Genomic DNA, 113,755 nt, shown 5'->3' with positions numbered 1-113,755 from the left:
AACGACACCAGGTAGCGCAGCAGCCCGGCGCGGTCGAGCTTCGGGCCGCGGTAAGCGATGGTGATGCGCGCCCAGTCGGGCTGGCCGGTGACCGGGCAGTTAGATTTCAGCAGGCCGCTGCTCAGCGATTCCTCGACCACTTGGTTGTCGTCGACGGCGAGGAAGTCCGCGCGCGGCGGGCCGTAGTGCTCGCAGGGAACGTCGAGTTCGTCCAGCGACGTTGCCGGCAATCCGAGGTCGATGGTGGGCAGGCCGAACGCGACAGCGACCGGCGCGCCAGCCACGCGCGACAGGTCGGCGGCGATGCACGCGCGCACGTCCTCGTCGGCGTCGAAGCGCGCGGCGTTGAACGAGTTGAGGTAGAGCTTCAGCGACTTCGACTCGACCAGGTTCGGCGAGTGCGCCGGCACGGTGAAGGTCGCGGTCGCCACGCGCGGCTTGCCGCGGCCGTCGAGCCAGCTCAGTTCGTAGGCGTGCCAGCGGTCGCTGCCGACAAACGGCAATGCCGGCGCGTCGAGACCGATCTGCGCGCGCCCGAGCGCGCGCGCGATCGGGAACAGCAAGGCCGCGTCGTAGCGGGTCGGGTAGTCGACGTGGCGGCCGAGCGGCAGGTCGCGGAGCGGGTCGTGGGCGGTCATGCCGCGATTTTACGCGCTGTTGCGCGCGTGCCGTTTCGGTATGCCGACACGACACAAGGCAGAGAGCGTAGGGCGGGCCCTGGCCCGCCGGCTTTGCGATTCGCCGAATCGAACAGCGGCGGGCCAGGGCCCGCCCTACGCCCTCGCCGCGGCGCAGGAACCGGATAGCGCGGCCGCGCCCCGCTGCCGACACTGCGGCCCTCGATTTCCGGAACCGCTCCCGATGCTGACCCTGTTCGACTACCTGCCGTCGCAGAACGCGTGGAAGATCCGCCAGTTGCTCGCGCACCTGCAGACCCCGTACCGCACGCAGCACGTCAGCATCTTCGAGGGCGCCGGCCAGAGCGACGCGTACCGCGCGATCAACCCCGCCGGCACGGTGCCGGCGATCCGCCTCGACGACGGCCGCGTACTGGCCGAGTCCAACGCGATTCTGGCGTTTCTGGCCGACGGCACGCGCTACCTCCCGGACGACGCGTTCGCGCGCGCCAAGGTGCAGCAATGGCTGTCGTTCGAGCAGAACCACGTCGAGAGCCAGATCGGCTCGCTGCGCTACTGGACGATGACCGGCAAGCTGCCGCGGCGCGCGCCAGCGCTGGTCGAGGCCAAGCGCGCCGCGTCGCTGCGCGCGCTGCGGATCCTCGACGAGGAGCTGGCGACGCGGCCGTTCATCACCGGCGCCGGCTACACCATCGCCGACATCTCGCTGTTCGCCTACGCCAGCCGCGCCGAGGATGCGGGGCTGTCATTGCAACCGCATCCGCATTTCCGCGCGTGGCTCGCGCGGGTCGCCGCGCAGCCGCGCTTCCTCGCGCAGGTGCATCCGTACTCGATCGATCCGCATGCGATGGGCGAGTTGCCGGGGTGACGGCGGGTTCATCTCGAGCGACGGGTTCGGCGCGACCGCGATCCGCGCCGACAAGATGGCTCAAACGTGCTGGTCGACCAGGATCTGGTTGCCGTCCGGATCTTCCAGCAGGAAGCTCGCCGGCCCGGTCGTGGCTTCGTCGGCTTCGGTCAGCATTTGAATGCCGTGCGCCTTCAGGCCGCGCTGCAGCTCGCGCACGTCGGTGAACTCCGGCAAGGTGTTCGCGTCGCCGTCCCAGCCCGGGTTGAAGGTCAGGATGTTGCGCTCGAACATGCCCTGGAACAGGCCGATGACCGTGCTGCCGTTCTTCAGGATCAGCCAGTTCTGCGCCTGGTCGCCACCCCAGACGCTGAAGCCCAGCTTCTCGTAGAACGCGCGCGACACGGCGATGTCCTTGACGGCCAGGCTGACGGAGAAGTTGCCCAGTTGCATGGTGAATTCCTCAGGTTGTCGGCGGATTGCGGTGAAGGCGCGATAGCAACTCGACTATACGGCCACCGATGACGACGGAAGGGCGAGCCGTTGTGGCTTTGCATCCGCAACGGGTCGGAAAATAGCCGCTCGCGGTCGGTACTGACCTAACGCCCTCATGTCTTTCGATTGCCCTAGTCGAAGCGCTGCGAAACGGCGTCGGCTTGAATGAAGTATCAGGGCCCGCTCGCCACTACCCCGGCTGACGGGCCTTTGAGCTCAATCACGTTGCCATCGGGGTCCGGAAAGTAAAGCGAGAGGCCATCACCCTCGGCGCCAAAATTGGTCTCAGCGCTGCCAAACGGCGCGAGACCGTGTTTGGCGAGATGCGCAACTAGATCAGGCTCGTGAAAGGGCTCAATACGCAAGCAGAGGTGATCTACGTTCCTTGCCTCTTTCGCGGGTGCGGCACCTCCGCGAGATCCGAGCTTTCCGTCCACGCTCACGAGGTCAATCATCGAGGCGCCGGCCCGCAGATGGACAAGTCCTAGGTGCTCACGCTGTCGAACAACGTCGCATCCGAGGACAGTGCGGTAGAACTCGATGCTTCTGGTCAGATCCCTGACACGAAAAACAATGTGATCAATGCGCTGTACGGAGAAAGGCTGCGGCATCTCGGATCCCCTAGACATTGTTTTGCCCTAACGGGATTGTCAGGCCCGCTTGGCGCGGGCGAGATGGTGGGCGACAAGGGCATTGGCATGACCGTGTCCCATCTGATGCTCGGCCTTGAGCCAAGCGACCATTTCCATGTGCTTCCGGTCGCCAAGCGCCTGCAGCAAGCTTGTCCAATGGCTAATGGGTTGGCCGTACTTCTTCTCGATTGAAGGGAAGTACGAGGCCGGCCCTTTTACTTTGTGGCTGTCAGTCATACGTATGTCTCCATGCGGGGCCTAACGGCTGAATTAATCCGAGCCTCGGAGCGGCTTCGGCTTGAATGAATTGTTAGGCACCATTCCCGCGCCCTCTGAGCCGACGGTATGTGAACCCGGCAGCCAAGCCTCCGACGATCGGTCCGAAACCAAAAGTCCAAGCGAAGACTGTCATGCCGCCAGCGTCGCACGGGCCAGATTTACACTGATATGTGAGGCCTACAAAGATGAAGGTAATAACGAAAGTCGCTAGTACCCCAAGCACGAAAGCGAGCCCCATTGAGTCGAACAATTTTGGATTCGCCATGGCGCCTAACTCGTAGTTATCGGGCCGCCACCGGCCCATGCAGGTAGTCCAGCGTCACCTGCAGCATCGCGCGCAGGCCCAGGTCGAGCGCCGACTCGTCGAGCGCGAACTGCGGCGAGTGGTTGCTCGGCGCGGTGACCGGGTCGATGCCCGGCGCGGTCGCGCCGACGAAGAAGTACATCGACGGCACCTGCTGGGCGAAATAGGAGTAGTCCTCTGCTCCCATCTGCAGCGTCGGCTCGATCACGTTGCCCTGGCCGGCGGCGGCTTCGAGGCTGGGCAGCATGCGCGCGGTCAGCGCCGGATCGTTGACGGTGACCGGGTTGCCCTCGGCGTCGGGCACCTTGGCATCGACGGTCGCGCCGTGCGCGGCGGCGACGTGGCTGGCGACGTTCTTGAGGTCGGCGAAGATCTTCTCGCGCACGCCGGCGTCGAAGGTGCGGATGGTGCCGGACAGCTCGACCTCGTCGGGGATGATGTTGAAGCGGATGCCGCCGTGGATGGTGCCGAAGGTGACCACCGCCGGCAGCCTGGCGATGTCGGTGCGACGGGAAACAATCGTCTGCGCGCTGCCGACGAGGTCGGCGGCGGCGGCGACCGGGTCGATCCCGCCCCACGGCCGCGAGCCGTGCGTCTGCCGGCCCTTGACCTTGATCGTGAAGCGGTCCGAGGCGGCCATCAGCGGCCCCTGGCGCACGCCGATCTTGCCGGCGGGCAGGGTCGAGAAAACGTGCAGGCCGAACATCGCGTCGGGCTTGAAGTCGGCGAACACGCCGTCCTTGAGCATCTGCGGCGCGCCGCCGGTTTCGCCCGGCGGAACGCCTTCCTCGGCCGGCTGGAACACCAGCATCACCTGGCCGGGCAATTCCGACTTCATCGCCACCAGCGCGTGGGCGATGCCGAGCAGGATGCCGGTGTGGGCGTCGTGGCCGCAGGCGTGCATGACGCCGGTGGTCTGGCCGTTGAACGTCGCCGTGGCCTTCGAGGCGAACGGCAGGTCGACCTGCTCGGTCACCGGCAGCGCGTCCATGTCGGCGCGCAGTGCAACCTTCGGCCCCGGTTTGCCGCCTTCGATGATCGCGACCACGCCGTGGTGGGCGATGCCGGTGCGTGGCTTGAGGCCAAGGCTGCGCAGGTGCTGCGCGACCTTGGCCGCGGTGCGCGTCTCGCGGTTGGACAGTTCGGGGTGTTGGTGGAAGTCGCGGCGCCAGGCGATCACTTTGGACTGCACCGCCTGCGCCGCGGCGGTGACTTCGGGGCGTTGGGTCTGCGCGTACGCCGGCGCGTGGGCGTGCAGCGCGAGCAACGCGGCGAACCAGCCGCAGGCAATCAGTGGACGCATCGGGCGACTCCGCCAAGGGATAGTTGATCCTAACCCGCGCGAGGCGCGTGGCTGCCGCGCTCGCCGCCGCGCGGTCGCCTTTGCAGCTCCCGCGTGCGAGGCTTCGGCCATCCGCCCCTGCCGAGCCCGCCGATGACCGACGCCGCGCCTTCCCCTTCGACCGCCGCGGGCGCATTGCGCGGCGATGCCGCGCTGCTGCGCGCGGTCGGCTCGTTCGCGCTGACCGCGGCGGTGATCAATGTGATCGTCGGCGGCGGCATCTTCCGCATGCCGTCGGCGCTGTCGGCGCAGATGGGCGCGGCCGCACCCTTGGCGCTGGTCGCCGGCGCGCTGGCGATCATCCCGATCGCGCTGTGCTTCGCCGCGGTCGGCAGCCGGGTGCAGGTCACCGGCGGGCCGTACAGTTACCTGAGCGCGACGTTCGGGCCGTTCGCCGGCTTCGTTGCAGGCGCGCTGATGTGGATCAGCAACTTCACCTCCAGCGCCGGCGTCGCCGCGGCGTTGTCGGTGCAGGTCGCCAACCTGGTGCCGGCGTTCGCGCCGCCGGTGCCGCGCGCGCTGCTGCTGACCGCGGTCTACGCCGGGCTGTTCGCGCTCAACGCGTTCGGGGTCAAGCTCGGCGCGCGCGCGATCACCGCGCTGGCGGCGTTGAAGCTGACGCCACTGTTCGCGCTGGCGGCGATCGGGGTGTTCTTCGTCGACTGGGGCAACGTCAGCTTCGCGGTCGGCGACGTGCCGTCGTGGGGCGCGCTGGGCGCGTCGATGGTGCTGGTGATGTTCGCCTACTCGGGCATGGAGACCGCGCTGGTGCCGTCAGGCGAGGTGCGCGACCCGGCGCGCAGCGTGCCGCGCGCGACGATGGTCGCGATCGTGCTGGTGGTGCTGTTGTACCTGGGCCTGCAGATCGTCGGCCAAGGCGTGCTGGGGTCCGCGCTTGGGCAAAGCGGGGTGCCGGTCGCCGACACCGCCGGCGCGCTGTGGTCGCCCGGGCGGGTGCTGCTGCTGGTCACCGCGTGCATCTCGATGACCGGGTTCCTGATGGGCAACCTGCTGGGCACCTCGCGGCTGGTGTTCGCGCTGGGCCGCGACGGTTACCTGCCGCGCGTGTTCGGCACGGTCAGCGCGGCGCACCGCGTACCGCTTTGGGCGCTGGTCGCGCACGCGACGCTGGCCTGGGTGCTGGCGATCGCCGGCAACTTCGATGCGCTGGCGCTGATCTCCGGCGGTGCGATCTGCCTGGTCTACGGGCTGGTCAGCCTGTCGGCGTGGCGTGCGCAGCGGCTCGACCTGCGCGAGCGTGGCGACGCGCCGTTCGTGCTGCCCGGCGGGCCGCTGATCCCGGCGCTCGCGGTCGCGGCGATGGTCGCGATCGTGACCACCCTGACCGGCAAGGAGTGGCTTGCGATCGGCATCGCGCTGGTGGTGCTGGTAGTGGTGTACGCGGGGCTGGCGGCGCGGCGGCGGCGCGCGCGCTGAGCCGGCGATCGCCGCGGCGACCGCGGGTCACGTCGATCCAAGTTGGGCCCGCACCGATCGTCCGCGGTCAGGCCATCCCGGCCGGGCGCTGGGCGTAGAAGAAGCGGACCATCTCGGCCGACGCGTCCGGCCCCTGCGGGTCGGTGAACGAGCCCTCGCGGCTGCCGCCCGACCAGGCATGCCCGGCCCCGTGCAGCAGCCACTGCTCGACCACCGGCCGTTCGGCCGCGTCGGCGTGGACGGTCTGGCGGTAGCGGCGGCCGCTTGCGCTGGCGCCGTCGCGTTCGCTGATGCGCAGTGCAGCGGCGCCGGTGCCGACGGCGCTGGCCGCCGCTGCGATCGCGTCGCCGTTGCCGGCGGCGACGGTATGGTCACGGTCGCCGTGGAAGACGATCGTCGGCACGCGGGGCCCGAGCGGCGCCCGGCTGCGGTGGACCGCGGCGCCCGCGCCCTTCATCGCGGCAAACGCCGATGCCATGTCGTGGGCGGCGCCGAACGCCAGGCCCGAGTGCGCGCCGACCGCGGCGTACAGCTCGGGGTAGGTCGCGCCGAGGATCACCGCCATCGCCGCCCCGGCGGACAAACCGGCGACGAAGATGCGCTGCGGATCGACGCGGTAGTCCGCGGCGATCTGCGAGGTCAGGCCGGCGATCAACGCCGGCTCGCCGTGGCCGCGGCGCTGGTCTTCGGCGCGGAACCAGTTCCAGCACTTGTTGCCGTTGGCGTTGGCCGTTTGCGCGGGATACGCCACCAGGAAGCCGTGCCGTTCGGCCAGCGCGTTCATGCGCGTGCCGGCGGCGAAGTCCTCGGGCGACTGCGTGCAGCCGTGCAGCATCACCAGCAGCGGCACCGGCGCGCTCGTCGCCGCGTAGCTGGTCGGGACGTAGAGCTTGTAGGCGCGCGTGCCGGCGTGGTGGACGAACGAGCCCCCAAGGAACGCGCCGCGAGGGTCCGGCCCGCTCGGCGCGGTCTGCCCGAGCGGTTCGCGACCGGCAGCACGGTGCGGCGGGTGGATCGCGTCCGCCGCGGCCTCGCCGGTGCGCTCCAGGCCCGCGGCCGCGAGCGCGTGCCGGATCGTCTCGCCGACACCGCGCATCGGGCCGTCCTGGGTATCCAGTCCGGCCGAGGCAAGCGCGCGCTGGATCGTGTCGGTGATCGCCGCGCTGTCGAACCGCTGCGCCATCGGCGACGCCGCGGGGAGCGGCGTCGCATTGCGCAGGCGAGCGGTCAGGCCGTCAATGCGTTTCACGGAGGGTGCTCATAGGGAAGAGGAGGTTCAACGGATGCGGTCGGCCAGTGCGCTGCGCACCGCCGGGCTGGCGTGGAAGGCGCCCAGCACCACGATCGATTCGATGGTGGCGCGGGCCAGCTCGGCCGGCACGTCGGCGGCGATCCGCGCCAGGCCGAGCACCTGGATCTGCAGCATCTGTCCGGCGGCGCGCGCGCGCTCGAGGTCGTCGCGGCTGAAATGCTGCAGGCCCAGCGCGAGGGTCCGCCGAGCGACCGTGCGCTGCACCGCGTCGGCGTGCACCGCCAGCTGGTTGCGGATCGCGGTGCGGATCAGGTCGGTGCGATTGGAATAGAACCCCTCCTGCACCAGCAGGTCGACCTGGCCCAAGTCGACGACGCCGAGGTTGATCGTCAGTTTCTCGGTCTCGCCGCCGCGCGGCTTCACTTCCAGGGCGGTGCCCGTCATCTCAATACCTTCCCTATGCCATCTGTGCGGATGGTAACAGGATGGTTTTGGATGACTGTGAAGGTGTCCGATCGAGGTCGCTACCCGCAACTCCCGCCTAGCGGCGCAGCGCCTTGTGCAGCAGGTACAGCGCGTAGCCGCTGGTGAGCGCCGCGAGCACGCCCAGGCCGAGCAGCCAGCCGCCCTCGCGCTGGAGGATGCTCTCGCCGACCCACACCGTGCCGATCGCGTACGGCAGTTCCGCCAGCGCCAGCGCGGCGAGATAGACCCGCAAGCGCACCTGCAGCAGCCCGCACAGGTAGCCGGGGATCTCCGACGGCAGCCCCAGCTGCAGCAGGAACACCACCGGCACGCCGACCCGGGCCGACAGGCGTTGCCGGTAGAAGCCGGACAGCCGCTCCGCGCCGGACCCCCCCAGCAGCGGCCGCCCCAGCGCGCGGCCGATGCCGTACGCACCCAGGCCGCCGAGCAGCCAGCCCAGCCACAGCAAGACCGCGGTGACCGGCTTGCCCCAGCTGTACACCGCCGCCGGCACCAACACCGCGCTGGAGAAGAACGCGAGCATCGCCGACAACGCCGACAGCAGCACGAACAGCAGCTGGCCCCAGCCCGGGTGCGCGGCGATCCACGGCTGCGCGGCGGTCAGCAGCTGCAGCAGCCCGGCGTAGAGCGCGTCGACCGACAGCAGCGCCGCCAGCGCCGCGAACACCAGCAACAGCGCGAGCGCGCGCCGCCAGTTCGGCGGGGGCGCGAGCGGGTTGGGCGGTGGCGTGGTCACGGCGGCAGGACCGGCAAGCGGGCGTCCGGCAAGCAAGCTGCGGCCAGTCTATGCCGCCACGGGCGCGTGACCGACGCGGAGTCGCTTACGCGCCGGCGCGTCGACTAGCCGCGGTGCTCGAGCGCGAGGTACTGCGTCGACTGCATCTCGATCAGCCGCGAGGCGGTGCGTTCGAACGCGCCGGCCAGCTTGCTGCCGGTGTACAGCGCCGGCGGTGCGCTGGCGGCGGTGCACACCAGGTTGACGTGGCGGTCGTAGAGCTCGTCGACCAGGTGCACGAAGCGGCGCGCTGGGTCGTCGTTGGAACCGTCGAACAACGGGATGCCGCCGAGCAGCACGGTGTGGTGCTCGGTGGCGATCTCGATGTAGTCGCTGGCCGCGCGCGCGCCCTCGCACAGCGCGGCGAAGTCGAACCAGGCGTGGCCTTCGGCCAGGCCGCGCGCGGCGATCGCGCGGCCGTCGATCTCGAGCTGGCCCGGCGCGGTCTCGCCCTCCTCGGGCGGCACGCCGGCGGTCAGTTCGTCCCAGCGCGACTGCAGCCAGGCGTCGGACTGGCCGTCCAGCGGCGCGCGGTACACCGGCGAACGGGTCAGCGCGCGCAGCCGGTAGTCGTTGCCGCTGTCCAGGTGAACGACCGCGCAGTGGCGTTCGATCAGCGCGATCGCGGGCAGGAAGCGCTCGCGTTGCAGGCCGTCGGCGTAGAGGTTCGGCGGCGCGGTATTGGAGCTGGTGACCAGCGCCACGCCTTGCGCGAACAGCTGCTCGAGCAGGCGCCCGAGCAGCATCGCGTCGCCGATGTCGGTGACAAAGAACTCGTCGAGCACCAGCACCCGCAGGTCGCGGCCCCAGTCGCGCGCGATCGTCGCCAGCGGGTCGCTTTCGCCCGCGTGCGCGCGCAGCTGCGCGTGCACCGAGCGCATGAAGCGGTGGAAGTGGGTGCGGCGCTTGCCGGCGATCGGCAAGGCGTCGAAGAACAGGTCGATCAGGAACGTCTTGCCGCGGCCGACGCCGCCCCACAGGTACAGGCCCTGCGGGGTCTCGCGTGGCTTATTGAGCAGGCCATCGAACAGGCCGCGCCGCGGCGGGTCGAGCAGCGTCGCGTGCAGGCGGTCGAGTTGCGCCAGCGCCGGTTGCTGCGCGGGGTCGGCCTGCCAGTCGCCGCGGGCGACGCCGGCGGCATAGACGGCGGACGGGGTCGCCGCCGCGGTGGGCTCGGTCATGCGTCGGGGGCGGCCGCGGGGACGGATGGGTCGGGCAGGTAAGGGCGCACGCCGTTCTTGATCGCGCCGCGCAGGTCCATCAGCCGGCGGTGGAAGAAGTGGCTGGTGTCGGGCATGCGCACCAGCTCCGGCAGCTGGCGCAGCTGGGTCAGGCCGTCGAGCCAGGCGTAGACCGCGGCCGGGTCGACGATCTCGTCGGCCTCGCCCTGGATCACCAGCCACGGACACTCGGGCACGGCGATCGCGGCGAAGTCCCAGCTGCGCCCGGCCGGCGGCGCGATCGAGATCAGCATGCCCGGCCTGAGCTGCGCGGCGACCTTCAGCGACACGTAGGCGCCGAAGCTGAAACCGGCCAGCCACAGCTGCGCGTCCGGGCGCTGAGCGCGCACCCAGGCCGCGACCGCGCGCAGGTCGTCGGCCTCGCCCTGGCCGTCGTCGAACTTGCCGGCCGAGGCGCCGACGCCGCGGAAGTTGAAACGCACGGTGGACACGCCGCACTCGCGCAGCGCACGCGCGGCCATCGTCACCACCTTGTTGTGCATGCTGCCGCCCTCGGTCGGCAGCGGGTGGCAGACGATCGCCACCACCGGCCGCGTCGCCGCGTCGCCCTCGGGGCCTTCCGCGACCGCTTCGAGCGGTCCGGCCGGGCCATCCAGGGTCACGGCCGTGGTGGCGTCGTTGGCGAAGCTGACGGCGGGCGTGGTCATGGCGGCATCATACGGCGCGGCGTTAATGCGCCGTCAGGGTGGGGATGGCGGCGCGTGCGGCCGCAATGAAAACGCCGCCCGGAGGCGGCGTTGTCGGCCCGCTTGGCGGGCACGAAGGCGCGACGTGTTACTTGAGGTTGCCGAGCATCCAGTCGACCGTGGCGATCACCTGCTCGTCGGTCAGCGCCGGGTTGCCACCCTTGGCCGGCATCACTCCGGCGGCGCCGGTGTAGCCCTCGATCGCGTGCTTGTGCAGCGTGTCCTTGCCCTGCGGCAGGCGCGCGGCCCACTGCGCGGCGAGCATCATCGGCGCGCCGCCGGCGCCGGACTTGTGGCAGCCGGCGCACAGGCTGTCGAAGATCACCGCGCCGTCCAGGGTGCCGCCGTAGGCGACCTGCGAGGCGGCGGCAGCGGCGGCAGCGGCATTCGCAGCCGACTGCGCGGCGGCGCCGGTGGCGCCGGCGTAAACCGCGCCGACCGGCGCGATGCGCTGCGCGGTGCGCTTGGCCACGGCGGGGTCGACCGCCTGCGGCAGCTGCTTATGCAGGTACAGCGCGCCGAGGATCAGGCCGACGGTGACCAGCACCAGCAGGCCGAGCACCAGCGAGAATTTCTTGAGGAACTCGAGGTCGTAATTGCGCACGATCCACCTATCGGGCGCGTCCGCGACGGACGCGCGATGCCAGCAACGGGAAACACTTAAGTGCCTTGCCAAGGCGCCTTGCGACTTGCCTTGCAAACCAACCGCGCCAGTATAAAGCCCGCCCCCCGTGCCGAGGCACGAAGGATGGTGCGCCCGGAGGGATTCGAACCCCCGACCAATGGCTTCGGAAGCCACTACTCTATCCGGCTGAGCTACGGGCGCCTGGCGAAGACCGCGGGCCCAAGGCCACGCGGGGCTGGCATTCTAGCGGCAAATGCGCGGCCGCGCGCCGCGCGCGACGCCCCACCCCTTCCGCCCGCCACGGGACCGCATGACTTACGAACGCTACGAGGCGCCCTACCTGCCGCCGTGGAAGGCCAAGCTGGCGCTGTACTGGCAGCTGGTGCGCGGCGACCGCCCGATCGGCTGGCTGCTGCTGCTGTGGCCGACCTGGTGGGGCCTGTGGCTGGCCGCCGAAGGCCTGCCGTCTTTGTGGATCGTGTTCGTGTTCAGCGCCGGGGTGTGGCTGACGCGCTCGGCCGGCTGCGTGATCAACGACTACGCCGACCGCTGGCTCGACCCGCACGTCGAGCGCACCAAGCACCGCCCGTTGGCAACGGGTGCGGTGCGCGGGCGCGAGGCGCTGGCGGTGTTCGCGGCGCTGATGCTGGCCGCGTTCGCGCTGGTGCTGACCCTCAACCGCCTGACCGTCTACCTGAGCGCGGTCGGGGTGTTGCTGGCGGCCAGCTACCCCTACCTCAAGCGCTACACCTACCTGCCGCAGGTGTACCTGGGGCTCGCGTTCGGCTGGGGCATCCCGATGGCGTTCGCGGCGGTGCGCGGCGAGGTGCCGGCGGTGGCGTGGCTGCTGTACTGCGCCAACATCGCCTGGGCGACCGCGTACGACACCTGGTACGCGATGGTCGACCGCGACGACGACCTGCGCATGGGCGCCAAGTCGACCGCGATCCTGTTCGGCGACATGGACCTGGTCGCGCAGGGCGTGCTGTACGCGTTGTTCTTCGCCGCGCTGGGCCTGGTCGGGCAGCGCGCCGGACTCGGCCTGTACTACTGGAGCGGGCTGGGCGTGGCGCTGCTGCTGGTCGGCTACGAGTTCTGGATCGCGCGCGGCCGCGACCGCGACGGCTGCTTTCGCGCGTTCGCGCACAACCACTGGGTCGGGCTGGTGGTGTTCGCGGGGCTGGCGCTGGACTACGCGCTGCGCGGGTGACTTCTGGCCCGCGGCGCGGCGGCAGGGCCCCGGTGCAATGGCGGCCCGACCGCCGGAGTCCGCCATGCGCCGTCCGCTCGCCCTGTTCCTGTTCCCGCTCCCGCTGCTGTGCGCGTTCGCCGCCGCGGCGCAACCAAGCCCCAGCCCCCCGACGCGCGAACACTTCGCCCCGCGCGGCATGGAGCGCAGTTACCACGACTATCACTACACGCCGGTGGTCCGGGTCGGCGACATGGTGATCGTGTCCGGGATTCCGGCCGGGCGTGGCGACACCTACGAAGCCAAGGTACGCGGCATGTTCGAGGCGCTGCGCGCGCACCTGGCCACCGCCGGTGCGACCCTGGCCGACGTCGTCGAGTTGACCAGCTTCCACGCCGGCGCGACCGACAACGCGACGTTCGGCGCCGAGTTCGCCCGCTTCGCGCCGATCCACCACGAATTCTTCCCCGACCACTACCCGGCCTGGTCCGCGGTCGGCACGACCGCGCTGCTGCAACCGGGCGCGCCAGTCGAGCTGCGTGCGGTCGCGGTGATCGGCTCGGGTCGGCGACCGAAGGCCGACATCGCCAAACCAGCGCAGCGCGCGCCGTAGCCGGGCCCCGCCGCGGAGCGACGCGGGTCGCCGCCGCCGGCGTGGCGGCGTAGCGCACGACCGCGAGCGGCTACGCGACCCGCGCGCACACCCACGCATCCACGCGCTGCACCCCGGCGCGGCGCAACGCCAGCGCGGCCGCGCGCAGGGTCGCGCCGGTGGTCATCACGTCGTCGACCAGCGCCACGTGCGCGGGCAGCGGCGCACCGTCGCTCAGCGCGAACGCACCCTGGAGGTTGCGCCGGCGCTGCGCGGCGTCGAGGCGCGATTGCGGCTGGGTTGCACGCGGGCGCCACAGCGCGCCATGGAGCAGCGGCAGGTCGAGCGCGCGCGCCAGCGGCCGCGCCAGCTCCAGCGCCTGGTCGTAGCCGCGCTGGCGCAGGCGCGCGCGGTGCAGCGGCACCGGCAGCAGCGCGCCCGGGCGCGGCAGCGGCGCGAACGCCTCGGCCATCAGCTGCGCGAGCAGGCGCCCGGCGGCGAGGTCGTGGTGGAACTTGAAGCGCGGCAGCAGCCGGTCCAGCGGCGCGGCGTAGACGCAGGCGGCGTGGACCGCGGCCAGCGGTGGCGCCCGGCCGCGCCGGGTGGCGGCGGCCTTGGCCTGCAGGCAGGCGCCGCAGGTCTGCCCGAAGGCCTCGATGCGAGTCGATGCCGGCAGCGGCAGCGCGCATTGGCCGCAGGCGCTGCGGCTCCACGGCAGCGCCGCGGCGCAGGCCGCGCACAGGTCGAGGCCGTCGGCGCCGGGCGCTTCGCAGACCAGGCAGCGCTCCGGCCACAGCAGGCGGGCGGCGTCGACCCGCAGCCACAGCGCCAGCCGCGCACGGGCGCCGTCAACTGCGAGGGGTTGGGTTTGGTTGACAGGCTCGGCCATGCTTTCCAGACTGCCGGCCTTGCCTGCCCGCGTCCGTCGGAAAACCGCCATGCCTGCCGTCAGTGAAGCCACCGTCCCGCCGAGCCCGCTGCGCCACGACTGGTCGCGCGCCGAGGTCCGCGCGCTGTTCGACCTGCCGTTCCCGGAGCTGCTGCACCGCGCCGCGAGCGTGCACCGCGAACACTTCGACGCCTGCGAGGTGCAGGTCAGCACCCTGCTGTCGGTGAAGACCGGCGGCTGCCCCGAGGACTGCGGCTACTGCCCGCAGGCGCAGCGTTACCACACCGGCGTCGATGCCACGAAGCTGATGTCGACCGAGGCGGTGCTGGAGAAGGCGAAGCAGGCCAAGGCCGCCGGCGCCTCGCGCTTCTGCATGGGCGCGGCGTGGCGTTCGCCGGCTGACCGCGACATCCCGAAAGTGGCGGCGATGATCCAGGAAGTGAAGGCGCTCGGGCTGGAGACCTGCGCGACGCTGGGCATGCTCTCGGGCACGCAGGCGAAGGCGCTCAAGGACGCCGGCCTGGACTACTACAACCACAACCTCGACACCGCGCCCGAGTTCTACAACGAGATCATCCACACCCGCGAGTTCGCCGACCGCCTCGACACCCTGGCGCACGTGCGCGACGCCGGCATGAAGACCTGCTGCGGCGGCATCGTCGGCCTCGGCGAGAGCCGCGAGCAACGCGCCGGCCTGCTGCAGACCCTGGCCAACCTGCCCGCGCACCCGGACTCGGTGCCGATCAACCGGCTGGTGCAGGTCGAGGGCACGCCGCTGGCGGGCACGGCCGAGCTCGATCCGTTCGAGTTCGTGCGCACGATCGCGGTCGCGCGCCTGCTGATGCCGCGCTCGATGGTGCGGCTCTCGGCCGGGCGCGAGTCGATGTCCGACGAACTGCAGGCGCTGTGCTTCCTGGCCGGCGCCAACTCGATCTTCTACGGCGAGAAGCTGCTGACCACCGGCAACCCCGACACCGAGCGCGACCTGGCGCTGTTCGCGCGCCTGGGGCTGCGGCCGATGCCGCTCGTGGAAACCGCGGGCACCGTGCACGCCGACATCGTCGAGGCCGGCAACGCCGCGCCCTTGGGCACGGACACCGCCGGCACGGACGCCGCCAGCCACGCCTGCGCGGCCTGACCGTGGCGCGTGCATCGTGGCGTGAGCGGGTCGCGGCCGAACGCGCGCAGCGGGTCGCCGATTCGCGCACGCGGGTGCGGCGCACGGTCGGCCACCGCGACGGCGCGCGCTGCGAGGTCCTCGACGCCAGCGGCACGCCCCGCTCGCTGCTGAACTTCTGCGGCAACGACTACTTGGGCTTGTCGCAGCACTTCGCGGTGGTCGGCGCGCTTCAGGACGCGGCCGCGCGCGAGGGTGCCGGCGGGCTGGGCTCGCACCTGGTCTGCGGCCACCACGGCCTGCACGACGCGCTCGAGCGCGAGCTCGCCGACTGGCTCGGCGCGCCGCGCGCGTTGCTGTTCGGCAGCGGCTTCCTGGCCAACCTCGCGGTGGTGCAGGCGCTGCTCGGCGACGACGACGCCTGCGTGCAGGACCGCCTCAACCACGCCAGCCTGATCGACGCCGCGCGCTTGGCCGGCTGCAAGCTGCGCCGCTACCCGCACGCCGATCCGGAGGGCGCGGTGCGGCAGTTGCGCAGCCTGCCCGATGGCGTGGCGATGCTGGTCACCGACGGCGTCTTCAGCATGGACGGCGACGTCGCCCCGCTGCGCGACCTGGCTTTAGTGGCACGTGTCCAGAACGCGTTGCTGTACATCGACGACGCCCACGGGGTCGGCGTGCGCGGCCCGGACGGGCGCGGCAGCGTCGCCGCGGCGCAGCTCACGACCGAGCAGGTGCCGCTGCAGCTGGCGACGCTGGGCAAGGCGCTCGGCGGCTATGGCGCGGCGGTGCTCGGCGATGACGACCTGATCGGCCACCTTGCCGAAACCGCGCGCCCTTACCTCTACACCACCGCGTTGCCGCCGGCGCAGGCGGCCGCGTCGCTGGCCGCGGTCAGGCTCGCGCGCAGCGAGCATTGGCGCCGCGAGAAGCTCGACGCGCTGGTCGCGCGCTTCCGCGAACGCGCGCTGCACGCCGGCCTCGAACTGCTGCCGTCGGACACCCCGATCCAACCGGTGATGTGCGGCGACGACGCGCGCGCGCTGGCGATGGCGCAGCGGCTCGAGCACGACGGCTACTGGGTCGCGCCGATCCGCCCGCCGACCGTGCCGGACGGCCGCGCGCGGTTGCGCGTGACGCTGTCGGCGCTGCACGGCGCGCGCGACATCGACGGCCTGGTCGATGCGCTGGCGCGCGCACGCGACCACGACCATGACGAGGCGCCGGCCCGGGTCGCGGCCACCGGCTAGGGCGTACGCATGCATATCGAAACGCTGGGCCTGCGCGCAGCCAACGACCGCCCCGCGCTCGCGCTGATCCACGGCTGGGCGATGCACGGCGGCCTGTTCGCGCCGCTGGTCGCGCAATTGGAAAGCCGCTACACCCTGCACCTGGTCGACCTGCCCGGCCATGGCCACGCGCGCGGGGACGCGACGCCGCTGGAACCGCGCGCGATCGCGGCGGCACTGGTCGAGCGGGTGCCCGACGCGGTGTGGCTGGGCTGGTCGCTAGGCGGGCAATTCGCGCTGCGCGCCGCGCTCGACCATCCCAGCCGCGTGCGCGGTCTGGTGATGGTCGCCGCGTCGCCGCGCTTCGTGGTCGGCGACGATCCCGACGACGCCTGGCCGCACGGGGTCGATGCCGGGCTGTTCCGCGAGTTCGGCGCGGCACTGCAGCGCGATTTCCGCGGCACGCTGGAAGGATTCCTCGCGCTCGAGGCGTTGGGCTCGAGCAGCGCCCAGGACGACCTGCGCAGCCTCAAGGCGCAGGCGTTCGCACGCGGCGAGCCGGCGCCGCGCGCGCTGCACGAAGGCCTCGCATTGCTCGACCAGCTCGACCTGCGCGCCGAGCTGCCGCGGCTGCAGGTGCCGAGCCTGTGGCTCGCCGGGCGCCGCGACCGCCTGGTGCCGGCCGCCGCGATGCCGGCCGCCGCGGCGCTGGCGCCGGACGCGCGCTCCGTGGTGATCGCCGGCGCCGGGCATGCACCGTTCCTGGGCGCGAGCGCCGAGGTCGCGCGCGAGATCGACGCGTTCCTGCAATCGCTGCCCCAACACGTCGACGCGACGGCCCCGGCATGAGCGACCTGTTCGACCACCGCCAGGTGCGCCGCGCGTTCTCGCGCGCCGCGCACGGCTACGACTCCGCCGCCGCGTTGCAGCGCGAGGTCGGCGCGCGCCTGGCCGAAGCGCTCGACTACCTCGACGATCCGGCGCGCGGCGCAGCGCCGCCGGCGGTGGTGCTCGACGTCGGCTGCGGCCCCGGCCACGCCGCGGTCGCGATGCAGCAACGCTGGCCGAAGGCGCAGGTGATCGCGCTCGACCTCGCCCCGGGGATGCTGCGCGAGGCGCGCGCCAACGCCGGTGGCGGCACGCGCAAGTGGCTCGACTTCGCCCGCCACCCGCACGCCGTGTGCGCCGACGCGCGCGCGCTGCCGCTGCGCGACGCCAGCGTCGACGTGCTGTTCTCGAACCTGTGCCTGCAGTGGGTTGAGGACCTGCCGGCGGTGTTCGCCGGTTTCCGCCGCGTGCTCAAGCCCGGCGGCTTGCTGTTGGTCTCCACGTTCGGCCCGGACACGCTGTTCGAACTGCGCGGCGCGTTCTCCGAGGCCGACGACGCGCCGCACGTCAGCCTGTTCCCGTCGATCGGGCAGTTCGGCGACGCGCTGGTCGCGGCCGGGTTCAAGGACCCGGTGCTCGACCGCGACGAATTTACCCTGGGCCACGCCGACCTGGCCGGGCTGATGCGCGAACTGCGCACGCTCGGCGCGACCAACGCGATGGTCGACCGCCGTCGCAGCCTGACCGGGCGCCGCCGGTTTGCGCGCGCGGCGCAGGCCTACGAGCAGTTGCGCGGTGACAACGGCCAACTGCCGGCGACCTGGGAAGTGGTCTACGCGCACGCCTGGGGCCCGCCGCCGGGCGTGCCGATCCGCCGCGGCGGTGTCGACGAGATCAGCGTGCCGGTCTCGGCGATCCCGGTGCGGCGACGCTGATGGGCCCGCACCGCACTGCGGCGCCGGCTAGGCGGGCGCGATGACCCCGCACACCCGCCAGCGCACGCTGCTCGCCGTCGCCATCGCGCTCGCCTCGGCGCTGTTCTTCACCTGCACCTACGTGCTCAACCGCGCTGCGGCGGTCGAGGGCGGGCACTGGGCGTGGACCGCGTCATTGCGCTACCTGATCACGCTGCCGCTGATGCTGCCGCTGATGCGCACGCAGGGCGGGATCGGCCCGGTGTGGCGCGCGATCTGTGCGCATCCGGGGCCGTGGCTGGCGTGGAGCGGGATTGGCTTCGTCGGCTTCTACCTGTGCCTGAGCTTCGCCGCCGCGAGCGGGCCGTCGTGGCTGGTCGCGGGCACGTTCCAGCTGACCGTGATCGCGGGAATGCTGTGCGCGCCATTCCTGTACCGCGACGCGCGCGCGCGGATTCCGCTGCCGGCGCTGGCGCTGGGCGTGGTGGTGGTGGCCGGGGTGCTGCTGATGCAGTTCGGCCACGGCGGCGGCGCGCTCGACCGCGCCGGCTGGATCGCGCTGGTGTGCGTGGCGGTCAGCGCGGTCGCGTACCCGCTCGGCAACCGCGGCCTGCTGCTGCACCTGGAACGGCACCACGACGACGTGCCGGAACTCAATGCCACCCAGCGCGTGTTCGGCATGACCCTGGCCAGCCAGCCGCTGTGGCTCGCGGTCGCGGTGTACGCCGGGGCCGAGGCCGGCGCGCCGTCGCTGGGCCAGGTCGGGCTGGCCGCGGGCGTGGCCCTGGGCGCGGGCGTGATCGCGACCGTGCTGTTCTTCCACGCCACCGGCATGGTCCGCAACGACCCGACCGCGCTGGCCGCGGCCGAGGCGATGCAGGCCGCGGAAATCCTGTTCGCGACGCTGATCGGCGCGTTGTGGCTCGGCGAAGCCTGGCCGCAGGGCCGCGCCCTAGTCGGCGCGCTGGTGGTAAGCATCGGCATCGTGCTGTTCAGCTGGGTCGCGGCGCGCGCCGCCGCCGGCAACGCGCGCGCGACCGAGGTACTGGGCGGCGACCGCGGCGCGTGAGCGCATCGCGGCGAGTGCGCGGTTCAGCCGCGCCCGACTAGATTCGCGCTGTCACCCTCTGCCGAGTCCCGCCATGCGCCACGCCGCCGCCTTCTTGATGACCGCCGTGTTGGGCGTGTCCGCCGCCGCCAGCGCGCCCGTGCGGGCCCAGGACGCCCAGTCGATGCTCGCGGAGTGGGGCATCGATGCCTCCGCGCTGATGCAGGGCAGCGAAGACCTGCTGCTGCGCGCGCCGGACCCGGCGATAGACGGCCTGTTCCAGGCGGTGCACGCCAGCGCGCGGACACCGGCCGAGGCGCGCGCGCTGTGCGGGTTGTTCGAGCCGGACGCCGACCGCAGCCTGGCAGGTTTGAATCAGGTCGCCACGCAGCTCGGCGAGGCCAGCCGCGCGCGCTTCGCCGACGCCGCGGCGCAGGCGTTCGTCGCCGCCGCCCAGAACCCGCGCCAGCCATACGACCCGACGCAGGCGCAGCAATGGATGAAGGCGGCCGGCGTGCGCGCGGCGCTGCTCAACGACGGCTTCAGCACCGGCCTCACCGGCGCCGACCGCGACGCGCGCTGCCGTGCGATCGGGCAGTTGCTCGATGCGCTGCAGTCGCGGCCGCTGGGCGAACGCGCCGCGGTCACCCGATTGCTGCTCGGAGAGGGCCTGGCGCGGATCGCGGCAGTGCCCGCGCAGTAGCGGCGTCGAACCTTGACGCGGCCTGCTCAGTCAGCCGCGCTTGCTCAGGTCTGTTCCTGCCAGCGGAAATAGCGGCGATCAGCGATCCCAAGCAGTTCGCGATCTTCGCGGGTGTCGCCGTAGGCGTACACCGTCCCGAAGTCCGCCAAGGCGAAGCGCTCACTCACCCGCCGCGCCTTTTCCGCGCCGACGCATTGCGCGCCGCGGAAGCGCCCGCTCAGGCGGCCGTAGGCCACTTCCAACTGCGAGCAGAGCAACTCCAGCCCGTGTTGCGCGCACCAAGGCGCCAGGTACAGGTCGAGTGCACCCGAGACCACCGCGACCGTATCGCCGCGCGCCCGGTGCCAGGCGATCCGCGCCATCGCCGTCGGTCGCAGCACGCCGGGCAGCACCTCGCGCGCGAAGGTCTCGCCGGCCGCGCGGGCGCGCGCCTCGGGCACGCCGCGCAGGCCGAACCCGACCACTGCGCCACGCACGCTGTTGCCGGACACCACGCCGAGCCGGTAGCCGGCCACCAGCGGCGCGAGCAGCAGCCTGCCGGTCGCCAGCCGTGCCGGGCTGACCGCGGCGTGGATGAAGTCGGCGAACATCTCGCGCTCGGTGATGGTGCCGTCGAAGTCGAACAGGGCCAGGTCCATGGCGGCTCGTGCAAGGGCGTGTGGGGTTATGGCCGCGGGGCCAGCAACGCCGACAGCGCGTCGAGATCGACGTTGCCGCCCGACAGGATGATGCCGACGCGCTGTCCGGCGAAGCGTTCGCGGTGGCCCAGCACCACCGCCAGCGCCAGCGCCGACGACGGTTCGACCAGCTGCTTGCCGCGCTGCCACAGCAGCCGCAGCGCGGCGACGGTGGCCGCGTCCTCGGCCAGCAGGGCCTCGACATGGTGCGCGCGCAGCAGCGAGAAGTTGGGTTCGCCGAGGGTGCCACGCAGGCCGTCGCAGATCGTGTCGGGCACGAAATCGGTGACCCGGGTGCCGGCCTGCAACGAGGCGAAGGTCTCGGCCGCGCCGCTGGGTTCGGCGACGAACAAGCGGGTCGCTGGCGAGACCGCCGCGCAAGCGATCGCGGTGCCGCCGGCCAGGCCGCCGCCGCCGACCGGCACTACCAGCGCGTCGAGCGCGGTGCCGCCAGCGAGCAGCTCCAGCGCCGCGGTGCCTTGCCCGGCGATCACCCGTGGGTCGGTGTAGGGATGCACGAGCGCGGCGCCGGTCTGGCGCTGCACGTCGGCGCACATCGCCTCGCGCGCGGCGATGGTCGCCGCGCAGCCGTGCAGGGTCGCGCCGTAGGCGCTGATCGCCGCGAGCTTGGCCGCGACCGCGCCCTCCGGCACCACCACGTGGCAGGCGATGCCGCGGGTGCGCGCGGCCAGCGCCAGCGCGGCGCCGTGGTTGCCGGAGGAATGGGTGACCACGCCACGCGCGGCCTCGGCTTCCGTCATCGACCACACCGCGTTGCACGCGCCGCGGAACTTGAACGCGCCGGCGCGCTGCAGGTGCTCGGCCTTGAAGTGCAACTCGCAGCCGGCCAGCGCATCGAGCGTGCGCGAGCGCAACACCGGGGTGGCGTGCGCGTGCGGCGCGATGCGCGCGGCGGCGGCGAGCACCGCGGCGAAGTCGGCGACGGGGTCGGGTGCGGGTGACGGGGCGGCGTTCATCCCGCGATGCTAGCGCAGTCGTTTACGCCGCCGCCGCCGGCGCGCGCCGGCCGAGCAGGCTCACCGCCGCCGAGCCGGCCACCGCCAGGCCCGCGCCGACCCAGCCCAGCGTGCTGATGCGTTCGGCCGCGAGCCACTGCGGCCACAGCGCGTGCACCGCGGTCACCGCGGCGATGCACAGCAGCGGGGTGGTGGCGAGGATCGCCGACACCCGCGACGCCTCCCAGTGCGCGAGCGCCTCGGCGAACGCACCGTACGCGCCGATGGTGTTGAACGCGCAATAGCCGAGCATCGCCCAGTGCAAGCCATCGAGTTGCAGCAGCGTGGCCGGTCGCGCGAACGGCAGCAGCAGCACGCTGGCGGCCGCATAGATGAAAAGCAGGATCTGCATCGACCCCAGCTTTACCAGCAGCTGCTTCTGCAGCAGCGCGTACACCGCCCACACCACCGCGCCGATCACCACCAGCGCCGAGCCGAACACGTAGCCGGGGCCGGCGCGCGCCGCGGCCGCGAGCTGGTCGGCGAAGAACAGCGCCAGGCCCAGCGCCAGCAGGCCCAGGCCCAGCCACTGCGCGGCGCGGAAGCGCTCGCCGAACACCCAGATCCCACCCAGCGCCATCAACAGTGGCGCCAGCTGGATCAGCAGCTGGGCGTTGGCCGGCGTGGTGTGCTGCACGCCGAGCAGGTAGAACACGTAATTGCCGAGCAGCATCAGCGCCGCCAGCGCGAGCATCAGCCAGCCGCGCCGCCCGAGCGCGCCGTAGCCCGCGCCGCGCAGCCGGCCGCGCGCGCCCAGCCACGCCGCGGTGACCAGCGCCGCGACCAGGAAGCGGAACCAGGTCAGGGTGATCGGGTCGAGCACGTCTAGCACGATCTTCAGCGCGATCGGCAACGTCGCCCAGCACGCCGCGGTGATCAGGGTCAGGGCCAGGCCCAGGCGCCAGTGGCCGGACACACGGTGCAGGGTGGGCATTCGATATCTGTTCCCGGAACGAGCCGCATGCTGGCACCGCGCGCCGGTGCCGACAACGGCGTGACGTGGCGGTTCGCGCGCTGGCGTTGGCGATGGCCGGGGGCGTTCGTTGACGGGGCGAGCACCTGCCATCGTCGGCCGGTCTTCGGCCGCCACCGTCGCGCCGCTGAACCAGTCAGCATCGGCCCCGCAGCGCCGCGTGGATTAAGCGCGAGTTCAATCCACCGGGCCGACAGTGGCCGTACACCTTGGGGGTTCCGACCATGATCCGCACACTGCCGGTCTTCAAAGCCACGATCGCAAGGGCCGCGATTGCACTGGCCGCCACCGGCCTGCTCGCCGGCTGCATCACCGGCGACTACGCGTACCGCAATGGCGGCCGCGGCGACTATTACTACGGCCAGCCGAGCGTCGACTACCGTTACGAAGGCTACGGCGGCTACGGCCATTACCCGTACGGCGACGCCTACCGCTTCCGCTCGCGCTACGGCTATCCGTACGGCGGCTACCCCTACCACCGCGGCTACCCCTACTACGGCGGCCACTACGGTTACCCCTACCACTACCCGTACCGGCCGCGCCCACCGGTGGTGATCCGGCCGCCGCGCCCGGACGGCAGCGTGCCGCCGCCGCAGCACCGGCCCGACGGCCGCCCGCCGTGGCGCAACCTCGACGAACTGCGCCGCCGCCAGCAGGCCCGGGGCGGCAACGAGCAGCCGCAGATGGCGGTGCCCGCGCGCCCGACCATCGCCGAACCGCGCCGCGCCGAATCGCGGATGGACCAGCTGATCCGCCGCAGCAGTGAGGCGCGCCCGCGCGAGTCCGACGAACGGCACGAACCGTGACCCTGAACCGGTGTTTGCGGGTTGCATTTCACGCCTGCCAGCCAGCAAGCTACAGGCGTTGACCTCTAGCGTCGGTTTCCGACGTAATCTGATCAAGACGGCCACGGGACTGCGTTGCGCAGACGCCACTGGGGCCGTCCATCCAGGCAAGTCGTCGTAGCAAGCGCCTATGCCGGTGCCCGGTGAGGAATCACGGATCCCCCCTGTTCCGTCCTCGCCGGCGCCGGCGCCTTCGCCCCACGCCGCGGCCCGCGCCAATGGCGCCCCGCAAATCCCCGGTTCCTGGTGGCGCGCTGGCGTGCCCGTGCGGCCTGGCGGTGTTGGCGGGCACTCGGCCAAGCCTGGCGTGGCGCAGGAATCGCGCGCAAAAAAAATGGGGACCGAACGTCCCCCGACATTCGGTCCCCGGCTTCCCCTGCGAGCGCGTGGCCAGCCCTGTTCCAATCCTAGCCGGCGCTTTGCGCCTGCCCCGCTGGGTGCAAATGTAGTGTCGCAGGAAGCGTGCCAACCTTTGGCCGGACCGGCTCGTTCGCTGCCGGGCCGGCGCCTCGCCTAAAATTGCCCGCCGTGGCCGCGCCGCCCAAGGCCTCTCCGAGACCGCCCTCGCCATGCCCCATTCCTTCCATCAATACGACGTCATCGTGGTCGGCGGTGGCCACGCCGGCACCGAGGCCGCGCTGGCCGCAGCCCGGACCGGCGCGCGCACGCTGCTGCTCACCCACAACATCGAGACAGTCGGCGCGATGAGCTGCAACCCGGCGATCGGCGGGATCGGCAAGGGCCACCTGGTCAAGGAGATCGATGCGCTCGGCGGGATCATGGCGCGCGCCGCCGACGCGGCCGGCATCCACTGGCGGCGCTTGAACGCGAGCAAGGGCCCGGCCGTGCGCGCGACCCGCTGCCAGGCCGACCGCGCGCTGTACCGCGCCTTCATCCGCCGCGCGGTCGAAACCCAGCCGAACCTGACGGTGTTCCAGGCCGCGGTCGACGACATCTCGTTTGATGGTGGCGCCGTGACCGGCGTGCTGACCCAGACCGGGCTGCGCTTCGATGCGCCCGCGGTGGTGCTGACCGCCGGCACGTTCCTGGCCGGCAAGGTCCACGTCGGCCAGACCACGTACGCGGCCGGCCGCGCCGGCGACCCACCGGCGCTCGCGCTCGCGCAAAAGCTGCGCGACGGCCCGTTCGTGGTCGACCGGCTCAAGACCGGCACCCCGCCGCGCATCGACGGGCGCACGCTCGACTACTCGGTGATGCAGGAGCAGCCCGGCGACGACCCGCGCCCGGTGATGTCGTTCACCGGTTCGCGCGACGAGCACCCGCGCCAGGTCTCGTGCTGGATCACCCAGACCAGCGAGCGCAGCCACGAGCTCATCCGTGCCGCGCTCGACCGCTCGCCGCTGTACACCGGGCAGATCGAGGGCATCGGCCCGCGCTACTGCCCGTCGATCGAGGACAAGGTGGTGCGCTTCGCCGAGAAGGACAGCCACCAGATCTTCGTCGAGCCCGAGGGCCTGGACGTCACCGAGATCTACCCCAACGGCATCTCGACCTCGCTGCCGTTCGACGTGCAACTGGCATTGGTCCGCTCCATCGCCGGCTTCGAGCATGCGCACATCACCCGCGCCGGCTACGCGATCGAGTACGACTTCTTCGACCCGCGCGGGCTCAGGACCACGCTCGAGACCAAGGCCGTGGCCGGGCTGTTCTTCGCCGGCCAGATCAACGGCACCACCGGCTACGAGGAGGCCGCCGCGCAGGGCCTGCTGGCCGGCGTCAACGCCGCGCGCTTTGTGCGGGGCGACGCCGGCTGGAGCCCGCGCCGCGACGAGGCCTACCTCGGCGTGCTGGTCGACGACCTGATCACCCACGGCACCAGCGAGCCGTACCGCATGTTCACCAGCCGCGCCGAGTACCGGCTGCAGCTGCGCGAAGACAACGCCGACCTGCGCCTGACTCCGGTCGGGCGCGAGCTGGGCCTGGTAACCGATTCACGCTGGGCGGCGTTCGCGACCAAGCGCGATTCGGTCGAACGCGAGAACGCGCGGCTGGGCGCGCTGTGGGCGGCGCCGAACAACCCGCTCGGCCGCGAACTGCACCAGCACCTGGGCGTCGAACTGACCCGCGAGTCGCGCGTGCTCGACCTGCTCAAGCGCCCGGAGCTCGACTACGCCGCGCTGATGCGGCTGCCGTCGCTGGCGCCGGCCGTGGCCGACGGGCAAGTCGCCGAACAGGTCGAGATCGGCGCGCGTTACTCGGGCTATCTCGAGCGCCAGCGCGAGGAGATCGACCGCCAGCAGCGCAACGAAGGCACCGCGATCCCGGACGGCTTCGCCTACGACGGCGTGCACGGGCTGTCGATCGAGGTGCGCCAGAAACTCGAACGCGTGCGCCCGCAGACCGTCGGCCAGGCGCAGCGCATCCCGGGGATGACCCCGGCGGCGATTTCGCTGCTGCTGGTGCATCTGGCGCGGCAGCGACGCAGTCGCGACGTCGCCTGAGTAGGCAAGCCGTTATCCCTCGCGCGCGGCGGCGCGTCGGGAACCGTCGCACTCGCGAGCTGTCGCGGCGCGTAGGGCGGGTTTCAACCCGCCGCCCGTGGCCCACCTCGCGCCGACCCGCGTGCCGCCACGGCGGGTTGAAACCCGCCCTACCAATCGCCGCACGCCGAACACCCCTCCGCGCCGGTCGGTCTCGGGAGTACGCTGCGGCCATGAAAACCGTCGCCTTGGTCCCCGCTCTCGCTCTGCTGCTGTCCGCCTGCGAACGTCCGCCGGCGGCGTCTGCGGCGGCGCCGGCCACACCGCCCGTCGCCTCCCGCGTCTACGCACGGCAAGACTGGCCGCTGCCCAGCGCCGCGATTGCCGCGCAACCGGACCTGGTGGCCACGCCCGACGGGCACGTGCTGCTGGCGTGGATCGAACCGCAGGCCGGCGGCCATGCGCTCAGATTCGCGCGCACCGATGCCCGCGGCGCCTGGCAACCGAGCCAGACCATCGCCATCGGCACCACCTGGTTTGTCAACTGGGCCGACACCCCGCACATCGCCGCCACCGCCGACGGCGCGCTGTGGGCGCACTGGCTGCAGAAGTCGGCCGCGGCGACCTACGCCTACGACGTCGCGCTGGTGCGTTCGAGCGATGGCGGCAGCAGCTGGTCGCCACCGCTGCTGGTCAACGACGACGGCACCGCGACCGAGCACGGCTTCGTGTCCCTGTGGCCGGCGTCGCGCGACACGCTCGGGATCGCCTGGCTCGACGGCCGCAACACGCAGGATGAGGGCAGCGCCGGCGGCGCATCGCATGCGCGCCATGCCGACCAAGACGGCCATGCCGGCGCGATGTCGCTGCGTACCGCGACCTTCGATGCAGGCCTGGAACGCGGCGGCGAACGCGAACTCGATGCGATGACCTGCGACTGTTGCCAGACCGACGCCGCGCTGACCGCGCGCGGCCCGCTGCTGGTGTACCGCGGACGCACGCCGGATGAGATCCGCGACATCGTCGCGCAGCGGCTCGATGGCGCCGCGGCGCCGGGCCGGATCGTCCACGCCGACCGCTGGAAGATGCCGGCCTGCCCGGTCAACGGCCCGGCGGTGGCCGCGCGCGGCGAGGAGGCCGTCGTCGCCTGGTACACCGCGGCCAACGACGTGCCGACGCTCAAGATCGCGCGCAGCGCCGATGCCGGCGCCACGTTTGCCGCGCCGCTGGTGCTCGATCAGGGCGCGCAAGTGCAGGGCCGCGTCGACGTTGCGCTGTCCGCCGATGCGGCGTGGCTGTTGTGGATGCGCGAGGACGCGAACGGCCAGTCCGTGCAGCTGGCCCGATACGCGCCCGACCTGTCGCGCGAGTTGCAACGCGTCGAGGTCGCGAAGCTGCAAGGCCGCGGCCGCGCGACCGGCTTCCCGCAACTCGCGCTCAGTGGCGATGGCGCCTACGTGGTCTGGACCGACGTCGTCGACGGCAAGCCAGGTTTGCGGGGCGCACGCTACGCGGCCTCGCCATGAGCGCCACCGCGCTGCGGGGCGGCTGCCATTGCGGCAACCTCGTCGTCGATCTGGTGTTGACGCAGCCGGCCGCGAGCTATGCCCCACGGTGCTGCGATTGCAGCTTCTGCCGCAAGCACGGCGCGGCCTGGTTGTCCGACGCGCGCGGTTCACTGCGGGTGGTGCAGCGCGATGCCGCGGCGGTGCTGCGCTACCGGCAGGGCTCCGGCCAGGCCGATTGCCTCGCGTGCGCGCGCTGCGCGGTGCTGGTGCTGGTGACGTGCGAGATCGAAGGCCGCCTGTACGCGGCGGTCAACGCGCGCGTGCTCGACGGCGAGCCTGGCTTCGCATCGGCACAATCGGCATCGCCGCAGCGCCTGGTGCCCGACGACAAGCGCTCGCGCTGGCAACAGCTGTGGTTCGCCGATGTCCACATCGAGGCCGTCGATCCCCTCGCGTAGCAGGCGTCGGCACCCATCAGCGATTGATGACGCTGGTTTTCCGCGCTGGAACCCGATTCCTGCGCTCGTTGCTCGGTTACCGTCGACAAGACCAGACCGAGACGGCACCTGCTTCGGTCAGTCGCGTTGCACCTGCGCCACCACATCGCCAAGCGAATCGGCGCCGGGGACGTACTTCGCCATGCCCCAGCCCGCGGCGGTGACGCACAAGGCCGTGAGCACGAACGGCAGCCAGGTGCGGCGCACCGCGCTTTCCAGCCAGTGCCGCGCATCGATCCCGCGCAGCCGGCGGTACAGGCCGGCGGCCAGCGCGCCATCGACCAGCAACTCGGCGAACAGCACCGGTGCCGACCAGACCACGAACAGCGACGACAGCGCCAGCAGGGCCACCACGGCGACCGCGACGACTACCGCGACCATCGGGATCGCCAGTTCGTCGGCATCCGCCGCTGCGCCCAGGGCGTCGCCGATCGGACCGGAGAGCGCGTCTGCTGGACTGCTGTCGGCAGCGTCGAACGAACTGCTCGCGCCGCCGCCGCCACTGTTGCCGCCAAGGCCGCCCCAAGGAGCGGATCCGCCAGTGCCTGGCGAAGTGGCCAGGTCGATGCCGCTGCCATCCCAGCCGTCGACCCAGTCGTGAGCGCGGGTGCGCAACCACAGCCACAGCATCAGCAGAAAGGCCGCGTAGGCCAGGCACAGCGCGAGCGGATAACGCAGCCACATGGCGCCGACGCCCAGCTGCAGCAGCGCCCACGACGCGACGAAGCCGGCGCCACCGGTGATCGTCACCAGCAACATCATCTGCAGGCGCGGCCAGCCATCGCGCTCGAGTCGCCGGCGCATGCGCGCGATCGCCTGGTAACGGGTCGGCGCCATGCGTTGGTCCATCACTTTTCCTTGCGCCAGTTGATCGACGCGCGGTTCTCGACCGTGCTCGATTCGATCTCGATGTCGAAGCCCTTGCGCAGCAGGTACTTCAGGGTCAGCACCTGCCCCGTGCCGAGCAGCGACACGCCGTAGCCTACGTAGAGCTTGGGCGACAGGTACTTGCCGATGCCGAGCACGCTGCCGCCCAAGGCGCGGCTTTCCATCACCCCGGCATCGTCGAGGCCGATGCGCGCACCCAGTTGCGAGGCGAGCAGGCTGCCGCCGGCCGACAGCGCGGCGCTGGCGGCGTTGAGCTGGCGGCTTTCGTCGCCGCTGGTGGTCGACAGCGGCCGGCCGAGCGCGAGGTAGGCGAGCGCCTCGGACTGCGAACTGGACGGATTCGACCACACGCGCGCCTGCGGCGACGAGGCGCGGCCGGTGACGTCGACGCCGGCGGTGACTTCGCCGACCTCGCGCTCGGCGCGGACGTCGAGAATGGGATCCGCGACCGGGCTGTTGCTCCACACCAGCCGGCCGCGGGTGATGTCGAGTTTCTGGCCGTAGGCGGTGTAGCGGCCGTCGATGTCGAGCGCGCCGGTCGCGATCATTTCGCGGCCCGGCCGTGCGCGCACGCGCAGGCGGCCGCCGAGGCTGCCGTCGAGGCCGAAGCCATTGAGCGTGACCTCGTCGCCGAGCGCGATGGTGAGGTCCATGTCGAGCGGGGTGGCGAGCTTGTCCTCGGGGTCGGCCGGATCGAGCACCACCACGTCCGGCGACGCCGACACGCCCGAGTCGAGGCGCTCCAGGTCGATGCGCGCTTCCGGCACGGTGACGGTGCCGGTGACCTGCAGCGGCTGGCCGGCGCTGTAGCGCACGGTCACGTCGGGGTTGGCGACCGCGTGCAGGTCGCGCGTGTCCGAGACCAGCACGTTGTTGCCGCGCACGTTGAGGACCAGTGGCGTGTCGGTGCCCTGCCAACCCAGCGTGCCGTCGACGTTGAGCGTGCCGTCGCCGGAGCGCACGCTGCCGTTGATGCGCGCGCTGCCGTCGGCCTGCGCGACCAGGCGCACGTCGCCGTCGCGCAGGGTGATCGCCAGCGCCGGCAGTTCGGTGCTGAACCGCGTGAGCCGCGCCTGCCCGCCCAGCCGCGGCGCCGCGCGCGTGCCGGCCAGCGAGATGCGGCCGTCGAGGCGGCCGGTCGGCTCGACGATGTCGGGCGACAGCAGCTCCATCCACGTCAGCTCGTCGGTGTTGAGCGCGATCTCACCACTCAGCGGCGAGTACGCGTCCCAGCCTGTGTTGATGCGCGCGTCGACGCGGCCGTCATCAAAGAGGGTCGCTCCCAACTGCGCCTGCAGGCGTTGCGGGTCGAACGTCGCACGCAGCTCCAGGCCCTGATAGCGGACCAGTTCGCTGCGCGAACGTTCGCTGTTGCGCAGGCCGCCGCTGGCCGAGGTCAGCGTCGCCTGGCCACGCCAGCTGTTGCCCACCGGGCGCAGCTGCGCGACGAGGCCGACGTCGCCACGCAGCAGCCACGGCCGCCGGTCCTCGCGCTCGGGCAGGTACGGCACCAGCAGCGCGAGCGGCAGGCCATCGCCGCGAACGTCGAGGCCGCGGCGCGGCCAGTCCGCGTTCGCGCACAGCGAACCGCCGCTGCTCGCGGCCAGGCAGGCGTTCGACAACGCGCCGTTTTTTCCGTCCCAGCGGAACTGCGCGGGTTGCTGCAGGCGCCACTGCGCGCCGCGCGCCGGGGCCAGCGAGAGCGAGGCGAGGGTGCCGGCCCAGGTCGCGCCGGTCTTGCGCGCGTTGCCGGTCAGCGCGAGTTCACCGATCTCGCCACGCGCCTGCGCGCCCAGTTGCAGCGCCTCGACCGCGCCGCGCGCGTCGATGGACAACGTGTCGAACGGCACGCCGGCCTGCAGGCCGCTGGCGCGCACGGTCAAGGCACCGCCGCTGCCGCGCCACGGCAGCCGGCCCTTGGCGAGCAGGGTGGCGGCGCGCAGCTCGCCGAACGCAAGCCCGGCGCCGTTGAGGTCGGCATCGATGTTTGGCGCGGTGCGCGCGCCGGTCAGCCGCAACGTGCCGCGCAGCGTGCCGCGGGCGTCGGGCACCAGGTCGTTGAGGTTGAGCGGCTGCAGGCGGGCGTCGACGTCGAGGGTGTCGGCGATGCGGCCACGGGCGTCGATGCGGCTGCCGCCGATCGCTAGGTCGACGTCGCCGCTGTACGAATCGCCGGCAATCGCGAGGTTGGCGCGGCCCGACAGCGGCCGCCCGCGCAGCTGGCCGCCGAGCTTCGGCGCGTCGAGGCTGGCGTCGATGCCGCCATCGGCGCGCAGGTTGCCGCGGCTGGCGATGCGCCCATCGACGGCGCCGTCCCAGCCCGCGACGAAGAAGCCCGGGTCGAACGCGCGCAGGGTCGCGCTCGCGTCCCAGTGCAGGCGCGGCGTGGTGCCGAACGTGCCCTGCGCGTCGATACGGCTGGCGCCGACCGCGAGCGCGAGGTTGCCGTCGTAGCGCTCGCCCCGCGCCTTGACGGTCGCGTTGCCGGCCAGCATGCGCCCGCGCAACTTCCCGCCGAGTTGCGACAGCTGCAGCGTGGCGTCGTAGCCGGCGCTCGCGCTGCCGTCGGCGGCGATTGTCACGTCGCGCGCAACGCCTTGCGTCGCCAGCGTGCCGTTGACCGCGCCGTCCCAGCCGGGCGCGAAGTAGCCCGGGTCGAAGCCGGCCAAGGTCGCGTCGAGCTGCCAGCGCAGCTTCGGCGCCCACGCGATGTCGCCGCGCGCGTCGAGCGTGCCGGTCGGCATCTGCGCTTCGAGGGAGCGGATCACCAGCGCCTGGCCGCGGCCGCGCCCGTCGAGGCGCACGCTCGCGCGCTCGCCGTCGCGCACGAACGCGGCGTTGCCGATCAACGCCCACGCCTGCTGGGTGCCGGCCAGGCCGAACGCGCCGTCGGCGACGATCGCGGGCGGCGCCGGCGCGCGGGTCGGACTCGCGGGGGGGGCCGTCGCGCCGCCCCAGCGCAGTCCGCGCGCATTGATCGCGTAGTTGATGCGCGCCGCACCGCGGTTCTCGCCGAAATCGCCGCGGCCGCGCACCGTGACCTGGCCATCGAACACGCGCAGCGACAGCGGCGCGAACTCCAGCACCTGCTGTTCGAGTTTCACCTTGGAAGGCAGCACGGTCGCGCTGAAGTCGCCCCGGTCGAACTGCCCGCGCAGCGTCGCGTCGCCGCCGATGCCGTCGGCATCCAGGCGCAGCGACAGCGGTTCGCCGGGCGTGTCGGCGCCGGCCAGCAGCGCAGTGTCGATTGCCTCGCCGCGTGCGCGCAGCTGCCAACGCGGGCGCTGCGCGCCGCGCAGGGTCAGGGTCGCGCGCAGCGGTCCCGGCGCGGCGCCGGCCAGCGCCACGTCCATCCGTGCCAGGTCGCCCTTGGCGACGAAGCCCAACCGCAGCGGCGAGCGGCGTGGGGCGTTGGGGACCGGCACCACCGCGGTTACGCGCAAGTCGGCGTGGTAGTTGTCGCGCGGGGCGTAGTCGCCGTGCGCGGTGAAGCGGCCGCGGTCGCTGTCGACCACCAGCCGCTCGACGTGCAGGTGGCCGCGCTGCGCATCCAGCCCGCCGCGCAGGCTGCGGATGTCGATCAGCTGCTTGCCGGCCAGCAGCACCTTGAAGCCGTCGATGCGCACGTCGTCGGCCTGCAGCGCCAGCGGTGGCGCGATCTGCGGCAGCACGTCGGGCCAGCGCGGCAGCTCGAACGGTTCGTGGCTCTCGGGCAGCTGCAGGGTGGCGTCGGTGACCTGCAGCGCGTCCAGGCGCAGCCGTCGACCGAGCAGCGGCCGCAGCGCGAAATCCAGGTAGGCGCGCCGCGCAGTGAACACGATCGGGCCAGCGGGGACGCAGGCGTCGTCGTCGGGCTGGCACTGCGGCGTGTACGCGAAGCGCACGCCGTGCAGCGTCAGCGGCCCGCGAGCCGGGCCTTCGGCGCGCTGCCACGACAGCGTCGCGTTGTCGGGCAGGCGCTGCACCACCTGCGCCAGCAGCAGCTCGCGCCCGCCGATCGTGGTCAGCAGCCAGTAGCCGAACACCAGCAGCGCCAGCACCAGCGCGGCGCTGAACAGGCCGCCGCGGATCGCGAGGTAGCGCACACGCGCGCGCCGGCGCGCGCGCAGCTCGGCGATGCGCGCCTCGCGCTGCTCCGGCGCCAGGTCCGGTTCGGCGCCGGCGCGCGTGCGCTTGAAGGCTCCCGCCATCGCTACAGGTCCGCGCCGATGTTGAGGTACAGCTGGAACGACGAGTCGGGATCGTCGAGCCCGTGCGCGACGTCGATGCGCACCGGCCCGACCGGCGACTTCCAGCGCAGGCCGACGCCGACGCCGGTGCGCCACACCGGCGAATCGTTGAACGCGCTGCCGCCGTCGAGGAACGCCGCCGCGCCCCACTCGCCGCGGCCGAAATACTGTTCGTACTCGACGCTGCCGGTGGCGACGTTGCGCGCGCCGACCGGGAACTGGTCGCCGGCGGGGCCGATGCGCGGGCCGACCTCGCGCCACGCGTAGCCGCGGATGCTGCGGTCGCCGCCGGCATGGAAGCGCAGGCTTGGCGGCAGCGTGCCGATCCGCGCGTCGACGAAGGTATGGCCGAGCTCGCCGCGGGTGATCAACCGGCTCTGCGGACCCAGCCCGCGGTACCAGCGCGCGCTGGCGTGGACCTGGGCGAAGCTCACGTCCGAGCCCGCGCCTTCGACGCCGCCGCGCAGCATCAGCGTGCCGCCGAGTCCGTCGCGCGGGTGGATGCGGTCGTCGGCGTCGATGTACTCGCCGCGCAGCGACGGGTAGCTGAAGGTCGCGTAGCGGTACATCGGCGGCGTCAGCGGGTCGCCATCGTCCTCGGCGGTGTAGGCCCAGCGCTCGCGCAACGCATGCAGCGAGGCGACCGCGGTCCAGCGCGGGTTGAGCTCGCCGCTGCGGCTGGCGACGAGCTCGATGCGGCGGTTGTCGATGTAGTCGGTCTGCTCGTCGGCGGCCTGTGCGCTGAGCGTGTACCAGCCGTCGAGGTAAGCGAACGCGGGAATGCGGTACTGCCCGGTCAGGGTCTTGCGCCGTTCCGCCCAGTCGATCTGCGCCAGCGCCTTGTGGCCGCGGTCGTTGAGGTAGCGGCGCTCGCCGCCGAGGCGGACACCGGCGCCGCTGTCGGTGCCGTAGCTGAGGCCGGCGGTATAGATGCTGCGCTTGGCCGGGGTCAGGGTGACGGTGACCGGCACCTCGCCGTCGACCGCGTCCTCCGGGTGCGGCGCGATGTCGATGCTGGCGAAGTAGTCCAGCCGCGCCAGCGATTCGCGCAAGCGGTCGAGCTTGCCCTGGTGGTAGTAGCTGCCGACCTCCCAGTACACCAGCCGCTCGAGCAGGCTCTCGCGGATGATCCGCTTGGGCGTCTGTTCGAACGTGGTCGGGCCCATGTCGTAGCGCTCGCCGCTGCTCCAGACCAGCTCGATGTCGGCGGCGTGCTGCGCGCGCGTGACTTCGACCCGGCGGCTGGCGAAATCGGCATCGAAGTAGCCACGCTCGGCCAGCCGGCGGGTGATGCGCGCCTTGCTGGTCTCGTAGACCTCGTGGTCGAACACGTCGCCGGCCTGCGGCTTGAACTCGCCGAGGTCCCGCTTGAGGTAGCGGTCGTCGCCGCCGGCGCCCTCGATCGCGACACGCGCGTCGCGCACGGTGACCGGCGTTCCGAGTTCGACGCTGATCGTCACCGTGACCGGCGAGGTGTTCGCGGCGCGGCGGGTGTCGGCTTCGTCCGCGTCCGCCTCACCGGTCGCGGCGGTGGCGGTGGCAGTGGCGGGCGCGGGTGTCGCGGGATCGCCGACCACGGTGGTCACGCCATCGCGGGTGCGCTGCACGGTGATCGTCGGCGAGTAGTAACCGAACGGCTCCAGCGCCTCGCGCGTCTCGTCTTCGGCCTCGCGCAACAGGTAGGCCAGTCGCCGCCCGGACAGCTCCTTGTCGATCGCGTCGACCAGCGACAGCGACACCCGCACGTTCTGGCTCATGACCTCGTCGAGCCCGCGGATCTCGACCGCACGCACCGTGGCCGCGTGCGCCGCGCCGGCCGTGGACAACAGCAGCGCGGCGGTGGCGAGGGCACGGGGGAGAAAGGGCATCGGCGGAGGATACCCGGATGCCGTCAACACCCGATTAACGCGATCAAGTGGCGATGACGCGACTCATACGCCATCGTCGACGCGTGCCCCTCACGGCAACCAGCCGACGGAATCAGCTCGACAGGTGCTCGATCGCCGCCACGCTGCCGAGCCGGTCCGAGAGGCGCTTGAGCAGCGCCAGGCGGTTGTTGCGTACCGCCAGATCGTCGACGTTGACCATCACCGCGTCGAAGAACGCGTCGACCTGCGGTCGCAGCCGCGCCAGTCGGCCGAGCACTGCGACGTAGTCGCGTTGCGCGAGCAGCGGATCGGTGTCGGCAATCGCGGCGTCGACCGATTCGGCCAGTTCGCGTTCGGCGGCTTCGGTGAACAGGTTGGTGTCGATCGCGGTCGGCACCGCGCCGTCAACCTTCTTTAGGATGTTGCGGATGCGCTTGTTGGCCGCGGCCAGGGCTTCAGCCTCGGGCAGCTTGGCGAACTCGCCGATCGCCTTGAGGCGGCGGTGGAAGTCGGACAGCGAGCCCGGCCGCAGCGCGGCGACCGACTCGTAGTGCTGCGCAGGCACGCCCTTGTCGCCGTAGTAGCCGCGCATGCGCTCGAGCACGAAGTCGTGCAGTTCGCGCTTCTGCTGTTCGGCGGTGGTGACGTCGGAGGCTGCGGCTGGTGCGCGCGCACCACCCCGTTGGGCGAGCAGCTCATTGCGCGCGATCGCGTCGCCCGCGCCGCCGTGGCCCTGCGCGATCGAGGTGGGCAGGTCGAGGTCGAACAAGCCCTCGATCAAGGTGCGTGCCAGGCCCAGCGCATTGCGCCGCAACGCGAACGGGTCCTTGTTGCCGGTCGGCTTGAGCCCGGCCGCAAAGCCACCGGCCAGGGTGTCGAGCCGCTCGGCCACCGCCAGCACCTGCCCCAGCTTGCTTGGTGCAATCGCATCGCCGGCGAAGCGCGGCATGTAGGCCTCGTCGATCGCGGCGGCCAGTTCCAGCGGCTGGTTCTCGACCGCGGCGTAGTAGCGCCCGGCGATGCCCTGCAGCTCCGGGAACTCGTTGACCAGGCGCGACTGCAGGTCGGCCTTGGACAGTTCCGCGGCGCGTCGCGCGAGCGCCGGATCCACGCCGACCTGCTCGGCGATCGCCTCGGCCAGCGCCGCCACGCGCGCAACCTTGTCGGCGACCGTGCCGAGCTTGGCCTGGTAAGTCACGCTTGCCAGGCCGTCGTTCATCGACGCCAGGCCCTGCTTCATGTCCTCGACGAAGAAGAACTGCGCATCGGCGAAGCGCGGACGGATCACGCGCTCGTAGCCCTTGCGGACCTGGGCTTCGTCCTTCGACTCGATGTTGGCGATGCCGACGAAGCGCTCGGTCAGCTGGCCGTCGCCGTCGAGCACCGGGAAGAACTTCTGGTTGGTTTCCATCGTCGCGATCAGCGCCTCGGCCGGCACCGCAAGGAACTCGCGCTCGAAGCCGCAGGCGATTGCCTTCGGCCATTCGGTGAGGCCGTTGACCTCCTCGAGGATGCCGGCGTCGATGCGTGCGACGCCGCCGGCCGCGGCGGCCACCTGCTCGACCTCGCGCACGATGCAGGCGCGGCGCTCGTCGGCGTCGACCAGCACCTTGGCGCCGCGCAGGGATTCGACGTAGTCGCCCGGCTGGCCGATCCACACCGGCTTGTCGTGCATGAAACGGTGGCCGCGGCTCATGCGGTCGCTGCGCACGCCCAGCAGCTGCGCCTCGACGATGTCGCCGCCGAGCAGCAGCACCAGCCAGTGCACGGGGCGGGCGAAGCCGTAGTCGTGGCCGCCCCAGCGCATCGGCTTGGGAATCGGCATCGCCGCGAGCGCGTCGCGCACGACCTCCGGCAGCAGCGCGGCGGTCGCAGCGCCGGGCTTGGTGGCGCGGTGGACGAAGCGCTCGCCTTTGTTGTCGCTGGTCTTCTCCAGCGCGCTCCACTCGACCCCGGCCTTGGCGGCGAAGCCCTGCAGCGCCTTGGTCGGTTGGCCGTCGGCGTCGAGCGCGATGTTGAGATAGGGACCGAGCACCTCGGAGGTCTGCTCGGGCTGCTCGACGGCGACGCCCGGCAGCAGCACCGCGAGCCGGCGTGGCGTGTACAGCGGCTTGGCGCTGCCACGCTCGATCGCGATGCCGCGCTTGGCCAGGCCATCGAGCACGCCGTCGAAGAACGCCTGCGCGAGGCCGGCCAGGGCCTTGACCGGCAGTTCCTCGGTGCCAAGTTCGATCAGGAGGGGCTTCATTTCAGTCATGGTCTGGCATCTCTGTTTTTTTCTTCTCCCCTTGGGAGAAGGTGCCCGAAGGGCAGATGAGGGTTCGGCGAAGTTGCGGTGCCACAGCCATGGATGAACCGGCCACGTGCGTTGACGTTCCCCCGGTAGTTCGCCAATCGTCGCTCCGCCGAACCCTCACCCCAACCCCTCTCCCGCAGGGAGAGGGGCTAAAAATCACGCCGCTTCTGGCGTCTGCGTCTGCGCCAGCGCGTTGCGCTTGGCCACGTACGCCTCGGCCACGCCCTGCGCGATCTTGCGCACGCGCAGGATGTAGCGCTGGCGTTCGGTGACCGAGATCGCGCGGCGCGCGTCGAGCAGGTTGAAGCAGTGGCTGGCCTTGCACACCTGCTCGTAGGCCGGCAGCGGCAGGCCCAGTTCGGTGAGCTTGGCGGCCTCGGCCTCGCATTCGTCGAAGCGGCGCAGCAGCACCTCGACGTTCGCGTGCTCGAAGTTGTAGGTGCTCTGCTCGACCTCGTTCTGGTGGTAGACGTCGCGGTAGTAGACCGTGCCTTGCGGGCCGTGGGTCCACACCAGGTCGAACACGTTGTCGACGTTCTGCAGGTACATGCACAGGCGTTCGAGGCCGTAGGTGATCTCGCCCAGCACCGGCTTGCACTCGATGCCGCCGGCCTGCTGGAAGTAGGTGAACTGGGTCACCTCCATGCCATTGAGCCAGACCTCCCAGCCCAAGCCCCAGGCGCCGAGCGTCGGCGATTCCCAGTTGTCCTCGACCAGGCGCAGGTCGTGCACCAGCGGGTCGACGCCGAGCACTTTCAGCGAATCGAAGTACAGCTCGACGATGTTGTCCGGCGACGGCTTCATCGCCACCTGGTACTGGTAGTAGCGCTGCAGGCGGTTCGGGTTCTCGCCGTAGCGGCCGTCGGTGGGGCGGCGGCACGGCTGCACGTAGGCGGCGTTCCATGCGTCCGGCCCGAGCGCGCGCAGGAACGTGGCCGGGTGGAACGTGCCGGCGCCGACTTCGAGGTCGAGCGGCTGGATCAGCACGCAACCCTGCGCGCCCCAGAACGCGTTCAGGCGCTGGATCAGCTCCTGGAAGGTTGGCGGCGACGGAAGGCTCGGTGCGGCGGACGGGCTGGCCATGGTCTGCCTCATGCAGTGCAACAAAGCGCGCTAGTATAGCTGCGGGCCTTGCGGTTCCTGGCCTGTACGTCCTTCGACTACCTGCGCGGCCGCCGTGACCCAGCCTTTCCTGATCCTCGAAACCGGCCAGCCGGTCGAATCGATGCGCCGCCACCGCGGCTTTCCCCACTGGATCCGTGTCGCCGCCGGGTTGCACCCCGACGAGGCGGTGGTGGTCAATGTCGAAGCCGGCGAAACCTTGCCATCGCGCGACGGCTTCGCCGGCACGATCGTGACTGGTTCGGGCGCGATGGTCACCCACCGCCACGACTGGAGCGAGCGCAGCGCCGCCTGGTTGCGCGACGCCGCGCACGCCGGCATGCCGCTGTTCGGGATCTGCTACGGCCACCAACTGCTCGCGCACGCGCTCGGCGGCGAAGTCGGCGACCACCCGGCCGGCCGCGAGATGGGCACGGTCGACCTCGACCTGCACCCGGCCGCGGGCGACGACGCCTTGTTCGGGCCGCTGCCGGCGCAGTTCGCGGTGCAGACCACGCACCTGCAGACCGTGCTGCGCGCGCCCGAGGGCGCGACCGTGCTTGCGCGCTCGGTGCACGACGCCTGCCACGCGTTCCGCTGGGGCCAGAGCGCCTGGGGCGTGCAGTTCCACCCCGAATTCAGCGCCACCCACATGCGCGGCTACGTGCAGGCGCGCAAGGTCGCGCTGCAGCGCGAAGGCCACTGCCCGAAGACGATCGCCGGCAACGTCCGCGCGACGCCGCAGGCGCGCCGGGTGCTGCGCCGCTTCGTCCACCACGCGCGCGGCCTGGCCGGGCGCTGACGTTCCGTTTCGCATCGACCTGCTTTGCATCTACTTTGGGCGGCCGCGGCCGACCCTCCATCCCTGGGGAAAAACACCATGACCACACGTGCAATGGGGCCGCTCGCCGGCCTGGGCTGGCTCAAGCGCGGAATCAACCTGGGCCGCCACAATGCGCGCGCGGTGCTCGGCGGCGCGGCCCTGCTCGCGGTCGCCGCGCTGCTGCCCAGCGTGATCCAGCTGGTGGTGCAGGGCGTGTTCTCGCCCGGCCAGACGGGCTTGCTGGCGATCGCCGCGATCGCCACGGTGATCTCGATCCTGATCCTGTCGCCGTTGATCGGCGGCTACCTGCGGCTGATCCATGCCACCGAGCACAACCGGCCCGCGCACGCGACCGACGTGCTGCAGCCGTTCAAGGCCGGCGGCGATGCCGGCCGCCTGATCGGCTTCGGCCTGCTGATGACGGCGCTGTATCTGGCGGTCGCGCTGCTGGTGATCGGCCTGTTCGGCGACGGCTTCCTCGAGTGGTACATGAAGGTGCTGGCGATGTCGCAGAACCCGCCGACCGATGCCTCGGCGCTGCCGAAGATGCCGGACGGGTTCGGGCGCATGCTCGGGCTGGGTTCGCTGCTGGCGCTGTTCCTGACCGGCGTCTACGCGATCGGCTTCGGCCAGGTCGCGCTGGGCTCGCGCCCGATCGGCGGCGCGATCGCCGACGGCGTGGTCGGCACCTTGAAGAACCTGCTGCCGCTGCTGGTGCTGGCGGTGGTCGCGTTCCTGATGGCGATGGTGCTTGGCCTGGTGCTGGGCCTGCTGATGCTGCTGGTCGGCGGGATCGGCAGCCTGATCCACCCGGCGCTCGGCGTGGCGCTGATGGTGCCGGTCTACCTCGGCCTGCTGCTGGTGCTGTACGTGGTGATGTTCGGGGTGATGTACCACTTCTGGCGCGATGTCTGCGGCGATGGCGTGGCCCCGGTGGAGAGCAACCACAGCGTCGCGGCCTGACTTCATGGCCGTATGCAGGCCGAGTCCGCTTCGCGGCTCGGCTTGATCAGATGTTTTCCAGCGCCGCCTGCGCCATCGCAGCAAACGCCGCGCCCAGCCAGATGCTGGCCGCCAGCGCCAGCAGCGCCTGCAGCCACAACCACGCCTTCGCCCGCGTTGTGAGCGTCCCGGTGCGCGACGTCAGCACCTGGGTGCCGGCCAAGCGGTCGTGCAGGGCGCGGTGTTGCGGCGGCAGCGCCGCCAGCAAATGACCGAGGTTGAGCGTCGCCCACGACGCGCTGCCGGCGAAGTAGCGCGCACTGGCCTGCAGCAGTTTCAGCGGGCGGCCGGCGCGGTCGGCGACACGCAGGCCGAGCCAGCGCTTGCCGGGGCTGCCCTGCCAGGCCGAGGCCTCGCTGCAGACGTGGTACACCGCGGCGAGCAGCGCGAACACCAGCAGCGGCGGCAGCGCGATCGCGACCAGTGCGGCTTCGGTGGCGGCGATGCCCTGGCGCAGTGCCGGATCGTGCACCAGCGCGTGCGCAACCTCGGGCAGCGGCTGGCCGGCGAACAACGCCTCGCCGAACAGCCGCGCCGCGCGTGCCAGCACGGCGGCGAACTGGCTGCGGCAGGCGTCGACCGCGGGCGCGATCTTGTGCGCGGTCAGCAGCGAGGTGGGGATCGCGATCAGCGCCGCATCCAGCGACCAGGCCGCGTAGCGGGCCCAGAATCCTGCGGCTGCGGATCGGTTTGGCTGGGTTTCAGTGGGCGAAGCCGCACCCGGGGCCACGCGCCCGGTCGCCACGCTCACGGCGCCGGCGCGTCGCCGTCGGCCGCAGTGCGCGGCGTGACCCAGCGCGCGGCGAGGATGCCGATCTCGTAGAGGATACACATCGGCACCGCGAGCAGCAGCTGGCTGACCACGTCGGGCGGGGTGATCACCGCGGCGATGATGAAGATGCCGACCACCGCGTAGCCGCGCGCCTCGCGCAGCTGCGCCGGCGTGACCCAGCCCAGCACCACCAGGATCACCAGCGCCACCGGCAACTCGAAGCTGGCACCGAACGCGAGGAAGATCACCAGCACGAAATCGAGGTAGGCGGTGATGTCGGTCATCATCGCCACCCCGTCCGGGGTGATCCCGGCGAGGAAGCCGAACACGGTCGGCAGCACCAGGAAGAACGCGAACGCGCAGCCGGCGTAGAACAGCGCCACCGCCGAGGCCAGCAGCGGCAGCGCCAGCCGCTTCTCGCGCCGGTACAGCCCGGGCGCGACGAACGACCAGGCCTGGTACAGCAGCCACGGCATCACCAGCAGCAGCGCGGCGAAGAACGCCAGCTTGACCGGCGCGAAGAACGGCGAGGCGACCTGGGTCGCGATCAGCTGGCCGCCGGCGGGCAGCTTGTCCAGCAGCGGCTGCGCCAGCCACGCGTACAGGGTGTTGCCGAACGGCAGCAGCGCGACGAACGCGATCAGCAAGCCGGCAACCGCGCGCAGCAGGCGCGCGCGCAGTTCCAGCAAATGGTCGAGCAGGCGCGGCTGGACGGCGTCGTCCGCGTCGTCCGCCGCGCGCGCGCCGCGCTCAGCGTCGGTCATCGTCGACATGGCCGGGGGTGGCATCGGACGGGGGGGCGGGGTCGCGGGCAGAAACCCGTGCGGCTGCCGCGGGCCGTGCGATGGAATGGTCGGGCGAACCTGCCAGCTCGAGGTTGTCGCGCGGCCCCGGGTCGAATTCGTCCTGCAACGATTGCCCGCCGCGCTGCAGTTGGTCGCGGGCGTCCATCAGTTGCTGCCGGGTCTGCTGCAGGCTGCGCCTGAGCTCGTCGTCGGCCAGTTCGTTCTCGAGTTCGGACTTCACCGAGTACCACTGCGCTCGCGCGCGCCGCACCCACAGACCTGCGAAACGCGCGGCCTTGGGCAGGCGCTCGGGGCCGAGCACCAGCAAGGCCACGATCGCGATCACGAACAGTTCGGAGAAGCCGATGTCGAACATGGCTTTGGTGGGCGCGGCTGGGGAACGGCGCGGTCGGCGCTTACGGGCGGTCGCCGGGGCTGACCGTCGGCTTGCGCGGCTGCGGCTCGGCATCGGCCTGCGGCGCGCCGGGCTCGTCGCCGCGGCGGGACGCATCGGTCGCCTGCGGGTCGGGCAACTGCGCCGACGGCTTGGCGTCGTCGTCGCGGATGCCGTCCTTGAAGCCCTTGACCGCCTCGCCCACGTCCTTGCCGACGTTCTTCAGGCGCTTGGTGCCGAACACCAGCACCACGATCACCAGCACGATCAGCCAGTGCCAAAGACTAAAACCGCCCATGGGAATGCTCGGAAAATACGGGCGATCAGGATACCGCACGGCGTGTGACAACCGCCGCGGTTGGGCAGCGGCGTGGCGCGCACCAATCAGCGCGAGCGTTGCCCGGTTACGGCAGCGGCTCGACCTGGGTCGGGCTTTCGACGGTCTCGAACGGCTGCGGCTGCGGCTCGTTCGCGCCCGGTGCCGGCAGCGGCTGGGCGACGGCGGCCGAAGCACCCACCGCGGCATCGCCGCGCGACGGGGCGCGGACGCTGGCACTGGCACTGGCACGGCCGTCGGTGCCGCGCGTGGTCCGGGCGTCGGCGGTCGCTTCCTCGAGGCGGTCGCGGAAATCGACCACCGCGTTCGACGGGGTGCCGCCGGCGCGGCCTTCGAAGATCATCCGCGGCGTGGTGTCGCGACCGTAGACGGCCTCGTTGGCGGCGTCGTCGATCGACAGCACCGCGCCGTCCAGGGCGATGCCGGCGAACAGCCCGCGCGCGCGCGACCACGACCAGATCTCGGCCTTGAGCTGGCCGTCGGTGGCGGTGGAGGCGTTGCGCCCGACCGGGCCGGCGGCGACGCCGGCATCGGCGCCGAGGGTGATCTTGCCGTTGACGATCGAGTCCAGGCCGCGGTCGCTGCGGAACACCAGCACGATGTCGGCCGACTGCACCCCGGCCTGGAAGCCGATGCTGCCGCCGGTGAGCTTGACGAAGCTCGGGTTCGACCAGCTGCCGTCGGGGTTCTTGACCGAGACCAGGCCGTGGCCGCGGCGGCCGCCGAGCACCAGCCCGACCTTGAGCGAATCCGGCACCACGACAATGCCGCGCGCCTCGTCGAGCAGCTTGTCGGGGATCGCCGACTCGGGGATGTTCTGGATGTCGGTCAGCACGCGCAGCGCGTTGCGCGCGCGCTCGTCCTCGACCGGGCCGGCGACGGCGGTGGCGGCGAAGCCCAGGGACAGCAACAAGACGGCGATGCGCGGCAGGCGATGGGACATGGCGAACTCCGGGGGATGGGCGTGGGGTGCTGGCACGTTGGTTCGACCGCAGGCGGCGCGACAGGTTCGATTCAGGCTAGTGGCGCAGCGATGAATCGCGGTGGAACCGGCCCGCGTTTTTGGATTCGAACCAACACGTCCCTCGCTGCGCCCCAAAGGAAGTCCCCTTGGGGGGCGCTCGGGATGACGGCTGGCGGATGGCGTCGAGCGCGCTGTGATCCTGCATCCTCGTCGTCGCCGCGAACGCCTTAAGCGGCCTGTTGCTGCTGCGCGTTTTCGCCGGCCGCGCCGCAGCTGTCATCCTATGCCGATGCCAGCATCCGCCAGCGCCGCGTCCTCTCCTGCCCAAGCCACCCCCGCCGCCGCGTCGACCGCGCTGGTGCTGGTCAACCTCGGCACCCCCGACGCACCGACGCCGCGCGCGGTGCGGCGTTATCTCGCCGAGTTCCTGCACGACTACCGGGTGGTCGACCGCAGCCGCTGGCTGTGGTGCCCGCTGTTGCACTTCGTGATCCTGCCGCTGCGCAGTGGCCCGGTCGCGCGCAAGTACGCGAGCGTGTGGCTGCCCGGCACCGACGGCGGTTCACCGCTGGCGGTGCACACGCGGCGGCTGGCGGAGGCGGTGCAACACGAGCTGCCGCAGCTGCGGGTGGTGCACGCGATGCGCTACGGCCGGCCGGCGCTGGCCGCCACGCTGCAGGCACTGCGCGACGACGGCATCGAGCAGGCGCTGGTGCTGCCGCTGTACCCGCAGTACTCGACCTCGACCACCGCCGCGGTCGCCGACGCGCTCGCGCGCGTGCCCGGCCTGCCAACCCGGATGGTCGACGACTACCACGACGACCCGGCCTGGGTCGCCGCGGTCGCCGACTCGATCCGCGCCCACCGTGCAGAGCACGGCACCGGCGAACACCTGCTGCTGTCGTTCCACGGCCTGCCGCAGCGCTTCGCCGACCGCGGCGATCCGTACCCCACGCACTGCGAGGCGGGCGCGCGCGCGATCGCGCAGGCCCTGGGCCTGGCCGACGACGCCTGGACGCTGAGCTACCAGTCGCGCTTCGGCCGCGAACGCTGGCTGGAGCCGTCGACGCTGGCGACCCTGGACGCGCTCGCCGCGCGCGGGCTGCGCCCGGTCGACGTGGTCGCGCCGGGCTTCGCGGTCGATTGCCTGGAGACGCTCGAAGAAGTCGCGATCGGGCTGGCCGAGCACTTTGCCGCACGCGGCGGCAGCTTGCGCTACATCCCCTGCCTCAACGATGCGCCCGCACACGCGCAGGCGCTGGCCGCGATCGCGCGGTGCGCCTTGGGCGCGGTCGCGTGAGCGCCGCGACTGCGAGCGCGATGCGCGAGTTCGCGCTCGCCACCCCGGCCGGGCGCATCGCCGGCCTGCGCACCGGTACACCCGGCGCGCCGCGGGTGCTGGCGCTGCACGGCTGGCTCGACAACGCGGCCAGCTTCGTCCCGCTGGCCGCGCATCTGCCCGGCATCGAGCTGGTCGCACCGGACCTGCCCGGCCATGGCGCCAGCGCGCACCTGCCGCCGGGCGCGGACTATTCGTTCGCGGCCGCGGTGAATTCGGTGCTCGACATCGCCGACGCGCTGGGCTGGGAGCGCTTCGCCCTGCTCGGCCATTCGATGGGCGCCGGCATCGCCAGCCTGGTCGCGGCCGCGTGCCCGGCGCGGGTCGAGCGGCTGCTCGCGATCGAGGCGCTGGGCGCACTGGCCGAGGTGCCCGAGCGCACCGTCGCGCGCCTGCGCGACGCGGTCGCGGCGAGCCGCGCGTTGCCGACCAAATCGCTGCGCGTGTTCCCCGACCTGGCCGCGCCGGTGCGCGCGCGGATGCAGGCCAACGAGCTCAGCGAACCGGTGGCACGGCTACTGGTCGAGCGCGGGGTGGCGCCGGTGGAAGGCGGCTTCGTCTGGAGCAGTGACCCGCGCCTGACCTTGCCGACCCTGCAACGGATGACCGAGCCGCAGGTGCGCGCGCTGGTCGCGGGCATCGAATGCCCGGCGCGGGTGATCTTCGCCGCGCCGGCGCAGCCGTACCTGCCCGACGCCTTGCGCCGCGAACGCGCGGGCCTGTTGCCGCGCGGCGAGCTCGTGGTGCTCGACGGCGGCCACCACCTGCACATGGAGGACCCGGCCGCGGTGGCGGCGGCGATCGGGGATTTCCTGACGCGCTGAGCGCGGCGCGTCATACCCAAATCGCGCAGTTTCCCGGTGTTGTCCCCCAAGGGGACTTGCTTCGCTGGCGTAGTGCCGAGCCTGCTCGGCACCCTGCAACCCCACCGATTGGTACGTGCCGAGCAGGCTCGGCACTACAAGAAAACGCTGACTGCGGCGTGGCGACCCGAAAAATGCCCGAGATGGGCGTTTTTCAACATCCAGCCAGTCGTCGTCGCGCCTCAGCGCGCGTTGCCGCACAGTGTGTGCAAGGTTGCTTTCAATCGGCGGCCTTCGTCGCGGAACCAGTCGCGCTGGTCGCGCCAGTGCGGGCAGCGCGCCTCGACCTCGCGCCAGAAGCGGCGCGAGTGGTCGGCGTGGATCAGGTGGCACAGCTCGTGCACCAGCACGTACTCGAACACCGGCGGCGGCGCGAGCACCAGCGCCAGATCCAGCGACAGCGCGCCGTCGGGCGCCAGCGAGCCCCACTGCGACGACATCATGCGGAAACGCACCCGGCTCGGCGCGCGCGGCAGGTTGGGCAGGTACTGCGGCAACCAGCGGCCGACGTCGGCGCGCGCCTGCGCCTCGTAGAAATCGCGCAACGCGCGCCGCAGCGCGGCGTCGGTCGGCGTCGCGGGCGCGGTGACCGCGAGCGCGCCATCGAGCAGCTCCAGCCGCAGGTAGCGGCCGTCGTGCCAGTGCACGGGCAGCGCCACGCCGCGCAGTGGCAGGTGGGCATCGACGTGCGGTTGCAGCCGCGCCACGCCGCTGCAGGCATCGGCCATCTGCGCGGCGAGCCAGTCGCCGTGTTCGACCACGAAGCGCTCGCCCGCGGCCGCGCTCGCGCGCAGCGGCAAGGTCAGGCGCGGGCCGCGCTCGTCGACGCTGAGCTTGATCCGGCGCGCGCGCGGGTCGCGCACGCGCGCCACGTCGATGACCTGGCCGCTGCCGAGCGTGATCGCGAAGCTGTCGCGTTCGATCGTGCGCGTGATCGCGTGCGGCTTGCCGGCGAGCAGGCGGAACAGGCTCATCGCCGTAGGCCCATGCGGACGCTTCCCATGCGCGCAAGGATACGCGGCGTGCGAGCACGCCCGATCCGCCACCGGCCATTCTCGCGGGGCGCAGTGCCGCGCCTGCTCGGCACCGCCATCGCGATCGCAAGCGTGCCGAGCACGCTCGGCACCGCCGGGGCAGCGCTCAGGCTTCGACCTTCGACAGCTTCAGCGCGCCTTCGAGCACCGCGAACAGGCGCTTGACCTCGGCGCTCATCAACGCGAAGCGCGCGTCCAGTTCGGCGCGCAGGTCCTCGCGCTCGGTGTTCTCCAGCGCGTCGACCGCGCCGTCGAGCAGCTTGAACTTGCGGATCACCAGGTCCTCGCCGAGCACGAAGCTGACGTGGTCGTCGAGGTTCAAGGCCAGGCGCGTGACCTGCTTGCCCGACTCGAGGTGCTTGTTGATCTCGTCGCCCTGAAGCTCCATGCGCTGGCACTTGACCACCGCGCCGTTCTCCAGCGGGTCGCGCAGCTCGCACTCGTCGCCCAGCGTCAGGCCGTCGGGCAGCGGTTCGCCGGCCAGCCAGCCGGTCAGGATCGAGCGCGGCGCGACTTCGGCGTTGAGCGGCAGCGCCGGGAAGCTGCCGAGCGCGCGGCGGATCTCGCTGACTACGTTCTCGCCGCTCTTGCGGCTGGAGGTGTCGACCACGACCAGACCGTGCTGCAGGTCGAGCAGCGCATCGACGCGGCCGGGCTTGATGAATGCGCGCGGCAGCAGGTCGACGATCAGTTCGTCCTTGAGCCGCTTGCGGGTGCGGCCGCCGGGCTTGCGGCCTTCCTTCTGCTCGATCTCGGCTAGCTTCTTCTGCAGCAGGTCGTTGACCACCGAGCCGGGCAGCAGGCGTTCCTCGCTGCCGACGGTGAGCCACAGCGCATCGCCCTGGCGGTTGCTGAACTCGTCGGCGTCGCGGCCGTGCGGCGGCACGAAACCGCGCGAGGACAACTCCATCGGACCGACCGGCTTGAGCGCGCATTCGGCCAGACCGGTGGCGAGGTCGTCGAGCTTGGTGGTGGTGGGGAAGCGGAACAGGGTCAGGTTGCGGAAGAACATCGAAAGTCCTGCAAAAAATGGCGAATAGGGACTGTCGCTTGGCCCCCCTCCCTTGCGTAGCAGGGGAGGGTTGGGGAAGGGGGCTTTTCGACCCGGGCAGATTCGCTGGCAACCGAACCGCCCCCTCCCGGCCTCCCCCTGCTGCGCAAGTGGAGGAGCGAAGCAGGGTCAGTCCACGGGTGGCTCCGCGTGGGCGGCCAGGCCGAGAAAATCGAACAGCTTCGGGTCGCTCAGCTGCGACGGGCGGATGTCGCCGAGCGCGCGCGAGATGATCTCGAGCCGGCCCGGCGTCTCGCGCTCCCACGCGTCCATCATCCGCTGGACCTGCTTGCGCTGCAGGTTCTCCTGCGAGCCGCACAGGTTGCACGGGATGATCGGAAACTGCTTCAGCGCCGCGTACTGCGCGATGTCGTCCTCGCGCACGTAGGCCAGCGGACGGATCACCACGTGGCGGCCGTCGTCGGACAGCAGCTTGGGCGGCATGCCCGAGAGCTTGGCGTGGAAGAACAGGTTGAGGAAGAACGTCGCGACCAGGTCATCGCGGTGGTGGCCGAGCGCGATCTTGGTGAAACCGTGCGCGGCCGCGTGCGAATACAGCGCGCCGCGCCGCAGCCGCGAACACAGCGAGCACAGGGTCTTGCCTTCGGGCACGACGCGGGTGACCACCGAGTAGGTGTCCTGCTCGAGGATGGTGTAGGCCACGCCGAGCGAGTCGAGGTAGGCCGGCAGCACGTGTTCGGGAAAATCCGGCTGCTTCTGGTCGAGGTTGACCGCGACCAGCTCGAACTTGACCGGTGCCTTCTTCTGCAACTGCAGAAGGATGTCGAGCATGGTGTAGCTGTCCTTGCCGCCGGACAGGCACACCATCACCTTGTCGCCGTCCTCGATCATGCCGAAGTCGGCGATCGCCTGGCCGACCTGGTGGCGCAGGCGCGTGGCCAGGCGTTCGCCATCGTGCGCGCGGCGCGCATCGGCGCGCACGTGCGGTGCGGGCTCGGCCAGGGGAATGACGGCGGGATGCGGGACGGTGCTCATCGGTCGGCCATTCTACCGGGCGCATGCGCGATGCCGCTTGCGCGCGGCGCGCGTTAAGCTTGCGCGCATGATCGAAAGTGCCGATCCCGCCGTCATTTCCCGCCAGTTGGCCGAGCTCAAGCTCGAGCATCGCGACCTCGACGCCGCGATCGACCGCCTGGTCGGCGACACCGAGGCCGACGAGCTGACGGTCAAGCGCCTGAAGAAGCGCAAGCTGTGGCTCAAGGACTGCATCGCGCGGCTGGAAAGCGCGCTGATTCCCGACGAGCCGGCGTAGGGCGGGTTCAAACCCGCCATCGCGAACCGCCGACCGCGACGAACAGCCGGCGGAGTGACCCCAAGGCCTGGTCTGGATCCGTCACCGCGATGACGAACCCGGCGTTTGGTCTGGATCCATTGTCGCGATGGCGGGTGGAAACCCCCCCTACGCGTCGGAGGCCGGCGCTTCCGGCGCCGCGTCGGCAGCGGCCTCGCGCTTGGCCGCCTCCGGGCTGACCTTCTCGATGGTGTGGCGCAGCTCGCGGCCGAGGATGAACTTCGCATCGCGGGCCCACGCGTCCAGGCGTTCGTCGAACGTGAGCTTGCCGTTCGCGTCGGCCCACACCAGGCGCAGCTCGCGCAGCTTCTGGATGAAGCCGCGGAACAGGGTCTTGTCGAAGAACTCCGGCGCGGCCGGCGCGTACAGCAGCGACAGGCGCTGCGCGGCGAGCTGGCACAGGCTTTCCAGTTCCCCGGCCGAGAGCGTGCCGGCGCCGTTCTTCACCAGCACCGTGATCGCGATGTAGTAGCGCTCGAACGCCTGCTGCAGCGAGTGGCCGATCGCACGCAGCCGGAACACCTCGTCGGTCTGACCGGCATTGCGCGCGAGCACGCCGCCGTCCTCGTCGCTGACCTTTTCGAGCAGGCCTTCGCGGACGAACACCGCGATGGTGCGCTCCAGCCGCCGCGCGAACTGGTCCTCGTTCCACGGCAGGAACAGCTCGGCCTGCAGGAACGGATAAACACTACGTCCCAACCGGAGCACGCCGGGCAGGCTCATGCGCCGGTTGTGCTGGAAGCAGCAGGCGATCCACGAGGCCGCGGTGAACAGGTGCAGTACGTTGTTGCGGAAGTAGCTGAGCAGCACCGCGTTGTCGCCGCTGACGCCGAGCACGTCGCCCAGCGGGTGCGCGGTGCGGCTGAGCACGTTGATCTCCTCGCCGTGGGCGACGATCTCGGCCGGCGTGTGCGGGGTCACGGTGACGCGGTCGGAATCGCCCTCGCTGTAGGGCACCTCGGCGAGCAGGGTCTTGCTCAGCGCGATCTGCGCGAGCAGGTCGGACTCGCCCATCGCGTGCTTGGGCGTGCTCAGCAGCGCCAGCGCGAGCAGGTTGATCGGGTTGACGTCGGCGGCGCGGTTGACGTTGACCTGGATCTGCTCGGCCAGCGCGTCGACGGTCGTCCCCAGCCACGCCGGCTTCTCGTCCTCGGGCACCGGCTGGCCGTTCCAGTCGGGCGCGTGCTGGGCGAGCATGTCGTTGAGCCGGATGGGCTCGCCGAAGTTCACCACCACCTGTCCGTAGTTGCTGCGCAGCACCTTGGGGATGCCGGCCAGCAGCGCCCAGATCGATTCCTTCTGCTTCGGCTTGCCGGTCAGCTCGTCGAGGTAGCTGGTGCCTTCCATCAGCTTCTCGTAGCCGATGTAGACCGGCTGGAACAGCACCGGGCGCGTGGGCTGGCGCAGGAACGCGCGCACCGTCATCACGATCATGCCGCCCTTGGGCTGCAGCAGCCGGCCGGTGCGCGAGCGCCCGCCCTCGATGAAGTACTCGATCGAGTAGCCGCCGGCGACCAGTTGCGCGACGTACTCGCTGAGCACTGCCGAGTACAGCGCGCTGCCGCGGATCGAGCGGCGGATGAAGAACGCGCCGCCCTTGCGCAGCACCGCGCCGATCACCGGCAGGTTGAGGTTGATGCCGGCGACGATGTGCGGCGGCACGATGCCGCGCGAGTACAGCAGGTACGACAGCAGCAGGTAGTCCATGTGGCTGCGGTGGCAGGGCACGTAGACGACCTCGTGGCCGGGCGCGTCCTGCTTGACCCGATCGAGGTGGTGGACCAGCACGCCGCGGTAGATGCGGTTCCAGATCGGGGTGAGGATGAAGCTCAGCGAGCGCACCACCGGGTGCGAGTAGTCGGCGGCGATCTCGTAGGCCGCGGCGTGGGCCTTCTTCCAGGCGTCGGCGCGGGTCTTGTCGGATGGGCCGCCGTTGCGGCGCGCCTCGTCGGCGATCGCGTCCTTGACCGGCGGCGACGCCAGCACGCGGTCGACCAGCAGGCGCCGGGTCGACAGGTCCGGGCCGATCACCGCCGCGCGGATCAGCCGGAAGTGGGTGCGCAGCACGCGCGACAGCTTGCGCACCGTGCGCTCCGGCGGCAGGCCTTCGTCGACGATCGCGCGCAGCGACACCGGCGGCGAGAACCGCACCAGGGTGTGGCGGCCGTTGAGCAGGATCCCGAGCAGGCGCCGGAAGCGGCCGACCAGGGTCCAGTTTTCCGAGAACAGCACCGAGAACCAGCCGGTGCTGCGGTCCGGCGCGCGGCCGACGAAGATCGACACCGGCACCAGCTGCACGTCGAGCGCGGGGTCGGCGCGGTGCGCGTCGAGCAGCCGCGCCAGCGAGCCGGAATGGCTCTTCGGCGACACCGGTTGCGGGCTCAGCGACGGCAACGACGACAGCGCGGTGGCGTTGCGCCGCGACAGCGCGACGTAGGCGCGCTTGCGGCCGAGCGGGTCGCCCGGCAGCGGCTGCAGTGGCGAGGGCAGGCCGGTCTCGCGGCAGGCGCGGTCGAGGATCAGCGCGTTCGACAGGCCGTAGTCCTCCAGCACGTAGCACACCGGGCGCTGGTGCCAGTCGGCGGCGTTCCAGTCGGGGGCGTGCTCGGCCGGGGCCTCGGGCTCGATAGTCAGCGCCACCCACGGCGCCATCATCCGCGCCAGCAGCCGGGCCCACCACGGGCGGCGGTCGCCCGACGGCGGTCGGCGCACGTCGGTGGTGAGCGGCGCGGGCGGCGCGGCGATCGGCAGTTCGGCCTGGGCGGGGTCGGCTTCGGGGACGCCGTCGCGATCGGGGTCGGCGTCGGACGGGCTGGCGCCGGTGTTCGCGCTGGCGGTCGGCGCGTCTACGCGGGATCCGGAGTGCGCCGCCGCGGCGCCGGGATCGATCACCTCGGCAGCCGATGCCGCATCGTCGCGCTCGACCAGTGCGCCAGCTTCGCTCGCCGGCGCCTCGGGTTCGGCAGGCGGGCGCGGCGCGGTCAGGTCGTCGGCCGCGGTCGGGCCGACGACGGGCGGCGCGGATGCGGCGGCCTCGGGGAACGGCAGGGGGGTCTGTTTCGGCATCCGGGGATTATGCCGATTCGGCCCGCCGACGCCGTGTCAGGGCGTCGCGGCCGGTGCCGGCCCGCGGGCCTCCACCTGGGCGTGGCGCAAGGCATCGCTGAGGTACCAGCGGCCCTGCAGGCGTTCGACCCGCACCAGCGCGTCGATCCGCTGCCCGGCCAGGGTGTAGCGCAGGCGCACCTTGGCGCGGTTCCCGTCCTGCTCCGCGACCGTCACCTCGGCCCCGGCCAGGGCCGCGTCGACGTCCAGCCCATAGCCCACCAGCACCTGCTTGAAGCTGGCGAAGAACGGCCCCAGCCGCTGCAGGCTGCGGGTCATGCCGGTGCGCGCGAACCCGCCCTCGCCGGCCAGCCCGGTGCGCCGCGCGGCGGCGGCCAGCAGTGGGATTGCCGAACGCGCCCGCTTCGGGTCGCCCAGCGGCGCGCGCTTGCCCCACTGGCTCAGCGCGCCGACCAGCTGGACGTAGTGGTTGCGCTCGTCGTCGCTGTAGTCGCTTTCGGCGCGCAGGTACTGCACCCCGAACAGCCCCAGCGTGGCGGCCGCCGAGCGCAGCTCGCCGTGGGCGCCGGCGAACTGGCGGTCGTAGGTCGCCAGCAGCGCCCGCTCCGAACCGGGGGTCGCCAGCGCGGCGAGGAAGCCGGGCAGGCGGTCGTCGAGCGGCAGTTCGGTCAGCGGCCACCTGGTCCGGCCCTGCGCCCAGGCGATCTCCAGCTGCGCGTGCAGCGCCGGCGGCACCGCATGGCGGGCATAGCCGGCCAGGTCGTTGCGGCGCAGGTCGTCGACCAGCCGGGCCACGGCCTGGGTCGGTTCGGTCGCGCCCGGCTCGGCACGCCTGCCGCTCGCGGCTTCAGGCACGCGGCCGCGTTCGCAGCCGCCGAGCAGGGCGATTGCGGCCAGCAGAGCCAAGGCGGTTCGGAGGGTCAGGGTCATGCGTGGCGGCTCCCCAGTCGCTGAGCGCAGCTTGGCCCCTGCGCCGCAGCGCGGCAACCCGGCCCCAGCCAGCGCGTCTAAGCGCTTGATTCGACGGAATATTCAGCTTGCTGAGGTCCGCATGTGACGCAACGCGGCGGATTGTGCCAATTGCACGCGCTAGGAGACGATCATCACATTCCGTATACTTCCTCACGTGCCCGTAACAAAAATTGGTGGCGGCCGTCAAAGTTAGGGCCCGACTAATTCCTAATCGACTCGATCATTGTTGGCACGCTTCCTGCTTACCCCCTTTTGACCGGCAACCCGCCGGAATTGCCGAAAAATCGCGCGATTGCGCCGGAGCCTACCCATGAACAAGTTCAAGACCAGCCTGCTTGCCACCGCCCTGCTTGTTGTTGCGCCGATGGCGATGGCCGCAGGCTCCGCTTCCACCAGCCTGAATGTCACGCTGACCCTGGAGAACACCTGCGGAATCACCGCGTCCCCGGTGAACTTCGGCACCCAGACCAGCCTCGCGGCCGACATCGACGCCACCGGTTCGGTGACCGTCACCTGCACCTCGACCGGTGGTGTCTACAACGTCGCCTTCAATGGCGGCGCCGCCGCCGGCGGCGGCACCATCGCCCAGCGCAAGCTGCTCAATGGCGCCAGCAACACCATCGACTACAACCTGTACACCACCGCAGGCCGCACCGTGCTGCTCGGCGACGGCACGACCGGCGTGGTGGTCAGCGGCACCGGCAACGGCGCCGCTCAGGCCTTCACTGTCTACGGCCGTGTTGCCGGTGGCCAGAACCCGAAGCCGGTCGGCGTGTACACGGACGTCGTCACCGCGACCGTCTCGTTCTGATGAACCGGCGGCGCTCCGCACTGGTCCTGGCTGCGGTCCTGGCGCTGATGGGCGGGGCCGCCCACGCCAAGGGTCAGTTGCAGGCACGCCAGACCGGCGTCGACCTGCTGCCCGGCGTGCGGGGTGGCCGGCTGGTGCTGGGCAACGCAGGTGACGCCGAAGTGGCGGCGCAGGTCCGGGTGTATGCCTGGACCCAGGACGGCGATGGCGATCGCCTCGTGCCGAGCAACGACCTGGCGGTTTCGCCACCGGTGGCGAAGATTCCCGCCGGTGGCGAGCAACTGGTTCGCATCGTGCGCACCAGTTCCACCGCGCCGGCGCGCGAGATGGCCTATCGTGTCGTCGTCGACGAGCTCCCGGGTGACCCGGGGACGGAGGTCGGCAGCGCGGTCCAGGTCCGCATGCGGTACCTGATCCCCGTGTTCGTGCGGGTGGCCGATCCGGCCCCCGTCGCCGTGCAATGTCGCATCGAGCAGAACCAACTGGCGTGCGCCAACCGGGGCGGCGTCGCCGCCCAGTTCGGCGCGAGCAAGCTGGTGGCCGCGGACGGCCGCACGATGGAGATCACCGGTGGGCTGCTGGGGTACGTGCTGGCCGGCAGCGCGCGGCGCTTCGAGCTGGATTCGAAATTGCTGGGCAACGCGACGGCGTGGAGAAAACTCGAGGTCCGGCTGAACGGACAGCCGGCGACCCTTGACCTATCCGCGACGCCCTGACCCCAGCCGCCTTGCGTATGCGTTGGCGGCCGTGCTGTATGCGGCCACCACGACTGCGCTGGCGGCGGCCGGCTTGCCGGCGGGACTGGACGACGAAACGCCTACAGCGTCGCAGCGGCCCGGCGGGCCCCAAGCGCTGTACCTGGACATCATCATGGACGGCCAGGTCGTGCGGCCGCTGGTCCGCTTCGGGCTGGTCGATGGCCAGCTGTCGGTGGATCCGGCGGACCTGGACGCGATCGGCCTTATCCTGCCCGAAACCGCCCTCGCCGACACCCCCGGCCTGGTCGCGTTGGATGCCATTCCCGGCCTGACGTGGAATTACAACGCCGCGATGCAGCAGGTGGTACTGACGCCCGCGTCGGCGCTCCGGCGCGCCAATCGCCTCGGCTACCAGGCGCCGCCACCGACCCTGGTCACGCGCGACCACGGACTGATCGCGGACTGGGATCTGTACGGCCGCCACGACCAGGACAACGACTCGGCCTCGGTGGGCAGCGGCCTGCGCTGGTTCGGCCGATTCGGCAGCATCGAGGGCAATGGCGTCACCCGCATCGGCGACGACAGCGACGGCTACCGGCGCCTGGACACCCGCTGGGCCTACTCCGATCCGCGCAACATGTGGACGTGGACGGCCGGCGACCTGATCTCCGGCGGCCTGGCGTGGACGCGCCCGGTGCGCCTGGGCGGCGTGCAGTGGCGCCGCAACTTCAGCGTGCGCCCGGACCTCATCATCTATCCGCTGCCGCAGTTTTCCGCCGATGCCGTCGTGCCCTCATCGGTGGAGCTGTACGTGAACAACGTCCGGCAGTACAGCGGCGAAGTCGATCCGGGCCCGTTCGTGCTCAGCGATTTCCCGCGCGTGGTCGGGGCCGGCCAGGCGATGGTCGTGGTCACCGATGCGCTGGGTCGTACCACCCAGACCAGCGTGCCGCTATACGTGGATTACCAGCGCCTGGCACGCGGCCTGAGCGACTTTTCGCTGGAGGCCGGCCTGCTGCGACGCAACTACGGCATCGAGTCGAACGACTATTTCCGGCACCCGGTCGCGACCGGCAGCTGGCGCCGCGGCTTGACCGACGATTTCACCGCCGAGCTGCACGCCGAATACGGTAAGGAGCTGAGCCTCGGTGGGGTCGGTTTCGCGTGGTCGCCGTGGGGGCGTTACGGCGTGTTCAACGCCAACTTTGCGCATAGCTCCCACGAAGCCAGCGGCCACCAGTACGGCGGCGGCTACCAGTGGTTCGGCCAGCGCATGGGCTTCGATGCCTACCGGCAACGCGCGACCGCGCACTTCCGGGACGTGGGTGCGCTGGAAGAGGGCAGCCTGCCGTTGCGCGAGCAGGACCGCGCCTCGCTATGGTTCACCGTACCGCGCGGCTCGCTGTCGCTGACGTGGCTGCGTTATCGCGACGAAGAAAATCCGCGCAGCCGCTCCCTCGGCATCGGCTTCAACCAAAGCTATCGCCGCTTCTCGTGGACGCTGAGCGCCTTCGACGACAGTCGCGCCGGCACCGGCAGTTCGCTGTCGATCAGCGTTCCGCTCGGGCCTGACGTGTTCTCGTCCGTGTCGCTGGACCATCAGGACCACGAGACGCGCGCCGTCGCATCGGTGGCCCGCGCGCTGCCGTACGAAGGCGGGCTGGGGTGGCAGGCGCAGGCGAAGGACAACGGCGACGGCCAGCTGGCGGCGGGCTGGCGCGGCCGCGGAGGCGAGATCTGGGCTGGCGTGGACCGCAACAACGGCCAGGGCGGTGCGTACGTCCAGGGCGGCGGAAGCCTGGTCTGGATGGACAGCAGCGCGTTTGTCAGCCGCCGCATCAACGACTCGTTCGCGGTGGTGTCCACCAACGGCGTGAGTGGCGTCCCGATCCTGTACGAAAACCGCGTCGCCGGTCGCACCAACGACCGTGGCTACCTGCTGCTGACCGACCTGCGCGGCTGGCAGCGCAACCGCGTGGCCATCGACCCGGACCAGCTGGCGCCCAACCTGGAAGTGCCTTCGATCGAACGGCTGGTGACGCCCGCCGATCGCAGCGGCGTGCGCGTGCCTTTCGCCATCAACCAGACCCACAGCGCGATGCTCGAGCTGCTGGACGCCAACGGCCAACCGGTCGAGGCCGGCACGCGCGTAACCCGCGCCGACGGCAGCGAGGCGGTCGTCGGTTTCGATGGTGCACTATGGCTGGAGCATTACGCCGCCGGCGAATCCCTGTCGTGGACCCGCGCCGGCGCCGATTGCATCGCTGTGACGCCGGCCCTCGTCCAAGCCGAAGACCGGGGCGCGCCGCGCCCGCTGAAATGCCGACAAGAGGCCCGCCAATGATCCGTCGTTACCTGCTTGCGGCCACGCTGGGACTGCTGTCCTGGCTGGCGCCGGGCATCGCCCACGCGGCCATCAACTGCGTCGTCAACACCGCTCCGGTCGACCTGGCTTTCGGCACGTTGACCCTGCCGTTGAATTCGAACCCGACCAGCACCACGGTCGCCGTAAGTTGCATGCGCACGCAGAACGGCGACAGCAACAAGGTGTTGATGTGCGTCGGCACCGAATCCAACCCCAGCCCGCGCCTGATGAACCGGACCACGGCGCCTCCCGGCACCCTGTCCTACGACGTGTATTCCGATTCGGCGTACAGCCAGATCGTCAACTACACCTACAACGCGTCCACCTCCATCAATCTGCCGAACCGCAACGTCTGGTACCCCGGTACCGTCATCCTGTACGGGCGCCTGACCGCGAGTCAGCTGACCACGACGCCGGGCGCGTACCTGCATCAGGTGACGAACGCGGTCTACGGCTATTCGGGCGCCGCCAACGCCAATTGCGCGACCAACGTCAGCCTCGGTGGCACGTACACGCTCAGGGCCTCGGCCACCTTGCAAGGCAGCTGCACGATCGCCGCGCAGACCCTGAACTTCGGCACTCACAACATCCTCAACGTGGTCCGTGACGCGCAGGCGAACCTGACGGTCACCTGCACCAACGGCACGCCGTACACGGTCAAGCTCGATGGCGGTCGCGCCGCCGACGTCAATGCGCGCCGCATGTACCTCAACGGTGTCGGCCCGCAGACGATCGCCTACAACCTGTACACGGACAGCGGCCGGGCGACGATCTGGGGTACGGGTGGCGGCAGCGGCAGCACGGTATTGGGCAACGGCACCGGTTCGGGGCAAGGCAGCCCGCAGACCTTGGTCGTCTACGGGCGCGTCCCGGTCACCCCCGCGTTCACTGCCGGCGCTTACAGCGACGTGGTGACCGCGACAGTTGAATTCTGACGGCGGGTCTTGCGCGGGAGTGAGGAGACGCGCCGCAACTCAGTACGCCGTGCAGGAGCCGCCAGAGCCAGGCGCCAGGCCTGCATCCGCTACCGGCCGAAGGCTGCATGTTGTGGCGAATCGCCGGTTCGCGCCGTACGCAGACTGTCCTCGCGCTTGATTGCCAGGCTGGGGCTGCTGCAGGGGGTGCGAGGGCAACCTCAACGCGCGATGTCCAGCGCCTCGCGCTTGGCTGCCCGACGCGCTTCGCGCGGCTGGTTCCAGTCGTTGTTGAACGTCGCCGGTTCCCACGAGCCGTAGGTCGGGTTCGGCAGCATCCACCAGCGCTCACCGAACCAGTCGCGGTACTCGTCAAGCAGCTTGGCGCGGCCGTCGCCGGTGTTGGCGGTGATCTGCGCGAAGTCGCCGAGCTGGTCGCCGAATTGCATCAGCACCCGGTACTTGCGGCCGGCCAGCTGGCGGCGGCAGTTCTTCTCGCTACCGTTCTGCTCGCAGCCCTCGACGAACGTGCCCAGGCCGAGGAACACGCTGTCGTCGGCGACCGGCATGCCGACGCTGCGCAGGTTGGCCAGGGTCGCGGCCTGCAGGTGCTCGGCGCGGTTGGACAGGTAGAGGACGGTCACGCCCTTGGCGCTCGCGGCCTTGGCGAAGTCGACCACGCCCGGCAGCGGCTTGGCTTTCTTCTCGGCGACCCACTGGTCCCAGGTCAGTTCGTCGTACTCCTTGCCGTCGCGCACCAGCCGCGCCTGGTAGGGCGAGTTGTCGAGCACGGTCTCGTCGACGTCCATGATCACCGCCGGCTTCAGGCCGGTCGCGGCATTGGCGCGTTCGGCCGGCACCAGCGCGTCCCAGTTTTTCTCGCGCAGCGCGGCGTCGAGCTTGTCGGCGGCGGCGCGGTACACGGTCTGGCTCGCGGCCTGGTACTCGGCCGCGGTCTGCACCCACAGCACGGCGTTGAGGTTGTCGTTGGCGGACGCTGCGGGAGCGTTCGTGGCGGCCACCGGCGCGGCGGCCGGTGGGACGGGAGTCGGCTCCGTGCGCTTGCAGGCGCCCAGCGCAAGTACACCGGCGAGGACGGACAGGGTGAGGGCGCGAGCGGCCATGGGCGATCCGGGAGTGGCGAGCCCGCGAGTGTAGCCGAGCGCTTTGACTGCGCCGTGTCATCCGAGGAGCGGGAGCCGGTGCCAGGCCACCGCTTCGAAGCCCGCGTGCAGTCGCGCAGTCAAAAAGAAACCCCGGCCGAAGCCGGGGTTGAAGGAGGCGGCCGCATTTCGCAGCCGCGATGTTGCGCGCAGACGAATCAGTCGATGCGGGCCTGCACCGACAGGCCGCTGAAGTTCGTTTCGCCCTGCACCAGCAGGTAGTAGGTGCCGGCCACCGGGGCGGAGATGCGCACGGTCTCGTTGTTGCCCGGACGCATCGAGCGGAAGCCGTACGCGGTGGTGGTCGGACGGACGTCGCGGCTGACGTACAGGCTGACATTGCCGCTGCCGCCGTAGGTCATCAGGTTGAGCAGGCTGCTGCCGGCCGGCACGTCGATGCTGTACAGCTTGCTGCCACCGGCCGCGCCGGAGACGCCGGTCACGGCGACCTTGCTCGCTAGCGGGATCGCCGGCGTCTGGCCCGGCGGGGTCAGCGCGGCGGTCAGCGCCAGGCTCGCATCGAGCAGGCCGGTGCCGATCACGCGGTCCGGGGTGGCCGGGAAGGAACGCACGTTCTCCTTCAGCAGCACTTCCATCTGCGCCGGGGTCAGCGGGGTGGGGACCGCGCTCTGCACCAATGCGGCCACGCCCGCAACGTGCGGCGACGCCATTGAGGTGCCGGTGAAGCCGGAGTAGACCGGCGTGCCCAGGTCGGGCGAGGTGGCCGAGCTGTTGCGGGCCTGCCAGACGTAGCCGTTCGGGTTGCCGTCGACGCCGCCGCCGCCGCCCGGCGCCGCCAGGTCGATCAGCGCGCCGTAGTTCGAATACGACGCGCGCGCACCGGTGACGCCCGCGGCCGCGACCGAGATCACGTTGTTGCAGCTGGCCGGGCTGAAGTTGGCGACTTCGGAGTTGGAGTTGCCTGCCGCGACCACCACCAGGGTGCCGCGCGAGACCGCACCGTTGATCGCGTCCTGCGTGACCGGGTTGCAGGCGCCACCGCCGCCGAGGCTCATGTTGATGATCTCGGCCGGGCTGGCCAGGGTCGGCACGCCGGCCACCACGCCGCCGGAGGCCCAGGTGATCGCGTCGGCGATGTCGGAGGTGTAGCCGCCGCACTTGCCGAGCACGCGCACCGGCAGCACCTTGGCGTTGAACGCGACGCCGGCCATGCCGACGCCGTTGTTGGTCTGTTCGGCGACGGTGCCAGCCACGTGGGTGCCGTGGAACGAGCTCGTGCGCGCGGTCGATGTCGCACTGCACTCGGCGGCCGCGGTCCAGTCACCGTAGTCGTAGGCGCCCGGCACGCGCTCGGCGGTCGGCCGGCGCGAGACGAACGGGTCGGTGATGAAGTCGTATCCGGTCAGCATGCTGGCATCCATGTCCGGGTGCGGGACGATGCCGGTGTCCAGCACCGCCACCACCACGCCTTCGCCGGTGGACACGTCCCACGCCGGTTCGACGTTGGCGCCACCGGGGGTGGCCTTCAGGTGCCACTGCGCGGCGGCGTAGCTCGGGTCGTTGGGCACCAGCAGCGGTTGGGCGTCGATGCCGGTGTGCTGCAGCATCTGGTCGACCTGGACGTAGGCGACTGCCGGGTCGGCCGCAATCTCGGCGACGATTGCTTTGAGCTCGCTGGCGCCCACGCCACGCGACAGGCGCACCAGTTCGGCGCCCGTGCCCAGGCGGCGAACCAGCGACGCGGTCGGGGCAGCGCCGGAGACGGCGGCGGCGCGACCGCCGGTCGCCGGCTGCGCGGCGCGCGCGCGGCGGGCGGCACCGTCAACGCTGGCCAGCTTCAGCGACGGGCTCAGCGCTGCGTCCTTGTAGCGGACGATCAGGCGGTTGCTGGACATCAGGCTCGGGACGGCGTCGGTGGACGCCTCGCCGGCGACGAGCAGATCGGCGGCGAGTGCCGCGTTGCTGCCCAAGCCGGTGGCGACCATCGCGGTCAGCAGGCGGATACGAAGGTTGCGGGTGTTGCGGGTCATGAGTTGAATCCTTGTAGGTAAGCGGATGTCGGAGAACTGCATTGCCTGCACTAGGGGGTATTACCAACCAAAGCCGACGCCGCCGCCGACCGAGTTGTCGTCGCCGCTGAACGAGCCGCCGAGGGTCACCGTGGCGCGGTCGGAGAGCGCGCGCTGGTAGCCGATCGACAGCGCGCTCTGGCCGTTCTGGAAGCCCACGCCCACGCCGATGCGGTTCTGGGTGCGCACCCCCGCGGCGCTGGTGGCCATGTTGAGCATCGCCGCGCCCATCGCGCCCATCTTGTCGATGCGCTTGTCGGTCTGCTGGAAGCGGTAGTCCATGCCGCTGCTGAGCGCGGTGAAGTCGTCGCTGAGCATGTTGAAGCGCGAATCGGTGTAGGCATTCGCCGAGCTCAGGGTCTGCGTGGCGGTGGCGTTGGTGTAGGTCCGCGCCGACGACAACGTGGTGGCATTGCCGGTCTGCATGTCGGCGCGGATCGCGACTTCACGGGTGTCGGTGTGACCGTTGGCCGAGGCCAACGTGGCCGTGTCGCCGGCGGCCATGTCGCTGCGGACCGCGGTTTCGCGGGTGTCGGTGTAGCCGTTGGCCACGACCACCGCCGTGGTGGCGGTGGTCAGGGCCTGGTCGGCCGTCGCCTGCGCCGTCGCCGCGTTGGTCAGCGCCGTGTTGGCCGTGCCCTGCGCGGTGGCCGCGTTGGTCAACGCGGTGTTGGCCGTGCTCTGCGCGGTGGCCGCATTGGCCAGCGCGGTGTTGGCGGTGTTCTGCGCGTCGCTGGCCGAGGTGGCTACGGTCTGCAACTGACCCAGGTTCACCGCATCGTTGGTCATCGTGCCGGCCGCGACGTTGGTGAGCTGACGCTGACCGCCGACGGTGGAGGTACCCACCGAGACGGTGTTCGCACGATCGGCTACCGAGTTGGCGCCCAAGGCCACGCTGTTGTCGGCGGAGGCGCTGCTCAAGGCACCGATCGCGGTGCTGGCCACGCCGGTTGCCTGAGTCTCGGAACCGAACGCGCTGGCGTAGTCAGTGGTTGCGCTGCTGTAGGCACCGTTTACCGTGCTGCCGATACCGCTACCGATGCTGTAGCTGCCGACCACCGTGCTGCGCAGTTGCGTGGCCTGGCTGTTGGCGCCGATCGCGGTGCTGATGTCGGCGGTGGCCCAACCGCCGCCGATGCCGATGGCCTGGAAACCGCTCGCGAGGCTGTAACCGCCCAACGCTGTGCTGGAAGCGCCGATCGCAAACGCGGTGCTGCCGAGGGCGGTGCTGGCGTCGCCGGAAGCGATGCTGTTGCTGCCGATGGCTGTGGCTTGGAGACCGTTGGCCTGCGCGCTGATGCCGAAGGCGCTGGACAGAACGCCACCAGCCACGGTCACTTCGTTGCTGCCCACCAGGCCATCGCCATTGCGATCCACCCAACCGCCCGCGGCGATGCTGTTGCCGCCACTTGCGGTGGTGTGTGCACCGATCGCGGCGCTGTTGGCGCCGCTGGCAAGTGCCCCGGAACCCGAAGCGGTGGCCTCGGTGCCGCTGGCCACTGCGGTGCCCGCGCCGGTCGCGGTGAAGTAGCGGCTGGTGGTGGCACCGGCGGCGGCGACCGCATCGAGCTGCGCTTTGTTCACCGCGTCGGTGCCGGCGGTGCCTGCCGCGACGTTGGTGATCTGACGCTGCCCGCCGACCGCGGTGGTGCCGACCGACACCGTGTTGGCCCGCGTGGCCACCGAACCGGTACCCAACGCCACGCTGTTCACGCCCGTGCTTGCGACCAGTGCATTAGTACCCACCGCCATGCCGCCGGTGGCAGCCGTGGCGACGCCGCTGCGTGAGCCGATGGCGATGCTGTTGGCGCTGCGTGCGTAGGCTTGGTAGCCCATCGCGGTCGAGTCAGTTCCGTTGCCCCACGCGCCCGCACCCACGGCGGTGGACTGCGAACCGTTGGCTTCGGCAAAGAAGCCCAGCGTGTCGCTACCGCCCACTGCTACCGAGTGGTTGCCGGTGGCTTCGGCGGCGTTGCCGACTGCGACGGCGTTGGTGCCCGATGCCACGGCACTTCCACCCACGGCGGTCGAGGCCGCGCCGCTGGCATTGGCATTGCCGCCCGCCGCCAGCGCGCCATTGGTGCCGGCCGACGCGCCGCTGCCCAGCGCGGCGCTGCCGATACCGGCTGCGTTGGCATAGCTGCCGTAGGCTGCGCTGTTGGTGCCGCCGGCATTGGCGCCGGTGCCGCTGGCGATGGCGTTCAGGCCGATCGCATTGGCACCGTAGCCGACTGCGGTCGAGAACTTGCCGAACGCATTGGCGGTGGCGCCGAAGGCCGAAGCGCCTTCTTCGAACGCGCTGGCGTTCGAGCCGTTGGCGGTGCTGTAGTCGCCCTGCGCGAGCGCGTAGGCACCCGATGCGGTTGCCTCGGTGCCCGCGGCGATCGCGTCGTCGGTGCCGTCATTGAGGCCGTTGGCCTTGAAGTAGGCCGTGGCGGACGCGGCGGCGGCCTCGACCGCATCGAGCTGCGCTTTGTTCACCGCGTCGGTGGCTTGGGTGCCGGCCGTGACGTTGGTGATCTGGCGGGTGAACCCGAGCGGACCAGAGACGCCGACGGAGACGCTGTCGGCGCGGTCGGCCAGCGAGCCGGTACCCAGCGCGACGCTATTGGCATTCAAGGCGATGGAATTGCTGCCCAGCGCCATGCTGTCGGTGGCCAGGGCGTCGACGTAGGCGAAGTTGCCCAACGCGGTGCTGTTGACCGCGCCCGCCTCGGCGCCGCCACCCACGACGGTGGAGTAGTCGCCGCTGGCGGTAGCGAAGAAGCCACCCGACTGGCCGCCGATCGCGACGCTCTCGAGGCCGTTGGCCAGGCTGCCCTGGCCCAGCGCGATCGCACCGGCGGCGGTGGCCTGCGCGCCGTTGCCGATCGCGATCGTGTCGAGCTGGGTCGCCTGCGCGGCGTTGCCGGCGGCGAAGCTGTTCGCGCCGCTCGCCGTGTTGCCGGTACCAAAGGCGTTGGCATCCGCGCCGTCGACGGTGTTCTGCCGGCCGAAGGCGTTGCCGCCCGTGGCGGCGGCGTTGACCACGTTCGCGGAGCCGATCGCGCTGCTGCCGTCGGCGAGCGCTTGGTTGGCGTTGCCCATGGCCGAAGCCTGGACACCGGATGAGGTGTTGGCGGCGCCGACTGCGACGCTACGGTTGGTGGTCGCGCGGTTGTTGTAGCCCATCGCGGCGCTGTCCACGCCGCTGGCGTAGTTGATGTGGCCGAACGCGGAGGCATTCAGGTTGGCGGCCTCGTTGCCGTCGCCGAATGCGTTGCTGCTGGCGCCGGAGGCGAGATTGCCGCGGCCAACGGCACTGGCGTCGGCGGCGGTGGCCTGGTTCTGGTTACCGATCGCGCTGGCATTCACGCCGTTGGCGGTGTTCACGCGGCCCATCGCGCTGGCGCCTTCGAGGGTGGCGCGGTTGTTGTCACCCACCGCGCTGGTGCCCAAGCCGTTGGCGATATTGGACCAGCCCACGGCGGTGCTGAAGTCGCCGTTTGCGGAGGCGGCCGAACCCACGGCGGTGGCGTTGGCGCCGACGGCTGTTGCACTGCCGCCGCCAGTGGCCTGGAAATACTGGTCGACCGAGGCCGCCGAGGCCGCGACGGTGTTGAGCTGGCTCAGGTTGACCGCGTCATTGGCCTGGGTGCCGTTAGCGACGTTGGTGACCTGGCGACGCAGGCTGGCATTGCCCATCGACACACTGTTGGCACGATCGGAGGTCGAACCCACGCCCAAAGCCACGCTCTGGGTGTGGCCGACGGTGGCGTTGTTGCCCAGCGCCACCGACGATGCGGCGGTAACCGAGGAGTGCATGCCGATCGCGGTGGATTCCGCCGCGGTGGAGCTGGCCGCTTCGCCGAGCGCCATCCCGTGCATCTGCGTGGCCTGCGACGACGAGCCGATCACGACCGAGAAATCGCCGCTGGCAGTGTTGCCACTGCCGCAGGCGACGGCGCCGGAGCCAGCCGCGGTGCTGCCGGCGGTGGACGTCGATGCGCCGTTGACGGTGCCATCGGCGGTGACTTCGCAGACCACGCCGGCGTGGGCGGGCACAGCGGCAGACAGGTACAAGCTGATCGCGCTCGCAATGGCGAGCGCAAGCTGGGTGTTGCGGTTCATGTGGAACTCCCCTTGGCGGATGTCAGCCGGCCGCGCGAAAAAGTCGCAGCGAGGGAGCCCCCATATGACCGCCCCCCCGGCGCCGGTCAGATCGCACCTTAGGGTGGAATTACGAAAATGTGTACCCCGGTCAGAAAAAACTTTCTGTGACCAAACGCCAAAAACTCGATATCAAACTGTGCGGACTGTGGCAAAAACAACGCGCGAAAGCTTTGTGGGAGCGGCCTGTGGCGCGCGTCGCCGCGCGTTTGGCCGCAGCCAACGCGTTGCCTGAATCAGTCAGTTGCCGAGGGTGCGCGCAGCCCACAGAGGGCCACCGATGCTGCGACGCAGCACGGCCATGCGCACGGAGGTCGGTGCCCGAATCAGCCGTCGAGCAATGCCCGGATCGCGGCGAAACCGGCGCTCGCGCGCTCGTGCTTGCGCTCCGCATCGGCGGCCGGGTCGGCACCATCGCGCTGGATCTCGGCGGCGGGCAGTTCGTCGAAGAAGCGGCTGGGCTTGAGGCGGATCTTGTCGCCCCAACGCTGGGTCTCGCGCGAGTGCGACAGGTACAGCGCCTGCTTGGCGCGGGTGATGCCGACGTAGAGCAGGCGGCGTTCCTCGTCCAGCGAACCTTCCTCCAGCGCCATCTCGTGCGGCAGCGTGCCGTCCTCCACGCCGACGATGAACACGTAGCGGAACTCCAGCCCCTTGGCGCCGTGCAGCGACATCAGCCGCACCTGGTTGCCGGCGTCGCCCTTGTCGGCGTGCGACAGCAGCGCGAGCTGCGCGGCCAGTTCGCCCGGGCCGGCGCCCTTGCCGCCGTCGAACCAGTCGGCCAGTTCCTCGAGGTTCTCCTTGCGCCGCTTGAAGCTCGCCTCGTCCTTGCACTGCGCGCGGATCGCCGCGTGCAGGCCGCTGCGTTCGGCCAGCACCCGGACCAATTCGGCCGGGCTGATGCGTTGCGCCTCGGCGCGCAGCGATCGCACGATCGAGGCGAAGCCGTCGAGCGCGTTGGCCGCGCGCGGCGCGAGTTGCTTCAGCGCGCCGACCGACTCGGCCGCGCGCGACATCGGCATGTGCTGCTGCTGCGCGAGCTCGGCGAGCTTGGCCAGCGTGGTCGCGCCGACCTCGCGCTTGGGCGAGGTCACCGCGCGCAGGAACGCGGCATCATCCTCGGGATTGGCCAGCAGCCGCAGCCACGCCAGCGCGTCCTTGACCTCGTGGCGCTCGAGGAACGCGGTGCCGCCGCTGAGGTGATACGGCACACGCAGCAACTGCAAGGCTTTCTCCAGCGCGCGCGACTGGTGGTTGCCGCGGAACAGGATGCAGAAGTCGCTCCACGGCGCCTGCTTGGCGCTGGCGAGGAAATGGATCTCGCCGGCGACCTTCTCGGCCTCGTGCGCACTGTCGCGGCATTCCCAGATGCGGATGCGCTCGCCGTCGGCCTGCTCGGACCACAGCGTCTTCGGGTGCTCGTGCGGGTTGTGCGCGATCAGTGCATTGGCCGCGCGCAACACCCGGTTGCTGCAGCGGTAGTTCTGCTCGAGCTTGACGATCTGCAGCGCCGGGTAGTCCGTGCCCAGCTGCAGCAGGTTGTCGGGGTTGGCGCCGCGCCAGGCGTAGATCGACTGGTCGTCGTCGCCGACGCAGGTGAACAGCCCGCGCGGCCCGGCGATCGCCTTCAGCAGCCGGTACTGGGCGTCGTTGGTGTCCTGGCACTCGTCGACCAGCAGATAGCCGATACGTTCGCGCCAGCCCAGCGCGCACTCGGCGTCGGACTCCAGGATCTGCACCGGCAGCCGGATCAGGTCGTCGAAATCGACCGCGTTGAACGTGGTCAGCCGCGCCTGGTAGCGCGCGTACAGCAGCGCCGCCTCCATGTCGCGTGGGCCGGTGGCCGCGGCCAGTGCTTCCTCGGGCGACAGGCCGGCGTTCTTCGCGCGCGAGATCAGGTTGCGGGTCGAATCGAGCACGTCCGGCTTGCTGCCCGGCGGCAGCAGGTCCTTGATCTGCGCGGCCGAATCGTCACTGTCGAACACGCTGAAGCCGCGGCGCAGCCCGGCCTTGGCGTGCTCGATCTGCAGGAAACGCAGGCCCAGGGCATGGAAGGTGCAGATCGTCAGGCCTTCGGCGGCGTCGCCGCGGATGCGCTTGGCGACGCGCTCGCGCATCTCCTTGGCGGCCTTGTTGGTGAAGGTGATCGCGGCGATGCGCTTGGCCGGCATGCGCTTGGAGGCGATCAGGTGCGCAATCTTCTCGACGATCACCCGGGTCTTGCCGCTGCCCGCACCGGCGAGCACGAGGACGGGGCCGTCGCACAGTTCGACGGCGGCGCGTTGCGGGGGGTTGAGACCGTGCATGACTGATTGCGGGCGCGCCGGAGCGGCGGCGTATTGTGCCGCAAGCATCCGTTGGACTGGACGAAAGACGCGGATTGGCTCCGCGCGCCGCGCCCTGAACCGGGAGCGGCCGGCGGCGGCGCTCTGGTTCTGTGACGGCTGCCACGCTTGCGGTTCCAAGGTCTGCGCCGTGCGGGAGTTCGCGTCCGCATGGGTGGATGCGCTACGGGCGAGCGGGCTACGAAGCTGACCGGGAATGGCTCGCGACTCCAAGGTGCTTGCGCGCTGAACCATTCACGCCCTCATGAACCGTCCCCTGCCGCGGCGGCGCGGCGGACTGGACGTAGACTCACGTCCCCTGCACTTTGCTGAAGTTAGCTTCACAACCTGGCCCGCTGGGGAGTGGGCGTCTTTAAATCGAGGAAACATCGCGTGCCCGAACCCACCACCCGGCGCGTGCGCAATGCCGCCAAAGCGCCCACCCCGGCTGCCGACTTCGCCTCGGTCCCGGCCGCCGCGTCGTCATCCCTGGATCCGCTCGAGCAGCTACTCACCGCGATGGCCGCCGTCGGCGAGGGCGATTTCTCGGTGCAGTTGCCGCAGCACTGGGAGGGCATGGCCGGCAAGCTCGCGCAGAACTTCAATGCGATCGTCAGCGCCAACCGCCGCCTTGCGGCCGACCTCGCGCGCGTCGGCGAAAAGGTCGGGCGCCAAGGCCACACCCGCCAGCGGCTTATGCCGGCGAACCGCCAAGGCTGCTGGTCGGACATGGAAACCTCGGTCAACGACCTGATCGACGACCTGGTGCGCCCGGTCGAGACCATGACCGAGGCGATGGCAGGCGTCGCCAAAGGCGACCTCACCCGCAGCGTTCCGCTGGAGGCCGACGGCCGCCCACTGCAGGGCGAGTTCCTGCGCTCGGCGACGATCGTCAACCGCATGATCGAGCAGATGGGCGAGTTCTCGTCCGAGGTCACCCGCGTGGCGCTGGAAGTCGGCACCGCCGGCAAGCTCGGCGGCCAGGCCAAGGTCAAAGGCGTGTCGGGCGTGTGGAAGGACCTGACCGACTCGGTCAACCAGATGGCCTCCAACCTCACCGCGCAGGTGCGCAACATTTCCGAGGTCACGATCGCGGTGGCCAACGGCGACCTCTCGCGCAAGATCACGGTGGACGTGCGCGGCGAGATCCTGCAGCTCAAGGAGGCCATCAACACGATGGTCGACCAGCTGCGCGGCTTCGCCTCGGAGGTGACGCGTGTAGCAAGAGAAGTCGGCACCGAGGGCAAGCTCGGCGGCCAGGCGATCGTGCCCGGCGTGGCCGGCACCTGGAAGGACCTGACCGACTCGGTCAACGCGATGGCGTCGAACCTGACCTCGCAGGTGCGCAACATCGCCGAGGTCACCACCGCGGTCGCCAAGGGCGACCTCTCGCGCAAGATCACCGTGGACGTGCGCGGCGAGATCCTGCAGCTCAAGGAGACCATCAACACGATGGTCGACCAACTCAACGGCTTCGCCGCGGAAGTGACGCGCGTGGCCCGTGAGGTTGGCACCGAGGGCAAGCTCGGCGGCCAGGCCGAGGTGCCCGACGTCGCCGGCACCTGGAAGGACCTCACCGACCACGTCAACTCGATGGCGTCCAACCTGACCCTGCAGGTGCGCAACATCGCCGACGTGACCACCGCGGTGGCCAAGGGCGACCTGTCGCGCAAGATCACCGTGGACGTGCGCGGCGAGATCCTCGAGCTCAAGAACACCATCAACACGATGGTCGACCAGCTCAACGGCTTCGCCGCCGAGGTCACGCGCGTGGCGCGCGAGGTCGGCACCGAGGGCAAGCTCGGCGGCCAGGCCGTGGTGCCCGGTGTCGACGGCACCTGGGCCGACCTGACCGACTCGGTCAACGCGATGGCGTCGAACCTGACCTCGCAGGTGCGCAACATCGCCGAGGTCACCACCGCGGTCGCCAAGGGCGACCTGTCGCGCAAGATCGAGGTCGACGTCAAGGGCGAGATCCTCGAGCTCAAGAACACCATCAACATGCTGGTCGACCAGCTCAACGGTTTCGCCTCGGAAGTCACGCGCGTGGCGCGCGAGGTCGGCACCGAGGGCCGCCTGGGCGGCCAGGCGCAGGTGCCCGGGGTGGCCGGCACCTGGAAGGACCTGACCGACAACGTCAACTCGATGGCGTCCAACCTGACCGCGCAGGTGCGCAACATCGCCGAGGTCACCACCGCGGTCGCCAAGGGCAACCTGTCGCGCAAGATCGACGTCGACGTCAAGGGCGAGATCCTCGAGCTCAAGGACACCATCAACACGATGGTCGACCAGCTCAACGGCTTCGCCGCCGAGGTCACGCGCGTCGCGCGCGAGGTCGGCACCGAGGGCAAGCTCGGCGGCCAGGCGCAGGTGCCCGGCGCGGCCGGCACCTGGAAGGACCTGACCGACAACGTCAACTCGATGGCGTCCAACCTCACCACCCAGGTGCGCAACATCGCCGAAGTCGCGACCGCGGTCGCCAAGGGCGATCTGTCGCGCAAGATCGCAGTCGACGCGCAAGGTGAAATCCTGCAGCTCAAGGACACCCTCAACACCATGGTCGACCAGCTCAACGGCTTCGCCGCGGAGGTCACGCGCGTGGCGCGCGAGGTCGGCACCGAGGGCAAGCTCGGCGGCCAGGCCGCGGTGCCGGGCGTGGCCGGCACCTGGAAGGACCTGACCGACAATGTCAACTCGATGGCGACCAACCTCACCGCGCAGGTGCGCGGCATCGCCAAGGTGGTGACCGCGGTCGCCAACGGCGACCTGCACCAGAAGCTGACGGTGGAGGCCAAGGGCGAGATCGCGGCGTTGGCCGAGACCATCAACGGCATGACCGACACCCTGGCGATCTTCGGCGACCAGGTGACCACCGTGGCGCGTGAGGTCGGCGTCGAGGGCCGCCTCGGCGGCCAGGCCAACGTGCCCGGCACGGCCGGCATCTGGGAAGACCTGACCGCGAACGTCAACCAGCTCGCCGCCAACCTCACCACCCAGGTGCGCGCGATCGCCGAGGTCGCCACCGCGGTGACCCAGGGCGACCTGACGCGGTCGATCCAGGTCGACGTGCGCGGCGAGGTCGCCGACCTCAAGAACAACATCAACGCGATGATCGGCACGCTGCGCGCGACCACCGAGACCAGCCGCGAGCAGGACTGGCTGAAGTCCAACCTGGCCCGGTTCAGCGGCATGATGCAGGGCCAGCGCGACCTGATCACCCTCGGCCGCATGCTGCTGACCGAATTGGCGCCGCTGGTGAATGCCCAGCAAGGGCTGATGTACGTGGTCGAGCTCGACGAGGACGGCGACACGCCGCGCCTGCGTCAGCTCGCCGGCTACGCCGACGCCTCGACCTCGGCGATCAACCGCACCCTCGAGTTCGGCGAGGGCCTGATCGGCCAGTGCGCGGCGCAGGCGCGGATGATCCTGATCGACGACGTCGCGCCAGGCACCGCGCAGATCCAGTCGGGCCTGCTCAACGTGCTGCCGCGCAACGTGATCGTGCTGCCGGTGCTGTTCGAGGACGAGGTCAAGGCGGTGATCGAGCTGGCCTCGCTGGGCGAGTTCACCGATTCGCAGCGCGCGTTCCTGGAGCTGTTGTCGGGCTCGATCGGCATCGTGCTGAACACGATCGAGGCCTCGATGCGCACCGAGCGGCTGCTGTCGCAGTCGCAGCAGCTGGCCGGCGAGTTGCAGTTCCAGCAGAAGAGCCTGCAGCAGACCAACGAGGACATCGCGCTCAAGGCCGCGCTGCTGGCCGAGCAGAAGGCGCAGGTCGAGGGCAAGAACCTGCAGATCGAGCAGGCGCGCCTGGAGCTGGAAGCCAAGGCCGCCGAGCTGGCCCTGACCTCGCGCTACAAGTCCGAGTTCCTGGCCAACATGTCGCACGAGCTGCGCACGCCGCTGAACTCGATCCTGATCCTGGGCCAGCAGCTGGCCGAGAACGCCGACGCCAACCTCAGCCCGCGCCAGGTCGAGTTCGCCAGCACCATCCACGCCGCCGGCACCGACCTGCTGCATCTGATCAGCGACATCCTCGACCTGAGCAAGATCGAATCGGGCACGGTCACCGTCGACAGCGAGGAGATCACCTTCGCCCACCTGCGCGAGAACATGGAGCGCGGCTTCCGCCACGAGGCCGAACGCCGCCACCTGCAGTTCAAGGTGGACATGTCCAAGGCGCCCGGCCGCGCGCTGCACACCGATCCCAAGCGCCTGCAGCAGATCCTCAAGAACCTGCTGTCGAACGCGTTCAAGTTCACCGAGCACGGCAGCGTGCGCCTGACCGCGCGCGTGGCCGAGGGCGGCTGGACGCCGGGCCACGCGGTGCTCGACGCCGCGCCGACGGTGGTCGCGTTCGACGTCACCGACACCGGCATCGGCATCTCGCCGGAGAAGCAGCGGATCGTGTTCGAGGCGTTCCAGCAGGAAGACGCGGGCACCTCGCGCAAGTACGGCGGCACCGGCCTGGGGCTGGCGATCAGCCGCGAGATCGCCGGACTGCTCGGCGGCGAGCTGCGCCTGCACAGCACCGTCGGCGAGGGCAGCAGCTTCATCCTGTACCTGCCGCTGGCCTATGCCGGCGCCGACAGCGCGCACGAGGCGCGCGCGGTGCAGGCGACGTCGCTGATCGCGCCGGCGAGCGGCGCCGAGGGCGCGGCCGAGCTGGAAACCGTCGCCGACGACCGCGACATCCTGGTCGAAGGCGAGCCGGTGCTGCTGCTGGTCGAGGACGACCCACGCTACGCCACCGTGCTGCGCGACCTGGCCCGCGCGCAGGGCTTCCGCGTGCTGGTCGCCAACCGCGGCAGCGAGGCGTTGCGGCTGGTGCGCGAGTACAAGCCGACCGCCATTTCGCTGGATATCTTCCTGCCCGACATGCTCGGCTGGACCGTGCTCGCGCGGCTCAAGCAGGACTCCAGCACCCGCCACATCCCGGTGCAGATCCTCACCATCGAGGAAGAGCGCCACCAGAGCATCGAGCGCGGCGCGTTCTCGTACCTGGCCAAGCCCGGCGACATCGAGAGCATCGGCGCGGCGCTGCAGCGCATCAAGGACTACACCCTGCCGCGGGTGAAGCGTCTGCTGGTGGTCGAGGACGACGCCAACGAGCGCATGAGCGTGGAGGAGCTGATCCGCCACGACGACGTCGCGATCGACAGCGCCGCCACCGGCGCGCAGGCGCTGGAGCTGCTGCACGCCGGCGGCTACGACTGCGCGGTGATCGACCTGCGCCTGCCGGACATGACCGGCTTCGACCTGCTCGACAAGATCCAGGCGCAGGACAACCTGCGCGAGCTGCCGATCGTGGTGTTCACCGGCAAGGACCTCACCGTCGCGGAGCAGCAGCGGCTCAAGAAGGCCGCACGCAGCGTGGTCATCAAGGGCGTGGAATCGCCCGAGCGCCTGCTCGACGAGACCGCGCTGTTCCTGCACCGGGTCATCGCCGACCTGCCGCCGGCCAAGCAGCGCATGGTGCAGAGCCTGCACGAGTCCGACGACGCGCTGCGCGGCAAGCGCGTGCTGGTGGTCGACGACGACGTGCGCAACATCTTCGCGCTGTCCAGCGTTCTCGAACGCCACGGCATGGACGTACTGACCGCCGGCACCGGCCAGGACGCGATCACGCAGGTCGAAGCCGACCCGGAGATCGCGCTGGTGCTGATGGACATCATGATGCCGGGCATGGACGGCTACGAGACCATGCGCGCGATCCGCGCGATGCCCGACTCGCGCGCGCTGCCGATCGTGGCGCTGACCGCCAAGGCGATGAAAGGCGACCGTGAGAAGTGCCTGGAGGCCGGTGCGTCCGACTACCTGGCCAAGCCGGTGGTCACCGACCAGTTGCTGGGAGTGCTGCGCCAGTGGTTGCACCGTTGACCATGCCGCCGTCGGACGGAACGTTGCCGTCGCACGGCGGGCCGATGCCGGTGCCCGTTCCGTTGTCGGCGGCGGCCGACCCGGTCAACATCCTGCTGGTCGACGACCAGCCGGCCCGGTTGCTCGCGTACCGCGCGATCCTCGAGCCGCTGGGCGAGAACCTAGTCGAGGCCAACTCCGGCACCGCCGCGCTGAAGGCGCTGATGGAGGGCGAGTTCGGCCTGATCCTGCTCGACGTCAACATGCCGGTGATGGACGGCTTCGAGACCGCGAGCCTGATCCACCAGCACCCGCGCTTCGAGAAGACGCCGATCATCTTCGTCACCGCGGTCAACGTCTCCGACATGGACCGCATGCGCGGCTACAAGCTCGGCGCGGTCGACTACGTGATGGTGCCGATCATCCCGGAGATCCTGCGCAGCAAGGTGATGGTGCTGGCCGAGCTGTACCGCAAGCGCCGCGAGCTGCAGCTGGCCAACGAATCGCTGGCCGCCGCCAACGCCGCGCTGCAGCTGGAGAAGGCGCGCGAGCTCGACGTCCTCAACGACTCGCTGCTGGTCGCCAACACCCAGCTGGCCAGCCGCAACGACGAGCTGCAAGCCCAGGTCAGCGAGCGCATGCGCGCGCAGGCGCGGCTGCTGGAGCTGGACCGGCGCAAGGACGAGTTCCTGGCCACGCTCGCGCACGAGCTGCGCAACCCGATGGCGTCGCTGGGCAACGCGATCAACGTGCTCAAGCTGATGGCCGACCCGCCCGGGTCCGGTGCGGCGGCCGCACGCGACGTCGACGCGCCCGACAACCCGCTGCACGACACGATGCAGCGGCAGATGGGCCTGCTGGTGCGCCTGATCGACGACCTGCTCGACGTCGCGCGGATCAACCAGGGCAAGCTGACCCTGCAACCGCAGGCCACCAGCGTGCAGGCGGTGCTCGACACCGCGATCGAGACCGTGCAGCCGCTGCTGCAGGCCGGCGATCACGCCCTGGGGGTGCACGTGCCGGCGCAGGCGATCGCGCTGCACGCCGACCGCGACCGCCTGGCGCAGGTGTTCTCTAACCTGCTCAACAACGCGGTCAAGTATTCCGATCCGGGCACCCCGATCGAACTGCGGGTGGAGAGGAGCGACGACACCGTCGAGGTCACGGTCGCCGACCGCGGCATCGGCCTGGACCCGGCGCATGCCGCCGATGTCTTCGACCTGTTCACCCAGGTCGACACCTCAGTGGAACGCGCGCGCGGCGGCCTCGGCATCGGCCTGACCCTGGTCAAGCGCATCGTCGAGATGCACGGGGGCCGGGTCCAGGCCGCCAGCGCCGGCCTCGGCCGCGGCAGCCGTTTCACCGTGGCGCTGCCGCTGGACGCGCCGCTGCCGCTGGCGGCACCGGTGGCCGAACCGGCCGGCACCGCGACCGGCGGCTGCGTGCGCTGCCGCGCGCTGGTGATCGACGACAACCGCGACTCGGCCGACACCCTGGCGATGATGCTCGAGCTGCTTGGCCACGAGACCCGCCGCGTCTACGAGCCGCAGGCGGCGCTCGCCGCGGCGCGCGAGTTCGCGCCCGACATCGTGTTCCTCGACATCGGCATGCCCGGGCTCAGCGGCTACGACGTCGCCGGCCTGCTGCGCGCCGCGCCCGGCGGCGAGTCGCTGGTGCTGGTCGCGGTTACCGGCTGGGGCCAGCCCGACGACCGCCGGCGCACGCTCGAGGCCGGCTTCGATCACCACCTGGTCAAGCCGCCGGAGATGGCCGCGATCTCCGGCATCTGCCGCGCGTTGCCGCGCCGCGATGGCGAAGGCGCTGGCGATGCATGACGACGTGCTCTGGGTCGAGCGCCTGGTCCACGACCTCAAGGGGCCGTTGGCGCCGCTGCAGACCGCGGCCTACCTGCTGCGCGCCGACGGCCTGGGGCCGGAACGGCAGCGCGAGCTGGCCGGGATCGTCGACCGGCAGTCGCGGCGGCTGGCGGCGATGATCGACGAGGCCGGCGACTGGGCGCGCGTCAGCCAGCAGCCGCTGGTACTGCGGCCGGTGCCGTGTGCGCTGGCGCACGTCCTGGACCTGGCGATCGGCGCGGTGCCGGGCTGTCGGGTCGAGCCGGCGTTCGCCCCCGGCGATGCGGACGCGCTGCAGGTCCGCGGCGACGAGGCGCGGCTGGTGCAGATGTTCCTGGCCCTGGTCGGCTACCAGGCCTGGCGCGACCCGGCCGGCACCCCGACCCTGGAGGTCGCGCGCAGCGGCGGCGACGTGCGCGTGCGCCTGTGCGACGCCGGCGCGCCGATGGGCGCGGCGGCGATGGCGGCGCTGTTCACCGAGCCCAGCCCCGAGCCGCACGACGCCGGCCTCGGGCTGCGCCTGATGATCGCCGCCGCGATCGCCCGCGGCCACGGCGGCAGGCTGACGGCGAGCGAGCGCGACGGCGGCGGCCTGTGCCTGAGCTGCGAGCTGCCGCTGGGCTGAGTCAGGGCTGGCGTGCGGTTGCGATGCACTAAGATGGTGCAATGCCGCCCGAACCGCCCTTCGCGCCCGCCCCCGACCTCGACACGCTGACCACGCCGCTGGCCTGGACCGATGCGGCCGGGGTGATCGCCGGCAGCAACCAGGCGTTCCCGCGCTGGCTTGGGGTCAGCGCGCGGCGGCTGCACGGCGCGCCACTGGCCGCGCTCGACCCCGACGGGCGCCTGGCCGCCGCGCTCGCGCGCCTGGCCCGGAGCGACGCACCGCTGCGCCTGCGCCGGGTGCGGCTGCGCTTCGGCGACGGCGACGAGCACTTCGCCGACCTCTGGCTCAGCCGCTGCGACGGCGGCGGCGGCCTGCTCGAGGCGCACCCGGTTGACGAATTCCCCGGCGACGACCCGGCACTGCTGCTGCCGTCGGCGTTGTCGGCCTCGCTCAAGGGCCTCGCCCACGAACTGCGCAATCCGCTGGCCGGGCTCAAGGGCGCCGCGCAGCTGCTCGCGCGCCGGCTCGACCCGGCCGCCGACGACGGCGGCGTCTCGCGCGAACTGGTGGCGCTGATCGACAGCGAAGTCGCGCGCCTGACCGCGTTGCTCGACCAGCTGCTGACCCCGGCGCCGCCGCGCGCGCACGCCCCGCTCAACATCCACGCCGTGCTCGAACGCGTGCTGCGCCTGGCCGAGAGCGACGCCGGCTGGGCGGTGCGCCTGCTGCGCGACTACGACCCGAGCCTGCCCGAGCTCAACGGCGACCCCGACCGCCTGGTGCAGGCGGTGTGGAACCTGGTGCGCAACGCGATCGAGGCCGGCGCCACCCACGTCACCCTGCGCACCCGCGCCGAGCACGGCCTGCGCATCGGCGACGAGCTGCACCCGATCGCCCTGCGCCTGGAGATCAGCGACGACGGCCGCGGCGTGCCCGAGGAACTGGCCGAGCAGCTGTTCCTGCCGCTGGTGTCGGGCCGCGCCGAAGGCAGCGGCCTAGGCCTGGCGCTCGCGCAGCAGGTCGCGCGCGAGCACCGCGGCTCGCTCGCCTACCGTTCGCGCCCGGGGCATACGGTGTTCGCGTTGTTGCTGCCGATGCAGAACGGGGAACCGGAGGCATGAGCACGATCGCCATCCGCTGCGTTCGCGGCGCCGCTGCCCTTGATCGGCTCCCTCCCTTGCGAAGCAGGGGAGGGCTGGGGAGGGGTATTTTTCGCCTGCCGGAGATAAAGCTAAGAGCGACCCCCTCCCAACCTCCCCCTTCGCTACGCGAAAGGGGAGGAGCAAGACCGACGCAAGCGCTGTTGATTTTGCTCCCTCCCTTGCGAAGCAGGGGAGGGTTGGGGAGGGGTGCTCTTGCGTTTGCGAAGGCCGACTGGCACCGGCGGTGGTTCGCTCCTATCACTTCGCCGAACCCTCACCGCAACCCGGCCCCGGCCTTAGCACGGGCTGCGAAGGCGCTCATCGCCGTGCGAGCCACTCGCTCGCGGGCACTCCTCCTCGCCGCGCAAGGAGAGCGACTTTGAAACCCGCCACCATCTGGGTCGTCGACGACGACCGCAGCGTGCGCTTCGTGCTGGTGACCGCGCTGCGCGAAGCCGGCTACCGGGTCGAGGACTTCGGCAACGCCGCCGAGGCACTCACCGCCCTCGACGAACGCGGCCCCCCCGACCTGCTGTTCACCGACGTGCGCATGCCCGGCGACGGCGGCCTGGTGCTGCTCGACAAGCTCAAGGCGAACGTGCCGCAGCTGCCGGTGGTGGTGATGAGCGCCTACACCGACATCGCCAGCACCGCCGGCGCGTTCCGCGGCGGCGCGCACGAGTTCCTGTCCAAGCCGTTCGACCTCGACGAGGCGGTCGCGCTCGCCGCGCGCACGCTCGCGGCGAGCGCGACCGCCGATGCGCCCGAGCCCGCGCCGCCGGCCGCGGCCGCGAGCGACGCGCTGATCGGCGACACCGCGGCGATGCGCACCCTGTTCCGCGCGATCGGCCGGCTCGCGCAGGCGCCGCTGTCGGTGCTGGTCACCGGCGAGACCGGCACCGGCAAGGAGCTGGTCGCGCGCGCGCTGCACCGCGAGTCGCCGCGCGCGGCGCAACCGTTCGTCGCGCTCAACACCGCCGCGATCCCGGCCGAGCTGCTCGAAAGCGAACTGTTCGGCCACGAGGCCGGCGCGTTCACCGGCGCCCAGCGCCGCCACCTCGGCCGCTTCGAGCAGGCCAACGGCGGCACCCTGTTCCTCGACGAGATCGGCGACATGCCGCTGCCGTTGCAGACGCGGCTGTTGCGCGTGCTGGCCGAGGGCGAATTCTTCCGCGTCGGCGGCCGCGAGCTGATCCGCGTCGACGTGCGCGTGGTCGCCGCGACCCACCAGGACCTCGAGGCGCTGGTCGCCGACGGCCGCTTCCGCGCCGACCTGCTGCACCGGCTCGACGTGGTGCGCCTGCGTCTGCCGCCGCTGCGCGAGCGCCGCGAGGACGTGCCGCAACTGGCGCAGCGCTTCCTGGCCGCCGCCGCGGCGAAGTTCCAGGCGCCGGCCAAGCGCCTGGGCACGCCCGCGCTCGAGCGCCTGCTCGCGCACGATTGGCCCGGCAACGTGCGCGAACTGGAGAACCTGTGCTGGCGGCTGGCGGCGCTGGCGCCGGGCGACAGCATCGGCCGCGCCGAGATCGACGAGGCCCTCGGCGCGCCCACGCACAATCGCGACACCGATGCCGGCCGCCCGGATGCGCCACGCGACGAAGGCGACTGGGACATCCAGCTCGCGGCCTGGGCGCGCGCGCAACTGGCGCTGGGCTGCGACGCGATCCACGCCCAGGCGCGCGCGCGCTTCGACCGCGCCCTGCTCGAGGCCGCGCTCGAACACACCGGCGGCCGCCGCGCCGAAGCCGCCGCGCGGCTCGGCCTGGGCCGCAACACCCTGACCCGCAAGCTCGGCCCCGGCCGGCATCGTTCCTAGTGAAGCGCGTTTCACCGCCGCTGCACCGCCCGCACGCTAGCGTCCGGGTTCGCCGCACCTGGAGGCCCGCCCGATGAAGACCGCCGTGCTCAGCGCCGCCGCGCTGCTTGCCTTGTCCGCGTGCAGCACCACGCCATCGGCCTCGATGCCGACATCGACGCGGGCCTCGACCGCGGTCGCCGCCGGCGTGTCGACCGCCAGTGCGGCCACGGTGCGCCTCGCCTCCGCGTCGGGCAGCCTGGTCAGCGGCACGCTGCGCGCAAGGCCGATGGGCGACGGCGTGCATTTCACCGGCGAGATCGGCGGGCTGGCGCGCAACAGCGGCCACGCCATCCATGTCCACGAGACCGGCGACTGCAGCGCGGTCGATGCGAGCAGCGCCGGCGAGCATTTCAACCCGCGGTTGAAACCGCACGGCAAGGTCGGCACCGGCGCCCACCATGCCGGCGACATGGACAACCTGGTGGCCAACGCGCAGGGCGTCGCCCAGGTCAACGTGCATGCCAGCGGCGTCAGCCTCGGCGGCGGCGGCGCCGGCGACATCGCCGGCCGCGCGGTCATCGTGCACGCCGCCGCTGACGACTACCGCAGCCAGCCCGCGGGCAACGCCGGCGCGCGGCTCGCGTGCGGGATCATCGAAATCGTCCGTTGACCGCGGGCATGCCGGGCGCGGCGACGGACCTGCTGTTCTCGGCACCGAAGCCTCGGCGTCCGGTTTTCGTCGGCCGCCGGCGCCGCCTCGGCGATGATGCTGGTTCCAGAACATCGTGGGCCGGTCGCTAGCTGCGTTCGGGGAACCCACAAGGAGCACCGCACCATGCACCCCAACCTGCGCATCCGCGTGGCCCAGCCCGGCGACCGCGACCTGCTCGCGCAGTGGGCGATCGCGATGGCGTGGGAGACCGAGCACAAGCGCCTCGACCCGGCCACGATCGGCGCCGGCATCGCGGCCGGCATCGCCGACCCGAACAAGGCGCGCTACTTCATCGCGATGAGCGAGCTGGGCGTGGCCGGGCGCGAGACCATCGCCAGCGCGGCCGGCACCTTGATGCTGACGCGCGAATGGAGCGACTGGCGCTGCGGCGAGTGGTGGTGGATCCAGAGCGTGTACGTGCCCGAGGCGCACCGCCGCCAGGGCGTGTTCGCGGCGCTGTACCGGCATGTCAAGCAGCTCGCACGTGCCACGACCGGCGTGGTCGGCCTGCGCCTGTACGTCGAGCGCGACAACGCCGCCGCGCAGCGCAGCTACGAAGCGCTGGGCATGCGCGATGCCGGCTACCGGATTTTCGAGAGCGAGTTCGCGCCGCGCGAGTGACGCGGCTGCTGCCTCTACCAACCGGCGTGATTCAACTCAACGCGTTGCGGTAATCCGCGTCGCGGACGCAATGCACGAAGGTCACCGCGACCCCGTGCGCACCCAGCACCGCGGCGATCTGCCGCTGGCGTGCCTCGAAATGCTGGTGGCGGCGCTGCAGCTGCTCGCGGCATTCGTCGCTGTCGCAGTGCAGCTCGCTGGCGTAGCGAGCGTGCCAGGCGTGCGGCGAGAACAGCGCGATCCGCGCCTCGCCACCGGCGTAATGCACCAGCGGCTCCGGCGCCGCGTCCAGCCAGTGTTCGCCATCGGGTTGCAGCAGCGCGGTCTCCAGCAGCGGCCACAACGGCGCCAGGCCGGCGTGCTCGTACTGCATCGCCATCATCGCGGCCAGGTCGTGCACGGTCAGGTAGCGCGCGTGTTCCACCTGCAGCCCGAACGCCGCCTGCGCCGCCAGCGCGGTGTCGGCGCCGGCCATGCCGCGTTCGAGCAGCTGGGTCTCGAACAGGTCGCCGACGCGCGCGGCGAGGTCCGCATCGCCGCTGAGGACAAACGGCACCAGCCGCAGCGGCCCGCCGGTGAAATCCGGCGACGGCGCCAGCGCGCCGGGCAGCTGCCCTTCGTGCGCGCCGAACGCGATGATCCGCCCCGCGTTGTCGTGGTAGGCATCCTTCGGGGCGCCCCCCAAGGGGACTTCCTTCGGGGCCCGCGCGGCCAGTTCATCGAGTTCGTGGTGCAGAGGCCAGCCCGGGCGCAGCACTTCGACCGAGTCGTAGTGCGCGCCGACCGTGACCAGCTCCAGCATCGCCGCGTCCGGCGCGAGCCGCGCCAGGTCGCGTGCGACCAGTTCGGCCAGCGCGCCGACCTCGGCCTGCGCCAGCGCATCGCGCGCGACCGGCGCCTCGCCGCGCAGTTCCAGCGCCAGTGCGCCGAGCACGTGCAGTTGATTCGAAGATGAACTCATGGATACGCAGGCGTTTGGTCGAGCGCGGACGCGGCGCTACACTGCGGCCATTATGCCCGCCAGGCACCGCGGGCCTCCCAGCGAGGTGATCCGATGCGTCCAACCCGTCCCGTCGCCGTGCTCGGTGGCGTCCGCATTCCGTTCTGCCGCCAGAACACCGCGTACGCCGACGTCGGCAACCTGGGCATGTCGGTACGCACGTTGGGCGCCCTGGTCGAGAAGTTCGGCCTGCACGGCCAGCAGTTGGGCGAAGTGGCGATGGGCTCGGTGATCAAGCACAGCAGCGACTGGAACCTCGGCCGCGAGGCCGCGCTGTCGTCCGGCCTGTCGCCGCTGACCCCGGGCCTGACCATGCAGCGCGCGTGCGGCACCTCGCTCGACACCATCGTCGCGATCGCCAACAAGATCGCCGCCGGGCAGATCGAGTCGGGCATCGGCGGTGGCTCCGACACCACCTCCGACGTGCCGATCGTCTACGGCCAGAAGCTGCGCCGGCGCCTGCTCGCCGCGAACGCGGCGAAGACCCCGCGCGACAAGCTCGCCGCGTTCAAGGGTTTCTCGCTGCGCGAACTCAAGCCCGACTTCCCCGGCGTGGCCGAGCCGCGCACCGGCAAGTCGATGGGCGAGCACTGCGAGGACATGGCCAAGCAGTGGAACATCGCGCGCGACTCGCAGGACGAGTGGGCGCTGTCGTCGCACCAGAAACTCGCCGCCGCCTACGAGCGCGGTTTCTTCGACGACCTGGTGGTCAGCTTCCGCGGGGTCGCGCGCGACAACATCCTGCGCGCCGACAGCTCGCTGGAAAAACTCGCCACGCTGAAGCCGGCGTTCGACAAGACCTCCGGCCGCGGCACCCTGACCGCGGCCAACTCGACCCCGCTCACCGACGGCGCCGCCGCCTGCCTGCTCGCGTCCGACGAGTGGGCGCAGGCGCACGGGGTCGAACCGCTGTGCTACCTGCGCGACGCGCACGTGGCCGCGGTCGACTTCGTCCACGGCGAAGGGCTGCTGATGGCGCCGACGGTGGCGGTGCCGGAGATGCTCAAGCGCAACGGCCTGACCCTGCAGGACTTCGACTTCTACGAGATCCACGAGGCGTTCGCCGCGCAGGTGCTGTGCACGCTGCGCGCGTGGGAGAGCGAGGAGTACTGCAAGACCCGGCTCGGCCTGGACGCGCCGCTGGGCCGCATCGACCCGGCGAAGATCAACCCGAACGGTTCCTCGCTGGCCACCGGTCACCCGTTCGCGGCCACCGGCGCGCGCCTGGTCGCGACCGCGGCCAAGGAACTCAAGCAACGCGGCGGCGGCCGCTGCCTGCTGTCGGTCTGCACCGCCGGCGGCATGGGCGTGGTGGCGATCCTCGAGCGCTAGGCGCGGCCGGTTGCGTAGGGCGGGTTTCAACCCGCCATCCCGCCGCAGCAGATGGCGAGGAGTTGCGAATAGAAGGCAAGGAGTCGCGGCAGCGAATCGGAGTCCGACCCGCCGGGACTTCATGGCATGGCCACGGCGGGTTGAAACTCGCCCTACGCCCGCGAGCGCGGCGGCCTATTCGCGCAGCCGCGGCATGCCGTGTTCGTCGCGTTCCTCGACCACCGCCTGGTCGTGGAGCTGCTGGCGCAGGTCGCGCCCGGGCAGGTCGGCGACGCGTTCGCCGCGGTTGGCGCGCAGCGCGTTGGCATAGCTCAGGCGTGCGCGCGGTTCGTCGCCGGCCTGGGCGAAGCCGTGGCCGAGTTCCTCCCACGCGTCGCTGCCGGCGCCCTGGGCGAGGGCGCGGTGCAAGTAGCCCTCGGCCTGCGGCCACTGGCCCTGCGCGCGGGCCAGCCGCGCGAGCGTGAGCAGCACGCCGGGGCTGCCCGGGTGCGCCTGCAGCCAGCGTTCGGCGTTGCCGCGGCGCGCGTCGAGCCGGCCGCCGTCCTGGGTCAGCGGCAGCTGCCCGTACAGCACCGCCAGCGATTCGTCCCAGCGCGTGTCGAGCGCCTGCTCGAGGCTCTTGGCGGCGGCTTCGTCCCAGCGCAACGCGGCGGCGCGGTTGGCGTAGGCGGCGACCGCGGCCGGGTCGCTCTTGAGCGGCTTGGGCAGCGCTTCCCAGCGGTCGGCGAGCACGTTGGCGTCGCCGGCCTCGCGCAGCGCGGCCTCGGCCCACTGCGCCTCAAGCAATGTCAGCTGCTCGGACGGCATCGCCTGCTGCTGGCGCAGCGCGCCGAGCAGGCCGTAGGCCTCGCCCGAACGGCCCAGCGCGACCAGCGCTTGCGCGCGCAAGGCCAGCCCGCGCGGCGGCAGCGGCTGCGCGTTGGCCGCGTCGAGCAGGCCCAGCGCTTCGCCCGCGTGGCCGCGCGCGAGCGCGAGTTCGGCCGCGGCGATCGCGCGGCTGGTCGGATGTCCGCTGCCGAGCGCATCGAGGTATCCCTGGCTGGCGGCGACATCGCCGCGCGCCGCGGCCGCGCGCGCGGCGCCAACCCGGGCCAAGGCGGCGACGTCGTCGTGTTCGGCCGCCTGCGCCAGCGATTTCTCGGCGCGGCTCCAGTGGCCTTGGTGCAGCGCGTCGAGGCCCTCGGTCAGGCGCGCGCGGCCGAGCTTCTTGCGGCGCCGGCGCAGCGCCACGAACGGCAGGCTCAGCACCTTCCACAGCAGCCACGCGCCGGCCAGCACCAGCAGGCCGATGCCGATCGCGGCCGCCAGCGTGGTGCTGTAGTCGTTGCCGCGGTAGCGCACCAGCACGTAGCCCGGGTCCTGCACCAGCAGTTGCGCGACCAGCGCGCCGACCAGCGCCAGCACGATCCAGAACAGCAGGTTGCGGAAGAGGTTCATGCGGACTCCAGGTTCATGGCGACGCCAGCGTCAGGGGGCGGCTCCGGCGGCGATCGCCGGTCGATCGCGACGCCTCAGGACGACGCGCGCATCTGCCGCAGTTGCTCCAGTGTGCTGCCCAGCGCCGGGAGCGAAAGTGAAAGCGGCATCGCCGCGATCGCGTCGAGCTGCGCGCGCCGGCGTTGCAGCAGCGCCGGGTCCGACCACAGCCGCGGCAGCCAGTCCTGCGCGCGCGCGAGCGCGGCGCGGTAGCCGTCGGCATCGCGCCGTTCGGCCGCGGCACGCGCCAGGGTGATCTCCAGTTGCAGGCCGGCAAGCGCGGCGGCGCGCTCGGCCGGTTGCATCGCCAGCGCGCGGTCGCTGGGTTGCACGGCGATGACCTTGGCGAACGCGCGCCGCCACCACGGCACGCGCGTCGAGCGCGCATCGGGGTCGCGCGCCGGCGCCGCGGCGAACGTGGCGGCCAGCGCGTCGAGCTTCGCCAGCGCCTGCACGCGCGGCTCGGCCCCCACCGCATCCAGGGCGGAGCGCTCCTGGCCCAGGGTCTGGCGCAGGCTGAGGTAGGCCGGGTCGTCGATGCCGGCGAGCACGCCGGCGGCCAGCGCGTAGGCGCGCCGCGCGCCATCCAGGTCGCCGGCGATCTGCAGCCGTTGCAGGCCTAGGGTCAGCAGCAGTTCGGCCTCGTCCAGCCGCAGCGCCTGGGCGCCGTGGCGGTCGGGATCGGCGAGCTTGGAGACGCTGTCCTCGAGCAGCGCCGCGCGCTGGCCGATGCCGAGCAGTTCGTCGCGCAGCACGCGGTTGGTGGCGTCGGCCTGTTGCAGGCGCGCGGTCTGCGCGCGCTGGTCGCGGCGCAGTGCCGCCAGACGTTCGTCGAGTGCGCCCAGGCGTTGTTCGGCATCGGCCAGCGCGTGGCGTTCGCGCGCGTCGCACGCCTGCCACTGCTGCCAGCCGTACCAGCCCGCCCCGGCGAGGGCGAGCACCAGCAGCAGCCACGGCCACGGGCTCGCGGCGCGGCGCGGCGACGTGCGCGCAGGCGAAGGGGTCGATGTCGGCGAAGCAGGATCGGGAATCGAGGACACGGGCAGGGCAGACCGGTTGCAGGCGGCCGGATAAACCGGGGGATCGGCCGCGACGCCGCCATGCTACCGGATGCGCCGTGCGCTGCCGCTCGCGGCGCCTAGAGAGCCGGCACTTCCTTCGGCGCGCGCGCGGCGGCCAGCAGCTCGCGCGGTCGCGGCCCAGCCGCGACCACGATGTCGGCGAACCCCAGTTCGCGCGCCAACGCCGCCAGGCGTTCGCTGGCGGCGAGCACCTGCGCGCCGCGCAAGCGCACCAGCGCGTCGGCGGGCAGCGCGGCGACGATCCGCTGCAACGCTTCGCCGCTCGACAGGGCCAGCGCCGCCGGCCGCGACAGCGCGCGCAACGCCGCGACCGCGCGCGGCGACGGCGCCACCGCCACCCGCTCGTAGACATCGGCGCGGCGCACGCGCGCGCCGCGCGCCTGCAGCGCCGGCACCAGCAGCCCGCGGCCGCCGGGCGCGCCGATCAAGCCCAGCACGTCGTCGCCGGCGAAGTCCTGCAGGCCGGGCAAGGCCAGCACGCCCTCGCTGTCCATGCGTGCCGGCGATGCAACCGCGTCGACGCCGGCGCGTCGCAACGCGGCGGCGGTGCCGGCGCCAACCGCGAACCAGCGCTGGTCCGCGCATCCGCGCAAGGGCTGCAGGCGTGCGGCCGCGCGCGCCGCCGCCGGACTGGTGACCAGCACCCGCGGCGCCGCCAGCGCCGCGGCGAGTGCGGTGCGGGTGGTGGCGTCGTCGCGGTCGCGCAGCAGCCACGGCGACAGCGCGATCAGGCCCGCGCCGTGGCGCGCGGCGGCGCGGCGCAACGGCGCATGTTCGCCGCGCGGGCGCAGCGAGATCACGTACCATCGCGGCGGCGCAGCTGGCGACATGGCGGAAGCTTGGCATACCCGCCCACCCGCCTCGGTAGATCCGAGCCTGCTCGGATCGCATGTCGTCACCGGCAAGCGCGATCCGAGCAGGCTCGGATCTACCAAGAAGCAATCATGGCCGGACCGGGCCTGCGCTATTGCGGCGCCCCTTCCACCGCCGTTCTCTTGACCTCGGTAACCCATTGCATGCCCCACGCCGACGCCCTGCAACGCCTCGACCGCCACTACCAGTCGATGCCGCCGGTCGCCGCGATGCAGCTGCGCATTGCCGGCTACGACGGCCAGCGCCTGCGGCTGCACGCGCCGCTGGCGCTGCACGTCAACGACAAGGGCTGCGCGTTCGGCGGCAGCCTCGCGTCTATGATGACGCTGGCGTCGTGGGGGCTGGTGTCGCTGCACGTGGACGCGGCCGGGATCGCCGCCGACGTGTTCGTCGCCGACAGCCAGGTCCGCTACCTGGCGCCGCTGTTCGCCGACCTCGACGTGCACGCACAGCTGGCGCCGGGCTCGGACTGGGACGACTTCATCGCCACCCTGCGCCAGCGCGGCCGCGCGCGCGCCGGGCTGGTGGCGCACGCGCTGCTGCCCGACGGCGGGATCGCGACCGAATTCACCGCGCGCTACGTCGCCATCGCGAAAAGCTGACGCGCGCGGGCTAGGATGCGGCTGGCTCACCACGGAGCGCGCCATGCGCCGGCAGTCGACACACCTCTCGTACACACGCCTGCTGCACACGCTGTTGAAGACCACGGCCCTCGGGTTGCTGCTGGCGCTGGCCGGCTGCGCGACCAACCCCAGCCAGCGCGATGGCCTCGAGCGCAACCAGTACGCCTGGGCCGGCGCGGTGCGCTGGGGCGATTTCGAGGGTGCGCTGAACCTGATCGACCCGACGGTGCGCGAGAAGAACCCGCCGACCGCGCTGCAGCTGGAACGCTACAAGCAGGTGCAGATCTCCTCGTACCGCGACGTCGGCGCCGACAGCGACATGGAGGCCGGCACCGCGGTGCGCGATGTCGACATCGGCGTGATCAACCGCCACACCCAGGCCGAGCGCACCGTGCGCTACCGCGAGCGCTGGCGCTGGGAGCCCGAGGCCAAGGTCTGGTGGCTGGTCAGCGATCTGCCGGACCTGTGGGACGGCCAGTAGCCGAGTTCGCTGAACGCGCGTCGCGGCCGATACGGCGCCGGTCTTTTGCGCAGTGCGAGGCGCTGGGCGACAATCCCGGCCCCCTTGCCGTCGGCGTGACCTGAGTGACTATTGAAGAACTGCTGGCGTTTGCCGGCCGCCACTCCCTCCTCGCGATGGGCCTGGCCGGCCTGACCGGCGCCCTGATCTACACCGAGGTCGCGCGGCTGTTCCGCGGCTACAAGGCGTTGCGCCCGGCCGAGCTGACCGGGCTGATCAACCGCGACAACGCGCTGGTGGTCGACCTGTCGCCCAGCGGCGATTTCGAGAAGGGCCACATCGCCGGCAGCCGCTCGGTGCAGCTGAGCCAGTTCGACCCGGAGAGCAAACTGCTGGCCAGCGCCAAGGCACTGCCGGTGGTGGTGACCTGCCGCAGCGGCCAGGCCTCGGCCGACGCCGCCAAGCGCCTGAAGAAGGCCGGCTTCGAGCACGTCTACTGGCTCGACGGCGGCGTCCAGGCCTGGCAGCAGGCCGACCTGCCGCTGGTCAAGGGCCGCGCGTAGGGCGGGCTCAAGCCCGTCATCCCGCCGCCGCAGTTGGCGAGGAATCGCGGCTGTGAATCGGCATCCCACCCACCGGGAAGCTGAGCATGGCGATGGCGGGCTGAAGCCCGCCGTATATCGAGATCGCGCCCGGCCCCCTTGCGACGCGCGTGCGTGCCCCCAAGACCTTGGAGCGGCTGCGCAAAAAGTCGCGTGCCATAATCGATTTCTTTCCTGTTCCTACCTGAGTTTCCCACCCGAATTCGCTGGAGTTACGAGATGTCCGAAGAAAACGTCAACGGCGCGCTGGCGCCGACCGAAGCGGCCGACAACGCCGGCCCCGCGTTCACGGTCGAGAAGCTGTACGTCAAGGACGTTTCCTTCGAGGTGCCCGGCGCCCCGGCGGTGTTCAACGAGCAGCTGCAGCCGCAGTTGCAGATGAACCTCAACCAGAGCGTGCAGCGCCTCAACGACAACGCCTACGAGGTCGTGCTCGGCATCACCCTGACCTGCAATGCCGACGACAAGCCGATGTACCTGGTCGAGGTGAAGCAGGCTGGCGTGTTCGGCCTGAGCGGCTTCGATGCGGCCACCCTCGACGGCATGCTCGGCACCCACTGCCCGAACGTGCTGTACCCGTACGCGCGCCAGCTGATCAGCGAGCTGATCCAGGCCGGCGGCTTCCCGCCGTTCTTCCTGCAGCCGATCAACTTCGACGCGCTGTACGCCGAAGGCCTGCGCCAGCGCAGCGCGCAGCAGCCCGAAGGCGGCCTGGCCGACGCCGAGACCGCCGGCAACGCCTGAGTCGTGCCGCGGAGCCAGCGCATGACCCAGGGCAGCGACGCGCCGTCCGATCCGCCAGCCGCGGCCAAGCCGCGGGTGGCGGTGCTCGGGGCCGGCTCGTGGGGCACCGCGCTGGCCGCGTTGATCGCCCGCCACGGCCACCCGGCCGTGCTCTGGGGCCGCGACGCGGCCGCGATCGCGGCCATTGAGCAACAGCACCAGAACCCGCGCTACCTGCCGGGCATCGAGTTGCCGGCCTCCCTGCGCGCGACCACCGACCTGGCCCAGGCGCTGCACGGCGCCGACCTGGTGCTGGTGGTGGTGCCCTCGCACGCGTTCGCCGAAACCCTGCATGCACTCGCGCCGCACCGGCCGGCCCGCGCCGGCGTGGCCTGGGCGACCAAGGGCTTCGAACCGGGCAGTGGCCGCTTCCTGCACGAAGTCGCTGCTGAAGTACTCGGCGACGGCGTGCCGCTGGCGGTGGTCACCGGCCCCTCGTTCGCCAAGGAAGTCGCGATCGGCCTGCCGACCGCGCTGACCGTGCATTCCGACGACGCCGGTTTCGCGCAGGCCGTCGCCGACGTGCTGCACGGGCCCAGTTTCCGCGCCTACACCGGGGACGACATGCTCGGCGCCGAGCTCGGCGGGGCGATGAAGAACGTGCTCGCGGTCGCGACCGGCGTCGCCGACGGCATGCAGCTGGGCCTCAATGCCCGCGCCGGCCTGATCACCCGCGGCCTCAACGAGATGCTGCGGCTCAACCAGGCGATCGGCGGCCAGCCGGAAACGCTGATGGGCCTGGCCGGGCTCGGCGACCTGGTGCTGACCTGCACCGGCGACCTGTCGCGCAACCGCCGGCTCGGCCTTGCGCTCGGCCGAGGCCAGTCGATCGCCGAGGCGGTCGCGCAGATCGGCCAGGTGGTCGAGTCGGTGCAGACCGCCGACGAGGTCATGCGCCAGGCCGACCGCCACGGCATCGAACTGCCGATCTCCAAGGCGGTGCAGGCGGTGCTGCACGGCGCGATCACCCCGGTCGATGCACTGCGCCAGCTGCTCGCGCGCGAGCAGAAACCCGAGTACCCGGCCGAGCTGTTTGGCTGAGGCTGGTGACAAGTTGTAGATCCGGGCCTGCCCGGATCGCTCGTCAACAGCATCCGGGCAGGCCCGGATCTACAAAAAAGCCCGGCCGAAGCCGGGCTTTTTCTTGTCACTGACGCGCTCGATCAGAAGCTGGCGCGCACGCCGAACCGGTACTGGGTGGTGTCTTCGATGAACTCGACTTCGCCAACCAGGCCCCAGGTCGGGCTGAACTGGAACTGGCCGCCGAGGGTGCCGACAAAGCCACCTTCGAAATCGCCGCCGTCGAGGTAGCCGGCCTTGACCCAACCTTCCAGCGGCGCCGCCATCCGGCCGCGCAGGCCGATGCTCGCGCGGCCGCCGTTGAAGCTCTCGCCATCCGAGCCGAAGCCGCGCACGTCGACATCGACGTCCTGGCGCAGCCAGGCCAGTTCGGCGAGGAAATCGACGTTCTCGGCCATGGCCGTGTGGTAGCCCAGGCCGAGCTCCGACTGGGTGATCTCGACGTCGACCGGGGTGCCGAACACGCTGGCGTCGACTTCCTCGGTCACGCGGCTGACGCCGCCGAACACGTTGAAGCTGGGGCTGATCGCGCCCGAGCCACGCACGAAGCCGCCGTCGCCTTCCGGGTTGTTGAAGTCATCGTCGTTGATATGGGTCTTGGCATAGCCGCCCTCGACGTAGGTGTAGCTGAGTTCGCCGGCGGTCGCGGCGAACGGTGCGGCGGCCAGCATGGCGGCCAACACGAACTGCTTCTTCATGAAATCCCCTGATCCTGTGGTTGGACTACCCGCATCGAAGTCGACGCGGCGCGCGACCTTAGCCCAATCGTCCTGCCGTCACAATGAGAAAAAGGTCACAAAAAAAGCCCGGCCGAAGCCGGGCTTGGGTGTCGCGGAAGCGCTGGATCAGAAGCTCGCGCGCACGCCGACCAGGTACTTGCTGACGTCGTCGCCGGCTTCAATCTCGCCCACCACGCCCCAAGTCGGGTTGAACTTGAACTGCGCGCCCACGGTGCCGGAGAAGTCGCCGTCGAAGTCGCCGCCGTCGGTATAGCTGCCCTTGACGTAGCCTTCGAAGTTGTCGGCCAGCAGGCCGCGGACGCCCACGCTGACGCGGCCGCCGGCGGCATCGTCGGAACCGAAGCCGTCGAACTCAACCTCCTGGCGCAGGTAGCTGACTTCGGTGACCAGGTCGGCGCGGTCGCTCAGGCCGTGCCGGTAGCCCAGGCCGAACTGCAGCTCGCTGAAATCGACGTCCATGCTGTAGTCGTCGTTGCTGACGTTGCCGTAGCCGCCGAGCAGGTAGAGCGACTCGCTGATCGCGGCCGAGCCACGGATCTGGAAGCCGTCGAAGTCGATCTCGCCGGCCAGCGCAGCGCCGGTGTCGATCTCGACGTTGGCGTAGCCGCCCTCGATGTAGGTGTAGTTGAGCTCGCCGGCGGAGGCGGCGAACGGTGCGGCGGCCAGCAGCAGGGCGAGCGTCAGATGCTTCTTCATGGAATCCCCAAGAGTTGGATGGTGCAAAGCCGGAAAGCGGCCGGCGCACACTAACGAAACTTTCACAAAAATGTAAAGAAGGCGTGAAGCAATCTGCGGCATTCGTTCAGGAAGACGCGTTGCAGGCAAAAAAAGCCCGGCCGGAGCCGGGCTTTACATCGCGAAGTTCGGGGGAGAGAGAGATCGCGATTGGTACTGCTATTGCTTAGAACGTGACGCGCGGGCCGATGAAGTACTGGGTGTCGCCGTCGGCGAACTTGACGTCACCGGTCAGGCCCCAGGTCTGGTTGAACTTCACCTGGGCGCCAACGCGGCCGTAGAAGTCGCCTTCGCGATCGTTGCCGTTGAAGTCGTCGCCGTCTTCGAAGCCGGCCAGGGCGTAGCCCTCGAAGTTCGGGGTCAGCGCGCCGCGCACGCCGGCTTCGACGCTGTAGCCGTCGGCTTCGATGTCGTTACCGAAGATGTCCTGGCCGGCATCGATCTTCTCGTAGGCGACGCGGGTCACCAGGTCCGCGCGCGGCGAGATCTCGTGGTTGTAGCCCAGGCCGACGCGCCACTGGTCGAAATCGATGTCGGTGTCTTCGATCTCCTGGTTGCTGTAGCCGCCGAACAGGTGGAAGTTCGGGGCGATCGCACCGGAGCCGTTGATCGCGAAACCGTCGGCATCGGCGCCGTCGGTGCTGGTCGCGGCGTAACCGCCGTCGACGTAGGTGTAGGAGATGCCTTCGGCGGCAGAAGCGGCGAACGGCAGGGCGGCCATCAGGGTCAGGGCAAGCAAGGAACGCTTCATAAGGTCTCAGCCTCTTTTGGTTTTGGTGGCCCGGTACGGCGCCTCGGGGTGGGGCGCGTTAAGTTCCGGTTAGCGCAGTATCCGCAGCCGACCCAAATCCCGGCTGAATAGTGAACTCAAAAGTACAGGAACTAACCCGCAGCTGAACGGTCGCGGCGGAATTCACGACGCCGTGATGGCGGCACCGGCCAGTCAGGCACCGCCGGCGAAACTGCACTGGCGCCACGCCTCGAACACCACCACCGCGACCGCGTTGGATAGGTTGAGGCTGCGGTTGTCGGGGCGCATCGGCAGGCGCAGGCGCTGGGCGGCGGGGACCGCGTTGAGCACCGCCTCGGGCAGGCCGCGGGTCTCCGGGCCAAACAAGAACGCGTCGCCGGCGGCGTAGGCCGGGCGGTCGTGGCGCACCGTGCCGCGGGTGCTGAGCGCGAACAGCCGCGGTGGCGCGATCGTCGCCAGCGCCAGTTCGAAGCTGTCGTGGACCTGCACGCTCGCGTACTCATGGTAGTCCAGCCCGGCGCGGCGCAGCTGCTTGTCCTCGAGGCTGAAGCCCAGCGGACGCACCAGGTGCAGGCGCGCGCCGGCGTTCGCGCACAGGCGGATCACGTTGCCGGTGTTGGGCGGGATCTCGGGCTGGTAGAGGATGACGTCGAACATTGGGACATTATCCTCGCGTCGCACTTGGCTCCCTCCCTTGCGAAGCAGGGGAGGGTTGGGGAGGGGTTTCAGCCGGAGCCTGCGTTATTCCCAGGCACGCGAAGTAAGGAGCACCCCCTCCCTACCGTGCGGCCCGCAGGTACAGCATGGGGTCATTCGGCGGCCGGCAAGCCGATGGCTTGCAAGCGGGTCTCCTCATCCCCCTGCGAAGTGCGCAATGGGAGGGGTCTGGAGAGCACCATCGTCTCCATCACCACGGCAGCGATTGTCCGTCGTGGTCGAGGAAGCGGCCGCTGTCGGCGAGCGTCGCCGCGTCGATCACCTGCAGCAGCGACGCCACCGCCTGGGTCGCGCTCAGCGGCGCGCCGGCGCCGCCCATCTCGGTCTGCACCCAGCCGGGGTTGAGCGCGAGCACCACGATCCCGCGCTCGCGCAGGCCGTGCGCGAGCAGCGCGCTGGCCATGTTCTGCGCGGCCTTGGAGATCGCGTAGCTGGGCGTGCGGAACGCCTCGAGTTCGGCGATCGAGCCCCAGCGCGAGGACAGGTTCGCGACCTTCGCACCGTCGGCGAGCAGCGGCGCGAGCGCCTGGCTCAGCAGGAACGGGCCGGTGGCGTTGGTGTGCAGGCTGTCGTCGAGGTTGGCCGCCGGCACCGCGCCGAAGCGCTCGCCCGAGTGGAGCACCCCGGCGTTGTTGACCAGCAGGTCGAGGCCGTCGCAGACCAGCGGCAGTTCGGCCACCAACGCGGCGCGTGACTTCGCGTCGGCGACATCCAGCGGCAGCAGGTGCAGGCGGCCGGGGTGGTCGCCGGCGAGCTGGTTGAGCGCGTGCGCGCGCCCGGGTTGGCGGCAGGCGGCGACCACGCGCTCGCCACGGGCGAGCAACTGGCGGCAGAACTCGAGGCCGAGGCCGCGGTTGGCGCCGGTGACCAGGCTGCGATGGGCGGGCATGCGGCACCTCGGCGGCGGGGCGGGCGCCCAGTGTAAGCAGCGCCTGCGGCCGCGCCCGTCATGGGGGACTTGTGGCCTAGTGTCCGGGCCGCTGGGCGTCGCTACGATGGCTGGTCGCCCGCACCCAGTCCGGGCCGCCATCACGCGCGCGCGCATCGCGCCAGCCAGGAGTCCTTCCATGTCCGCAGCTTCCACCCCGCGCGCCGCCGCGCTTGCCTTGGCCCTCGCGACTGCGATCGGCGGTTTCGCGTTCGCGCCGACCGTCGCGGTCGCCGCGCCCGGCACCGGCAAGGCCGCCGCCAGCAGCATCGAGATCCCGTTCGAGGAGTTCACCCTGCCCAACGGCCTGCGCGTGATCGTGCACACCGACCGCAAGGCGCCGATCGTCGCGGTCAACCTGTGGTACCACGTCGGCAGCAAGAACGAGCAGCCTGGCCGCACCGGCTTCGCGCACCTGTTCGAGCACCTGATGTTCAACGGCTCGGAGAACCACCGCGACGAGTTCTTCGCGCCGTTCGAGCTGGTCGGCGTCACCGACCAGAACGGCACCACCAACCAGGACCGCACCAACTACTTCCAGAACGTGCCGACCACCGCGCTCGACATGGCGCTGTGGATGGAGTCCGACCGCATGGGCCACCTGCTCGGCGCGATCGACCAGAAGACCCTCGACGAGCAGCGCGGCGTGGTCCAGAACGAGAAGCGCCAGGGCGAGAACCAGCCCTACGGCCGCCGCATCACCGCGCGGATCTTCGAGGCGCTGTACCCGGTCGGGCATCCGTACCACTGGCAGACGATCGGCTCGATGGCCGACCTCGACGCCGCCGCGCTCGACGACGTCAAGACCTGGTTCAAGAGCTGGTACGGCCCGAACAACGCCGTCCTGGTGCTGGCCGGCGACATCGACGCCAAGACCGCGAAGGAAAAGGCCCTGCGTTACTTCGGCGACATCCCGGCCAGCGCCACGCTCAAGGACATGCCGACCCAGATTCCCAAGCGCAGCCAGGACACGCGCGAGATCGTGCCCGACCGCGTGCCGCAGGTGCGCATCTACCGCGCCTGGCCGGTGGCCGAGAACGGCAGCCAGGACAGCACCTTGCTGACCCTGCTGAGCCAGGTGCTCGGCGGCAGCGCCTCGTCGCGCCTGGACACCCGCTTGGTGCACGGCGACAAGCTGGCCGACAGTGTCGGCACGCACGCCTGGAACAGCGAGATCAGCGGCACCTTCTTCATCACTGCCGACGTCAAGCAGGGCGTCGATGCGGCGAAGGTCGAGCAGATCCTCGATGAGGAATTGCAGCGTCTGCTGCGCGAAGGCCCGACCGCGGCCGAACTCGAGCAGGCCAAGACCGCGATCCGTGCCGACTTCGTGCGCGGCATCGAGCGCATCGGCGGTTTCGGCGGCAAGTCCGACGTGCTGGCCGAATGCGCGGTCTACAGCGGCACGCCGGATTGCTACCGCGAGGAACTCGCCACGCTGATGAACGCGACCCCGGCCAGCGTGCAAGCGGCCGGCAGGAAGTGGCTCGGCACCGGTTCGCACACGCTGACCGTGCAGCCCGGCGACAAGCCGGCCTCGTCGCTGCCCGAATCGGTCGCGGCCGCGCCGGCCACCGCGCCGGCGGCGATCCCGCCGGTCGACCCGAAGTTCAAGACGGTGAAGTCCGACGTCGACCGCAGCGCCGGCGTGCCGAAGACCGCCAGCTTCCCCGACCTGAAGTTCCCGGCGCCGCAACGCGCCACGCTGTCCAACGGCATGCAGGTCGCGCTGGTCGAGCGTCACGAGGTGCCGGTGGTGCAGCTGGTGATGGAGTTCCCGGGCGGCTACAGCGCTGACATCGGCAAGAAGCTCGGCACCGCCAGCTTCACCATGGCGATGCTCGACGAGGGCGCCGGCGACTACGGCGCGCTGCAACTGGCCGCGCGCAAGGAGGCATTGGGTGCCGAGTTGTCCGCCAGCGCCGGCCTCGACAGCGCGTCGATCAGCCTGTCCGCGTTGACCGACAAGCTTGGCCCGTCGCTGGACCTGATGGCCGACGTGGCCCGCCGCCCGACCTTCGACGCGGCCGAGTTCGAGCGCGTGCGCGCGCAGTGGCTGGCCGGCATCAAGCAGGAAAAGGCGCGGCCGCAGACCGCCGCGCTGCGCGTGCTGCCGCCGCTGCTGTACGGCGAGGGCCACGCCTACGCGATCCCGTTCACCGGTTCGGGCACCGAGGCCTCGATCGCCTCGCTGACCCGCGACGACCTGGTCGCGTTCCACCGCAACTGGCTGCAGCCGGAACAGGCGCGGATCGTGGTGGTCGGAGACACCACCCTGGCGCAGATCCTGCCGCAGCTCGAACAGCGTTTCGGCGACTGGAAGGCCCCGGCCGACGCGCCGCAACTGCCGGCCGTGGCCACCGTCGCGCGCCCGCAGGCACCGCGCGTGTTCCTGGTCGACCAGCCCGGCGCGATCCAGTCCAACCTCTACGTCGGACAAGTGGTGCCGCCGACCGGCGACGCCGGCACGATCGATTTCGACTTCGCCAACGGCGTGCTCGGCGGCGAGTTCAGCTCGCGCCTCAACATGAACCTGCGCGAGGACAAGCACTGGGCCTACGGCTCCTACAGCGGCGCCACCAACGCCAAGGGCCAGCGCCCGTGGATCGCGTCGGCGGCGGTGCAGAGCGACAAGACGGTCGAGTCGATCGCCGAGCTTAAGCGCGAGATCACCGCGTTCGCCGCCGGCCAGACCGCGGTGACCGAGGCCGAAGTCGCCAAGATCAAGGCGAGTAACACGTTGAGCCTGCCCGGTGGCTACGAGACCGCCTCGGCCGTGCTCGCCCAGGTCGCCGGCAACCTGCGCTACGGCCGCCCGGACGACTACATCCTGCAGTACAAGGCCCGCAACGAGGCGATGACCGCGGCCCAGGCGCAGGCCGCAGCCAAGGTCATCGACCCGAACGCGGTCACCTGGGTGGTGGTCGGCGACCTGTCCAAGATCGAGGCGCCGGTGCGCGCGCTGAACCTGGGCGTGGTGCAGGTGCTCGACGCCGACGGCAAGCCGGTGGTGGGCAAGACCGCGGCGAAGTAGGCGCCGCTTCCCTTCGTGCAGCGCAGGGAACGGCCAGCCGCGCCCTCGCCTGCGAAGCCGGGGAGAGGTGCTTTTCGCGCCGCGTGGCGAATCCAAAGCACCCCCTCCCAACCTCCCCCTGCGCTACGCGCAAGGGGAGGGGCGAGAGGCGTTGCGCTGCGCGCTAGCGGGCGCAGCGATCGCCGGCTTCTGGCTTCTGGCTCCCTCCCTTGCGAAGCAGGGGAGGGTTGGGGAGGGGTGCTCTTGCCCTTTGCTTCATTCATGCGCACGCAGCCACAATCGGGTGCGTTCTTTCTTTTCTGCGTCGCTTCGTCGGGATCCCCATGCGCAAACTTCTCCTCGGTTTCTCGCTCGCCGTCCTCGCCAGCGGTTGCACCTGGGTGCACATGGCGCCCGGCGCCAGCGCGGTGCGGGTGCTCGGCCCCGGCGCCGCGCCGAGCGGCTGCGAAAAGCGCGGCGAGATCGCGGTATCGGTCAAGGACTCCATCGCCTTCTACGAGCGCAACGACCTGCGCGTGCGCGAGGAACTGGAAACTCTCGCCCGCAACGAGGCGCCGGGGCTGGAGGCCGACACCATCCAGCCGTTGGCCGCACCGGCCGACGGCGAGCAGCGCTTCGGCGCGTGGCGCTGCGGCGCGCGCGTGGCGCTGGCCGCGCCGGTGCGAAACCCGGACAGCGCCGCCCAAACCTACCCGGTGCGCCACTAGCGCCCGACCCGATCGGTGGCGGGCTGCACCCTCACCCAAGCGGGCCGGGCGGGTAACCGGTTCAGGATTTCCGGACCTTCTAGGCCCATGCAGGCGCCCCCGATCGCCTGAACCGCTCAGTCGCGAGGCAGTCCCGGCGGATGCGGGCGACCCGCTAAAACGTTAAGCTTTTGTGTTCTCACGCCACCGGTTCGCCGCCCATGCTGTTCCAACACGTCGCCATCGCCGGCCTCGCCCACATCGACGCGCCGCGTCGTCTGAGCACCGACGAGATCAACGAGCGGCTGCAGCCGACGCTCGACCGCCTCGGCATCAAGGTCGACGTGCTCAAGGACATCGCCGGCATCCACGCCCGCCGCCTGTGGGACGACGACAGCGTGCTGTCCTCCGACGTCGCCACCCTGGCCGCGATCAAGGCGCTGGCCGATGCCGGCATCGCGCCCGACCGCGTCGGCCTGCTGGTCAACACCTCGGTCAGCCGCGACTACCTGGAACCGTCCACCGCCAGCATCGTCAGCGGCAACCTGGGCCTGTCCGAGCTGTGCCAGAACTTCGACGTCACCAACGCCTGCCTGGCCTTCATCAACGGCATGGACATCGCCAGTCGCATGATCGAGCGCGGCGAGATCGAGTACGCGCTGATCGTCGACGGCGAGACCGCCGGCCTGGCCTACGAGAAGACCCTCGAGCGCCTGACCGCGCCCGATGTCACCGAGGAGGCGTTCCGCAACGAGCTCGCCACCCTGACCCTGGGCTGCGGCGCCGCGGCGATGGTCATGGCCCGCACCGAGCTGGCGCCGGGCGCGCCGCGCTACCGCGGCGGCGTCACCCGCGCCGCCACGCAGTGGAATGGCCTGTGCCGCGGCAACCTCGACCGCATGGTCACCGACACCAAGATGCTGCTGATCGAGGGCCTCAAGCTCGCGCAGAGCACCTGGATCGCGGCCAAGAGCGCGCTGGGTTGGGTCGCCGACGAACTCGACGAATTCGTGATCCACCAGGTCTCGCAGGTCCACACCAACGCCTTCATCAAGGCGTTCGGCATCGACAAGAAGAAGGTGCTCACGATCTTCGGCGAGCACGGCAACATCGGCCCGGCCTCGGTGCCGATCGTGCTGAGCAAGCTGCGCGAAATGGGCCGCCTCAAGCGCGGTGACCGGGTCGCGTTGCTCGGCATCGGTTCGGGCCTGAACTGCTCGATGGCCGAGGTCGTCTGGTGAGTCGAGACTGCGGCGCCGGACCACAGCCAGCGCGCTAGCGCGCCAGCGCGACAACGAAAAGCCCGGACACTCGCGTGCCCGGGCTTTTTCATGGACGACGGTGCGGACTCAGCGGCGGACCGGGGCCGGGCAGGCCGGGTCCTGGCCGGCATGGTTCGCGCAGACCTTCTGCCGGCACGCCAGCCCCTGGCGGGTATTGGCGCGCGGGCATTGCCGCAGCTTGGCCTGGATCTGGCCCGAGCGTTCGGTGTCGATTGCCGGTGTGGCCCCGGCCGCCGCCGCACGGTTCGAGCGCAGCGCACGGGCGCCGGCCACCGCGGTCGCGGTCGCCGCCTGGCTGTCGCGGTCGCGCACCTGGCGCACCAGCGAGTCGAGCGCGTCCTGGTCGCTCCCGGCCTGCGGCCGCTGCAGCACCGAGAACGGCGCCGGATCGGCGCGCGCCGGCGTCGCCGCGACCGGCGGTGCGCTGTTGCGCTGTTCGATGTTCTTCAACAAGGTCGCCAGCAGGTCTTCGTCGCCGCTGCGTTTGCTGGTCGCGGAAGCAAGCGCGGGCTTGGGGGGCGCGGCGCTGGCACTGGCGGTGGGTTGGGCGCGTAACGCGAGGGGACGCGACGCCGGTTTAATCGACGGGGGATTCGCCGGGCGCGACGCGACGGCCGCCGTTGCGGATGGCGCTGCGGCGGCGAATGGATTGTCCGCGGCGGAACGGGCCGTCGTTGCGCCGTCGGTTTCGTTGGTCGGCGTGTCATCGGCCGCGACGATCATCGCCGCGTCGGGCGCAGCGGCTGCAGACCTCGGAACGCTCGCAGCCGGCACGGGCAGGCCGGGTATTTCGATCTGAGCGACCGACATGTCTTGTCCGGCGCTGTCTTCGGCGCGTCCGCCGAACCACCAGAACCCCGCCAGCAGCGCCACCACGGCCACGCCCGATGCCAGCAGCAACGGGCGCGGCTTGCGCACGCGAGCCGGGCCGCGCCGTGGGGCGCGGTTTTCCATGTCTGCTAAAATTCGCGGCGCCAAGGGGGCGGCGGAACGGTCTTCGCCGCCGCTCAACAGGCTGGGGCGATGGGGCTTGGCGTCTTGCCGATCCACGTGGACTCCTTCCTTGTCCGGCATGTCCAGTCCGGCTTCGGCCGGACCTGCGTGCGCCTGCATTCTGAACACGCGGTCGCGGCGCCGTCAATTCTCGATACCAGGGACGGTATGTGGTGATTGCAGTGGCGGTGGCGGTTTTCTTTGGGTTGATGTCGGCCGCCGCCTGGCTGCTGCTGTTCCCGGCCGCGCGCGACAGCGCCGCGGCCGGCATCGGCCGGCTGCGCGCGCGGCTGGCGACGATCGGCAGCCGCGTGCAGGCCCGGGCCAGCATCCGCGCCCACGATTCCTCGCCCTCGGTTCGCCACGCCGGCGCGCGCGCATGGCGCGGGTTCTCGCGCCACCGCGCCCTGCTGGTCGGCGGCGCCCTGCTGCTGGTGCTGCCGCCACTGCTGGTCTTGCAACTGCGGCAGAAACCCGAGCTGGAAAGCTACGAAGCCACCGAGCTGGCGGTGTCCAACCCGCAGATCCTCGAACTGCTGCGCGGCGAGCGCTTGGTGCCGCCGCCGGAGCTGCCGCCGGAGGTGTTCGTCGCCGCTGAAGCGGTGTTGCTGGAGATGGGCCCGGCGGCGGTCGCGCCCGAACGCATCGTCAGCGCCGACCGCAAGTGGGACCGGATCGACGCCGCGTTCCAGCAGCGCGTGCTGGCCGTGTACCAGGTGATGCGCGAGCAGTACGGCTACGAGATGGTGCTGGTCGAGGGCTACCGCAGCCCGCAGCGGCAGGCCGAGCTGGCGCGCAAGGGCCGCGGCACCACCCGAGCCGGCGCCGGCCAGAGCTGCCACCAGTACGGCCTGGCGGTCGACAGCGCGCCGCTGCGCGACGGCAAGCTGCAGTGGGACATGCAAGACCCGTGGACCCGTCGCGGCTACTTCCTGTACGGGGAACTGGCGCAACAGGCCGGGCTGGAGTGGGGCGGCGCCTGGCGCAGCCTCAAGGACTACGTGCATCTGGAATCCAAGCACGCGTGCCGTGCCGCCCGGCGCGCCGCGCGCGCCGGCTGATTGCGGCGGTCCGCTCCGGCCAGGCGCACGGGGGCGGGTGCGCTCGTCGCGCCAGTCCTGCTATCGTCGCGTCCGGCGTCAGGAAGCGCCCGCCCGCAAGGGTTTTTTCAGCCAGGGAGCACGGCCGTGTCAAAACCCTTCATCGTCCTGGGCGACAAGACCGATCACGGCGGCGTGGTGGTGTCGGTCGGCGCGCAGACCGACATCGCCGGCAAGCTGGTCGCGCGCGTCGGCGACCAGGCCACCTGCCCGAAGTGCAAGGGCGTGTTCCCGATCGCCGCCGGCGACCCCACGATCCTCATCGACGGCCAGCCGGTCGCGCGCCACGGCGACAAGACCGCGTGCGGCGCGACGTTGATCTCGGCGCAGGTGCAGGTCTTCGTCGGCTGAGGCGCAGGAACCATGGATGGTGATGAGCACGATGTTGCCGACGCCCGGAGCGAGGGCATGAGCCGATGAAGGCCGCGACGGTGCTGCGACGGACCGCGGCCGCGCTGCTGGTGTTCGCGCTGGTCTGGTGCGCGGTGGTGCTGGTGTGGCGCGCGCGCGCGATCAGCCCCAGTGCGGGCGATATCGGCCTGTACCTGGTCGCGTTGCCGTTGGGCCTGGTCGGCTCGTACTGGCTGCTGCGTTGGGGGCTCGACACGCGCCGAGCCAAGCAGGCCGCGACCGCCGAAGGCGCCGCGCTCGCCGGCACCGACGGCAGCGAACCGGCGCAGGTTGACCATCAGTTGCACGTGCTGGCCAGCGCGTTGCTGCTGCGGGCCGGTGCCAACGCCGACGAGGTCGCGCAGGCACTGGTCGAGCCGCAGCGCCCGTCGCTGCACCCGACGTTGAAGAACGACGCCGGCATGCCGGTGTTCGTCGCGTCGGTCGAGGGCCTCGAGCCCGATCCCGTGGCCGACGCCTTGCGCGCGGTGCTGGCTGACGGCGCGGACTTCGAGCAGCTGTTCGCCGAGGAGCCGCAACGCGCGCTGGCGTTGCTCGATCCTGTCGCCGAGGAACTGTTGCTGGTCGCGCTGCCGCCGGTCGACGAGGCGTTCGACCCGTACGCCGCGCCGAAGCCGCGTCCTGCCGGCCGCGGCGTGCTGCGCGTGCGCGTGCTGCTGCCGTCGGCGTGGCCGGCGCCGGCGCGTCAGGCCACCGCCGACTGGTTGCAGGCCAAGGCGACCGCGATCGGTTACCTCGCCGACGATATCCGCGTCGAAGCACTGCCGGTCGCGCAGCCCGGCGAGGTCTGGCGACTGCTCGACCATCTCGCCCAAGCGCAGGCGCGCGCCTCGCTCGATGACGGCGTGCCCGCCGATGGCGCGCACGACCGCCACCTGCTGCTCGCCGCGCACTCGCTGGTCGGCGAGCACAGCATCGAGCAGCTCGGCGAACGCCGGCAGTTGCTCGGCAGCGGCCACCCCGAAGGCCTGGTGCCCGGCGAAGGCGCGGCCGGCGTGCTGCTGTCCGGCCCGGTGCTGGCCATCGACCCCGACGCGCCCGCGCCGCTGCGCCTGCACCGCGTGGCCCACGGCGCCTCGCACGCCGACCCGCACAGCCGCGCCGCGGTGCGCCACGCCAGCGAGCTGCTGCAACGCGCGCTGGCGCTGTCGGCGCAGGCCGGCGACGGCATCGCCACCGTCGCCAGCGACGCCGACCACCGCCCGAGCCGCGCGGTCGAGATCGCCGGCGCGGTCTCGGCGGTGCTGCCCGAACTCGACCCGGTGCAGCACTGCCGCCACCTCGGCCTGGCCTGCGGCGAGCTCGGTGCGGTCGCACCGGTTGCGCTGCTCGCGCTGGCCGCCGCGCAGTGCGCGCACGACGCCGCGCCGGTGCTGGCGATGGCCCTGGCCGACGCGCACGCGCGCGCCGCATTCGTGGTCTCGCCGCTGCCGGTGGCGGTCGAGCCACTCCCATTTTCCCCCGACCAGCAGGCCGTCGCGCCTGCGGTTCCCGCTTGACGATATGGACGTTTCGGCATGAGCAGTCTCTGGTACCAACTTCGCTACTGGCTGACCGACTACCGCGTGGTCGCCGCGATCGGCCTGGCCGCGGTGGCCGCGGTCGCGTACTTCGGCAAGGACAAGCTGATGGCGATGGGCGGCTGGGCGCTGGTGCTCGTGGTGCTCGCGCTGCTGGTGTGGCTGCTGGTCACGATCGTGCGCCGGGTGCTCGCGCACCGCGCCGCCAAGCGCCTGGACGCGATGGTCGCGACCCAGGCGGACCTTGCCGTGGCCAGCGCCAAACCCGCCGCGCGCGCCGACGCCGAGGTGCTGCGTGAGCGCATGCACGAGGCGGTCAAGGCGATCAAGTCGTCCAAGCTTGGCCAGATGAAGGGCAGCGCCGCGCTGTACGAGCTGCCGTGGTACGTCATCATCGGCAACCCGGCCGCCGGCAAGAGCACCGCGATCCTCAACTCGGGCCTGCGCTTCCCGTTCGAGGACAACCGCAGCAACGTGATCCACGGCCTCGGCGGCACTCGCAACTGCGACTGGTACTTCACCACCGAAGGCATCGTGCTCGACACCGCCGGCCGCTACACGGTTAGCGCCGAGGACCGCCTCGAGTGGCTGACCTTCCTCGACCTGCTCAAGAAAAACCGCCCGCGCGCACCGATCAACGGCGTGATCATCGCCGCCTCGATCGCCGAGCTGTCCGGCAGCAAGCCCGAATTCGCGATCGACCTGGCCAAGAACCTGCGCCAGCGCGTGCAGGAACTGACCGAGCGGCTGGAGGTGTTCGCGCCGGTGTACGTGGTGTTCACCAAGGCCGACCTGATCGCCGGCTTCAACGATTTCTTCCAGGGTCTGGATCCGTCCGAGCGCGAGAACGTCTGGGGCGCGACCCTGCCGTTCGATCCCGCGGGCGCCAGCGACGCGCTGGCCGCGTTCGACGCGCATTTCGACGAGCTGTCCGACGGCCTCAAGGAAATGAGCCTGGCACAGATGGCGATGCACCGCGGCCGCGAAGTCGCGCCCGGCCTGCTGACCCTGCCGATGGAATTCGCCGGCATCAAGCCGGCGCTGCGCACCTTCATCGCGACCCTGTTCGAGGAAAACCCCTACCAGTTCAAGCCGGTGTTCCGCGGCTTCTACTTCACCTCCGCGCTGCAGGAAGGCGTGTCGGCGCAGCACGCGTCCGAACGCGTCGCGCGCCAGTTCGCGCTCGCGCCGCGCGGCGCGCAGGCGCCCGAGCGGCATCCGGCGGCGGCCAGCGGCCACTTCCTGCTCGGCCTGTTCCGCAAGGTGATCTTTGCCGACAAGCAGCTGGTGCGGCAGTACTCCAGCCCGAACCGCAACAAGCTGCGCTACGCCGCGTTCCTGGGTTCGATCGCGCTGCTCGCGATTGTGCTGACCGGCTGGACCTGGTCGTACACCGGTAACCAGCAGCTGGTCGCCAACGTCAGTGCCGACCTCGACAAGGCGGTGGCGATGCAGAAGGACCGCGTCGACCTGCAATCGCGGGTCGAGGCGCTGCTGATCGTGCAGGATCGCATGCAGCAGCTCGAGCGCTACCGCGACGACCACCCGCTGAGCCTGGGCCTGGGCCTGTACCAGGGCGACAAGCTCGAGACCAAGTTGCGCGCCGAATACTTCGGCGGCATGCGCCAGCTGATGCTGGCGCCGGTCAGCGCCAAGCTCGAGAGCTACCTGGCCGACGTGGTCGCGCACCGCGGCGAGCTCAAGCCGATCGCGGCCACCGACGCCGGCGCTGACGGCAACGCCGCCACGCCCGCGCAGTCGACCGCGTCGCTGTACCAGGACGCCGCGCCGACCGACACCGACGCGGCCTACAACGCGCTCAAGACCTACCTGATGCTCGGCGACCGCGCGCGCGTCGAGTCGGCGCACCTCAACGACCAGCTGACCCGCTTCTGGCGCGGCTGGCTCGAGGGCAACCGCGGCACGATGTCGCGCGAGGCGATGCTGCGCGCGGCCGAGCGGCTGATGAGCTTCTACGTCGCGCAAGCCAAACACCCGAGCTGGCCGCAGATCGACCCCAAGTTCAGCCTCGTCGACGACAGCCGCCAGGCCTTGCGCCAGGTGATGAAGGGCACGCCGGCGCAGGACCGCGTGTACGCGATGATCAAGGCCAAGGCCGCGACGCGCTTCGCGCCGATCACCGTCGCCGGCCTGCTCGGCGACGAGCAGGGCAAGGGTTCGGCATTCCAGGAAGGCGTTGCCGGCAGCTACCAGGTCGCCGGCACGTTCTCGCGCGCGGCGTGGGACGACTACGTCAAGGACGCGATCCAGCAGGCCGCCAACGAGGAGCTCAGCAGCACCGACTGGGTGATCGAGGCGACCGTGCAGGACGACCTGACCCTGGCCGGCAGCCCCGAGCACATCGCCAAGGAGCTGACCGCGCTGTACAAGGCCGAATACGCGCGCGAGTGGCGCAAGTTCCTGCTCGGCGTGACGGTCGCCGAGTTCGGCGCGTTCGATCAGGCCGTAGCGCAGATGAACCGCATCGGCGACCCGACCAACTCGCCGCTGCGCAAGCTGCTCGAGGCGGTCAACCGCGAGACCATCTGGGACAACCCGCAGGCCGCGAACCAGACGCTGGGCGCCGCGAAAAAGGGCTTCCTGGCCTGGTTCGAGCGCGTGATCATGCGCCGCAACCACACCGGCATCCCGGTCACGATCAACCCCGACACCGGCAAACCGGTGGCCGTCGCGATGGGCCCGATCGGCAAGGAATTCGAAGGCCTGGCGCGGTTGCTGGTGGCGCGCGAGGGCAGCCCGCCGTTGCTCAACATGTACTTCGACGCGCTGGGCAAGCTGCGCACGCGCCTCAACGCGATCAAGACCCAGGGCGACCCGGGCCCGGGCGCGCGCAAGCTGATGCAGGAGACCCTAGACGGCAGCGGTTCCGAACTGGCCGAAGCGCAGCGCCTGGTCGACGAGCAGATGCTCAACGGCCTCAACGAAGGCCAGCGCCAGGCGCTGCGCCCGCTGCTGATGCGGCCGCTGGTGCAGAGTTTCGCCGCGCTGGTGCGCCCGGCCGAGGGCGAGATCAACCGCACCTGGACCGCGCAGGTGTACCAGCCGTTCCAGGACGGCATCGCGCAGAAGTACCCGTACGCGCCCGACGCCACGGTCGAGGCCGCGCCGGCCGACATCGCCGCGATCTTCGGCCCGGACGGCGCGATCGCGAAGTTCAGCAACGACGCGCTCGGCACGCTGGTGATCCGCCGCGGCAACACCATGACCCCGCAGCGCTGGGCCGAGATCGGCATCAACCTGCGCCCCGAGCTGATGACCGGCTACGCCGGCTGGATCGCGCCGGTCGGCGGCGCGGGCGCCGGCGCAGGTGGCGGCGCAACCGATGCGCGCACCACGATCTTCGAGGTGCTGCCGCTGCCGGCAGCGGGAATGATCAGCGAGTACACGCTGACCATCGACGGCCAGCAGCTGCGCTACCGCAACACGCCGCCGCAGTGGACCACGTTCACCTGGCCGAACCCGCAGGGCACGCCGGGCGTGCGGGTCAGCGCGCTGGGCGCCGACGGCCGCAGCATCGAGGTGCTCAATGTGCCCGGCCAGCAGGGTCTGGCGCGGTTGTTCGACGCCGCGCAGCGCGTGACCAAGGGCCGCGACCACTACCAGCTGACCTGGAACGCGAATGGCGCCTCGGTCGGTGTCGAGCTGCGCATCATCTCGGCCAGTCAGGCCGGCCAGGCGCAATCGACCGGTGCGATGCGCGGGCTGAAGTTGCCCGACGTGGTCGCCGGCGCCGCGCCTGCGGTCGTGGCCCCCGACACGGCGATCGGCGCGACCAGCCCCGCGCCGGCGCCGGCCACCACGGGAGCGCCGTGATGCTCGCCGTCGAGTCCGCGTTGCCGGTCAGCTACTTCGGCAAGCTGCCGTCGCGCGGCGATTTCGTGCGCACCCCGGAAAGCCACCAGCTGATGGTGCTGCTCGACCGCTGGGCCGGCCAGGGCGTCGAACTGCTGGCCCAGGATCCGGACTGGAAGCAGCTCTACGATCGCGCCGCCCCAATGCATTTCGCGTTCCTCGGCTCGCGCAGCAAGCTCGCGATCGGCGGCCACTTCCTGCCCAGCCGCGACGCGTCCGAACGCCGCTTCCCGTTCCTGTCGGCGAGCCGGCTCGAAGTCGCGCAACCGCTGGGCTTCATTACCCGCAGCCCGCTGGCGTTGTCGCGGCTCTGGGCCAGCCTCGCCCGGCTCGGCCAGCACGCGCTGCACGCCGACGACGCCGGCGAGCCGCTGCGCGAACTGGCCGAGAGCCGGATCGCGGTCAACCCCGACCACGCGATGTACGACGCGCCGTTCGCCGACTTCCTCGACATGCAGGACATCGGTTCGCTGCAGGCGCTGCTGCGCGACTCCGGCCACGCCCACGTGCAGCTGAAGTGGCTGCTGCCGGCGCTCGGCCTGCTGCTGCAGCCGGTGCTGACCGGCGGCGCGGCGCGGATCGACAAGGGCCTGGCATTGCCGCTGCCGCGCGACGCGCTGTACCGGCCGCTGGTGGCGGCGTTCTGGCTGGATCTGGTCAGCGGCTTTATCGGCCGCGCCGACTTCGAGCTCGCGATCCTGATCAAGGATGGTGCGAGCAGAAACGTGCACGACGCGCACGACGGTCCCGCACCGGCCCACGGCACCGCCGCCGATGGCAGCCGCCCCGGCGACCGCGCCCCGCAGTTGCTGGTCGGCTTCAACGGCGCCGACGGCCGCATCCTGCAGGCCGCGCTCGACCCGCGCGTCGCCGCCGAACACCTCATCCGCATCGACGACGCCGACTGGGTCGAAGACCACGTCGCCGGCGACTACGCGCTCAACAAGCTCGTCAGCTACCTCGAGCGCGACGCACTGTCGCTGCGCGTCGCCCGCAAGGCGTTCGGCGAAACCTTCCTGGGAACCTGAGCATGCACCGCACCCTGCCCCGATCACTGCCGTTCCGTTCGCTGCTCGCCGCCGGCCTCGGCCTGGCCATCCTCGCCGTGCACGCGCAATCGGTCGCGCCGACCGCGGCGCCGGCCGCCTCGAATTCGCAGCAACCGGTGATCGCCGCCGGCACCGTGCCCGACGAGGCCACCAAGGCCGCGGTGCTCACCCGCCTGCGCGAGCTCTACGGCGCCCAGCGCGTGGTCGACCGGATCGAGGTCGACGCGGTGGTCGCGCCGCCGAACTGGCGCCAGCACGTGGTCGCGATGCTCGACCCCGACCTGCAGCAGGTCTCGACCGGCAAGCTCGAGATCAACGGCAACGCGGTCCGCGTCAGCGGCCAGATCGGCAACGAACTGCAACGCCAGCAGCTGATCAGCGCGCTGGCCACCCGCCTCAACAAGAGCTTCACCGTCGACGGCAACGCGCTGCGGGTCGGCGACGGCGCCAAGCAGAACCTGCTCGACCAGGCGCTGGCCGACCGCATCATCGAATTCCAGAGCGGCAGCGCGACGCTCGCGCCCAGCGGCCAGGCGATCCTCGAGGAGATGGCCGCCGCGCTCAAGCAGATCGGCAACGCGCGCGTGCAGGTGATCGGCCACACCGACGCGGTCGGCGTGCGCGAGGCCAACGTTGCGCTGAGCATGGCCCGCGCGATCGCGGTCAAGGCCTACCTCGAGCAGCGCGGCGTGGCCGCGGCCAACCTCAGCGTGCAGGGCCTCGGCCCCGACCAGCCGATCGCCGACAACGCCACCGCCGACGGCCGCGCGCGCAACCGGCGGATCGAGTTCCGGGTGTTGTAGGCGCGGATTCTTTTGGGTTGTGGAGTCGAGCGCCGAGCAGGCTCGGTGCTACCAAGGTCTCCGCACCTTCTGCTCGTCATTCCTGCGAACGCAGGAATCCAGTGACTTTTCTCGCCATACGCGAGTCGCCGCGCGGAGCCTGCGTTCGCAGGAATGACGAGCGGGGGTTGGTCGCTTGAGCTGATTCGTGCGCGAGTCGTGGTTACTTCGCCAGCCACCGCACCAGCCGATCCACCCGCCCGCGATACGGCGGCTTGAGCCAGTCGCTCGCGGCCAGGCGGCGCTGGCGGAACACCGGCAGCGCCTTGCTGAAGGCATCGAAGCCGGTCTTGCCGTGGATCGCGCCGATGCCGCTGGGGCCGATACCGCCGAACGGCAGGTCGTGCACGCCGAAGTGCACCAGGGTGTCGTTGACGGTGACGCCACCGGCCAGGGTGCCGGCGACGATGCGCTCAATGTCGTCGCCGCGGAAACCGAACGGGTACAGCGCCAGCGGCCGCTCGAGCGCGTTGATGCGGCCGATCGCCTCGTCCAGCGTGCGGTAGGACACGATCGGCAGGATCGGGCCGAAGATCTCGTGGCGCATGACGTCGGCGTCTTGGCCCGGCTCCAGCACCAGCACCGGCGGAAAGATGCGCTGCGCGGCGCGGGCGCGCGCGGTGGCCTCGTCGGCGGCGAACGGTTCTATCACCTCGATATCGCGCGCGTGCGCGTCGTCGATGTAGCCGCGCAGGCGCGCGAACTGGGCGTCGCTGATGATGCGGGTGTAGTCGTCGGTGCTGAATGCGTCGCCGTAGCGCGCGCGCAGTTCGGCCTGCAGCGCCGCGACCAGTTCGTCGCGACGACCCGCGTCGACCAGCACGTAGTCCACGCCGATGCAGGTCTGGCCGGCGTTGAACCACTTGCCGGTCGCGATCCGCGCGGCGGCAAGTTCGGTCGGGAAATCGCTGCACACCAGCGCCGGTGCCTTGCCGCCCAGCTCCAACGTGACCGGGGTCAGGTTGGGCGCGGCCGCGGCCATCACCTTGCGGCCGACCGCGGTCGAGCCGGTGAACAGCAGGTGGTCGAACGGCAGCGCCGCGAACGCCGCCCCGACCTCCGGCCCGCCGAGCGCGACCGCGACCCGCTCGGCCGGGAACACCTCGCCCAGCAACTCGCGCAGGAACGCCGACGTGCGCGGGGTGTGCTCCGACGGCTTGAGGTAGGCGTGGTTGCCGGCCGCGATCGCCGACACCAGCGGCACCAGCGCCAGGTTCACCGGGTAGTTCCACGGCGACAGGATGCCGATCACGCCGACCGGTTCGGGCCGCACCTGCGCGCTGGCCGGCCAGAACTTCCAGCCGACCGCGGCGCGCGTGGGTTTCATCCAGCGGCGCAGGCGCGCGATCGCGTGGTCGATCTCGGACAGCGTCACCATCGCCTCGGAGATCAGGTTCTCGTGCGTCGATCGGTGGCCGAAGTCGGCGCGGATCGCCGCGTCCATCGCCGGGATGCGTGCGCGGAACGCATCGCGCAGGCGCTCCAGGTCGCCGCGGCGCTGCGCGTAGTCGGGCTTGCGCGCCTGCCAGGCCGCGCGCAGGCGTTCGCGGGTGGCGGCCAGTTCGGCGGGAGTGGCGTCGGCGGTGATGTCCATACGCCGCAGTGTAGTGCCGCCCCGGCTTAGAATCCCGCCATGAGCCTCCGCCCCTACCTCGACCAGTTCCCGCAACTCGGCGCGCGCGTCTACGTCGACTCCGCCGCCAGCCTGATCGGCGACGTCGTGCTCGGCGACGACGTCTCGATCTGGCCCGGCTGCGTGGTCCGCGGCGACGTCAACTTCATCCGCATCGGCGCGCGCACCAACATCCAGGACGGCACCATCGTCCACGTCAGCCACGACGGCCCGCATGCGAAGCTCGGCGGTTTCGCCACCGTGATCGGCGACGACGTCACCATCGGCCACAAGGCGATCATCCACGCCTGCCGGATCGAGGACGCGGCGCTGATCGGCATGGGCGCGATCGTGCTCGACGGCGCGGTGGTGCGGAAGCACGGTTTCGTCGGCGCCGGCACCCTGATCTCGCCGGGCAAGGAGGTCGGCGAGGGCGAGCTGTGGCTCGGCAACCCCGGGCGTTTCGTGCGCAAGCTCAGCGACGCCCAGATCGAGGCGCTGTACTACTCGGCGCAGCATTACGTGCGGCTGAAAGACCACTACCTCACCGGCACGAAGCCGCTTGCGTAGGATGGGTTGAGCGCAGCGATACCCATCGGCTCGCACGATCCACGGCGAGATGGGTATCGCCTTTGGCTCAACCCATCCTACGGTTGCGTGGCCAGCTCCAGCGCATCGAGGATCGCGAACGCGTCCTCGCGCCGCGCCCCGCACATCTCCGCCGACGGCCGCAACGACGCGCAAAACGATGGCCGTTCGGGTTTGCCGAACAACTGGCAGCGCAGCTGCGCGTCGAGCTGCACGCACGCCACGCCGGCCGGCTTGCCGTGCGGCATGCCGGGAATCGGTGAGGTGATCGACGGCGCGATGCAGCACGCGCCGCACAGCGCGCGGCAATCCATGGGTCTATTCCTGGGGGCTTTTCCCCCTCCTTTTTCAAAGGAGGGCCGGGGAGGATTTGCTTCTGCCTCAATCCGCCGTAACCAGCGCAGCATGGCGTTCGTGCAGCGACGCGTACACCGCATCGGTCTCCGGCCGCACCCCGTGCCAGCGCGCGAAGCTCTCGGCGGCCTGCTCGACCAGCATGCCGAGGCCGTCGACGCGGTCGTGCGCGCCGGCCGCGCGCGCCCACGCCAGGAACGGGATCGCGACCTCGCCGTAGCTCAGGTCGACCGCCGCGGTGCGCTTGCCGCACAGCCCCATCGGCAACGACGGCAACGCCGCGTCGCGCGCGGCCGAGGTCGCGTTGACGACCAGGTCGAACGTGCCCAGCGCGACCAGGTCGTCGAAGTAGCGCGGGTGCACGCGCCCGGGCTGGCCCAGCGCATCGGCCAGCGCGTCGGTGCGCTCGGGCGTGCGGTTGACGATGAACAACTCGCCGATGCCGGCATCGAGCAGCGCCGGCGCCACCCCGCGCGCGGCGCCGCCGGCGCCGATCAGCAGGGTGCGGCGCGCGCGCAGGTCCAGGCCGTGGCGCTCGGTCAGGTCGCGCACCAGGCCGGCGCCGTCGGTGTTGTCGCCCTCCCAGCCGGTGGTGCTGCGGACCAGGGTGTTGACCGCGCCGGCGCGGCGCGCGCGCTCGGTCAGCGTGGTGCACGCGGCGGCGGCGCGCGCCTTGTGCGGCAGGGTGACGTTGGCGCCCAGGCCGCCCTCGGCCGCGAACGCCGCGAGCGCGGCGTCGAACTGCTCGTCGGTCGCGTCGATCGCGCTGTACTCCAGCGCGATGCCGAGCTGCTTGCCGAACGCGGCGTGGATTCGCGGCGACAGCGAATGCGCGACCGGGTGGCCGATCACCGCATAGCGTTTGGCCGCGTCGGGATTCGTGACGGGGGCGGAAATCGGCATGGCGGCGCCTCGCTAGACTCGTTGGTAACCAAGGGAGACGCACGATGCGACGTGGCACGGCCTTGCTGAAGATCATTTTACTCCCGGGCCTCTTAACGGCCGGACTCGCGCACGCGTACCTGTCCGAGTTCGGCATCGAGGGCATGGGCGTGGTCTCGACCAAGGCCAGCGAAGTGCGCGGCAGCGTCAGCCCGGACGGCCGGCGCATCGTCTGGGGCAGCACCGACCGCAGCGGCGGCGCCGGCGGCGGGGACCTGTGGCAGGCCACGCTCAAGGACGGCCGCTGGCAGGACGCCAAGCCAGTGCCGATCAACTCCAAGGCCAACGACTTCGCGCCGCTGTTCAGCGGCAACGGCCACTGGCTGTACTTCGTTTCCAACCGCCCCGGCGGTCGCGGCGGCGACGACCTGTACCGCGCGCCGGTGCGCGCCGACGGGTCGTTCGGCCAGGCCGAGAACCTCGGCGCCGGCGTCAACGGCGCGGGCGACGAACGCGCGCCGACCCCGAGCCGCGACGGCCAGCAGCTGCTGTTCGCCAGCGACGGTCATGGCGGCGCCGGCCGCCACGACCTGCTGGTTGCGCGCTGGGACGGCCAGGCGTTCGTCGATCCGAAGCCGGTGCCTGGCGTGAACACGAAAGCCGACGAGTTCGACGCGGCCTGGCTCGGCAACGGCGAGGCGATCGTGTTCGCGCGCTCGGACGACGCCGACGCGCAACCGATCCGCCTGTTGCTCGCCCAGTGCGACGGCCGCCGCTACGCCGACGCGGCGCCGCTGAAGCTGTCGTTCAACAGCGCCGACGCACGCACGCTCGGCCCGGCGCTCGACTGGAACAAGCCCGGCGAGCTGCTGGTCAGCGGCAGCGCGAAGTCGCCGAAGGCCGGCCAGCTGGACCTGTACCGGATGAAGGCACCGGCGGTGACCGGCAAGCCCGGCTGCGTCTGACTCCCTCCCTCGCGCAGCAGGGGGCCAAGCGGCCGGCACGCTGTGGATTCGCTCCCTCCCTTGCGAAGCAGGGGGCGAGGCGGGGCGCTTGCGAGCCATTGGCTCGCGCCCCGGTGAGCGCCGACGGGCTATGCCCGTCGGCCGGACGGGTTGGGGAGGGGTGCTGTTCGCGCCACGTCGCAAAATCCAAAGCAGCCCCTCCCAACCTCCCCCTTCGCTACGCGAAAGGGGAGGAGCAAAGCGGTCCGCACGCTCTGGATTCGCTCCCTCCCTTGCAAAGCAGGGGGCGAGGCGGGGCGCTTGCGAGCCATTGGCTCGCGCCCCGGTGAGCGCCGACGGGCTATGCCCGTCGGCCGGACGGGCGGGGGAGGGGTGCTTTTCGCGTCGCGTCGCAAAATCCAAAGCACCCCCTCCCAACCTCCCCCTTCGCTACGCGAAAGGGGAGGAGCAAAGCGATCCGCAAGCTCTGGATTCGCTCCCTCCCTTGCGCAGCAGGGGAGGGCTGGGGAGGGGTGCTGTTCGCGCCGCGCCGCAAAATCCAAAGCACCCCCTCCCAACCTCCCCCTTCGCTACGCGAAAGGGGAGGAGCAAAGCGGTCCGCACGCTCTGGATTCGCCCCCTCCCTTGCGCAGCAGGGGGCGAAGCGGGGCGCTTGCGAGCCATTGGCTCGCGCCCCGACGAGCGCCGATGGGCTGTGCCCGTCGGCCGGACGGGTTGGGGAGGGGTGCTCTTCGCGTCGCGCCGCAACTCCAAAGCACCCCCTCCCAACCTCCCCCTTCGCTACGCGAAAGGGGAGGAGCAAAGCGGTCAGCACGCTCTTGATTCGCCCCCTCCCTTGCGCAGCAGGGGAGGGTTGGGGAGGGGTGCTCTTCGCGAGGAGCCACCACGCCACCAGACCCCGTAGGCGGGTTGCAACCCGCCGCTGCGCGCCCGGCGCGTGACTCCACTCCTCCGGAACAGTCACCGCCACCCTCCAGAGCAGTCCCCCGATACCCCGAGAGCGGCTATCGCACCGCTCCAGAGCGGTTGTTCGATACCTCGAGAGCGGCTCCCCCATACCTCGAGAGCGGCTACTTAGCCGCTCTAATTCGATTCCGCGACCCTCGAGAGCGGCTACTTGACCGCTCTAATGCGGTTCCGCGACCCTCCAGAGCGGCAACTTCACCGCTCTAAAGCGATTCCCCGACCCTCGAGAGCGGCTACCAAGCCGCTCCAGAGCGGTTCCCGAACCCTCCAGACCGGTTCAACGGGGCTCCAGAGCGGTCATCGCACCGCTTGGAAGCGGTTGCGTGGCGCACCGGAGCGGCGGGGCGACCCGTTTCCCGGCTCGCAAACCCCGACCAGGAGCCGGCGGGTTGAAACCCGCCCTACGAGGCGGGTGCAACAATCCACCCAGGCAGGCCGAACCCGCTTCGCGGTCCGGCATGCGCCCGGCGTCAGCGGCAGGCCAGCGGCGGATGGCGGCCCATGGAGGCTCAGGTGTTCGAGAAGCGACTCATCGCCGGTTGGGGCGACATGGACTTCAACTCCCACATGCGCAACACGGCCTTCCTCGACAAGTCCGCCGACGTCCGCATGATGTTCTTCGCCGAGCACGGCTTTCCCACCCACGAGTTCGCGCGCCGACAGATCGGCCCGGTCGTGCGCAAGGACGAGATCGAGTACTTCAAGGAGATCCGGCTGCTCGAAGAGTTCCGGGTCACCCTCGCCATCGCCGGACTGGCCGAAGAC

At 71.1% G+C, this 113,755-nt stretch carries 94 protein-coding genes, 1 tRNA gene and 1 pseudogene (1 of these 96 cut by a window edge); 48 read left to right on the top strand and 48 right to left on the bottom strand.

What is annotated here, in order from left to right:
• Positions 1-638 carry the 5' portion of an NADPH-dependent 7-cyano-7-deazaguanine reductase QueF gene (gene queF / locus ACFQZQ_RS10170; RefSeq protein ID WP_386812675.1) on the bottom strand. It extends 187 nt beyond the left edge of the window, so 638 of the gene's 825 nt are visible here — the first part of the coding sequence; its start codon is at positions 636-638; its stop codon lies beyond the left edge, outside the window.
• Positions 639-861: 223 nt separating this feature from the next.
• Between queF and ACFQZQ_RS10165 the strand changes: the two genes are divergently transcribed.
• Positions 862-1,506 carry a glutathione S-transferase family protein gene (locus ACFQZQ_RS10165; RefSeq protein WP_386812674.1) on the top strand — a complete coding sequence of 215 codons (645 nt, stop codon included), beginning with the start codon at positions 862-864 and terminating at the stop codon, positions 1,504-1,506.
• Positions 1,507-1,566: 60 nt separating this feature from the next.
• Here the strand turns inward: ACFQZQ_RS10165 and ACFQZQ_RS10160 are convergent, their stop codons facing one another.
• From ACFQZQ_RS10160 to ACFQZQ_RS10145, 4 genes are all read right to left on the bottom strand, one after another.
• Positions 1,567-1,938: a VOC family protein gene (locus ACFQZQ_RS10160; protein ID WP_386812673.1), complete on the bottom strand. Its 372-nt coding sequence runs from the start codon at positions 1,936-1,938 to the stop codon at positions 1,567-1,569.
• A 215-nt stretch (positions 1,939-2,153) separates the two neighbouring features.
• Positions 2,154-2,591, bottom strand: a complete 438-nt coding sequence (locus tag ACFQZQ_RS10155; RefSeq protein WP_386812672.1) for a VOC family protein — start codon at positions 2,589-2,591, stop codon at positions 2,154-2,156.
• Positions 2,592-2,630: 39 nt separating this feature from the next.
• The gene (locus ACFQZQ_RS10150; RefSeq protein ID WP_386812671.1) at positions 2,631-2,849 is read right to left on the bottom strand and encodes a DUF4287 domain-containing protein; all 219 of its coding nucleotides are present in this window, start codon (positions 2,847-2,849) and stop codon (positions 2,631-2,633) included.
• Positions 2,850-3,172: 323 nt separating this feature from the next.
• Positions 3,173-4,498: a M20 family metallopeptidase gene (locus ACFQZQ_RS10145; RefSeq protein WP_386812670.1), complete on the bottom strand. Its 1,326-nt coding sequence runs from the start codon at positions 4,496-4,498 to the stop codon at positions 3,173-3,175.
• A 132-nt stretch (positions 4,499-4,630) separates the two neighbouring features.
• On the opposite strand from ACFQZQ_RS10145, the gene ACFQZQ_RS10140 reads away from it, so the two are divergent.
• Positions 4,631-5,974: an APC family permease gene (locus tag ACFQZQ_RS10140; RefSeq protein ID WP_386812669.1), complete on the top strand. Its 1,344-nt coding sequence runs from the start codon at positions 4,631-4,633 to the stop codon at positions 5,972-5,974.
• A gap of 67 nt (positions 5,975-6,041) precedes the next feature.
• Here the strand turns inward: ACFQZQ_RS10140 and ACFQZQ_RS10135 are convergent, their stop codons facing one another.
• The 7 genes from ACFQZQ_RS10135 to ACFQZQ_RS10105 all read right to left on the bottom strand — a co-directional run bounded on the left by ACFQZQ_RS10135 (position 6,042) and on the right by ACFQZQ_RS10105 (position 11,240).
• Positions 6,042-7,223 carry an extracellular catalytic domain type 1 short-chain-length polyhydroxyalkanoate depolymerase gene (locus tag ACFQZQ_RS10135; protein WP_386812668.1) on the bottom strand — a complete coding sequence of 394 codons (1,182 nt, stop codon included), beginning with the start codon at positions 7,221-7,223 and terminating at the stop codon, positions 6,042-6,044.
• 27 nt (positions 7,224-7,250) lie between these two features.
• Positions 7,251-7,670, bottom strand: coding sequence for a hypothetical protein (locus ACFQZQ_RS10130; protein ID WP_386812667.1), 420 nt, complete (start codon positions 7,668-7,670; stop codon positions 7,251-7,253).
• A gap of 97 nt (positions 7,671-7,767) precedes the next feature.
• Positions 7,768-8,448 (bottom strand): VTT domain-containing protein, encoded by a 681-nt coding sequence (locus ACFQZQ_RS10125; RefSeq protein WP_386812666.1) that lies wholly within the window; start codon positions 8,446-8,448, stop codon positions 7,768-7,770.
• 104 nt (positions 8,449-8,552) lie between these two features.
• Complete coding sequence (zapE, locus tag ACFQZQ_RS10120) at positions 8,553-9,668, bottom strand: cell division protein ZapE (protein WP_386812665.1); 1,116 nt, start codon at positions 9,666-9,668, stop codon at positions 8,553-8,555.
• Entirely contained in the window at positions 9,665-10,375 is a 711-nt protein-coding gene (locus ACFQZQ_RS10115) for an alpha/beta hydrolase (protein ID WP_386812664.1), read from the bottom strand. The genes zapE and ACFQZQ_RS10115 overlap by 4 nt, the downstream gene beginning before the upstream one ends.
• Positions 10,376-10,502: 127 nt before the next feature.
• Positions 10,503-11,018, bottom strand: a complete 516-nt coding sequence (locus tag ACFQZQ_RS10110) for a c-type cytochrome (protein WP_386812663.1) — start codon at positions 11,016-11,018, stop codon at positions 10,503-10,505.
• Positions 11,019-11,163: 145 nt separating this feature from the next.
• Positions 11,164-11,240: transfer RNA gene (locus ACFQZQ_RS10105), tRNA-Arg, on the bottom strand.
• 109 nt (positions 11,241-11,349) lie between these two features.
• Between ACFQZQ_RS10105 and ubiA the strand changes: the two genes are divergently transcribed.
• Positions 11,350-12,249 (top strand): 4-hydroxybenzoate octaprenyltransferase, encoded by a 900-nt coding sequence (gene ubiA / locus ACFQZQ_RS10100; protein WP_386812662.1) that lies wholly within the window; start codon positions 11,350-11,352, stop codon positions 12,247-12,249.
• 64 nt (positions 12,250-12,313) lie between these two features.
• Positions 12,314-12,841, top strand: a complete 528-nt coding sequence (locus tag ACFQZQ_RS10095; RefSeq protein WP_386812661.1) for a Rid family hydrolase — start codon at positions 12,314-12,316, stop codon at positions 12,839-12,841.
• A gap of 70 nt (positions 12,842-12,911) precedes the next feature.
• Here the strand turns inward: ACFQZQ_RS10095 and ACFQZQ_RS10090 are convergent, their stop codons facing one another.
• Positions 12,912-13,709, bottom strand: coding sequence for a double zinc ribbon domain-containing protein (locus ACFQZQ_RS10090; RefSeq protein WP_386812660.1), 798 nt, complete (start codon positions 13,707-13,709; stop codon positions 12,912-12,914).
• A gap of 49 nt (positions 13,710-13,758) precedes the next feature.
• Between ACFQZQ_RS10090 and bioB the strand changes: the two genes are divergently transcribed.
• From bioB to ACFQZQ_RS10060, 6 genes are all read left to right on the top strand, one after another.
• Complete coding sequence (gene bioB / locus ACFQZQ_RS10085; RefSeq protein WP_386812659.1) at positions 13,759-14,847, top strand: biotin synthase BioB; 1,089 nt, start codon at positions 13,759-13,761, stop codon at positions 14,845-14,847.
• A 2-nt stretch (positions 14,848-14,849) separates the two neighbouring features.
• A complete protein-coding gene (gene bioF / locus ACFQZQ_RS10080) occupies positions 14,850-16,076 on the top strand; it encodes an 8-amino-7-oxononanoate synthase (protein ID WP_386812658.1) in 1,227 nt (408 codons plus the stop codon).
• Positions 16,077-16,085: 9 nt separating this feature from the next.
• Positions 16,086-16,904, top strand: coding sequence for a pimeloyl-ACP methyl ester esterase BioH (gene bioH, locus ACFQZQ_RS10075; protein WP_386812657.1), 819 nt, complete (start codon positions 16,086-16,088; stop codon positions 16,902-16,904).
• The gene (gene bioC, locus ACFQZQ_RS10070; RefSeq protein ID WP_386812656.1) at positions 16,901-17,818 is read left to right on the top strand and encodes a malonyl-ACP O-methyltransferase BioC; all 918 of its coding nucleotides are present in this window, start codon (positions 16,901-16,903) and stop codon (positions 17,816-17,818) included. Before bioH ends, bioC begins: the two co-directional genes overlap by 4 nt.
• A gap of 40 nt (positions 17,819-17,858) precedes the next feature.
• The gene (locus ACFQZQ_RS10065; protein WP_386812655.1) at positions 17,859-18,866 is read left to right on the top strand and encodes a multidrug resistance efflux transporter family protein; all 1,008 of its coding nucleotides are present in this window, start codon (positions 17,859-17,861) and stop codon (positions 18,864-18,866) included.
• A gap of 97 nt (positions 18,867-18,963) precedes the next feature.
• Positions 18,964-19,548, top strand: a complete 585-nt coding sequence (locus ACFQZQ_RS10060) for a hypothetical protein (protein WP_386812654.1) — start codon at positions 18,964-18,966, stop codon at positions 19,546-19,548.
• A gap of 44 nt (positions 19,549-19,592) precedes the next feature.
• Here ACFQZQ_RS10060 and ACFQZQ_RS10055 read toward each other — a convergent pair whose 3' ends face one another.
• The 3 genes from ACFQZQ_RS10055 to ACFQZQ_RS10045 are packed head-to-tail and all read right to left on the bottom strand — an operon-like array spanning position 19,593 to position 22,175.
• A complete protein-coding gene (locus tag ACFQZQ_RS10055) occupies positions 19,593-20,186 on the bottom strand; it encodes an HAD family hydrolase (protein ID WP_386812653.1) in 594 nt (197 codons plus the stop codon).
• 26 nt (positions 20,187-20,212) lie between these two features.
• Positions 20,213-21,202 (bottom strand): pyridoxal-phosphate dependent enzyme, encoded by a 990-nt coding sequence (locus ACFQZQ_RS10050; protein WP_386812652.1) that lies wholly within the window; start codon positions 21,200-21,202, stop codon positions 20,213-20,215.
• 22 nt (positions 21,203-21,224) lie between these two features.
• Positions 21,225-22,175 carry a DMT family transporter gene (locus tag ACFQZQ_RS10045; RefSeq protein ID WP_386812651.1) on the bottom strand — a complete coding sequence of 317 codons (951 nt, stop codon included), beginning with the start codon at positions 22,173-22,175 and terminating at the stop codon, positions 21,225-21,227.
• Positions 22,176-22,438: 263 nt separating this feature from the next.
• On the opposite strand from ACFQZQ_RS10045, the gene ACFQZQ_RS10040 reads away from it, so the two are divergent.
• The 4 genes from ACFQZQ_RS10040 (at position 22,439) to ACFQZQ_RS10025 (ending at position 27,466) form a co-directional block, all read left to right on the top strand.
• Positions 22,439-23,020 carry a hypothetical protein gene (locus ACFQZQ_RS10040; RefSeq protein ID WP_386812650.1) on the top strand — a complete coding sequence of 194 codons (582 nt, stop codon included), beginning with the start codon at positions 22,439-22,441 and terminating at the stop codon, positions 23,018-23,020.
• A 608-nt stretch (positions 23,021-23,628) separates the two neighbouring features.
• Positions 23,629-25,521: a tRNA uridine-5-carboxymethylaminomethyl(34) synthesis enzyme MnmG gene (gene mnmG, locus ACFQZQ_RS10035; RefSeq protein ID WP_386812649.1), complete on the top strand. Its 1,893-nt coding sequence runs from the start codon at positions 23,629-23,631 to the stop codon at positions 25,519-25,521.
• Between the two features lie 212 nt (positions 25,522-25,733).
• Positions 25,734-27,026 carry a hypothetical protein gene (locus ACFQZQ_RS10030; protein WP_386812648.1) on the top strand — a complete coding sequence of 431 codons (1,293 nt, stop codon included), beginning with the start codon at positions 25,734-25,736 and terminating at the stop codon, positions 27,024-27,026.
• Positions 27,023-27,466, top strand: a complete 444-nt coding sequence (locus tag ACFQZQ_RS10025; protein WP_386812647.1) for an aldehyde-activating protein — start codon at positions 27,023-27,025, stop codon at positions 27,464-27,466. The genes ACFQZQ_RS10030 and ACFQZQ_RS10025 overlap by 4 nt, the downstream gene beginning before the upstream one ends.
• Before the next feature lie 117 nt (positions 27,467-27,583).
• Here ACFQZQ_RS10025 and ACFQZQ_RS10020 read toward each other — a convergent pair whose 3' ends face one another.
• From ACFQZQ_RS10020 to glyQ, 5 genes are all read right to left on the bottom strand, one after another.
• Entirely contained in the window at positions 27,584-28,354 is a 771-nt protein-coding gene (locus ACFQZQ_RS10020) for a hypothetical protein (RefSeq protein ID WP_386812646.1), read from the bottom strand.
• A complete protein-coding gene (locus ACFQZQ_RS10015; protein WP_386812645.1) occupies positions 28,354-32,583 on the bottom strand; it encodes a translocation/assembly module TamB domain-containing protein in 4,230 nt (1,409 codons plus the stop codon). Before ACFQZQ_RS10015 ends, ACFQZQ_RS10020 begins: the two co-directional genes overlap by 1 nt.
• Before the next feature lie 2 nt (positions 32,584-32,585).
• On the bottom strand, positions 32,586-34,490 hold the full coding sequence (locus ACFQZQ_RS10010; RefSeq protein ID WP_386812644.1) for an autotransporter assembly complex protein TamA: 1,905 nt from the start codon (positions 34,488-34,490) through the stop codon (positions 32,586-32,588).
• A gap of 112 nt (positions 34,491-34,602) precedes the next feature.
• Positions 34,603-36,747: a glycine--tRNA ligase subunit beta gene (glyS, locus tag ACFQZQ_RS10005; RefSeq protein WP_386812643.1), complete on the bottom strand. Its 2,145-nt coding sequence runs from the start codon at positions 36,745-36,747 to the stop codon at positions 34,603-34,605.
• A gap of 195 nt (positions 36,748-36,942) precedes the next feature.
• Positions 36,943-37,869: a glycine--tRNA ligase subunit alpha gene (glyQ, locus tag ACFQZQ_RS10000; RefSeq protein WP_386812642.1), complete on the bottom strand. Its 927-nt coding sequence runs from the start codon at positions 37,867-37,869 to the stop codon at positions 36,943-36,945.
• A gap of 94 nt (positions 37,870-37,963) precedes the next feature.
• Here glyQ and ACFQZQ_RS09995 point away from each other — a divergent pair, with 94 nt between their 5' ends.
• Both ACFQZQ_RS09995 and ACFQZQ_RS09990 read left to right on the top strand, forming a co-directional pair.
• Complete coding sequence (locus tag ACFQZQ_RS09995) at positions 37,964-38,689, top strand: glutamine amidotransferase (RefSeq protein ID WP_386812641.1); 726 nt, start codon at positions 37,964-37,966, stop codon at positions 38,687-38,689.
• Between the two features lie 78 nt (positions 38,690-38,767).
• Entirely contained in the window at positions 38,768-39,673 is a 906-nt protein-coding gene (locus ACFQZQ_RS09990; protein ID WP_386812640.1) for a hypothetical protein, read from the top strand.
• 46 nt (positions 39,674-39,719) lie between these two features.
• On the opposite strand, the gene ACFQZQ_RS09985 is transcribed toward ACFQZQ_RS09990, so the two are convergent.
• From ACFQZQ_RS09985 to ACFQZQ_RS09965, 5 genes are all read right to left on the bottom strand, one after another.
• Positions 39,720-40,463, bottom strand: a complete 744-nt coding sequence (locus ACFQZQ_RS09985) for an RDD family protein (protein WP_386812639.1) — start codon at positions 40,461-40,463, stop codon at positions 39,720-39,722.
• Positions 40,460-41,248, bottom strand: a complete 789-nt coding sequence (tatC, locus tag ACFQZQ_RS09980; protein WP_386812918.1) for a twin-arginine translocase subunit TatC — start codon at positions 41,246-41,248, stop codon at positions 40,460-40,462. The genes ACFQZQ_RS09985 and tatC overlap by 4 nt, the downstream gene beginning before the upstream one ends.
• On the bottom strand, positions 41,235-41,645 hold the full coding sequence (tatB, locus tag ACFQZQ_RS09975) for a Sec-independent protein translocase protein TatB (RefSeq protein ID WP_386812638.1): 411 nt from the start codon (positions 41,643-41,645) through the stop codon (positions 41,235-41,237). Before tatB ends, tatC begins: the two co-directional genes overlap by 14 nt.
• A 40-nt stretch (positions 41,646-41,685) precedes the next feature.
• Positions 41,686-41,961 (bottom strand): Sec-independent protein translocase subunit TatA, encoded by a 276-nt coding sequence (gene tatA / locus ACFQZQ_RS09970; RefSeq protein WP_386812637.1) that lies wholly within the window; start codon positions 41,959-41,961, stop codon positions 41,686-41,688.
• A 106-nt stretch (positions 41,962-42,067) separates the two neighbouring features.
• The gene (locus tag ACFQZQ_RS09965; RefSeq protein ID WP_386812636.1) at positions 42,068-42,943 is read right to left on the bottom strand and encodes a lipid-binding SYLF domain-containing protein; all 876 of its coding nucleotides are present in this window, start codon (positions 42,941-42,943) and stop codon (positions 42,068-42,070) included.
• A 310-nt stretch (positions 42,944-43,253) separates the two neighbouring features.
• Here ACFQZQ_RS09965 and hemH point away from each other — a divergent pair, with 310 nt between their 5' ends.
• Positions 43,254-44,264, top strand: coding sequence for a ferrochelatase (gene hemH, locus ACFQZQ_RS09960; RefSeq protein ID WP_386812635.1), 1,011 nt, complete (start codon positions 43,254-43,256; stop codon positions 44,262-44,264).
• A gap of 20 nt (positions 44,265-44,284) precedes the next feature.
• A complete protein-coding gene (locus ACFQZQ_RS09955; protein WP_386812916.1) occupies positions 44,285-45,127 on the top strand; it encodes an alpha/beta fold hydrolase in 843 nt (280 codons plus the stop codon).
• Between the two features lie 221 nt (positions 45,128-45,348).
• On the opposite strand, the gene ACFQZQ_RS09950 is transcribed toward ACFQZQ_RS09955, so the two are convergent.
• The 3 genes from ACFQZQ_RS09950 to ttcA form a co-directional block, all read right to left on the bottom strand.
• Positions 45,349-46,140, bottom strand: coding sequence for a M48 family metallopeptidase (locus ACFQZQ_RS09950; protein ID WP_386812634.1), 792 nt, complete (start codon positions 46,138-46,140; stop codon positions 45,349-45,351).
• Positions 46,141-46,306: 166 nt separating this feature from the next.
• On the bottom strand, positions 46,307-47,212 hold the full coding sequence (locus ACFQZQ_RS09945) for a recombination-associated protein RdgC (protein ID WP_386812633.1): 906 nt from the start codon (positions 47,210-47,212) through the stop codon (positions 46,307-46,309).
• A 168-nt stretch (positions 47,213-47,380) separates the two neighbouring features.
• On the bottom strand, positions 47,381-48,247 hold the full coding sequence (ttcA, locus tag ACFQZQ_RS09940; protein ID WP_386812632.1) for a tRNA 2-thiocytidine(32) synthetase TtcA: 867 nt from the start codon (positions 48,245-48,247) through the stop codon (positions 47,381-47,383).
• 70 nt (positions 48,248-48,317) lie between these two features.
• Between ttcA and ACFQZQ_RS09935 the strand changes: the two genes are divergently transcribed.
• Positions 48,318-48,524, top strand: coding sequence for a YdcH family protein (locus ACFQZQ_RS09935; protein ID WP_386812915.1), 207 nt, complete (start codon positions 48,318-48,320; stop codon positions 48,522-48,524).
• 147 nt (positions 48,525-48,671) lie between these two features.
• Here the strand turns inward: ACFQZQ_RS09935 and plsB are convergent, their stop codons facing one another.
• Positions 48,672-51,629, bottom strand: coding sequence for a glycerol-3-phosphate 1-O-acyltransferase PlsB (gene plsB, locus ACFQZQ_RS09930; protein ID WP_386812631.1), 2,958 nt, complete (start codon positions 51,627-51,629; stop codon positions 48,672-48,674).
• Positions 51,630-51,665: 36 nt separating this feature from the next.
• Positions 51,666-52,559: a hypothetical protein gene (locus ACFQZQ_RS09925; protein ID WP_386812630.1), complete on the bottom strand. Its 894-nt coding sequence runs from the start codon at positions 52,557-52,559 to the stop codon at positions 51,666-51,668.
• A 352-nt stretch (positions 52,560-52,911) separates the two neighbouring features.
• Here ACFQZQ_RS09925 and ACFQZQ_RS09920 point away from each other — a divergent pair, with 352 nt between their 5' ends.
• The 4 genes from ACFQZQ_RS09920 to ACFQZQ_RS09905 are packed head-to-tail and all read left to right on the top strand — an operon-like array spanning position 52,912 to position 57,410.
• Positions 52,912-53,412: a Csu type fimbrial protein gene (locus ACFQZQ_RS09920; protein ID WP_386812629.1), complete on the top strand. Its 501-nt coding sequence runs from the start codon at positions 52,912-52,914 to the stop codon at positions 53,410-53,412.
• The gene (locus ACFQZQ_RS09915) at positions 53,412-54,128 is read left to right on the top strand and encodes a fimbrial biogenesis chaperone (protein ID WP_386812628.1); all 717 of its coding nucleotides are present in this window, start codon (positions 53,412-53,414) and stop codon (positions 54,126-54,128) included. The genes ACFQZQ_RS09920 and ACFQZQ_RS09915 overlap by 1 nt, the downstream gene beginning before the upstream one ends.
• Positions 54,106-56,454, top strand: coding sequence for a fimbria/pilus outer membrane usher protein (locus tag ACFQZQ_RS09910; RefSeq protein WP_386812627.1), 2,349 nt, complete (start codon positions 54,106-54,108; stop codon positions 56,452-56,454). The genes ACFQZQ_RS09915 and ACFQZQ_RS09910 overlap by 23 nt, the downstream gene beginning before the upstream one ends.
• The gene (locus ACFQZQ_RS09905) at positions 56,451-57,410 is read left to right on the top strand and encodes a Csu type fimbrial protein (protein WP_386812626.1); all 960 of its coding nucleotides are present in this window, start codon (positions 56,451-56,453) and stop codon (positions 57,408-57,410) included. Before ACFQZQ_RS09910 ends, ACFQZQ_RS09905 begins: the two co-directional genes overlap by 4 nt.
• A gap of 200 nt (positions 57,411-57,610) precedes the next feature.
• Here ACFQZQ_RS09905 and ACFQZQ_RS09900 read toward each other — a convergent pair whose 3' ends face one another.
• The 4 genes from ACFQZQ_RS09900 to ACFQZQ_RS09885 all read right to left on the bottom strand — a co-directional run bounded on the left by ACFQZQ_RS09900 (position 57,611) and on the right by ACFQZQ_RS09885 (position 67,037).
• Positions 57,611-58,513, bottom strand: coding sequence for a 5'-nucleotidase, lipoprotein e(P4) family (locus ACFQZQ_RS09900; protein ID WP_386812625.1), 903 nt, complete (start codon positions 58,511-58,513; stop codon positions 57,611-57,613).
• 197 nt (positions 58,514-58,710) lie between these two features.
• Positions 58,711-60,543: a S8 family peptidase gene (locus ACFQZQ_RS09895; RefSeq protein WP_386812624.1), complete on the bottom strand. Its 1,833-nt coding sequence runs from the start codon at positions 60,541-60,543 to the stop codon at positions 58,711-58,713.
• A gap of 60 nt (positions 60,544-60,603) precedes the next feature.
• Entirely contained in the window at positions 60,604-64,692 is a 4,089-nt protein-coding gene (locus ACFQZQ_RS09890; RefSeq protein WP_386812623.1) for a beta strand repeat-containing protein, read from the bottom strand.
• Positions 64,693-65,057: 365 nt separating this feature from the next.
• Positions 65,058-67,037, bottom strand: a complete 1,980-nt coding sequence (locus tag ACFQZQ_RS09885) for a UvrD-helicase domain-containing protein (RefSeq protein WP_386812622.1) — start codon at positions 67,035-67,037, stop codon at positions 65,058-65,060.
• A 411-nt stretch (positions 67,038-67,448) separates the two neighbouring features.
• Between ACFQZQ_RS09885 and ACFQZQ_RS09880 the strand changes: the two genes are divergently transcribed.
• From ACFQZQ_RS09880 to ACFQZQ_RS09850, 7 genes are all read left to right on the top strand, one after another.
• Positions 67,449-72,935: a HAMP domain-containing protein gene (locus tag ACFQZQ_RS09880; RefSeq protein WP_386812621.1), complete on the top strand. Its 5,487-nt coding sequence runs from the start codon at positions 67,449-67,451 to the stop codon at positions 72,933-72,935.
• 2 nt (positions 72,936-72,937) lie between these two features.
• Positions 72,938-74,749 carry a response regulator gene (locus tag ACFQZQ_RS09875; protein ID WP_386812914.1) on the top strand — a complete coding sequence of 604 codons (1,812 nt, stop codon included), beginning with the start codon at positions 72,938-72,940 and terminating at the stop codon, positions 74,747-74,749.
• Positions 74,742-75,395, top strand: coding sequence for a sensor histidine kinase (locus ACFQZQ_RS09870; RefSeq protein WP_386812620.1), 654 nt, complete (start codon positions 74,742-74,744; stop codon positions 75,393-75,395). The genes ACFQZQ_RS09875 and ACFQZQ_RS09870 overlap by 8 nt, the downstream gene beginning before the upstream one ends.
• Positions 75,396-75,436: 41 nt before the next feature.
• Positions 75,437-76,498, top strand: a complete 1,062-nt coding sequence (locus ACFQZQ_RS09865) for a two-component system sensor histidine kinase NtrB (protein ID WP_386812619.1) — start codon at positions 75,437-75,439, stop codon at positions 76,496-76,498.
• A gap of 265 nt (positions 76,499-76,763) precedes the next feature.
• On the top strand, positions 76,764-78,335 hold the full coding sequence (gene ntrC / locus ACFQZQ_RS09860) for a nitrogen regulation protein NR(I) (RefSeq protein ID WP_386812618.1): 1,572 nt from the start codon (positions 76,764-76,766) through the stop codon (positions 78,333-78,335).
• 73 nt (positions 78,336-78,408) lie between these two features.
• Positions 78,409-78,987, top strand: coding sequence for a superoxide dismutase family protein (locus ACFQZQ_RS09855; protein WP_386812617.1), 579 nt, complete (start codon positions 78,409-78,411; stop codon positions 78,985-78,987).
• A gap of 165 nt (positions 78,988-79,152) precedes the next feature.
• Complete coding sequence (locus tag ACFQZQ_RS09850; RefSeq protein WP_386812616.1) at positions 79,153-79,650, top strand: GNAT family N-acetyltransferase; 498 nt, start codon at positions 79,153-79,155, stop codon at positions 79,648-79,650.
• A gap of 31 nt (positions 79,651-79,681) precedes the next feature.
• On the opposite strand, the gene ACFQZQ_RS09845 is transcribed toward ACFQZQ_RS09850, so the two are convergent.
• On the bottom strand, positions 79,682-80,611 hold the full coding sequence (locus ACFQZQ_RS09845; protein ID WP_386812615.1) for a hypothetical protein: 930 nt from the start codon (positions 80,609-80,611) through the stop codon (positions 79,682-79,684).
• A gap of 93 nt (positions 80,612-80,704) precedes the next feature.
• Between ACFQZQ_RS09845 and ACFQZQ_RS09840 the strand changes: the two genes are divergently transcribed.
• A complete protein-coding gene (locus tag ACFQZQ_RS09840) occupies positions 80,705-81,982 on the top strand; it encodes an acetyl-CoA C-acetyltransferase (protein WP_386812614.1) in 1,278 nt (425 codons plus the stop codon).
• Between the two features lie 174 nt (positions 81,983-82,156).
• On the opposite strand, the gene ACFQZQ_RS09835 is transcribed toward ACFQZQ_RS09840, so the two are convergent.
• From ACFQZQ_RS09835 to ACFQZQ_RS09825, 3 genes are all read right to left on the bottom strand, one after another.
• A complete protein-coding gene (locus tag ACFQZQ_RS09835; RefSeq protein WP_386812613.1) occupies positions 82,157-83,419 on the bottom strand; it encodes a heme biosynthesis HemY N-terminal domain-containing protein in 1,263 nt (420 codons plus the stop codon).
• A 74-nt stretch (positions 83,420-83,493) separates the two neighbouring features.
• Positions 83,494-84,489, bottom strand: a complete 996-nt coding sequence (locus ACFQZQ_RS09830) for a uroporphyrinogen-III C-methyltransferase (protein ID WP_386812913.1) — start codon at positions 84,487-84,489, stop codon at positions 83,494-83,496.
• Positions 84,490-84,596: 107 nt separating this feature from the next.
• Complete coding sequence (locus ACFQZQ_RS09825) at positions 84,597-85,370, bottom strand: uroporphyrinogen-III synthase (protein ID WP_386812612.1); 774 nt, start codon at positions 85,368-85,370, stop codon at positions 84,597-84,599.
• 186 nt (positions 85,371-85,556) lie between these two features.
• On the opposite strand from ACFQZQ_RS09825, the gene ACFQZQ_RS09820 reads away from it, so the two are divergent.
• The 5 genes from ACFQZQ_RS09820 (at position 85,557) to ACFQZQ_RS09800 (ending at position 88,922) form a co-directional block, all read left to right on the top strand.
• Complete coding sequence (locus tag ACFQZQ_RS09820) at positions 85,557-86,015, top strand: YiiD C-terminal domain-containing protein (RefSeq protein ID WP_386812611.1); 459 nt, start codon at positions 85,557-85,559, stop codon at positions 86,013-86,015.
• 43 nt (positions 86,016-86,058) lie between these two features.
• On the top strand, positions 86,059-86,517 hold the full coding sequence (locus tag ACFQZQ_RS09815) for a hypothetical protein (protein ID WP_386812610.1): 459 nt from the start codon (positions 86,059-86,061) through the stop codon (positions 86,515-86,517).
• Positions 86,518-86,621: 104 nt separating this feature from the next.
• A complete protein-coding gene (locus ACFQZQ_RS09810; RefSeq protein ID WP_386812609.1) occupies positions 86,622-87,059 on the top strand; it encodes a rhodanese-like domain-containing protein in 438 nt (145 codons plus the stop codon).
• Positions 87,060-87,317: 258 nt separating this feature from the next.
• Positions 87,318-87,842 carry a protein-export chaperone SecB gene (gene secB, locus ACFQZQ_RS09805; RefSeq protein ID WP_386812608.1) on the top strand — a complete coding sequence of 175 codons (525 nt, stop codon included), beginning with the start codon at positions 87,318-87,320 and terminating at the stop codon, positions 87,840-87,842.
• A 21-nt stretch (positions 87,843-87,863) separates the two neighbouring features.
• Positions 87,864-88,922 carry an NAD(P)H-dependent glycerol-3-phosphate dehydrogenase gene (locus tag ACFQZQ_RS09800; protein ID WP_386812607.1) on the top strand — a complete coding sequence of 353 codons (1,059 nt, stop codon included), beginning with the start codon at positions 87,864-87,866 and terminating at the stop codon, positions 88,920-88,922.
• Positions 88,923-89,044: 122 nt separating this feature from the next.
• Here ACFQZQ_RS09800 and ACFQZQ_RS09795 read toward each other — a convergent pair whose 3' ends face one another.
• The 5 genes from ACFQZQ_RS09795 to ACFQZQ_RS09775 all read right to left on the bottom strand — a co-directional run bounded on the left by ACFQZQ_RS09795 (position 89,045) and on the right by ACFQZQ_RS09775 (position 92,793).
• Entirely contained in the window at positions 89,045-89,659 is a 615-nt protein-coding gene (locus ACFQZQ_RS09795; protein WP_386812606.1) for an outer membrane beta-barrel protein, read from the bottom strand.
• Between the two features lie 147 nt (positions 89,660-89,806).
• Positions 89,807-90,397, bottom strand: a complete 591-nt coding sequence (locus tag ACFQZQ_RS09790) for an outer membrane beta-barrel protein (protein WP_386812605.1) — start codon at positions 90,395-90,397, stop codon at positions 89,807-89,809.
• Between the two features lie 205 nt (positions 90,398-90,602).
• Complete coding sequence (locus ACFQZQ_RS09785; protein ID WP_386812604.1) at positions 90,603-91,187, bottom strand: OmpO family porin; 585 nt, start codon at positions 91,185-91,187, stop codon at positions 90,603-90,605.
• A 192-nt stretch (positions 91,188-91,379) separates the two neighbouring features.
• Positions 91,380-91,844 (bottom strand): tRNA (uridine(34)/cytosine(34)/5-carboxymethylaminomethyluridine(34)-2'-O)-methyltransferase TrmL, encoded by a 465-nt coding sequence (trmL, locus tag ACFQZQ_RS09780; protein ID WP_386812603.1) that lies wholly within the window; start codon positions 91,842-91,844, stop codon positions 91,380-91,382.
• Positions 91,845-92,094: 250 nt separating this feature from the next.
• The gene (locus tag ACFQZQ_RS09775; protein WP_386812602.1) at positions 92,095-92,793 is read right to left on the bottom strand and encodes an SDR family oxidoreductase; all 699 of its coding nucleotides are present in this window, start codon (positions 92,791-92,793) and stop codon (positions 92,095-92,097) included.
• Between the two features lie 178 nt (positions 92,794-92,971).
• Here ACFQZQ_RS09775 and ACFQZQ_RS09770 point away from each other — a divergent pair, with 178 nt between their 5' ends.
• From ACFQZQ_RS09770 to ACFQZQ_RS09760, 3 genes and pseudogenes are all read left to right on the top strand, one after another.
• Complete coding sequence (locus tag ACFQZQ_RS09770) at positions 92,972-95,866, top strand: M16 family metallopeptidase (protein WP_386812601.1); 2,895 nt, start codon at positions 92,972-92,974, stop codon at positions 95,864-95,866.
• A gap of 323 nt (positions 95,867-96,189) precedes the next feature.
• Positions 96,190-96,507, top strand: a pseudogene (locus tag ACFQZQ_RS09765) (DUF4156 domain-containing protein); the annotation flags it as partial.
• Between the two features lie 266 nt (positions 96,508-96,773).
• Complete coding sequence (locus ACFQZQ_RS09760) at positions 96,774-97,793, top strand: 3-oxoacyl-ACP synthase III (protein ID WP_386812600.1); 1,020 nt, start codon at positions 96,774-96,776, stop codon at positions 97,791-97,793.
• 108 nt (positions 97,794-97,901) lie between these two features.
• On the opposite strand, the gene ACFQZQ_RS09755 is transcribed toward ACFQZQ_RS09760, so the two are convergent.
• A complete protein-coding gene (locus tag ACFQZQ_RS09755) occupies positions 97,902-98,909 on the bottom strand; it encodes a hypothetical protein (RefSeq protein ID WP_386812599.1) in 1,008 nt (335 codons plus the stop codon).
• A gap of 128 nt (positions 98,910-99,037) precedes the next feature.
• On the opposite strand from ACFQZQ_RS09755, the gene ACFQZQ_RS09750 reads away from it, so the two are divergent.
• The 6 genes from ACFQZQ_RS09750 to ACFQZQ_RS09725 all read left to right on the top strand — a co-directional run bounded on the left by ACFQZQ_RS09750 (position 99,038) and on the right by ACFQZQ_RS09725 (position 107,584).
• Positions 99,038-99,889: a M15 family metallopeptidase gene (locus tag ACFQZQ_RS09750; RefSeq protein ID WP_386812598.1), complete on the top strand. Its 852-nt coding sequence runs from the start codon at positions 99,038-99,040 to the stop codon at positions 99,887-99,889.
• A 126-nt stretch (positions 99,890-100,015) separates the two neighbouring features.
• Positions 100,016-100,279, top strand: a complete 264-nt coding sequence (locus tag ACFQZQ_RS09745) for a PAAR domain-containing protein (RefSeq protein ID WP_386812597.1) — start codon at positions 100,016-100,018, stop codon at positions 100,277-100,279.
• Between the two features lie 65 nt (positions 100,280-100,344).
• Positions 100,345-101,838 carry a hypothetical protein gene (locus ACFQZQ_RS09740; protein ID WP_386812596.1) on the top strand — a complete coding sequence of 498 codons (1,494 nt, stop codon included), beginning with the start codon at positions 100,345-100,347 and terminating at the stop codon, positions 101,836-101,838.
• 18 nt (positions 101,839-101,856) lie between these two features.
• Positions 101,857-105,693, top strand: coding sequence for a type VI secretion system membrane subunit TssM (gene tssM / locus ACFQZQ_RS09735; protein WP_386812595.1), 3,837 nt, complete (start codon positions 101,857-101,859; stop codon positions 105,691-105,693).
• The gene (gene tagF / locus ACFQZQ_RS09730; protein ID WP_386812594.1) at positions 105,693-106,760 is read left to right on the top strand and encodes a type VI secretion system-associated protein TagF; all 1,068 of its coding nucleotides are present in this window, start codon (positions 105,693-105,695) and stop codon (positions 106,758-106,760) included. Before tssM ends, tagF begins: the two co-directional genes overlap by 1 nt.
• A 2-nt stretch (positions 106,761-106,762) precedes the next feature.
• Positions 106,763-107,584, top strand: coding sequence for an OmpA family protein (locus tag ACFQZQ_RS09725; RefSeq protein ID WP_386812593.1), 822 nt, complete (start codon positions 106,763-106,765; stop codon positions 107,582-107,584).
• A 202-nt stretch (positions 107,585-107,786) separates the two neighbouring features.
• Here the strand turns inward: ACFQZQ_RS09725 and ACFQZQ_RS09720 are convergent, their stop codons facing one another.
• Complete coding sequence (locus ACFQZQ_RS09720; RefSeq protein ID WP_386812592.1) at positions 107,787-109,217, bottom strand: coniferyl aldehyde dehydrogenase; 1,431 nt, start codon at positions 109,215-109,217, stop codon at positions 107,787-107,789.
• 39 nt (positions 109,218-109,256) lie between these two features.
• Between ACFQZQ_RS09720 and ACFQZQ_RS09715 the strand changes: the two genes are divergently transcribed.
• The gene (locus ACFQZQ_RS09715) at positions 109,257-109,805 is read left to right on the top strand and encodes a gamma carbonic anhydrase family protein (RefSeq protein ID WP_386812591.1); all 549 of its coding nucleotides are present in this window, start codon (positions 109,257-109,259) and stop codon (positions 109,803-109,805) included.
• A gap of 77 nt (positions 109,806-109,882) precedes the next feature.
• Here the strand turns inward: ACFQZQ_RS09715 and ACFQZQ_RS09710 are convergent, their stop codons facing one another.
• Together ACFQZQ_RS09710 and aroE are read right to left on the bottom strand one after the other, a co-directional pair.
• Positions 109,883-110,137, bottom strand: a complete 255-nt coding sequence (locus tag ACFQZQ_RS09710; RefSeq protein WP_386812590.1) for a YkgJ family cysteine cluster protein — start codon at positions 110,135-110,137, stop codon at positions 109,883-109,885.
• A 67-nt stretch (positions 110,138-110,204) separates the two neighbouring features.
• Positions 110,205-111,080, bottom strand: coding sequence for a shikimate dehydrogenase (gene aroE, locus ACFQZQ_RS09705; protein WP_386812589.1), 876 nt, complete (start codon positions 111,078-111,080; stop codon positions 110,205-110,207).
• A 44-nt stretch (positions 111,081-111,124) separates the two neighbouring features.
• Here aroE and ACFQZQ_RS09700 point away from each other — a divergent pair, with 44 nt between their 5' ends.
• The gene (locus tag ACFQZQ_RS09700; protein ID WP_386812588.1) at positions 111,125-112,024 is read left to right on the top strand and encodes a TolB family protein; all 900 of its coding nucleotides are present in this window, start codon (positions 111,125-111,127) and stop codon (positions 112,022-112,024) included.
• A 1,479-nt stretch (positions 112,025-113,503) separates the two neighbouring features.
• Positions 113,504-113,755 (top strand): thioesterase family protein (locus tag ACFQZQ_RS09695; protein ID WP_386812587.1); only part of this gene is annotated, 252 nt, incomplete at its 3' end.

Source organism: Lysobacter koreensis, assembly GCF_042677045.1.
Classification (GTDB): domain Bacteria; phylum Pseudomonadota; class Gammaproteobacteria; order Xanthomonadales; family Xanthomonadaceae; genus Lysobacter_K; species Lysobacter_K koreensis.
Note: the sequence above shows the minus strand (reverse complement) of the source record. Positions and strands in the feature narration are given on the sequence as shown.

Coding starts and splice junctions, on each gene's coding strand:
- ACFQZQ_RS09840 (WP_386812614.1), top strand. CDS start 80,705: ATGCGTCCAACCCGTCCCGTCGCCGTGCTCGGTGGCGTCCGCATTCCG.
- ACFQZQ_RS09715 (WP_386812591.1), top strand. CDS start 109,257: ATGAGCCTCCGCCCCTACCTCGACCAGTTCCCGCAACTCGGCGCGCGC.
- ACFQZQ_RS09915 (WP_386812628.1), top strand. CDS start 53,412: ATGAACCGGCGGCGCTCCGCACTGGTCCTGGCTGCGGTCCTGGCGCTG.
- tagF (WP_386812594.1), top strand. CDS start 105,693: ATGCTCGCCGTCGAGTCCGCGTTGCCGGTCAGCTACTTCGGCAAGCTG.
- ACFQZQ_RS10150 (WP_386812671.1), bottom strand. CDS start 2,849: ATGACTGACAGCCACAAAGTAAAAGGGCCGGCCTCGTACTTCCCTTCA.
- ACFQZQ_RS09875 (WP_386812914.1), top strand. CDS start 72,938: ATGCCGCCGTCGGACGGAACGTTGCCGTCGCACGGCGGGCCGATGCCG.
- ACFQZQ_RS10155 (WP_386812672.1), bottom strand. CDS start 2,591: ATGCCGCAGCCTTTCTCCGTACAGCGCATTGATCACATTGTTTTTCGT.
- ACFQZQ_RS09900 (WP_386812625.1), bottom strand. CDS start 58,513: ATGGCCGCTCGCGCCCTCACCCTGTCCGTCCTCGCCGGTGTACTTGCG.
- ACFQZQ_RS10055 (WP_386812653.1), bottom strand. CDS start 20,186: ATGGACCTGGCCCTGTTCGACTTCGACGGCACCATCACCGAGCGCGAG.
- ACFQZQ_RS09835 (WP_386812613.1), bottom strand. CDS start 83,419: ATGAACCTCTTCCGCAACCTGCTGTTCTGGATCGTGCTGGCGCTGGTC.
- ACFQZQ_RS10060 (WP_386812654.1), top strand. CDS start 18,964: ATGACCGCCGTGTTGGGCGTGTCCGCCGCCGCCAGCGCGCCCGTGCGG.
- ACFQZQ_RS09800 (WP_386812607.1), top strand. CDS start 87,864: ATGACCCAGGGCAGCGACGCGCCGTCCGATCCGCCAGCCGCGGCCAAG.
- mnmG (WP_386812649.1), top strand. CDS start 23,629: ATGCCCCATTCCTTCCATCAATACGACGTCATCGTGGTCGGCGGTGGC.
- ACFQZQ_RS09890 (WP_386812623.1), bottom strand. CDS start 64,692: ATGAACCGCAACACCCAGCTTGCGCTCGCCATTGCGAGCGCGATCAGC.
- ACFQZQ_RS09925 (WP_386812630.1), bottom strand. CDS start 52,559: ATGACCCTGACCCTCCGAACCGCCTTGGCTCTGCTGGCCGCAATCGCC.
- glyQ (WP_386812642.1), bottom strand. CDS start 37,869: ATGGCCAGCCCGTCCGCCGCACCGAGCCTTCCGTCGCCGCCAACCTTC.
- ACFQZQ_RS09955 (WP_386812916.1), top strand. CDS start 44,285: ATGCGCGAGTTCGCGCTCGCCACCCCGGCCGGGCGCATCGCCGGCCTG.
- bioB (WP_386812659.1), top strand. CDS start 13,759: ATGCCTGCCGTCAGTGAAGCCACCGTCCCGCCGAGCCCGCTGCGCCAC.
- zapE (WP_386812665.1), bottom strand. CDS start 9,668: ATGACCGAGCCCACCGCGGCGGCGACCCCGTCCGCCGTCTATGCCGCC.
- ACFQZQ_RS10160 (WP_386812673.1), bottom strand. CDS start 1,938: ATGCAACTGGGCAACTTCTCCGTCAGCCTGGCCGTCAAGGACATCGCC.
- ACFQZQ_RS09740 (WP_386812596.1), top strand. CDS start 100,345: ATGAAGGCCGCGACGGTGCTGCGACGGACCGCGGCCGCGCTGCTGGTG.
- ACFQZQ_RS10115 (WP_386812664.1), bottom strand. CDS start 10,375: ATGACCACGCCCGCCGTCAGCTTCGCCAACGACGCCACCACGGCCGTG.
- ACFQZQ_RS09785 (WP_386812604.1), bottom strand. CDS start 91,187: ATGAAGCGTTCCTTGCTTGCCCTGACCCTGATGGCCGCCCTGCCGTTC.
- ACFQZQ_RS09845 (WP_386812615.1), bottom strand. CDS start 80,611: ATGAGTTCATCTTCGAATCAACTGCACGTGCTCGGCGCACTGGCGCTG.
- ttcA (WP_386812632.1), bottom strand. CDS start 48,247: ATGAGCACCGTCCCGCATCCCGCCGTCATTCCCCTGGCCGAGCCCGCA.
- ACFQZQ_RS10015 (WP_386812645.1), bottom strand. CDS start 32,583: ATGGCGGGAGCCTTCAAGCGCACGCGCGCCGGCGCCGAACCGGACCTG.
- tatB (WP_386812638.1), bottom strand. CDS start 41,645: ATGTTCGACATCGGCTTCTCCGAACTGTTCGTGATCGCGATCGTGGCC.
- ACFQZQ_RS10030 (WP_386812648.1), top strand. CDS start 25,734: ATGAAAACCGTCGCCTTGGTCCCCGCTCTCGCTCTGCTGCTGTCCGCC.
- ACFQZQ_RS10140 (WP_386812669.1), top strand. CDS start 4,631: ATGACCGACGCCGCGCCTTCCCCTTCGACCGCCGCGGGCGCATTGCGC.
- ACFQZQ_RS09855 (WP_386812617.1), top strand. CDS start 78,409: ATGAAGACCGCCGTGCTCAGCGCCGCCGCGCTGCTTGCCTTGTCCGCG.
- tatC (WP_386812918.1), bottom strand. CDS start 41,248: ATGACCGACGCTGAGCGCGGCGCGCGCGCGGCGGACGACGCGGACGAC.
- ACFQZQ_RS09775 (WP_386812602.1), bottom strand. CDS start 92,793: ATGCCCGCCCATCGCAGCCTGGTCACCGGCGCCAACCGCGGCCTCGGC.
- ACFQZQ_RS10095 (WP_386812661.1), top strand. CDS start 12,314: ATGCGCCGTCCGCTCGCCCTGTTCCTGTTCCCGCTCCCGCTGCTGTGC.
- ACFQZQ_RS10025 (WP_386812647.1), top strand. CDS start 27,023: ATGAGCGCCACCGCGCTGCGGGGCGGCTGCCATTGCGGCAACCTCGTC.
- ACFQZQ_RS09990 (WP_386812640.1), top strand. CDS start 38,768: ATGACCACACGTGCAATGGGGCCGCTCGCCGGCCTGGGCTGGCTCAAG.
- ACFQZQ_RS09895 (WP_386812624.1), bottom strand. CDS start 60,543: ATGACCCGCAACACCCGCAACCTTCGTATCCGCCTGCTGACCGCGATG.
- glyS (WP_386812643.1), bottom strand. CDS start 36,747: ATGACTGAAATGAAGCCCCTCCTGATCGAACTTGGCACCGAGGAACTG.
- ACFQZQ_RS10020 (WP_386812646.1), bottom strand. CDS start 28,354: ATGGACCAACGCATGGCGCCGACCCGTTACCAGGCGATCGCGCGCATG.
- ACFQZQ_RS09700 (WP_386812588.1), top strand. CDS start 111,125: ATGCGACGTGGCACGGCCTTGCTGAAGATCATTTTACTCCCGGGCCTC.
- ACFQZQ_RS09825 (WP_386812612.1), bottom strand. CDS start 85,370: ATGTCGCCAGCTGCGCCGCCGCGATGGTACGTGATCTCGCTGCGCCCG.
- ACFQZQ_RS09870 (WP_386812620.1), top strand. CDS start 74,742: ATGCATGACGACGTGCTCTGGGTCGAGCGCCTGGTCCACGACCTCAAG.
- ACFQZQ_RS09965 (WP_386812636.1), bottom strand. CDS start 42,943: ATGTCCCATCGCCTGCCGCGCATCGCCGTCTTGTTGCTGTCCCTGGGC.
- plsB (WP_386812631.1), bottom strand. CDS start 51,629: ATGCCGAAACAGACCCCCCTGCCGTTCCCCGAGGCCGCCGCATCCGCG.
- bioH (WP_386812657.1), top strand. CDS start 16,086: ATGCATATCGAAACGCTGGGCCTGCGCGCAGCCAACGACCGCCCCGCG.
- ACFQZQ_RS09885 (WP_386812622.1), bottom strand. CDS start 67,037: ATGCACGGTCTCAACCCCCCGCAACGCGCCGCCGTCGAACTGTGCGAC.
- ACFQZQ_RS09905 (WP_386812626.1), top strand. CDS start 56,451: ATGATCCGTCGTTACCTGCTTGCGGCCACGCTGGGACTGCTGTCCTGG.
- secB (WP_386812608.1), top strand. CDS start 87,318: ATGTCCGAAGAAAACGTCAACGGCGCGCTGGCGCCGACCGAAGCGGCC.
- ACFQZQ_RS10040 (WP_386812650.1), top strand. CDS start 22,439: ATGATCCGCACACTGCCGGTCTTCAAAGCCACGATCGCAAGGGCCGCG.
- ACFQZQ_RS09795 (WP_386812606.1), bottom strand. CDS start 89,659: ATGAAGAAGCAGTTCGTGTTGGCCGCCATGCTGGCCGCCGCACCGTTC.
- ACFQZQ_RS09820 (WP_386812611.1), top strand. CDS start 85,557: ATGCCCCACGCCGACGCCCTGCAACGCCTCGACCGCCACTACCAGTCG.
- tssM (WP_386812595.1), top strand. CDS start 101,857: ATGAGCAGTCTCTGGTACCAACTTCGCTACTGGCTGACCGACTACCGC.
- ACFQZQ_RS09815 (WP_386812610.1), top strand. CDS start 86,059: ATGCGCCGGCAGTCGACACACCTCTCGTACACACGCCTGCTGCACACG.
- ACFQZQ_RS09850 (WP_386812616.1), top strand. CDS start 79,153: ATGCACCCCAACCTGCGCATCCGCGTGGCCCAGCCCGGCGACCGCGAC.
- ACFQZQ_RS10050 (WP_386812652.1), bottom strand. CDS start 21,202: ATGAACGCCGCCCCGTCACCCGCACCCGACCCCGTCGCCGACTTCGCC.
- ACFQZQ_RS10045 (WP_386812651.1), bottom strand. CDS start 22,175: ATGCCCACCCTGCACCGTGTGTCCGGCCACTGGCGCCTGGGCCTGGCC.
- ACFQZQ_RS09920 (WP_386812629.1), top strand. CDS start 52,912: ATGAACAAGTTCAAGACCAGCCTGCTTGCCACCGCCCTGCTTGTTGTT.
- ACFQZQ_RS10090 (WP_386812660.1), bottom strand. CDS start 13,709: ATGGCCGAGCCTGTCAACCAAACCCAACCCCTCGCAGTTGACGGCGCC.
- ACFQZQ_RS10010 (WP_386812644.1), bottom strand. CDS start 34,490: ATGCCCTTTCTCCCCCGTGCCCTCGCCACCGCCGCGCTGCTGTTGTCC.
- ACFQZQ_RS09770 (WP_386812601.1), top strand. CDS start 92,972: ATGTCCGCAGCTTCCACCCCGCGCGCCGCCGCGCTTGCCTTGGCCCTC.
- trmL (WP_386812603.1), bottom strand. CDS start 91,844: ATGTTCGACGTCATCCTCTACCAGCCCGAGATCCCGCCCAACACCGGC.
- ACFQZQ_RS09755 (WP_386812599.1), bottom strand. CDS start 98,909: ATGCCGGACAAGGAAGGAGTCCACGTGGATCGGCAAGACGCCAAGCCC.
- ACFQZQ_RS09720 (WP_386812592.1), bottom strand. CDS start 109,217: ATGGACATCACCGCCGACGCCACTCCCGCCGAACTGGCCGCCACCCGC.
- hemH (WP_386812635.1), top strand. CDS start 43,254: ATGCCAGCATCCGCCAGCGCCGCGTCCTCTCCTGCCCAAGCCACCCCC.
- ACFQZQ_RS09790 (WP_386812605.1), bottom strand. CDS start 90,397: ATGAAGAAGCATCTGACGCTCGCCCTGCTGCTGGCCGCCGCACCGTTC.
- ACFQZQ_RS09750 (WP_386812598.1), top strand. CDS start 99,038: ATGTCGGCCGCCGCCTGGCTGCTGCTGTTCCCGGCCGCGCGCGACAGC.
- ACFQZQ_RS09950 (WP_386812634.1), bottom strand. CDS start 46,140: ATGAGCCTGTTCCGCCTGCTCGCCGGCAAGCCGCACGCGATCACGCGC.
- ACFQZQ_RS10145 (WP_386812670.1), bottom strand. CDS start 4,498: ATGCGTCCACTGATTGCCTGCGGCTGGTTCGCCGCGTTGCTCGCGCTG.
- ACFQZQ_RS10165 (WP_386812674.1), top strand. CDS start 862: ATGCTGACCCTGTTCGACTACCTGCCGTCGCAGAACGCGTGGAAGATC.
- ACFQZQ_RS09760 (WP_386812600.1), top strand. CDS start 96,774: ATGCTGTTCCAACACGTCGCCATCGCCGGCCTCGCCCACATCGACGCG.
- ACFQZQ_RS09865 (WP_386812619.1), top strand. CDS start 75,437: ATGCCGCCCGAACCGCCCTTCGCGCCCGCCCCCGACCTCGACACGCTG.
- tatA (WP_386812637.1), bottom strand. CDS start 41,961: ATGGGCGGTTTTAGTCTTTGGCACTGGCTGATCGTGCTGGTGATCGTG.
- ACFQZQ_RS09710 (WP_386812590.1), bottom strand. CDS start 110,137: ATGGATTGCCGCGCGCTGTGCGGCGCGTGCTGCATCGCGCCGTCGATC.
- ACFQZQ_RS10065 (WP_386812655.1), top strand. CDS start 17,859: ATGACCCCGCACACCCGCCAGCGCACGCTGCTCGCCGTCGCCATCGCG.
- bioC (WP_386812656.1), top strand. CDS start 16,901: ATGAGCGACCTGTTCGACCACCGCCAGGTGCGCCGCGCGTTCTCGCGC.
- ACFQZQ_RS09945 (WP_386812633.1), bottom strand. CDS start 47,212: ATGTTCTTCCGCAACCTGACCCTGTTCCGCTTCCCCACCACCACCAAG.
- ACFQZQ_RS10130 (WP_386812667.1), bottom strand. CDS start 7,670: ATGACGGGCACCGCCCTGGAAGTGAAGCCGCGCGGCGGCGAGACCGAG.
- aroE (WP_386812589.1), bottom strand. CDS start 111,080: ATGCCGATTTCCGCCCCCGTCACGAATCCCGACGCGGCCAAACGCTAT.
- ubiA (WP_386812662.1), top strand. CDS start 11,350: ATGACTTACGAACGCTACGAGGCGCCCTACCTGCCGCCGTGGAAGGCC.
- ACFQZQ_RS09725 (WP_386812593.1), top strand. CDS start 106,763: ATGCACCGCACCCTGCCCCGATCACTGCCGTTCCGTTCGCTGCTCGCC.